Origin of the sequence: Enterococcus sp. DIV0901a, from assembly GCF_051711525.1 — a bacterium.
Lineage (GTDB): Bacteria > Bacillota > Bacilli > Lactobacillales > Enterococcaceae > Enterococcus_B > Enterococcus_B faecium.
In genome coordinates, this window is the sequence record NZ_JBIOMW010000001.1 from 1,478,085 (window position 1) to 1,593,427 (window position 115,343).

Here is a 115,343-nt window from a genome sequence, read left to right on the forward strand (position 1 = left end):
TCTAAAATCTGTCGCAAGATCATTGCAGATCCTGATTCTGATAATTCATTTCCTGTAAGAAGAGTTGTCTGTTGCAGCAAATACCAAGCCAGACGATAAAAACTAAATACTTGAACGTTTGTTGTGCTGAAAGCTTTTTTTCCGCTTCTTCTTCGCATCTCCGCTAAAATTTCTTGTTCCTGTTCGAATTTGCTGTAGTTGGGAACAAGGAAAAATACTTGGTTACTTGCATCCTGGTCGAGCCAAGCGGATGCTTCGTCGATCAAGACTTGACGGTGATCTTTTTTCCCGTTTCCAAGAATAAATTGTAAAGACATGCTTTTCCTCCTTCAACACATGATACGGTGCTCCTTTATTATATCAAAAAATACTGAACATTTGTTCTATATTCTTCAAATTATATTCTTTTAAGGTTCTGATATTTCTACTTTTTTAAGTATACGCAAAAAACAGGAACTGCTGCAAATAAGCAATTCCTGTTTTTATGTTCATTGATTAATGAATAGAGCCCATTAGTTTTTTGATTGGTTCTTTCACAGTAAATAGCAAGATACCACCGACGATTGCTACTGCACCGATAATACCGAAGTAGGCAGATTCTGTTCCCGGTGTGTAGAAGCGTGCAATTTGTGCATTGATTGCTTGTGAAGAAGCATCAGCTAAGAACCAAATAGCGATTGTTTGTGATTCAAATGCTCGTGGTGCTAATTTTGTTGTCACAGACAAACCAACTGGTGAAAGACACAATTCAGCAATAACCACGATGAAGAAACTTCCCAACAACCACAATGGACTTACTTTTCCACTTGTACCATAAAGCATACCCGGCAACATCAATAGCAAGTACGATAATCCTGCAAATAAAAGTCCAAGAGAGAATTTCACTACTGTAGATGGTTGACGTTCACCAAGTTTCGTCCACATCGTTACGAATACTGGTGTCAAAATAAAGATGAAAATTGGATTCAATGATTGATACCAGCTTGCTTGGATCGTTACACCAAATAGCGTAGATTGTGTACGTTCACTAGCAAATAAAGCTAAGATAGATGAACCTTGTTCTTGTAATGACCAGAAAATGATTGCTGCAAGGAATAATGGGATATAAGCCCATACTCTTGGTTTTTCTTCAGCAGTTACATCTTTTGAAGTCAACATTTTGATAAAGTAATACAACGGTAAGATAATCCCCAATACACTGATTGTATTGACAAAAAAGTCAATTGTCAGATGACCAGTTAGTTGTGCCCCGCCGAATACTGCAGCGATAACAACAAGTGCGATGATCAAGTTACGGATGAATCCTTTACGTTCTTCAGTTGTCAAAGGATTCGGCGGTGTTGTACCCACTCCGTCTAATGTCTTGCGTCCTTGGATGATGTATTGTAATAATCCAAAGAACATCCCAATAGCAGCTAAAGAGAACCCTAAATGATAGTTATATTCTTGACCGATTGTACCAACGATTAGTGGTGCTAATAATGCCCCTAAGTTGACACCCATGTAAAAAATCGAAAATCCTGCATCTCTTCGCAAGTCAGTCTTTGAATAAAGATGTCCGACCATGCCAGAAACATTTGGTTTCAAAAAGGCGGTTCCGATAATAATCAATGCCATCGAAACAAACAATGTACTTACACCAAATGGTAAAGCCAAGACGATGTGGCCAAGCATAATGAAAACTCCACCGAAGAATACAGTGCGTTTTGCTCCTAACACTCGGTCAGATACCCATCCGCCGACGATACTAGACATGTAGATCAAAGATCCGTAGATCGACATGATAGCTAATGCTGTTGCTCGTGGTAATCCAAGTCCCCCGTTGGCAACTGTATCGTACATATAATAGATAAGTAATGCACGCATACCGTAATAACTAAATCGTTCCCACATCTCAGTGAAGAACAAAGTTGACAATCCCTTCGGCTGCCCGAAGAAGCCCTTGTCTTGCTGTTTTTCCATAATCTATACCCCAATTCTTTAAATTTTCAGAAAATATTATACATCTTTACCGAAAAATTTAACTAAAAAACTTATTTAAGAAATATAAACTAATTTTCTATAAAAACAAGTAATTTTTAATGGCAATATCATAAAAAAAAGAAGATAGAGATTTAATAATTATATATCAGCTGTTTTTTTCAAATAAGCAAAAATTCCTAAAACACAACAATGAAAGCGATAACTAAGAAAATCCTTACATAACGATTTTTCTTATTAAAATTGTTTTTTGAACTTCGCTTATTTTTTGTGAGCATATCTGTTTACTTACTTTTTGTAAGGTGCTATACTTCATTTCGTAATCAATTAAAAAAATGCAAAACGCAAATCAAAGGAGAAATTTTATTATGACAACTTTTACTGACACTTTGAAAAACCGCCGTTCAATCTATCATCTAGGACGTAATGTTTCACTTTCTAATGAAGAATTGACAACTTTGATCAAAGAAGCAATTAAAGAAAGCCCAACTGCTTTCAATGCTCAATCAACACGCGCAGTTATCCTTTTCGGAGATGCACATGAAAAACTTTGGGAAATCACTGAAGAAGCACTTCGCCCATTGACTCCAGCAGAAGCTTTCCCAAATACACAAAACAAATTAGCTGGTTTCAAAAATGGTTATGGTACAGTATTATTCTTCAAAGATACTGACGTGGTAAAAGGTCTACAAGAACAATTTGAATTATATGCAGACAACTTCCCAGATTGGTCAGAACAATCAAACGGAATCGCAACAGCTAATACTTGGGTAGCATTAGTTGATAAAGGATTGGGCGCAAACTTGCAACATTACAACCCAGTTATTGACGAAGCAGTTGCAAAAGAATGGAATATCCCTTCAAACTGGAAACTACGTTCGCAATTAGTATTCGGTTCACCAGAAACACCGGCTGGGGAAAAAGAATACATGAACGATGCCGATCGCTTCCGCGTATTCGGATAATTTTATTTGAAATAAAAAACAGAGGTTGTGACAAACATCTTGTCGCAACCTCTGTTTTTATTCTGGATCAATCATAATATCAATCTCTGCCTCATCGTTTAAGCGTTGGGACAAAAATGGAACTAATTCTTCTAATGATGCAGAAAATTTCAGCATCGGTCCTCGCCATCCGTTTCGGAAAAAATTCATTTTTACGATTTTAGAACCTTTTGGCTGATATAATACAATTTTATTGATCTCAGAAAAAGGAACACCTTTTTTGTCAAAGCTATTCAAAACAAGTCCTTCTTCTGTGATTCCTCTACTGTCCAACAAAAAACTAATAAAAATCATTGCTGACAAGATCCCTTTTGCCAATTCATCTGCTGTAGGATGACTGATGAGTGTATACCAAATGACTAGTGACACTAAGAAGGGTATCACCAAGTAGACCCATCGATTTCGCACAGTCCGATAAATAATTTCTTTTCGAACCAGCCAAAGAAATAAAAACATCACAACAACGAATAAAAACAATAGAACCGTAAAGAATGTTACCATGACAACTCGCCTCGCTTTTTCTTCTCCAGAAAATAGGAAAAGAATACTGATTTACCTTCTCAAAGAAATTGGACTTGCAGCACGCCGCACGTCCAATTGTTTTCTTTATTCAAATGTATCATATTTTGCAACAACCATGCTTGCTTTTTCATCTAATAATTCTTGGTCCTCTGCAGCACATTGGGCAACTTTGACCACGGCGCAGTTTGTCATTTTTGATACAACTTCACCAATGACCGTTTTTGTAAAACCAATTGGTTTGCATGCATATTGTTCTCCTAAATTAATCATTTCTTCCGTCATCAAAATCCTCCTAAACTGCTGGAACTTTTCTCCACATTACCACTGCTATTTCTTTGGAGATTTAACTCATTGATTTTTATTTACAGTTAAAAATCAACCTTACAGGCATTATAGCGTACTGTTTTCGTTTTCACAATTAAAACAGCTGTTGTATTTAGAAGAATTTTTTTCAAAAAATTAAAACATATTCCTTAAAAACTAATTATTTCCTACATATTAAAATATAATACTTCCATTTCCAATAAAAATACATTTATAATAGGAAAGATAAACAGCTGAAAAGGGAGATTTCAAATGAAGAAAAAAACGTTCAAAAAACTATTGTTTCTAGGGGGCACAGCTGCTCTTTTATTAAGCGGTACAAGTTATTACCTACATATCCATTCTCCAGAACATACAATGAACACTGCACAAAAAAGTTCAACACAAAAAACGAAAAAGACAAAAGAGAAAGCAGAAGTTTTACTAGATGTTCCATTAGAGAGCCAGTTTGATTCTCCTTCTTTAGAAAATGGCTGTGAAGTCACTTCGCTTTCTATGCTTTTATCTTTTTATGGTTATGAAACAACTAAAAACCAGTTAGCTGAGCAATTGGATTACGTCCCTGTTTTCAATGCAGATGGGACTCATGGCGATCCTAATGAAGGATTTGTTGGTGATATCAGTGGCGGAGACTGGGCTATGGGCGTCTATGTTCCCCCAGTTGCCTCCCTTGCTCAGCAAATCGTCCAAACGGATTATCACACTTTTCCAAAAACCGATGCTCAACTCGATGATATCAAAAAAGCACTATCTAAAGGAAATCCTGTCTGGACTTCTGTGACTATCAATTTTGAAGTCCCAGATGAAACTGATTTTATGACTTGGACCACAAATAATGGAGAAGTAAGAGTCACTCCTCTTGTTCATGCTTGTGTAGTCACTGGATATGACAAAGAAAATATTTATGTCAACGATCCCTATGGTGTAAAAAATCGAGCAGTACCGATCAACGATTTTTCGGCGATTTTCACTGCAATGGGTGGACAGATGCTAACTTTGGAGAAAAGCTAGTAATTCAAACAAAAATCCCTTATACTCAAGATACCAAACCTTTGAAGGGAGCGTAGATAATGGAAAAATTCACACATAAAAAAATGGATCCAAATGAAATTCCGATTATTTTTGTCCGTGACTGCAAGGGAAATGTTCAAGGTAAAGTCTCTATTAATGAGTGGAACGAGCGTCGCAGACCTGCTACCCTCAATGAACTGGAAATCAAATTGTATCGTCAATCTCTTGTTTATTACGCAGATCAAGAGTACGAGAAAGCCACCGATTTATTGAAATTTCTAATTGCTCGAACAGAGTATACTCGCTTTGAATATATTGAACGTTTAGCAAACATCTATCATATTATGAATGAACCTGTCAAAGAATATCAGTTATTGGACACCGTCTTGTCAGTAGCAGAACTGATTGCCCTTCCTGCTGGATTAGAAAAGAAACTAGTACGCCGCCTTTTACGAGTAAAGCAACAACTATCCGATCAAGAAAAATAACTTGCGTTTTTTTAGGAAAGTGCTATGATTATTTTGTTGAATAAATGGGATGTAGCCAAACTGGTAAGGCACTTGACTCTGAATCAAGCAATTGTAGGTTCGAACCCTGCCATCCCAATTTGATGTGCTTGCTGAAAAAATGAACCCCCTGTAAAAGAACAATCTTTTTGCAGGGGGATTATTGTATTATTTTTACTACTTGTATTTAGTTTACATAATTAAATTATGAATAATAAAATCGGGCGTATTCTTAATACAAAAACTGATTTACCCAATAATTGCTAATGCTTTCTCCGGAACTTTTTCTCTAGGAACTTCCTCATACGTTTCTATGTGTGCTCCTTTATTGCTAATTTTCAAATAATGATTTTCTTTTAACACAGAAAGACCATTAAATTCAACCGTTCGTTCTTTCCCATTGGCATCAGCAGCTTTCTGCACATACCTTGCTGTACCATATTCATTTACTTCCTCTGGTTTTTGTGTCTTTACATAGACCTCTCCTTTTTCAACTAATGGATTTAGCTGATCAAGTATACCAGGGATTTCTCCATAACTTCCTTCAGTATAATATTTCAGTCCAAATAGCAAAATACCACTAATCGCCGCCAGTCCAATCAAATATTTAATCACTTTCATCTTTCTACCTCCTTGTTATATATTCAGTATATGGGTCAGTTAAAGAAATTCCATCCGTCCCAAGTTGGAGATTTTTCTCCTACTTTAGAAGCGAGAATCGAGTGTTTTTTTAGTAAAAATGATCGTTATTTGATATTATTGACGTGTGGATAAATCAGTTTTTCTCGTTTTGTCCATGTAAAAAATCATGTTGATAGCAAAGGATGTGTTCAAAATGAATCAAGAAGAATTATTTCAAAAAGTCAAGGAAATGATTAAGAACGGCAATTTCGATGGCGCAAAACGATTTATCGAAGAACATAAAGAACAATTAGGACCTTATAAAGAGAAAGCCCAAAATCTTTTAAAAGATGTAAATATCGACAGTGTCAAAAACAAATTTAAAAATCTATTCAAATAAGTAAAACTTTCACTTTTGTAAAATCAAAGGAGGACAATGCTGCTGCATCGTCCTCCTTTGGTTCTTTTCTGAATACTTCATACTAAAATAAACGTGTCGGATCGTAATGATAAGTCACATTGCCGTTCAGTGAGGCTTTTCCCACCACATATTTACGATTCTCCAACTTCAGCCACGCTTCTCGAAAAGCCATTAATTCTTCTCTTTTTACATCAATCTTTTCGATTTTTCCATCGATCAAATCTTGAATAAGTTGTTCATATGGATTCATTTTTTTCCTCCATCTGCTGTCAATCAATAAGTTGTAAAAATAGGTTCATATGCTTTTTTGGTATCTAGATCTTCTCTGACTTTGACTGTCGTATAAATAATTTTTTCTACTGGGATACTATAATAACTTCCTTCACCATTATTGAATCGGTGAACGTCTTTCTTTGCTAAAATACCATTTATTTTATTCGTCAGTACACGTTGTTCGACACTGTTACTTACAACATAGTAAATCACCCGAATATTATTGATTAAATGCAAATCGATTTCTAACACTACATGATCCATGAAAATCCCACTCCTTCTTTCACTTTGATTATAGCAAGTTTCTCCTCTAATTTCAAAATCGATACAGATTTTACCGGATAAATCCACAAAACTGCTTGCGCCATTTCGCACAAAGTGTTATTTTGTATCATGGACTTTATTTATTGGAGGCAATAGTATGATCGCGATCGGTCAATTTGTTTTTTATATTCCTTTTTTTATTATGATAAGCATTCTTTTCTATTACATAAAATGGACAAAAAAGAAGTTTTCAGTTTTACTGGCCTCTTTACCTGCTGTATATTTTACTTATCAAATTTTTTCTTTTAGGCATTGGGAAACAACGTCTGTATTAATAACACACATCATCGAATTGACGCTTTCAGTAATTTTTCTTATTATTTGGATCTATTTTTTATATAAGAATCAGAATTGAATCCCTCGCATGTTTAAAAAGAAAACGATTAAAGATGCAGCAAATTTCTGCCGATCTTTAATCGTTTTTTCTATTCTGTTATACCAAAAAAATGTTTGAATCGGTGAAGGATCGTTCCTTGTTTTAATTCTATAAATTCTTGTGCGATCGGGTACTTTTCTTCCAAATTTTCTTTGTTCTTTTCGATCAGGCTTTTCGCTTCTTCATATTTTTTATCTGCACATAGTGCTTTTACTTCCTGTAATACTTTTCCTGCTTCCATTTGCCTCACCCTCTTGCCATTTTATTGCTTTAAGTTTTATTTAAGTTATACGCATTATTCTAGTTTCATCCCAAATAACCTTTTTTCATTTTTACTCCTCGAACTAATCAGTTTTCTAAAGGCTGATTGGTTCGTCTTTTTTATTTTTCCTCCATTTCATTCTGCTCTTCTGTTAATTTATCTAATGCTTTGATTGATGCTGCGGCTCTTGCATAATCATAGCTGTATAATTCCATAAATTTATCAGGCAGAACAAACCACGCTGGATGATAACCGTTAGCTGTGACAGGGAATCCTTTATCTTGTTGGTTATCTCCATCCCATCTCAGAGCAACACCTTTTTTTCCTTTCCACTTTACTAAAGCGATCGAGTATCCCTTCTTTGTTTGTGTGCCGTCTTCAATAATTGCTAAAATTTCTATTTTTTCTTTTGGCGCACGGACTTCTTGAGGACGAACCATTTTCTATTCCTCCCTTATCTCATTACTTCACGACCAACACACTGCAAGGGGCATGTGATACGACATAAGAAGCGGTCGATCCAACTAATGCTTGTTGTATAGCACCTTTTCCTGTCGCTCCCATAACGATCAAATCAATATTTTCTTGTCCAGGGATGACATTGGCAATCAAATTTCTTGGATCTCCAGTTTCAACTATTGCGTGGATCTCAGCAATGCCGAACTCTTTGGCATCATTGATTTTTTTCAGCATGGCTACTTCTGTTCTTTGTTTTTCATCTGCATAGATTTTTGAAAAGGCATAGGCACTATGGGTCAGCTCAACTTTGTTGATGATTGACACGATAAATAAGTGGGCTTCATTGTCCTTTGCTAAGTCAAGGGCTTCAGCGAACGCTTTGATCGATTGTCTTGATCCGTCAACTGCTACCATGATGTTCTGGTATCTTTTACTCATTGGAACCGCCTCCTTTTTCTTTTATTGTAACATCTCAAGCAAAAATACAAAAAATATACGCAATATGTAAATAAAATGATGAACAAAAGCAATTTCTTTCAAGTTATTTATACATTTCTTTTCTCATCAGAACACCTGTTCTAATCCCATTATTTCTGCATTATGTGAAATTCCTCATCATTTTTCACATCGAGCGAACATCATTCTGTTACAAAAAACGTGGATTTGTCATAAATTGTCATGCTTCTTTTACCTATGAAATATTTTCACGTGTTAAAGTATTCCTCGTTGAACACAACAAATAAAACTTTTTAACGAATAAAGGAGATTTTTCATGACATCACTTAAAACTTTACTTTTTGGAACAACTTTGGCTGCCGGCGCTGCATTCTTCATGGGAACGACTGCTCATGCGGACGAAGCTTATACCGTTCAATCAGGTGATACTCTATCAACGATTTCTCAAAAATACGTTGGTGATAACTCCTTGATCAATGCCATTGCAGAATCAAATTCAATTTCTGATATTAACCTGATCTACTCAGGACAACAATTAACAATCCCAACAGAAGGCTCTGCACAAGCAGCTGCTGAACCTCAAGCAGCCGTTCAAGAAGCACCAGTCCAAGCTGAACCTGTTCAAGCTGAACAACCTGTTGTACAAGAAACGGTTCAAACGGAAACACAAGCAGCGCCTGTTGCTGAAACACAACCTGCTCCTGCTGTAACAGAAACTGCTGCTACTCCAGCAAGTACAAGCTCTGCAAAAGAATGGATCGCACAAAAAGAATCAAGCGGTTCTTACACAGCAACGAACGGACGTTACATCGGCCGTTACCAATTAGATTCTTCTTACTTAAATGGTGACTACTCTGCTGCAAACCAAGAAAGAGTAGCAGAACAATATGTTACTTCACGTTATGGTTCTTGGGAAGCGGCGAAAGCATTCTGGGAAGCAAACGGTTGGTACTAAGATTCATTATTTGAACGTTTAAACACATTCAAAATATAGTAAGAGGTCATGCGATTTATTCTTTCGCATGACCTCTTTTTGAGTTTAAGTTTAGTCTTTATTCCTTAACTATCGTTTGCCAGTATTTCTTGTATCAGAATCTATAAATCTACTATTTGAATCAATCTATTAGGTTTTAAACTGTCCCACCTTCACACAAATTTTTTTTGATTTATTTGAATCTGGTTCCGTTGTTTAAAATTTTTCCTATATTCTTTTAGATAATATGTTATTTTCTTTCTCATCGCTCCAGGTGTACCTTCTCTTTATAAAAAAAGATATCAACAGAGAAACTCCGTCGATATCTTTTTTCCTTCTCAAAAAAACAAATTATGCGGCTAAGAAGACTCGAACTTCCACGAGGTCACCCTCACTAGCGCCTGAAGCTAGCGCGTCTGCCAATTCCGCCATAGCCGCATCACATCTTTTAGTTTAGGATTACATGTGTTTTTTGTCAAGAACATATTTTTGTTCTTTTTCATTTCTGTACGCCCTCCCTTATGCCATCTACACAAATAATTCATCCGAGCAACTCCATCATCTATTGAGGGTTGGTGAAAAAATCTGTTTTATCCATATGATCGATTTCAATGTTAAACGAACGACTCTGGGATTAGTAACTATTTTATTTTTTTCTTCATTTCTTTTTTCCTCTTTTTCTCGATTCAGCTATCTTCTTTCATTTGGATATTGATTATTTCTTCTGTTGATTACTATCCTTCTGGAATTCTAGACGCTGAAGTAATTCACGTTTTCTTTCTTCTAGAGATCATAAGTAACGAATGAACGAACTTCAAATAATTTTTTTATTGTAATTCATATTTGTATTGTTCGATGATTCTTAATACGATATGACACAATAAATAAAAATAGGCATGGCTATTTACAACAATAGTGCTATAGTAGAAAACAAATGAATAAGGTTACTTAAAGAGGTGAATACGATGAAACTGATCAAACTATGGGAAGCAGATTTAAAGAAAGCTTATCAGCTACAAACTAGCTTTGGACCAAATGAGAGTGGATTTATCAACAATGCTTATGGCTATACATTTGCTGAATTTTTAGATTATGTAAAAAAATGCGAAAAAACGTCTTTAGGAATCGATCTTCCTGAGAGTTACGTTCCCGCAACCGTCTTTATTTTAGAAAGTGATGAACATGAGTATGTAGGAATTTTTAATTTGCGCCATAAACTGAACGAAACATTAAGAAACGGCGCTGGCCATATTGGTTACGGCATCTCCCCTAATTATCGTAAAAAAGGATATGCCACACAAGGATTAGCATTAGTACTACAAGAGGCAAAAAAAATCGGCATTGATGAGGCACTTTTGTCTGTAAATAAAAAAAATCTTGGCAGTCTTAAAGCACAACAAAAAAATGGGGCTGCGATTTATCGTGAAGATGAGAAAGAATACTATACGAAAATCAAACTGATGTAAAAAAGAAGGATTCCAAAAGGAAAGGGATTTGAATGTCCTTTATCAATAGAACACATTTATTTAATTAACTTATAATATAGCAGACAAAATTTTATAAACAAAGAAACCTTTTATCTCTTTTCTTCTAGAAAGGATAAAAGGCTTTTTTGTTTTTCCTATTTGCTTCTCATAGCTAGTCAGCCAAGATTTCTATCGTATCCCCAACGCAATCCGTGCATAACGGCTCATCTTATCTGTCGTCCATGCTGGATACCAGACTAGTTTGACTTCTGCTTTCGTTACTTCTGGCACTTCTTTTAATGCGTCATGGATAGATTCTGTTAAAATATCTGCTAATGGACAGCCCATAGTTGTTAGAGTCATCTTAATGACTGTTTCTCCATTTTCAGGATTGAATTCTATATCATAAATCAAGCCTAAATTGACGATGTCGATTCCTAATTCAGGATCAATCACCATTTCCAAGGCAGCAAGAATACGTTCTTTGATTAGTTCTATTTCTTGTCCAGACCGTTCTTGGTTTGCTTCGCTCATCGTACGACACTCCTTAACACGATTTTTATTTATCATACTCTTTTTTTAGCTGCTTGTAAATGAGAATTTAGAAGTAAGATTCTCGTTTAAATTTATAAAAATGTTCTTATTAGATGTAATAGATTAAATTTATTCTAAAATAAACCTGATTCCTCATTTTTTTTGTGAACGATTTTTTATTTCTGGCAATACGCCAGTTGTTCGATACATTTTTTGTTCGTTTTCATTTGCAAACCGGCCAAATACTGAATGAGTTGGTAAAATATTGATAAATGCATCGTCGTCGATTTCATGAACGATCTGATCAAGATCATACATTTCGTAGCGGGTGATGACCATCATGATCATGTTCCCTTGTTTTTTTGAATAGCCACCGACAGACGGCAGTAATGTCATTCCACGTACCATCCGTTTTGCTAGTTCTTCTGTTACCTCTTCTGGCTTGACGGTAACGATCATTGCTGTTACTTTTTGATGACTCGTGTGGATGGCATCAATTACTTGAGTCATTGCATAAATGGAAATAATCGTATACAAGGCACTTTCCCAGTTAAAGAAGAAGCCTGCGATGACTACAATGATACCATTTAGAATCAGCATGTAGTTTCCGACTGTTTTTCCAGTTGTTTGTGAAAGTACAAGAGAGATGATATCCATCCCACCAGTTGTAAAGCCCATTTTTAAAGATAATCCTACGCCAAGACCTAATAAAACACCGCCTACTAGGGCATTCATCAAAATATTATCAGTGATCTGTCCGACTGGAAGCAGCATCGTCATCACCGATACACATACAACATTCACAAAACTAAGGATCGTTGCTCGTTTTCCTACTTTGAGAAACCCTAATACAAACACAGGGATATTCAAAAGAAAAATAAATGTTCCTGTGTCTATCTTGATATGAAACCATTCATATAAAAGCGAGGAAATGATTTGAGCGATCCCATTCATCCCTGCAGAAAAGACATTGGCTGGAATCAAAAAATAATTTAAAGCGACCGCAGCGGTCAATCCGGTTATCAAAATAACCACTATTTTCTTTAATCTTTCATTTTTATGATACGCAGTCATAATTTTACTCACAAGCACCTCTCCCCTACTTTGGTATTCCAAATGTAAGAATAACAGTTTATCTATTAAAATAAAATACTTCGAACTCAAATGAGAAGAATTTTAGCAAACAGGTAAGAATCTGCCCTAATCCTATGATAAGATAGATGTATGGTAAATATTTATATGTATATCAGGAGGGTTCCTATGGCAAAAGATGCTAGCTTCGACATTGTATCAGAAGTCAATACAGAAGAAGTAAAAAATGCGATTCAGCAAACAACAAAAGAATTGTCCAATCGCTTTGACTTCAAGGATTCTACAGTAGAAATCAAATTAGAGAACAGCAATCTAGTTGTATTGAGCGATGATGATTTCAAAATCGAACAGATCAAAGATGTATTATTTGGTAAGCTGATCAAAAGAAATGTGCCAATCAAAAATATCCATTTTTCCGAATCAGAACACGCTCTAGGTGGCAAAGCTCGACAAACTGCCGATTTGGTCAACGGAATCGATCGTGAAAACGCGAAGAAAATCACTACAGCTATCAAAAATGAAAAACTGAAAGTAAAAGCACAAATCCAAGAAGATCAGATTAGAGTGACAGGTAAGAACCGTGATGATCTACAAGCTGTGATTGCTTTATTACGTAAACTTGACTTACCAATCGAGTTGCAATTCACTAACTATCGTTAATCAAAAAACGAGGCTGACGTCTGTCATTCCTCGTTTTTTTGATTTACTGCTTCTTTTGATAACCAAAAACGCTGTATTCCTTCTTCCAATTCCCCAACACTTCGTACTTCTCTTGCTGTTTGCCAATGTTGTGGGAATAAACGTCGATAAGAAAAACTAGAAAATCGTTGATCTGCCAATACAACGATTCCTTGATCCGCCATGCCACGAATCACTCGACCACCAGCTTGCAAGACTTTGTTCATTCCAGGAAGCTGATAAGCGTAAGCAAATCCAAGGTGTTCCTTCTCATCATAATATGATTTGATCAGTTCCTGCTCATGATTCATCTGCGGCAAACCTACACCTACGATCATACTGCCGATCAATCGGTCCCCTCTCAAATCGATTCCTTCTGAAAAAATCCCGCCAAGTACGCAAAATCCAATCAATGTTTCAGCGGGATTTGTTTGAAATTTTGTTAAAAATCGTTCGCGTTCTTCCTCATTCATGTCCGTTTCTTGGATTAGCACATTGCTGTCGGGATATTGCTGTCTGAATGCTTCCACCGCAAGATCTAAATATTGATAAGAAGGAAAGAAAACGAAATAATTCCCGACCTTTCCATCAGCAAAAGCATGAATCGTCTCTACTAATTTTGCCAGACTGTGTTCCCTTTTTCGATAAGTCGTCTCTAGGTAATTTGCGATGAAAACTTGCTGGTTTCCTTCTGGGAAAGGACTCGGCAGTTTGTAAGCCAGACTTTTTTGTCCCCCCAGTGTTTCCTGATAATAAGAGAGTGGTGAAAAACTAGCAGAAAAAAGAATACTGCTTTTTCCTTTATCCAACGACTGCTCAAGAAACAAGCTTGGATCAATACAAAACTCTTTTACTATCAGATCGCGATACGTTTTTTCGACTGTTGTTTCGTAGTGATCATCATAAAATTCACTGACCTTCAAAAAATGAAGCAAATCAAAATAATAAGGAAGCAATTGTTCTTGTGATGGGTGCTCAGGAAATTCTGCCAGCCATTCTTTAATTTTTTCGCTTAATTGATAACCTGCCTTTACTAAAGATTCAGCCGGTGCTTTTTGATGATGATAATCCCAATGATCTTCTTTTGCTATTTCTCGGATCGAATCAAATTCTTTTAATAGTTTGTTGAAACGGCGATGAAGTTTTTTGAATTCCTTTGGTATAGCTTCCTTACTTCGTTTCGTTTTTTCATAAGATAGTTCTGCCGAATACATCTCTCGGGAACGATTTACCAAATTATGTGCTTCGTCAATCAAAAACAGATAGTCCTCGTTTTTTTCATCTTCAAAAAAACGTCTTAAATAAACAGTTGGATCAAATAAATAATTGTAATCCCCAATGATTACGTCACACCAGATACTGACATCTAATGATAGTTCGAAAGGACAAAGTGTATGCTTTCTTGCATAAGTTTCGATGACTTCTCGAGTGATCTGATTCTCATGATTCAAAAGATCCCATAAACCTTCATTAATCCGATTGTAATAACCATTGGCATATGGGCACTGATCTGGATTACAGGTCGTCTCATCTAAAAAGCAGATCTTGTCTTTCGCCGTCAAAGTGACACTTTTTACTTCAGCTCCTGTATCTTTTAATGCTGTCATAGCATCTTCAGCTACTTGTCTAGTTATTGTTTTAGCCGTTAGATAAAAGATCTTTTCTCCCTCTTTTTCCCCTACAGCTTTCAAAGCGGGGAATAACGTAGAGATTGTTTTCCCTGTTCCGGTCGGTGCTTCTACAAACAATTTCTGTTTCGTACGGATCGTTTTATAAGCAGCTACCGCTAGTTCACGCTGACCTTTCCTATACTCATCATGGGGGAATTTCAAAGCCATCAAAGAGGCATTGCGTACAGTGCGCCAGTTTTCTTGAAAAACAAGCCATTCTTTATAATCTTCAGTCAGCTTTTTAAAAAAAGTTTCTAACTGCTCTCTTGTCTGATGTTCAACCTTTCTCGTGATCACTTCTTCTGCCGTCTGGAAGTAAGTCAATTGCAGATTTATTTCTTGTAAATCATGTTCTTGACTATAGATATAGGCATACACCCTTGCTTGATGAAAGAAAAGTTCCACTTGTTCTGGTTCTAAATCTTCAAATCGTGGTTCGGAGGTTTTGATTTCATCTATATAATAAACACCGTCTCTTTTGAAAATACCGTCTGCACGGCCTTCAACGATCAGGTAATATTCATCTAATTGAACTGTTGTTTTTAAAAAGACTTCTTTTTCATAGTTTTCTCCCGCATCTTTTTGGAGCTTGCGGTGGATTCTCGCTCCTTCTAATGCAGTATGGTTACTTTTTTTACGATTGTCGATACTTCCACGTCGCAAAATAAATTCTACTAAGTGCCGCACAGATATTTTTGACTGTTTGATCATTTCCACCACCTCTTTCTCTCTAAGATTACCTGAAAAAACCTAGTTTAGCAAAAAGAGCTCTCTTTCCAAACATAAAAAAACACCCTGCTGATTAGGCAGGGATATAGGATATAGAATTTGGATTTTTGGATGAATCTAATGTAACAAGGACATATTAAAATGCTATGAAAACTTACTTTCCTTCTCTTTAGAATATCCAAATACTTTTCATATAGTCTGATAATTCAGATAAGTAAAGAGAAATAAGTACCTGTTTTTGTTTCCTAGCAATGAATGCGTTATACTAATGGATGAAAGAAGTTTTGGCTATCAAGGAGGAATGCACATGCATATCGAAAGATTAAAAACAGGAATGATTGAAGAAAACTGTTATTTGGTCTACAACGAAGAAGCACTTTTGATCATTGACCCTGGAGAAGATGCGGAACGAATCAAACAAGAAATCAAAAAAACAAACCAACAGCCGGTAGCGATTTTGCTTACCCATACTCACTACGATCATATCGGTGCAGTGGAACCTTTACGCGCGTATTATCAAATCCCAGTTTATGTCAGCCCACTAGAGCAAAAATGGCTAGGTGATCCGATTTTGAATCTTTCTGGACTCGGTAGACATGATGATATTGCTGATGTTATTGTCTCGCCTGCAGAATATGAATTTGAAATGAAAACTTATACTTTAGGAAACATGTCTTTTCGCGTCGTCCCTACCCCAGGGCATTCTATAGGAAGCGTCAGCTTTATTTTTGATGATTTTGTCGTTTCTGGCGACGCCCTGTTTAGAGGAAGTATCGGTAGAACCGATCTGTATACAGGGAATTTAGAACAATTACTTCATAGTATTCGGACCCAGCTGTTTGTATTACCTGATGAATTTGCAGTCTATCCAGGACATGGCGATGCAACGACGATTGAACAGGAAAAAAGGACAAATCCTTTTTTCAATCGTTAAAACGACTTAGGAGGAGAATAAAATGACAGAAACTACACTTTATATCGTACGACACGGAAAAACGATGTTCAATACAATTGAACGAGTACAAGGCTGGTGTGATACACCCCTCACAAAGCAAGGACAAGAAGGCATTCATTATTTAGGTCGCGGGTTAAAAAATGTCGACTTTTCATTTGCTTATTCTAGTGACAGTGGTCGTGCGATCGAAACTGCCCGTATTATTCTAGGAGAACATTCTAAGGGAAAAGAAATTCCTTATTTTATTGAAAAAAGGATTAGAGAATGGTGTTTCGGGTCTCTTGAAGGTGGATATGACATGGAAATGTGGGGTGTGATCCCTCGTGTATTGAATTTTAAAACATATGATGAAATGTTTACCACAGAAGTTTCTTTTGAACAAATTGCTAATGCTGTATACAACTTAGATACCGCTGGGTGGGCGGAAACTTATGAAACATTGCGAGACCGTGTATGGACAGGATTTGAAGATATCGCCCATCACTGCGAAAAAAATGGTGGTGGAAATGTTTTAGTCGTATCTCATGGTTTGACGATCGCCTTTTTGCTTAATCTGATCGATCCTAAACAGCCTGTTCGTGCTGGACTTTTAAATGGCAGCGTAACAAAGGTCACTTATGCAAACGGTCGATTTTCTATCCACGGCATCAATGATACGTCTTATATCGATAACGGGAAAACACATAGTCGCGACTCGTTTCTATAATGGGGATATTTTAATTTTTACCAGAGAATCATAAAAGGCAAAGTCTGAACGAGGGCTTTGTCTTCTTTTTTCTCTTCGTGTACTTATCTGCTTTATTTCTCAAGTTTTTCTTAATATTAAAAAACAGATTGGGTTTCTCAAAAAATAACGGTATACTATAAGATGTATCTTAATTGGGAAGGAAGGAATTTATGTTTTTTGCAAATATTATCAAAGCAGTGATTCTCGGTATTATTGAAGGAATAACGGAATGGCTGCCCATCAGTAGTACTGGTCATTTGATCCTAGCAGATGAATTCATCAAACTGGATGCCAGTTCACAATTTATGTCGATGTTCAATGTCGTTATCCAATTAGGGGCGATCTTGGCTGTCGTCGTTCTTTATTTTCACAAGTTAAACCCATTTTCTCCAAGTAAATCAACGGTAGAAAAAAAAGATACGTGGACACTTTGGTTTAAAGTGATCGTTGCTTGCATACCAGCCATCATCATTGGTTTGCCTTTGGATGATTGGTTAGAAGCAAATTTCCACAAGTTCTTACCAGTTGCCATTGTTTTGATCGTTTACGGTATTGCCTTTATTATTGTCGAAAAACGCAACAAAAACAAAACACCTCGTTGGACTTCTCTGAATGACTTTACGTACCAAGCAGCTCTTCTTGTTGGGTTATTCCAAGTCTTGGCACTTGTTCCCGGAACATCCCGTTCTGGCGCAACGATCCTAGGAGCTATCTTGATTGGTGCTTCGCGTTTTGTCGCTACAGAGTTTTCATTTTTCTTAGGGATTCCTGTCATGTTTGGCGCAAGCGGCTTGAAGATCGTCAAATATTTAGCTGAAGGGAATTCATTCAAAATGGAAGAAACTGTTGTTCTTCTTGTAGGAACATTCGTATCTTTTGTGGTTTCCGTCTTAGCTATCAAATTCTTACTAAGCTATTTGAAGAAAAACGACTTTACCGCTTTTGGCTGGTATCGTATTATCCTTGGTATCATTTTGATTGGTTATTGGTTTATTGCAATGTAGAAAAAACCAGAACACTTCTCTTATTTGAGAAATGTTCTGGTTTTTTATTTTCTTTAATAATAATCATTATAAATAATAAAAACAACATCAAGCTTAATCACCAAATGATAACCATTATCGTTCTCATTTAGCTGTTATTATTATCAATTACATTTTTATTATGCTATCCTTGTTTTGACAAGGAGGTCTAATAACGATGACTAATCAGAAAAAAGCTTTTGCAGCAACAATCGGCTGCCTTTTATTTATGATCTTCGGTTTTATCTTCGACCGATTCTCTCTTACCATCACCCCACTTTTTTATATCAGTGCCATTATCATCGGTGGATACAAACAAACATCGGAAGGCTTGAAAGAATTGTGGAATGATCGGACACTGAATGTGGATTTATTGATGGCTTTAGCTGCTATTGGTGCCTGTTTGATCGGTAATTACTTTGAAGGAGCAATGTTGACATTCATCTTTTGTTTAAGCGGTGCATTAGAGGAATACACAACTAATAAAAGTCAAAAAGAAATTACTGCTTTGATGAATCTTCAACCACAAAAAGCCCAATTATTAAAAGAAAATGGACAAATGCAAGAAGTAGATGTTTCTCAACTAAAGGTGGATAACTTGGTATTTGTCGCTAAAGGAGCAGCTGTTCCGATAGATGGCTTTTTAGAAAGCACACAGGCAACGATCGATGAGTCTGCATTAAGCGGTGAATCTGTGCCTGTAGAAAAATATTTAGGCGATGAGATGTATGCAGGAACGCTGAATCAAGGAAATCCCATCACGATTCGAGTAACAAAAACGAGTTCCGAAACTGTCTTTGCTAAGATTATCCAATTAGTAGAAGAAGCGCAGAATACGCCAACTCAAACAGCTTCATTTATCGAACGAATCGAAAATAATTATGTAAAATTGATTTTGCTTGCTGTTCCTCTAATGATCCTTCTCCCCCACTTTTTCCTAGGTTGGAGTTGGGATGAAAGCTTTTATCGAGGAATGGTATTATTAGTTGTGGCTTCTCCTTGTGCGCTTGTCGCATCTGCTACACCAGCTTCTCTAGCTGCTCTTTCAAATTCTGCAAAAAATGGGATTTTAATCAAAGGCGGTATCCATTTAGAAAAGCTTTCTGAATTAAAAGCGATTGCCTTTGATAAAACAGGAACGCTCACTAAAGGAAAACCAGTTGTAACTGACAGCTTTTTCTTTGATGAAAAGGATTTGGCACAACAACTTCTTGTTGCTATGGAACAAAAAACGACGCATCCACTTGCTCATGCGATTTTGCAATATTTCGATTGCACAATACCTGAAGAAATCCAATACTTACCAATAGAAGAAATTACTGGTTTTGGATTACAAACTACCTATTTAGGTGCGCAATGGAAAGTTGGCAAGCACGCATATGATCCTGAGACGATGATAATCAGCAAAGAGATTGCGGAAATGATCGAACGTTTGGAAAATCAAGGCAAAACCGTGATTTATCTTTCTAAAGATCAGCAGTTAATTGCTGTTTTAGGTCTGCTAGATATTCCAAAAGCAAATACCCAACAAGTAATTTCCTACTTTAAATCCCAAAACATCCATACAAGTATGATAACCGGCGACCATTCTGGCACAGCAAAGGCCATTGCTGAACAAGTAGGGATTGAACATTACTATGCAAGCTGTACTCCGGAAGAAAAAACACAACTAGTCAAAAAAGAGAATGAACTTTACCAAGTAAATGCGATGGTTGGTGATGGAGTCAATGATGCGCCTGCTTTAGCAGCCGCTTCTTTAGGTGTCGCTATGGGGCAAGGGACAGATGCCGCTATGGATATCGCAGACATCGTCTTAATGAAAAGCGACTTAAATAAATTTGTCTACAGTCATCGGCTATCTTTAAAAATGCGGCGGATCATCAAACAAAATATTATTTTTTCGATTCTTGTTATTCTCTTGTTGATTGCTTCTAACTTCCTGCAATTTTTAAATCTACCTCTTGGAGTTGTAGGACACGAAGGAAGCACAATATTGGTTATTCTGAATGGCTTGCGTTTACTAAGACCTTTACCTGATCTTTCTGATTCTTCAAAAAAATGTAAGTCTTGTCCACTATACAAAGCGCGGCTGTCTTCTGTCAAATAAGCAAAGTGTTTTTTTATGATTTTGTTTATTTTATGAAAAAAACAGCTTATGAATAGGTCTTGAAGGATGAATTCCTACTTTTGCAACTTTCTAAAAACATGTTATGATTGTTTCGAAGAAAGTGAGGAATATATTTCATGGAAAGTTGGCTTTTTTTAGGAATTATTTTACTTGTAGCAATTTTAGCTAAGAATCAAAGTCTGATGATAGCGGCAGCTTTTGTTTTGATTATGAAGCTCATACCAGCCTCCCGTTCCTTTTTCCCTTGGCTTCAAGGCAAAGGAATCAATATTGGGGTGACGATCATCACAGCGGCTATTCTAATCCCTATCGCAACAGGAGAAATCGGTCTACGTGATCTATTAGAAGCCTTTAAATCCCCTATTGGCTGGGTAGCTGTTTTTTGCGGTGGGCTAGTGGCTGTCTTATCTTCCAAGGGTGTAGGATTGATTGCTTCTGATCCACAAATCACTGTTGCACTTGTTTTCGGCACGATTTTAGGTGTTGTCTTCTTAAGAGGAATCGCCGCCGGACCGGTCATTGCTTCTGGTATCACTTACTGTATCTTACAAGTATTTGCTTTAGGAAAATAGAACAAATTTTGTCTATTTTAGGAGATTCTTAACACCCCCAATTTACTGATCCGTGATATACTGACAACGAGGTGATACAATGTTCGAAAAATTAAAGTATTTCATAGGAACAATCGGCTGGTTTCTTCTAGCGGTACTTTTGATTCTGGGCTTAGCTTATCTATTATTTCCTGATTTGATACAAAATGTGTTTGATACTGCTTTTTGATTGACCTATTAAAACGATATAGGGGATGCTCCTGCGATGCAGGGGCTTTTTTTAATCAATGTTTTGTAATAATTTAGGCCATGCCAATGAGACTTCCTATAGAATTCGATGCTCTTTTTTCTTTTTGGCTCTTCTGCTCTTTTTTGTTATACTAGATTACAGTGGACAAAAGAAAGAATGATCGCATCCACTTCAACGAATATCAAAATGGAAGAATTAGTGCCTGTTTTCAGGTTACTTTGAAAAGAAAGGAAGACGCTTGTGGAAACTTTTGAAGGTCTTTTAATTGATACGTACGTTTTACAAGAACAGCCAATGATGCTGACTGGGATCAACTTGCAGCTTGAGGACCGTGTGATCAATGGCCTGCTTAAAGATCGCTATTTGGCAAAATATATCTTACGTTTGCCCCTAAATAAATATGTGCTGGAAGTAAGTGGCAAATGGAACCGTCGGAACCAGTTGGTCATAAAAAAAATGTTGATAAAAAATATCGATGAATACATTAAAATAATCGGTACACCAGAATAGCCTTTACTGATCAAAGGATACTGGTTATAAAATAACTGCAGTTTCTTAATAGAAAAACAAAGAACAACAGGGAATCGTATCCCTTTTCAAAAAAAACTTTGCAAACGGTTCTCTTTGTTATATAATAACTTAGTACCAAACATTCCCATTCAAACTTTGTTTAAATAGATAAATAAAAATCTAGTTTGGTTTGACGCTATTGCCTCCCACAATAGCGTCTTTTTGATTTTTTTCAGCTTGTACTATCCGTTTTTACTGAAAAAAAATCCTAATAAAAGACTGTTAAGGAAAAAAACTTGTCATGTTCATATTGCAAAGCACGCTGCCTTTAGGTATAATAATGAATGTTGAATTATGCGGTAACACGCGTAAGAACTTAAGTTATCGGAGGTGAAACTAATGCCAAACATTGAATCTGCAATCAAACGTGTTCGTACAAGCGAAAACGCTAATGTGAAAAATTCATCTCAAACAAGCGCTATGCGTACTGCAATCAAAAAATTTGAAGATGCTGTAGCTTCAGGTGCTGACAACGTAGATGCGTTATATAAAGAAGCTGTTAAAGCTATTGATATGGCTGAATCAAAAGGTCTAATCCACAAAAACAAAGCTAACCGCGACAAATCTCGTTTAAGCAAAAAAATCGCTAAATAAAAGAATCGGCTTCGGCCGATTTTTTTATTTGTCAAAAAAAGGACAAAAACAAACGACCTTCCCGCATGCTTTGCCCTCGTCTTTCTTCTTATCGATTTCTTAACAACTGCCCTGTGCGCAAAACGAATAGTTGAAAACTTAATTCTTTTTCGATTTGTCCCGTTTTGATTTGATAATCCATCTCAACTAATTGATCAAACAACTGTACCAGCAAATGTTCATCAAATTTTTTTACTTCCTGCATGGCAAGTTTTACACGATATGGATGGATTTTCAATGTTTCAGCAATATTTGCCTGCTGATAACCAATCTTTACAAGAAATTTTGTCTGTAAAAATAAACGTAATTGAGAAAGCAAAATCGCATTAATTTTGATTGTTTCTTCCCCTTGCATAACTAAATCTTCGTATAAACGCAAAGCTTGTTCCGTCTTCCCTTTTAAAATATATTGGGTCATGTCAAAAATATTATGTTCTAACGTTTTAGGAACTAATTCTTCTACTTCTCTTACCGTGATTTGCTGTTGATTTTGTCCATAAAGGACCAATTTCTGTAACTCTCTCATCATTTTGGATAAATCTAAGTCGGTCAACCTCAAGAATAAATCAATTGCACTTCGTTCCATTTTGATTGAGGTATTCTCTAAGGTATTCATCAGATATTGACGTACTTCTTTTTCATTCAACTGTTGGACATTGACGATGATTGCTGTTTTTTTCAATTGTTTCGTTACTTTTTTCCGTTCATCCAACTTTTCATATGGCGCAAAGAATACTAATACAGTCGATTCTAATGGTTCTTTCAAATAAGCCGTCAATAAATCAGTATTTTGTTCGATTCCATTGTTTACTTTTTCACCTGTTAAAAAATAAGGATTCTCTACGAATACTAACCGTTGATCTCCGAAAAACGGCAACGTCTCTGCTTCAGCTACTACCTCATCTAAACTTGCATTTTCCATGTCAAAACTTAAAAAATTTAAGTCATCTTCGCCCTCTAATTGGATTTTTTTGACAATCTCTGTCCGAACTTGATCTTGGAGAAACTTTTCTGTTCCTAAAATCAAGTAACAAGATGCAAGTTTTTCTTTACGTATTTTTTGTAACTCTGCTTGTATACTCAAATTACTCACCACTTTCAAAAATTATCCTACCATGAGCAGATGAGAATTACTAGTCTATCATTGTTTCCACTAGCCCATGAGGATGAAAAACTGGATGCCAGCGATAGGTGATCATTCCTTGTTGATCCGTTCGCCATGTTTTTATCTGATTTTCTTCTAGTGTCTCCAATACTTCGCTGTGCGGGTGACCATAACGATTATTTACGCCGCAGGATATAATCCCATGTTTTGCTTCAATATGGGAAAGAAAATCTGTGTTACTTGACGTACGGCTACCGTGATGACCTAATTTGACTACATCGGCTTTCAGATTAGGATAAATCAAAAGCAATTGTTTTTCCATTGCTTGATTCAAATCTCCTAAAAATAAAAAGCGCCTATTGTTATATTCCATCCATAGACCAATCGAATCTTCATTTCTTCCCTCTCCCTTTTCAAAAGGAGTCAATACATAAAGATCATAATAACCGCTGATCCTGTCCCCATGTTTGATTTCAATGATCTCAGTACCATTTTTTTGAGCTTCAGATAAATGCCTTTGTAATGGCTCATTTCGTCCAGCGCCCCAACCGATATAAATTTTTTTGATAGTAAAATGCTGAGATAACGTGGGTAATTCTCCCACATGATCCGTATCGTCATGTGTCAAGATGAGTTTATCGATTACACTTATCCCCTGACCTTTTAGATATGGAACGATATTTCTTTCAGCAGGAGGACGTATCATACCTTGCGCCCACTTTTCTCTTTCAAAGTGTAACTGACCTCCAGTATCGATCAAAATCGTTTCTTTTCGAAAAGGACTTTGCAAAAAGATACTGTCTCCTTGACCGACATCGATAAAAGCGATCGTTGAAGAAAAGCGTAAAAATGGCAAAGTCAAAAAAATAAAAGAAAAAAGACCAACATAAAACAAGTGTTTCACAGGTTGTTCTTTCAACCTATCCGTACAAATCAGTAATCCGAAAATATACATCCCAGATAGCACAAGGGGCAAACGTCCTATAATGAGAGACGACCCTGAAGAAAAATCGATTATTCGCTCAAATAAGATTAATCCCTCTTCTATCAGCAATAGTAAAGTTTCCGGCAGCCAGCGATTGAAGAGTGTGAGAAATAACACACCAGGAAGAAAAAGAAACTTGAATACCGGTGCAATCAGTAATGTAAAAAGACTACCTAAAATAGGCCACTCATAAAAATGCCATACAATCAACGGCATCGTGATCATAGTAAACAGGACGTGAGAGGCCGTTTTTTTCAACCAATCTCCATCAAAAGAAATCAGGATAAACAAAAAACTCATGAAAAAACTAAGCTGTCCACCCGCATGAAAAAGAAATCGAGGATCAAATAGTAAAAGAAGCCAAAAGACAACTGCAAATAAGTCCATGGTGGAATAATGCTTATTCAGCAATTTGACTAGCAATCGCAATAAAAACAGCAAACTAGCACGCAAAACAGAAATAGAACTTCCTGCAATAGAAACATAACAGATAGTTAGTAGACTCAACGGAATAATATTGACGTGTAGTGGCCATCCGATACGTCGAAATAAATAATACAGCCACCCTAAATAAAATTGGATGTGTAGACCCGATAGACTGAACAGATGCAGCAAACCACTCTCCCTAAAAATTTCTTCTGATTCTCTGAATCCTGCATCTTTATAGCCCCATAATAAAGAATTAATATATACACTTGTTTTTTGCGGAAATTCAGATTGGACAAAGGAGATAAAAGATCCTCTTTTTCTCTGAAGCCAGTTTCGCCAGTGATTTTGCATGGTGATCTGTTCAATCTTTTGAATTTGGAACCGTCCAGAAATTCTATGGTTCCTGAAGTAAGCTTCTTGGTCAAAATTATAAAGATTCCGCTTTTTTGCTGGAGAGATGAACTCGCCTTCAGCAGTCAATTCTATTCCCTTTCCTCGGAAGTTAAGCCATGTTTTCAATTCTGCTTCTGTGTTTACTTGATAAGAAAGCTGGAGCTTTTGTTTATTCTCTGATAACCTTCCTTCCATTGTCAAAAAATTACCATTTGCACGAATCGTATCTGTAAATACAGTAATTTGCGCAGATGTTGTTTTTTCCTCTAAAAATGAATACTCTTGTAGCCTATAAGAAATGGATACCGTTATGCTACACAAAATACACAAGTACGCGATAAAACGTCCTTCTTTTAGCGAAAACCATAAAAAAATTCCGGCAAGAAGCAAACGATAACCCCAATTGTCAGTGTAATACAACAAACAGATAATCATCGACGTAATTGCCGGAAAAATCAACCGATTTCGAACATGCCTTTCTAAAACGCTAGACATGTTTTCCTGTTAATTCATTTTGAAGTTTTGAAAAATGCTGTGAGTCTAAAGCAACTTGGTGTACAGATACACCTAATTGTTCGATCAACGCTTGGGCATAAGGATCATTTCGATAGTCATGGAGATAATTGATCCCTTTCACACCAGCTTGCAACAAAGCCTTTGTACAGGCCAAACATGGAAAATGTGTGACATAGATTTCTGAACCTTCCGTCGGGATACCAAGTTTTGCACACTGTAGGAGTGCATTCATCTCTGCATGGATCGTTCGCAAGCAGTGTCCATCCACGACGTAACACCCTTCATCTATGCAGTGGACATCTCCACTGACTGCTCCATTATAGCCGCCAGCAATGATCCTTTTTTCTCGAACGAGTGTCGCTCCTACTTCTAAACGTGTACACGTACTACGTAAAGATAACAGTACTGCCTGAGCCATAAAGTACTGGTCCCAAGGAATGCGTTCATTATGTGACTTATCAGTAACTTTTTCTTTATTCGTATCGCATGCTTTTGAAGATTTTTCTAACATGTTTTATATTCCTCCGTTTTTTCAAGTTGATTAAAAAGTACTCATTGCTTAAACAAAATATTCTTTAAATATAACGAATCATCCTGTCTGACAAAAGATCCTACCCTTCACTGCCGAAATGAAGTCCGTCATCCATTAGCCCATTATAAAAATTCTTCGAATCCATTTGTTCAAGAAATTCCGTATAAAAATCGATACTTCACAATCACGGCGTTTTGCTACTTCTGTGAGAACAGAGATATATTCTTTGATCAACTTGTTATTCCGATATTTTTGTTTTGTCTCATCGACTGCTGGTGGCGTGATAAAGAAAGCATGATCAGAACTATAGTCTTTTTTCAGCTGAACTATCATCCACTGCAGATTTTTTGGTACGTTTCTTTAGAAAGTTGTTTATGCTCTGCTAGATCATTCGTCCCAATGAGAATAAATACTTTATCTGCTGTATAGCTAAGTACATCTTTGGCAAAGCGTTCTCGTAGAGCTTGACTGTTATTGCCGCTGACAGCCGTATTCATAATATGAATCCCAGATATTTTATTTTGGAGATAGACATTCAGCATTGGTTCTTTTAATGTTTCTTTGCGAACAATCAAGCTATTTCCTGTTAGAAGGATATTCAAAAATACTACCTCCTCGTCCTGCCAAGCTCTTAGAATTGGATTATTCTTAGTATCCATTAGCGTCCATTTATTGCTCGTGCCAGTCGATTTTGAATCATTCTATTTAATTGTAACGAAGTTTTTTAGTTTTTCAACTGTCTTTTCACCGATACCAGAAATCTCCTGCAGGTCTTCCACTTTCTGGAAGGATCCGTTTTCTTCTCTAAATCGAATGATTTCTTGCGCTTTGACTGATCCGATCCCAGGAATCTGCTGAAGTTCTGATGGAGTGGCTGTATTGATATTTATTTTGGGAGGCTCGGAATCTGCTGTAGGCTGTTTTCCTTCCGAGGATGCCAACTGATCAAGATGTTCTGGCAGCTCTTCACCTACAGCAGGGATATATAGGACTTGCTGATCTTCTATCTTCGCAGAAAAGTTGATTCGATCGCTATCCGCTTCTTCTAATAATCCACCTGCACGCTTTAGTACATCATAGACCCGTTCTTCTGAAGAAAAGGAATAGATACCAGGCTCCTTCACACTTCCTTTGATATCGGTGTACATGACCTTTGGACGAGCATCCTCTTCTACATCGTTTCCTTCAGCTGATGGATCTTCTCCACTGGAACTAAACGAAGAAAGTATTTCTTTTGCAGCAGTCTCTTCTGGTTCTCTATAAAATAGCAAATTTGATAATAAAAAACCACTTGCGATACAAAAGATAAGAACTATCATAGACATCCAAATGATCAATTTGGGTGAAGCTAGTATTTTCTTGCTGATTTTTTCTATCATTGTTCTTTTTCCAAAGAATGACCAGTAAAAATCATTCATTACTCCTTTCATTTGAAATTGAAGAAACAGTGAGCTCTGGCAAAATCGTCCCTTCAACATCTAATTACGTCAATTTTTTCTTTTGTTTTTATTTTTATCGTGAAGATTTTTGACGAAAAAGAGGGGGTGTGACAGAACTCGTGTCACAACCCCTCTTTAATTATTTAGTTTCATTTCATTTTCTCTAGATAGTCAAGCGCTTCTTGTACTGTTTTTACTGGTACGATTTTCATTGAGGAATTCAATTTTTTAGCGGCAGCTTTTGCTTCTTCGTAGTTGGTTTTTATTTCAGGATATTCTTTCTTAACATCGTCTGAAATCGTATCATCTGGTGCAAAGAAAATCTCTACGCCAGCTTTATCCGCACTTGCCACTTTTTTATCGATTCCTCCGATTCGGCCAACTTCTCCTTCACTGTTGATCGTTCCAGTTCCTGCAATTTGCTTACCATGTCGCAAGTTTTTACCAGTGACTTGTTCATAGATTTCTAAAGTGAACATCAATCCCGCTGATGGCCCACCGATAGAGCCAGAATTAATACGAACATCTGTATCTGATTCGATCTCGGTATGGTCAGTAAGCGTGATACCTATTCCTGCCTTTTTATCTGTTGGTAACTCGATCAGATCACCAGAAGCTGTTTTTTCTTCACCATTATGCAAATAACTGATTTCGATTGTTTGTCCAACTTTTTGGCTTTTTACATAATCCATAAATGCTTCTGTACTTTGAAAGCTTTTCCCGTCTACTTTTGTTACTGTATCTCCAACTGAAAGCTTGCCAAAGAAATTCGATGTTTTCTCTACACTCATGACATATACGCCTTTGAATTCCATTTTATAAGGCTTGTCTGCAAGTTTTAACGCTTGTTCGATTGCTGCATTTTGGGAAGAATCCATATAATACTGCTGCATTTGATTATATTCTTCATTTGTCGCCCCACCAGTCAATTCTTCTTCACTGATCAATTCTTCAAAAGGGGTCATTTTAGCTTTTAAAGCTAAGAAACCTGTAGCTTGCCTGATACCAACAGAGGTAAGAGAGAAAGAACCAGAACCTTTATCTTCCTTATCATTGACCGTAATTAGTTCTTTCAGATCGATCGTGGCTCCCGGTGATTCTACATAATACGGCAAGGGAACTACTACAAATCCAATGATCAACATTCCAAATATGATAATCAGTACTGTTTTCAACCATTGTTTAGCTTTCATTTGATTCACGCTTTCCAGCTAAAGCTTCGTTGATCACTGGCGGTAAGTAGCTGCTCACATCTCCGCCAAAGTGCAGTACTTCTTTTAAAATACTGGAACTCACGTGACTATATTCTGGTTTTGCTAATAAGAAGACAGTTTCCAATTCATCATATAGATGATGATTCATCTGAGCAATCTCTCGTTCATATTCAAAGTCTTTGATACTTCGTATGCCTCTGATCAACGCATCTGCACCAATCTCTTTTGCTGTTTCTACCGTCAATTGATTTTCTTGATGCATGACTTTTACATTAGGAAGATGAGAAACAGCTTTTGTGATCAATGTCATTCTTTCTTCTGGGGGAAACAAACTTTTCTTTGAAGTATTGATAAAAACTCCAATTACTACCTCATCGAATAATTTAGCCGCACGTTCCACCGTATCTAAGTGACCTTTTGTAAAAGGATCAAAACTTCCTGGGAATAATGCACGTTTCATTGATTTCCCTCTTTTCTATAGATAGTTACGGCCGTTATGCCATAAATCTGTTTTCTTATTTGATGGAATCCAGCCACAGTTTCTGGCAATTCGACTGTTTTATCCGTTTCGCATACGATAACTGCGGTTTTAGAAAAAAGTCCCAGTTCTTCCATTTTATGGATTTGATCGATTATTTTTTGTTTTGCATATGGCGGATCAAGAAACAAGTAGTCGAATTGTTGTTTCTCCGCTGCTAGCCGTTCGATTGCTTTGTCCGCATCAAGTTTTATTGTGGTAAATTTCTCTGGTTCTTTCGTAATTTCGATGTTTTCTTTGATGATTTTTAGCGCTTGGTAATTTTTGTCTACGCATACCGCATGACTGCAGCCTCTAGATACTGCTTCGATAGCTAAACCACCGCTTCCTGCAAACAGATCCAATACTGTCTCTCCATCAAAATATGGTCCAATCATATTGAATATGGATTCTTTTACTTTATCTGTAGTTGGTCTGGTGTTCGCCCCTGCTAAACTTTTTAAACGGCGCCCGCCATAATTTCCTGATATTATCCGCATCTACTCACTCCTTAGAAATGGTACTGGTACTAGTATACCAAAAAAAAGACAAAAAAATACTTGGACAATGATCAAAAATCGATCGTTATCCAAGTTATTTTTTATTTAAAAACTGCTCATAAGAGATTTTTAAAGATGTTCAGCTAATCGGATTTCTGTATTTAGCTCTTCGATTTCGAAACCTTCGTCTTTTAATACTGTTTTGTTTCCTATTTTTTCGGCAAAATTCATTTCGATATCCGGTCGGTAAGAACGTTCTACGTTTCGAACAAAATGTAATTTACGGATTCGTTCTTCTGTTTCTTCAAATGTCTCTTCATTTAAGTAAAGCACGACATATTTCATTCTTCTTGAGACATAATGCAACAAGCCGAACTTTTTCAGATTCTTTAATTGTTTTAAGCTGTAGACCCATACGATCAGCCCGCGTCGTTTTGTTATTTCAAATTCACTATTGTCTAATTGCATGACAATTACCTCCGCATCCAAAGTGTTTTTTCGTTTCAAAAAACGGGCTACCTGCATCTACTTTGATTTCATTAGAAACTTCTTCGGCAAGTACTTGGACAATTTGATCCAACAGACTTTGCAGCTGTGTTTCACTATATCGGAAAGCTGCAACATGCTCATCCATATCAAGCTGTCTTTTTGCTTTTCGAACAGCTCGTTTTTTTTCACGATAATCAGGTGCATACTCACCATATGCCGCTACATTTTCAAATGCTTCTTTCTTAGACAAGAACGCTTCTTTCAACTGGCAAACTTTTGCAGATTCTTCCATTGACTGTTTATGTTCGAGATAAGAAGCCATCGTTTTACTCTTTTTTATCATTTCAGCGACTTGGAGGCATTGATCCTCCAGTTGAAACAGCTCTTCGTTAACGATCACTGCTATCACTACTTTCTCCGTTTTCTTCTTGCAATAAGACTAACATATTTTCTTTAGAAAAAGCAATGCCTACAGAATCCGTTCCCGGGTCCATGAAACGGTCATGGTTGTAAGGATCGCTGTACCAATATAAAAACGAAAAAGTAGCGTCGATCGCCGGATGAATAAATAGCCCACTAGTATTTTCTAATTTTTGTTTACTGATTAACTTTTCCAATTCATCATTCGTCAGTGAGAATTTCACTGTCGTTTGAGCACTGCCTAGCGATTTTTGCCAATCAGCCATACGTTCCTCTGACAATATTTCCTCAGGCCTTGTCAAAAAATCATGTAGTAGCAGCTGACTGTGGTTTTGAAAGGCAAGTGTTTGATTGTATATGGGAAGTTCGTCTTCTCTTCTAAGCATATTTAATAAAGTCGTACTTTTTCGTTCTTTAACGCGATTGATTGATTCCCAATCAGCCGATTTATCTGCTTGATAATGTGGAAGGCCTTCACCAAACACTTGATATGGCAATAGTTTCAAAAGACTATCTTTATCTAAATACACAACTGAAAATAGGCCGTTTGTTGTTTGATCAAAAAATAAAATAGCAAAAGTGTCGTTATCAAAAGCAATTAGCGGACGGTAATTCATATCCTCTTCCATTAGTTCGATTCCAACTTCTGTATCATGGTACTCAAAAGTGAAATTAGTATAGATAGTAGTGATTTTCGTAAGATCTTGCATCGTCATCCCTAAATAAAACGGCGCGATATCAGCAGGCCCTGTTTGCAGTACTTTAACAGTTGTGACTCTGCTGTCTTGGATGTTCGCTTCAAATGTGAGATGACTAGCTTTATTTTCATAATATCTTGTTTCAAAACCAAATCCGCTAGTTAATCGATCATAGGCTTGGCCAAAATCCTTTTCCAGCTGATCGATCGGTTTTCCGATATAAGTAGAAAAACCAGTTGCTTTAAGCTCCTGGTATTTCCACGTTGTCATTTGGTTTGCTATTTGTTGATCAGAGTTTTCCTTCACTTCAAGTTTTGGCGGAAACAAGACTGGTTCCATGTAGAATGCCACAATAACTAATAGCAGAATCAGCCAAAACAAACCCAGTCTTTTCATGTTTCCCCACCTTTCGCTTATTATTTCTCAGTCACTTCAATCAAAAGGTCACCAGACGAAATAGTGTCTCCTGAAGACACATATACATGTGCGACTTCTCCGTCAAAACGTGCTTCGATGGCCGTTTCCATTTTCATCGCTTCAGTAATCATCAACGTATCACCTTTTTTAACGTTATCGCCTTTTTTCACTAATACATCCAAAACAGAACCAGACATCGTTGCTCCAATTTGTTCTCGGTTTGTCGGTTCAGCTTTCAATCGGGTTTGGACCGTACTGATGATCGAATTATCTTTGATAGTGATTTCACGTCTTTGTCCATTCAAATTGAAGAACAGTACGCGATTCCCTTCGATATCGGGTTCTCCGATTTCATCTAAACGAATGATAAGCATTTTTCCGCGTTCGATTTGTACATTGATTGTTTCACCCAAACGTATACCTTGGAAAAATGTTGGTGTGTCCAGTAATGTAACATCGCCAAATTGATTATATGCTTTTTGATAGTCCAAAAAGACTTGCGGATACATCAAATAGCTTAATACTTCGTCTTGTTTTGGTTCATAGCCGATTTTTTCTGCCAATTCTTTTTTTACTTCGTTGAAGTCGACTGATTCAGCCAAAAGACCTGGACGTTCATTCAATGCAGGTCTGCCTTTAAGAATAATCTTTTGCAATTTTTTAGGAAATCCGCCAACGGGTTGCCCTAGTTCTCCTTGGAAGAAAGTCACAACAGATTCAGGGAAACTTAGTGTTTCGCCTTTTTCATAAATATCTTCTTCTGTAAGATCATTTTGGACCATAAATAGTGCCATATCTCCAACTACTTTAGATGATGGAGTTACTTTAACGATATCGCCAAACATCAAGTTGACAGTATGATACATTTGTTTGATTTCATCCCAGCGATGACCTAATCCGACAGCTTTTGCCTGTTGCTGTAGATTCGAATACTGTCCTCCTGGCATTTCATGCATATATACTTCTGTTTCAGGAGCATTCAAGCCGTTTTCAAACGGTTTGTAATACATGCGCACATCTTCCCAATAATGGTTTAATTTCTGTGCATTTTCAATCGTGATTTCTGGCAGCCGTGGACCATTGACCAGTGCATAATACAAGCTGCTCATGCTAGGCTGACTAGTATTCCCACTCATTGCACTCATTGCCACGTCAACGATGTCTACTCCTGCTTTTGAAGCAGCAGAATAAGTGATGATTCCATTCCCGCTGGTATCATGAGTATGCAGATGGATTGGCAGATCTGTCGTTTCTTTCAATTCACTAATCAAACGATAAGCTGCCTGCGGTTTAAGCAGCCCAGCCATATCTTTGATTGCAATGATATGCGCACCCAGTTGTTCTAGTTCCTTTGCCATGTCTTTATAATACTGAACATTGTATTTTGCCCGACTTGGATCGTTGATATCGCCAGTATAGCAAATAGCTGCCTCTGCGATTTTACCAGTATCCCGTACAGCTTGGATACTTTTTTCCATTTGTGGAGTCCAGTTCAAACTATCAAAGATTCGAAATACATCGATTCCTTGCGCTGCTGCTTCTTTGACAAATTCCACCAATACATTGTCAGGATAATTAGAATACCCAACGGCATTTGAACCTCTGAAAAGCATTTGCAGCAACGTATTAGGCATTAAAGAACGAATTTTTCTCAACCGTTGCCAAGGATCTTCATTCAAAAAGCGGTAAGCCACATCAAATGTTGCTCCCCCCCACATCTCACTTGAAAAGAGTTCAGGAAGACCTTCTCCAGTCAAACGTGCAATCTGCTTGAAATCCTTTGTCCGAACACGAGTTGCTAGCAGACTTTGATGGGCGTCTCTAAATGTCGTATCCGTCAACAACAAATTTTCCTGTCCTTTGATCCATTCGACCAAAGCATCGGCACCCTTCGCATCTAATACATTCTTAGCCGTTACGTAATCAGTTCTTGTGATTAGATCTTTAGGCATACGTGGTTCTTCATAAAATGGTTTTTCGCCACTTTCGATACCTGGAAAACCATTCACAGTAATTTCACCGATATATTTCATCGTTTTGTTTCCGCGGTCTCGTAGTCGAGGAAATTCAAATAATGTTGCTGTACTATCAATGAAGGTTGTTTTTGCATTTCCTGATTGGAATTCAGGATGTGTGATGACATTGAGCATAAATGGAATGTTTGTTTTCACTCCACGGATTCTAAATTCTTTCAAGCAACGTTCCATTTTCTGAATGGCTGTTTCAAAAGTAGCACCATGCGTACATACTTTTACTAGCAATGAATCAAAATACGGTGTCACTACATAGCCCGCGTAAGCATTTCCGACATCCAGACGTACGCCAAAACCACCAGGTGAACGATACGTATCGATTTTCCCTGTGTCTGGTAAAAAGTTATTCAACGGGTCTTCTGTAGTGATTCGGCATTGAATGGCTGAACCATTTAATTTAATTCCTTCTTGCTGAGGCAATCCGATTTCTTTATGCAGATCCAAACCTTGAGCAATCAACAGTTGCGTTGTTACGATATCAATATCTGTAATCATTTCTGTGATCGTATGTTCCACTTGGACGCGAGGGTTGACTTCGATAAAGTAAAAATCATCTCCTTCAACAAGAAATTCTACTGTACCTGCGTTGACATACCCGACATATTTCATCAATTGGACAGCTGCCTGGCAGATTTTTTGACGTTGCTGTTCATTCATAGAGACACAAGGCGCTACTTCTACTACTTTTTGGTGACGGCGCTGAACAGAACAATCTCTTTCAAAAAGATGGATGACGTTTCCATGCGTATCCCCGAGAATCTGTACTTCGATATGTTTAGGATTAGCGATGTATTTTTCAACATACACTTCATCACTACCAAAGGCTGCTTTTGCTTCGCTTTTCGCACGTTCGTAGCCCTCTCTTGCACTCTTTTCATCGTGAGCTACACGCATGCCGCGTCCGCCGCCACCTAGAGCTGCCTTGATCATAATCGGATAACCGTATTGTTTCGCAAACTCCAAGGCATCGTCTATAGAAGCGATTGGTCCATCTGTGCCTGGAATCGAAGCAATCCCCGCTTCGATAGCTGCAGCTTTTGCTTTGATTTTATCTCCAAAAATATCTAAATGATGCAGTTTGGGTCCAACAAAAATGATGCCTTCTTCTTCGCACCGTCGCGCAAAATTCAAGTTTTCCGACAAAAGACCGTAACCCGGATGAATAGCGTCAGCTCCGCATTCTTTCGCGATAGAAATGATCCCTTCAATATCTAGATACGCATCAATCGGTTTTTTTCCTTGTCCTACTAAATATGCTTCATCCGCTTTGAAACGGTGTACGGAATATTCATCTTCTTCTGCATAGATTCCAACAGTTTTAATTCCTAATTCTGTACAAGCACGAAATACACGTACAGCGATTTCACCCCTGTTAGCAACTAAAACTTTTTTCATCGAACCACTCCTACATCTTTTTTTATTATAAACCTAAGCTCTTGCGTTTTTCATCCGCACTGATGTTGAGGACAAAGCCGACACAAATCGAAAGCATCAGCAAACTGGAGCCTCCTTGACTTAAAAATGGGAACGTGATCCCTGTCAAAGGAATAACACCAGTAATTCCTCCAAGATTGACAAATACTTGGATCAAAAACATTGCGCCGATCCCAATGCACAAAAGCGAATTGAACGGATCTTTTGAACGGATACCTACAAGGACAATGCGCACAATCATAAAGAATAGCAACGCTAATATCAAAATCCCCATAATCACTCCCAGTTCTTCCACTACGATTGCATAAATAAAATCGGTTTGTGCTTCTTGTAAAAATCCTTTTTTCTGGATACTGTTACCTAATCCCCTGCCAAATAGTCCTCCGTTGAACATGGCATAGTAGCCGTTGACTAGTTGATGCCCTTTATTTAATTCGTCTGAGAAAGGATTTTGGTAAATAGCAAATCGATTATAGATATACTGTAAACGTCCAGGTAAGATCTTTCCGTTTGTGATATTGATCAGCCAGATCGTAAAAGTACTTAGACAAAAGCCTCCTACTCCTACAATCAAAGTATACACATAATTGACTCCGCTGGCTAAAAGCAGAACCAAAATAATCAAAAAGATAACTGCCGCATTACCAAAATCGGGAAGAATAGCGACTAATGCAGTAAGTCCGATAACCATTGCAAGTGGACGTTTCACAGTCCCAAGAAAATCTTTTTGTACACTGTTTTGTCTTTTAGATAAAGTCAGAGACAGGTACCAGATAGAAATGATTTTTAGGTATTCGGCAGGTTGGATCGAGAATCCTGCAATTTGCAGCCAACCTTTCGCCCCATTGATTTCCTTACCAAAAAACACAACAATCAGCAGCAAAATCGTCAAAACTGCGATGGCTGCCATGATCAAACGCTGGTTTTTCAAAACATCTGTTTTCATTTTATAAAGTAGTGCGATAGCAATCAAGCTAAGCACCCAAAAAATACTCTGGTTAATGACTGATGCGGACGGATTTTGTCCGTTTTCTAATAATAGATACGACGTAGAACTATATACCATGATCAATCCCAATACACATAAAATTAAATAGGGAATCAAGATGCTATAGTCTAATAGATGCCTTTTTTTCACTTTCTTAGGCAAGTCTATTCCTCCTTGCCAACTTCTTTTTTATCATAATTTTCTTGGTAAACCTCACTATATAACTGATTCAATTCTCGTTCTAGCTCACTTAACATCAGCTGGCCCTCGTTCTTTCCGATTACTCCTATACGGACAGCAAAACCGACTTGCCGGGAAAAGCCGTACATCTGTGTATCTACCACTTCTTCGAAGGCTTTGCATTGTGAGATACAGAGACTGTTGTTTTGATTTCGGATTAATCGTTTGATCCGTTCTGCTTCATCATTTAATACTTGGATCGCAAGTTTTTTCGACAAAGAATCCATCTGTGCTTACCTCCCATTCTAATTCCTTAATTATAACATATTTGATTTTCATAAGGAGCAAAAAAAACAGATTTAACCAGTTGTTTTTATTCATTTTTACGTATTCGTTCTTTCTACTTATCCAGAACGTTAGAGTCCGCATTTTTTATCCGAGATAAAAAGGCTTCGCCATATTTATCAAGCTTGCTTTGGCCAACTCCTTTTATCTGAAGCATCTCCAATCTGCTTGATGGACGTATTCGGCTCATTTCTTTCAATGTGGAATCTGAAAATACGACATACGGGGGAACGCCTGCTTCTGATGCTAGATCCGTTCGCAGTTCCCGCAGCACTTCAAATAGTGTATCGGTTTCTTCATCCGATAGCTGCTGGACTTTCTTGGGTTCCTTTCGATAAACAGATTCTTGTCCTTTCAATACTTGTATCCCTCTTTCTGTTACTTTCAAAACAGGATACTCACCATTGATGGTCAGAAGATAGCCATTCGATATCAAATATTCAATTAACTGCATCGTTTCTTTTTGCGATTGGTTTTTCATCAGTCCATAGGTAGATAAATGTCCAAAACCTAAAGCTTGCAGCTTTTGTTCTTTCGATCCTGCTAAGACTTTCATCAGCATTTGTTTACCATAGTTCTCACCCATACGTTTTAAGCAAGAAAGAACCATCTGTGCTTCTGTCGTTACTTCTACTATTTCTCTGTCATCTAAACAGTTACCACAACGGTTGCACGGACTGCTTGTCTCGCCAAAATATTTTAGGATGTATTGCTGAAGACAGGACTCAATATACACGTATTCTGTCATCGCTTTTAATTTTTCATATTCTTTTTGCTTTTGCCCTTCTTCTCTTTGGGACTGCTGGATAAAAAACTTTTGGACTTGGATATCTTGAGGAGAGAAAAGCAGGATGGCTTCACTGGAAAGACCATCTCTTCCCGCCCGACCAGCTTCCTGATAGTATGCTTCTAGAGAGCCAGGAATTTGGTAATGGATAACAAAACGGACATTGCTTTTATTTATACCCATACCAAATGCATTTGTCGCTACAATCAGCTGCAAGCGATCGTATAAAAAGGCTTCTTGCATTTCTGTTCGCTCATTCTCATTTAAACCACCATGATATCTACCCACGGAAAAATCGAATTTTTTAAGCAAATGATAGAGACGGTCTACTTCTTTTCTCGTTGCTGCATAAATGATACCAGATTGATTTTTGTTGATCTTTAAATATTCGATTAGATATTGTTCTTTTTTTTGATCTTTAATTACTTGAAATCGTAGATTTTCTCGTTCAAAACCAGTCTGAATATGGTTGTTTTCTGGAATTTTTAAAAGTCTTTTTATGTCAGCAGCTACTTGCACAGTCGCTGTAGCTGTCAAAGCAACAATTACAGGACGATTTGGCAGTTGATCTAGCTGGTTCGCCATCTGTAAATAACTTGGGCGGAAATCATGCCCCCACTGAGAGATACAATGTGCCTCGTCAATAGCGATCATACGGACGTTCCATCGCTTCATTGCTTGGATAAAATCTGGCATGATAAAACGTTCAGGAGCGATATAAAGTAAACGGTACTGCTGTCTATCGATTTCTTGGAAGCGTCTAGCTGTTTCGTAACCATCTAACGAGCTATTGATAAAAGTGGCGGGTATACCTAATTGATTCGCCGCGTCCACCTGATCCTTCATCAAAGAGATTAAAGGGGACACAACCACAGTAAGCCCATCTAATAGTAAAGCTGGAAGCTGGTAACAGATTGATTTCCCACTTCCGGTAGGCATGATTCCTAATACATTTTCCTGATCAATGACTTTCTGGATAATTTCTTTTTGACCAGGTCTAAACTCATCATAGCCAAAGTATTGTTTTAATAAGTCGTTCATCTTCCCGCTCCTTTCTCTTGCCATTTTACTTCGATTTTCTTCGAAGGACAAGTTGATCTCCTTTCGTGAAACATTATCTTATTATGAAACAAAAACTCTCTAAAAATAAGTTTTCCAAAAGTCTTTTAAACGTCTTTTGGCGTATTTTCTGAATTTATGTCCATTGACAAAGATGACTTCTCCACAGAAAAGAGTTGGACAAAAAAAGAAACCAGCTATTTTTTATAACAAGCTGGTTTCTCTCTTCATCCTTTTACAGATTATTTTTTCTTTTTAGATGCTTTTTCACGAGCATTTTTCTCTAAAATTTGTTTTCTCAAGCGAATGCTTTCTGGTGTTACTTCGCAATATTCATCATCATTCAAGAATTCCAAAGATTCTTCCAACGTCAATTGTTTTGGTTTTTTGATGACAGATGTTTGGTCTTTAGTAGCAGACCGTACGTTTGTCATTTGTTTTGCTTTCGTGATGTTGACAGTCAAATCATTATCACGGCTGTTTTCCCCGATAATCATTCCTTCATATACTTCTGTACCTGGTTCTACGAAGACTGTACCGCGTTCTTCGATACTCATGATAGAATAGGTCGTTGCTTTTCCTGTATCGATCGAAACAAGCGCACCTTGGTGACGTCCACCGATTTGACCAGGAAGCATTGGCAAATATTGATCAAAAGTATGGTTCATGATTCCGTAACCGCGTGTCATTGAAAGGAATTCAGTTGAATAACCGATCAAACCGCGAGCAGGTGTCAAGAATGTCAAACGGATTTGTCCGTTTCCTGTATGGACCATATCTTGCATTTCACCTTTACGTAAGCTCAAGGATTCGATGACACTACCCATATATTCTTCTGGTGTATCGATTTGCACGCGTTCAAACGGTTCGCATTTTACACCGTCGATTTCTTTTTCAATAACTTCTGGACGAGATACTTGCAATTCGTATCCCTCACGGCGCATGTTTTCAATCAAGATAGACAAATGCAATTCTCCGCGACCAGAAACTGTCCATGCATCTGGAGAGTTTGTTGGTTCAACTCGTAAAGATACATCTGTTTGAAGTTCTGCCATCAAACGTTCTTCAATTTTACGAGCAGTTACGAATTTACCTTCTCGACCGGCAAATGGTGAATTATTAACTAAGAAAGTCATTTGCAATGTTGGTTCGTCAATGTGAAGGATAGGTAACGCATCTTGATGATCCACAGGAGTAACTGTTTCACCGACAAAGATATCTTCCATACCTGAGACAGCAATCAAGTCTCCAGCTTTTGCTTCTTGAATCTCTAGACGTTTTAGTCCAAAGAAACCAAATAATTTCGTTACACGGAATTTCTTAACTGTTCCGTCTAATTTAATTAATGCTACTTGGTCTCCTACTTTGATTGTTCCTCTAAATACACGTCCGATTCCGATACGACCTACATAATCGTTGTAGTCAAGTAATGAAACTTGGAATTGTAATGGTTCGTCGCTGTTATCGACAGGAGCAGGGATTTTTTCAATAATTGTATCAAAAATAGGTGCCATGGTTGGTTCTTGATCTGCTGGATCATCTGACAAGCTTGACGTACCATTTAGTGCAGATGCATAAATCACAGGAAAGTCTAACTGATCATCATCTGCTCCTAATTCGATGAATAGTTCAAGAACTTCATCTACGACATGCTCAGGACGAGCAGAAGGTTTGTCAATCTTGTTTACGACAACGATTGGTGTGATATGTTGTTCCAGTGCTTTTTTCAATACAAAACGTGTTTGAGGCATTGTTCCTTCATACGCATCTACGACCAACACAACGCCGTCAACCATTTTCATGATCCGTTCTACTTCGCCACCGAAGTCCGCGTGTCCTGGAGTATCCATGATGTTTACGCGAATTCCTTTATAGTCTACAGCTGTGTTTTTGGCTAAAATCGTGATACCACGTTCTTTTTCTAGCGCATTTGAGTCCATCGCACGTTCTTGCAATTGCGTATGTGCGTCTAATGTATCTGATTGTTTTAATAGTTCATCAACTAATGTTGTTTTTCCGTGGTCAACGTGGGCAATAATTGCGACGTTACGGATATCGTTTCTATAATTCAATGTAACTAACTCCTTTTTTATTGGTTCTTTATGACAGGGCAAATTTTACTCGACTGCTAATTATAGCAGACTTTTTTCATGAAATATAGTAAAATGTTTTCATTTTTTCGAGAAAATTAATCTTTTGCCCGTTTTTATCATTTTTGTGAATGATTTCTACCTTTTTTTCAGCCTTCTTTTTTCAAAAGGTCTGCGATTTCTGCATATGCACAAGAAGTCCCTGCTAAATAGTATTCCCTTTTTTCAAATGTCAAAGGAGTACCAAAAAGACCGCTTGTTACCATACCAAACTCTTCCAATAAGACATTTCCCGCTGCATAATCCCAAGGGCTAAGGTTTGAAATATAAGCAATGTGGTTTCCTTTCAAGATTGCCACTAGTTCAAGACCAGCGCATCCGTACATACGTGTCCCCATGCTGCTTTCCGCAATTTCTCGGATTCCATATTTATTATGACCGAAAAGATAACTATTCACACCAAGTAAGCCTTCCGATAAGGATTTATTTGCTGGTCTAGGCAATGGCTCATCATTTTTATACACGCCTATTCCTTTTCCACCCCAAAAAAGTTCATTTCTCATCACGTCATAAATGAAACCAAGCTTTCCAACGCCGGATTCATAAACAGCGAGCATAATACAAAAATTTTCCCCTTCAATCACAAAATTCAAGGTGCCATCAATAGGATCGATGATAAAGACTCTTCCATCGAGATCCGATAATTGATTACACCCTTCTTCTTCTGCCAATATTTTCGCCTCTGGATCAAAGGAATGGATTTTTTCGATTAGAAAATTCTGGATGTTTCGATCGACATTTGTTACTAGATCCGTTCGATTTGATTTTTGCGAGATTGTTAATGTTTGTTGAGAAGATTTGATTTTCTCACCAGCTTCTTCAAGCCAGGACTTGATATGATCAATCATCTGTTCCATTTATCTCACCCGTTCATTCTCAAAGTTTTGTTTGGATTTTTTTTTGCTTGCTGCACTGTACGATATAAAGAATAACCGGAAGCTTTTTCAAATTCCCGTCCCAATCGTTTTTCCTCACCAATGGATTTGACAACAGTTTTAAACTGCTGATAAGTCTTCAAAAAAGCTTCATTGTTTATCCCTTTTTCATTCGCACGTTCCAGATCTTCCCACATCTTCATTACAATGACCATTTCGTCTGTTGTCCAATCTAAATCAAGTGGATACTGATATTCTTGCATCTTCAACTCTCCTATTTCATATTCCTCTTCAGTGTAGCATAGGAAGTGGTAATAAACCAAGAAGTTGTCATATTTTTAAGTTTACATAATAATATTATTGATAATTCTAAAAAACAAAACGCAACTGATTTTTCAGTTGCGTTTCGCCTGTATTATTCAAATCAAATATGGATTGGTAAACCTAATGCTAATTCCGAAGCATCCATGACGATTTCGCCAAGAGATGGATGAGGATGAATCGTCAAGGCGATATCTTCAGCATTCATTCCTGATTCGATTGCTAAAGCTAATTCAGAGACCATATCACTTGCGCCGACTCCACCGATTTGCGCGCCAATAAGCACGTTATCTTCGATCGTCGTGACTAAACGGATGAATCCTTCCGTTTTACCTAGCGATAATGCTCGACCGTTCCCTGAGAATGGAAATTTATATGCTTTCGCTTCGATACCTGCGTCTTTTGCTTCTTTGATCGTCATACCTACAGAAGCCAATTCCGGATCAGTAAAGGCAACTGCTGGCATTGCTTTATAATCTACAGCTACTTTTTTGCCAGAGATTGCTTCAGCAGCGATTTTTGCTTCGTAACTAGCTTTATGCGCTAATGCCGCCCCTGGAACAATATCACCGATGGCATAGATATTAGGTACGTTCGTACGTCCTTGTTTATCTACTGTGATCAATCCACGTTCTCCTACTTCGACACCCGCTTGTTCTAAGCCCATATCATCCGTATTTGGACGACGTCCTACAGTGACCATCACATAGTCAGCAGTAACAGATTCTTCTTTCCCGTCCACTGCATATTTCACTGTCACACTGTCACCGTTATCGACTGCTTCTTTTGCCATCGCATTCGTTACGACTGTTACACCTTTTTTCTTGAAATCATCTTCTACTAATTTTACGAGATCTTTTTCGTAAGTTGGCAAAATTTGTGGTGAGCCTTCAAGAATCGTTACTTCTGCTCCTAAGTTTGCGTACGCTCCGCCCAATTCGGCACCAATCACACCGCCACCGATGATCACAAATTTCTTAGGTACTTCTTTCAATGCTAATCCGCCAGTAGAATCTAACACACGTCCGCCGAATTTAAATCCTGGAATCTCGATTGGACGGGAACCTGTTGCGATGATTGCGTTATTGAACGAATAAGTTTGAGCTGAATCTGGATGAATGACGCGTAGTGTGTGGTCATCTACGAAGAACGCTTCGCCTTCGATTGTTTCAACCTTATGTTTTTTTAATAGAAAACCAACACCAGAAGTCAACGTATGGACAACTTTGTTTTCTTTCCATTCTTGTGTTTTCGCAAAATCTAGTTTGACATTTTCGCTAGTTACTCCAAACATTTCGGAATCTAGTGACTCTTGATAATGGTGTCCCGCAGCTATCAATGCTTTTGAAGGAATACAGCCGACGTTCAAACAAACACCGCCAATATACTCTCTTTCAATGATTGCTACTTTTTGTCCCATTTCAGCAGCACGGATGGCAGCTACATAGCCGCCAGGTCCCGCACCGATTACAACTGTATCTAATTCTACAGCAAAATCTCCAACTACCATTTGTTTATCATCCTTCCATCATTAATAGCTCTGGATCAGCTAAAAGACGTTTGATATTGTTCATTGCTTGTTGCGCAGTTGCTCCATCTACGATACGGTGATCAAAACTTAGTGATAGTTTCATCACACGACCGACAACGATTTCGCCTTCAGCGTTTACGATTGGTTGTTGCGCAATCGTTCCTACACCTAAAATAGCTACTTCTGGATAGTTGATGACTGGTGTAAACCAACCGCCACCTACAGATCCGATATTGCTGATCGTAATTGTTCCATTGCGCATATCTTCTGCAGATAGTTTGCCGTCATGAGCTAATTTTGCTTTCTCATTGATTTCGTCTGCAATAGCAAACATTCCTTTGCGGTCTGCATCTTTTACATTTGGTACATATAATCCGTGATCCGTATCTGTTGCAATACCGATATTGTAGTAATGTTTATAAACGATTTCTTGGTTTGCATCGTCAATAGATGCATTTAATACTGGGTATTTCTTAACAGTCGCTGTTAAAGCTTTCACGACATATGGCAAGAAAGTAAGTTTCGTACCATTTGCAGCAGCTACTTCTTTGAATCGTTTCCGATTATCCCATAGTTTAGACACTTCTACTTCATCATGCAATGTCACGTGTGGAGCTGTATGCTTACTATTGACCATTGCTTTAGCAATAGCTTTACGTGTTGGTGTCATTGCTACACGCTCTTCCAAATCTCCTAAGTTGGACTTGAATGGTTTTGCTGGTTCAGCGGGTTTGCTTTCTGCTGCAGGAGCTGCTTCTTTCGGAGTTGCCGCTTCTGGCGCTTCTGATTTCGCTGGTGCGCTGCTTGGAGCTCCTGCCAAGAAGTTTTCGATGTCCTCTTTTGTTACTCTGCCACCTTTTCCAGTTGCAGTTACTTGTGAGATATCTACATCTTTTTCACGGGCAAATTGACGAACAGATGGCATAGCCAATACACGTTTATTTGGATCGGCAGCTTCAACGACACTTGCTGAACCTGATGTTTCCACTTTTTCTTTTGGTGCTTCAGCTGATGGCGCACTAGTTGACGGCGCACTATTGTGTCCAGGAGCATCGATTTCTACTAATACATCCCCAACATTTGCTACAGTGCCTTCTGGAACAATCACGTTTTTAACTGTCCCTGTGACAGGTGACGGAATTTCTTCTACTGATTTGTCATTTTGAACTTCTAGTAACGTATCATCTTCATTGATCGTATCTCCTGGTTTGACGAACCATTTGACGATTTCACCTTCTGCGATTCCTTCACCGATATCCGGTAACTTAAATTGGAAGACTCCTTCGCTTGACGATCCAGCTGATTCTGTATCAACAGTGGGTTCAGCAGCCGGTTTAGCTGGAGTTTGGGATTCTGCGGCTACACCACTGTCCCCTTCATTGTCTTCGTGTCCTGGTGCATCGATTTCTACTAATACATCCCCAACATTTGCTACGGTACCTTCTGGAACAATCACATTTTTAACCGTTCCTGTAACAGGTGACGGGATTTCTTCTACTGATTTGTCATTTTGAACTTCTAGTAATGTATCATCTTCATTGATCGTATCTCCTGGTTTGACGAACCATTTGACGATTTCACCTTCTGCGATTCCTTCACCGATATCCGGCAATTTAAATTGATAAGCCATGACTTTGTTTCGTCCCTTCTTTTCTTAAAATTCCGCGATTTCTTTTACTTTGTCTTCGATATCTTTTGCATTTGGCAACCAGACATTTTCTGCTTGTCCAAATGGGAAGACTGTATCAGGTGCAGAAACTCGTCCGATTGGGGCTTCTAATGAAAGGATAGCGCGTTCTGAGATCTCAGAAACTACTTGCGCGGCAACGCCCGCTTGTCGTTGTGCTTCTTGGACAACAACTACGCGACCAGTTTTTTCCACGGATTGAATGATCGTTTCTACATCTAATGGCGCAACTGTACGAAGATCAATGATTTCAACAGATATATTTTCTTTTGCAAGATTGTCTGCTGCTTTGATTGCTTCACGCACCATTGCTCCGTATGTGATAATAGATACATCTGTTCCCTCACGAGTAACTGCTGCTTTATCCAAAGGAACTTCGTAAGCTTCATCCGGCACTTCTTCTCGGAATGAGCGATATAGTTTCATGTGTTCTAGGAAAACAACCGGATCGTTACTTCTAATAGAAGAAATCAATAGTCCTTTTGCATCATAAGGGTTGGAAGGAATCACTACTCGAATACCAGGAGACTGAGCGATCAAACCTTCTAAATTATCCGAATGCAATTCTGGTGTATGAACACCGCCACCAAATGGCGAACGAATTGTGATGGGTAGATTTCTAGTGCCGCTCATTCGATATCTTGTACGAGCCATTTGAGCTACTACTTCGTCCATTGCTTCGAAAATAAAACCAAAGAATTGGATTTCAGGAACTGGACGAAATCCTTCTAACGCAAGACCGAAACTCAATCCTGCGATTCCAGATTCAGCTAAAGGAGTATCGAATACTCGGTCTTCTCCGAACTTTTCCTGCAATCCTTCAGTTGCCCGGAAAACTCCTCCGTTTTTCCCAACATCTTCACCAAAAACAACGACATTCTCGTCATTTTCTAGTTCAAGTGCTAAGGCATCTGTGATTGCTTGGATCATTGTTTTTTGTGCCATGATTATTTCGACTCCTTCGCTTCATAAATTGCAATTTGTTCTTTGATTGATTGTGGAGATACTTCGAACATGTTTTTCAAGAAATCTGAAACCTTTTGTTTTGGTACTTTGTCGGCTTCAGCAATAGCTGCTTTGATTTCTTCTTTAGTTGCTTCGATGACTTGTTCTTCTTTTTCTTCAGACCAAAGTCCTTTTTCCGTCAAATATTTACGGAAGCGGATCAATGGATCTTTTTTCTGCCAATCGTCATCTGTGTCTTTTGTACGGTAGCGGGTTGGATCGTCACCAGATAGTGTATGTGGTCCATAACGATAAGTCAGTGTTTCGATTAGGACTGGTCCATTTCCACTGATTGCCCATTCCCGTGCCATTTTAGATACAGTATATACTGCAAGCGGATCCATTCCATCGACTTGAATACCAGGAATCCCAGCTGCGACAGCTTTTTGTGCAAGTGTTTTTGCTGCAGTTTGTTTTTCACGAGGTGTAGAGATCGCATACCCGTTGTTTTGGATATAAAATACGGCATTTGCATGGTAAGCGCCAGCGAAATTGATTGCTTCGTAAAAATCACCTTGTGATGAACCGCCATCACCAGTATAAGTGAAGACGACATTTTTCTTGTTTCGTTTCTTCAAACCTAATGCAACACCGGCTGCTTGTACATATTGTGCACCGATGATGATTTGTGGTGGTAGAGCTTTCAATTCTTCCGGATAAGAATTACCTGCAGCATGTCCTCTAGACCATAAAAAAGCTTGAGATAAAGGTAAACCATGTTTTACTAGTTGAGGTACATCCCGATAACCTGGAAGAAGAACATCTTCTTTATCAAATGCGTAAGCACTAGCCAGCTGACTTGCCTCTTGTCCAGCAGTTGGTGCAAAAAAGCCTAGGCGTCCTTGGCGGTTCAGCGCTGTTGAACGTTGGTCTAATACACGAGACCATACCATATGAGTCATTAATTCAACGAGTTCATCATCGGATAAATCAGGTACTAAATCTTTGTTAACTACGTTTCCATCTTGATCAAGTGCTTGATATACTGGGAAATCTGCATTGACTTCATCTAGCAGTGCTTGGAAGTCGATCGGTGCTTTTTTGTTTGCCATTTGTCACACATTCCTCTCTCATCTATAAGAAAATCTCTTCATTCTGCGATTGAAACAGCGAATAAAACTGTATCACTATTTAACCGTCTTCATTAATAAATTATCATGGATTTATGAGAAATACAAGCTAAAAGCACAAATTTTCACGATGAAAGGAAATTATGCCAATCCGCATATTAACAGCATTAGTGAATAAAATCACAATAAGGAAAGCGTTTTATATTTCATCTGCATTTTTTCTATTTTCTAATCAAACTTACAACCATCTGTTTCTATTTAGAAACGTTGGTGTTATACAGTTTTGTTGCAAATATTTATTTTATTTACACATCGTGAACGGACGTACAAATAATGGTTTTTTCTTAGTTTCTTTATATCGTATTCTTTTTCCGAAAAAAAAGAAACAGCTTGAAATTTAAATCCAAGCTGTTATATTCTTTAATCTATTTACTTTGTGAAATTATTCTGTTAACCACTTTTCTAGAATTTTCATCTTTGAATAAAACAACGGTATTTGGTTTTCATCCAGCCTACTGTAATTGATTCTGATTCCATTTATATCTTGCCCAAAAAGTAGACTTGGTGCAATTCCAAGACCCATATCTACTACTTTTTCTGCTAGTTCGGGGTCTAGTTTTTTCCCATCCCAAGTAATCCAGGCATAGTAACCACCTAAAATTGAATGAAGCTTGAAAAACGATTGTGAATCTCCCCAAGCGCTTATCAGTCGGCTTTTTTCTTTCAACTTTTTTCTTACATCTTGCATTTTCAAATCAATTGCTTCATTAAATACATTAGCCACTGTGATTTGTGTAAGGATATTCATCGAAAACTCCATCATTTCTTGCGCTTGAGCTAGTTGCGAGATAAAAGTCTCAGGTCCTATCACCCAACCGATTTTCGTTGTTTTTCCTAAAACCCTAGATAACGAACCGACGTATAACACATTATCCGGATCAATCGTTCGTATAGGAAGGACTTCTTCTTGATTTAGAAATGAAAGATCCGTAAATACATCGTCTTCAATAATTGGAAGCCGATACTGTCGACACAATTCTACTAGCTTTTCTCGTCGTTTTTGACTCATCACTTTTCCTGTAGGGTTTTGAAAATTCGGGTTGATAAGCACTGCTTTCAATTTATTTTTATGGATCGATTCTTTCAGTTTTTCTAAGTCGATCCCTTCTTCATCCATCGATATCCCAAATAAACGCGTTCCTGAAGCTTTGAAAAGAGGTAATCGGTAAAAAAAAGAAGGTGACTCTACAGCTATCCCCTCTCCAGCTGAAAGAATCGTTTGTAAAATCAAAAAGATTGCTTGCTGACCGCCACCAGTCACAAGAAGCTGGTTGGGGGAAAATGCCAATTCAAATTTACTTTCCAAATACCGTTTGATTTTGTTACGTAACGGAGTATAGCCTAAAAGATCCATTTCTTTTTCTTCCGCTAAGATTTCTTCAAGAGAATAAGAAGGAAACTCAAAATTCGGCAAAAGCTCATCTGGCATCTCGCTAGCGTATAAATCAAGAAACGATGTTTTTTGGATCTGCTTTGCTTCTCTTATTTTTTGCTCATACCAGTCCATCTGCTCATAACGAGGAGAGATCATTTGCCGCCAATCGATTCTTGGAACAGCGAATTTCCCCCATTCAGTCTGATTAACAAACCATCCGCTGCCACGTTTGCTCGTTAGTACCCCAAGCTCCCTAAGCTCTTCCAATGCATGGACAACGGTGGAACGATTCACACCAAAAAGTTGCCCTAGTTTTCGTTCTGATTCAAGTTGACTTCCAGGATTGATCCTTCCGTTTTCGATTTCTCTCATAATCTGTTCCATGATTTGACGATAAATCGGTCCTTGTTTTTTCTCTACTTTTTCCCACATAAGCTTCTCTTTTCTATTGTCTATTTTTTCTTTTGATTTTACCGAATTTACGAGAAAAAAGAAAAACTTTTTTTGCAAAACATAAGGGACTGTGACAAAAGTCTTATCACAGTCCCTTATTCTGAATAATGATGTTCAAAAGCTTGTATCTGCGATAATAAGTCCAGCCAAACAAAACATATAAAGAACTATTTTTGTTTGGCTGTTCTTATTACTTAATGCAGGACAACTTTTTCACAACATCCTAATATTTTATTTATTTTTTAGATTGTGTCTCCATTAAAAATCGAATTTTTCACGATGACATAGTCAACTTTTCGAATGGCTTCCAGATCTCTTCCTCCAGCATAAGAAATAGATGATTGAAGGTCTTGTTGCATTTCCACTAGTGTATCTTTCAAAGATCCTTTATGCTGGATCCAGATTTTCTTTCCTTCAACATTTCGTTTTTCGCCTTTTTGGAATTCTGAAGCAGAACCAAAGTATTCTTTATACACGATTCCATTTTCGACTTTTGTTTCGCCAGGAGATTCCTCGTGACCGGCAAACAATGAACCAATCATGACCATTGTCGCACCAAAACGGACAGATTTTGCAATATCGCCATGTGTTCTGATCCCACCGTCAGCGATGATCGGCTTGCGAGCTGCTTTCGCACACCATCTAAGAGCTGCCAGTTGCCAGCCTCCAGTCCCAAAGCCTGTCTTGATTTTTGTAATACATACTTTTCCTGGACCAATCCCTACTTTTGTTGCATCTGCGCCCGCATTTTCCAATTCACGGACGGCTTCCGGTGTACCAACATTACCGGCAATCACAAAAGTTTCAGGCAAATATTTTTTAATATGCTGAATCATATCAATAACTGAGTTAGCATGTCCATGTGCGATGTCGATAGTGATATAATCAGGATTTAGCGATTCTTCTGCCAACTTCTCTATAAAGGAATATTCCTCTTTCTTGACGCCAACACTGATTGAGGTAATCAATCCACGCTTTTTCATTTTTTTGATAAACGGAATTCGAGCTGCTTCATCAAACCGATGCATGATATAGAAATAACCATTTTCCGCTAAGAATTCTGCGATTGTTTCATCAATAATCGTCTGCATGTTGGCAGGCACTACTGGCATTTTGAATGTATGTTTACCTAATGTGACCGTTGTATCACATTCAGAACGGCTATTTACGATACATTTATTAGGAATTAATTGAATATCTTCGTAATCAAATACTTTCATTACATTATCCTCCTGATGTTCACATCCAGCAAAACACGAACATTATTAATTTAATCAAGGCTTTTTTTAGCGCCCTATGTAATTTAACTCAATTAAGCAAAAAAATCAAGAGCAAAAAGAGAATTTATACGAATGGTAAAAAAACATATATTATTTTTAGTCTATACAAACGAAACAATGAATGTTCGCTTTTAGCAAAAAAAAAGACTGTGACAAATGTCTTGTCACAGTCTTTTTTCTGAATAACCGGCGTTCTCCTACGTTGTTCGTTTTTTCTTATTATACAAGTCTAACACAACGGCTAAAAGCAAGATCAATCCTTTGATTGCCTGCTGCCAGTCTACCCCGACGCCTAAAATCGACATGCCATTGTTCAATACACCCATGACCAAGCCACCGACAATCGCACCCATGATTGTTCCAATGCCGCCGGAAGTCGAAGCACCACCAAAATATACTGCCGCCATTGCATCCAGTTCCATCGATGTACCTGCTTGAGGTGTTGCCGCATTCAATCGAGCAGCTAAAACTAATCCAGCTAAAGCTGCCATGACTCCCATGTTGACGAATACCCAGAACGTGATTCGCTTTGTTTTGATCCCTGATAGTTCAGCCGCTTTTCGATTTCCGCCCGTCGCATAAATCTGTCGACCTGCTACTGTTTTATTTGTCAAAAACCCATATGCTGCAACGATCAAACCAAGAATGATCAAAATAATCGGATACCCTTGATAAGAGGCAAAGATATAAGTTATTCCTAGTACAACGACTGCTGTAAATACCGCCTTTACCAAGAAAGCTGCTGGAGATTCCACTTCAAATAAATGATTTTTCCGACGATTTCTTGTTCGCCATTGACCAACAACTAACACGATCGTGATGATCATTCCTAAAATCAATGTCAAGAAGTGAAGGCTGCTTCCTTCGCTTAAGTCTGGTAAATAACCCGTAGACATTTTTTGGAAAACAGCTGGAAAAGGTGCTAGAGATTGGCCTCCTAGAACAACTTGTGTCAGTCCACGAAACATCAGCAATCCTGCTAAAGTCACGATAAACGCCGGTATCCCTGCATAAGCTACCCAAAAACCTTGCCATGCGCCGATCAGCCCGCCTACTGCAAGACATGCGATAACTGTCATCCACGGGTTCATTTGGCGATTGACCATCATCATGCCCGCAATTGCACCAACAAACGCCATCACTGACCCTACCGACAAATCCACATGACCTAAGAGCACAACTAATAACATCCCTGCAGCTAGTACTAATATATGGCTATTTTGCAGAACAAGGTTAGTTATATTCAATGGACGCCAGAAAATACCATCCGTCATCAATTGAAACGCAATAAGTAGTCCCGCTAAAATGATCACCATGCTGTAGCGACCAAAAAGATCAGCTGCTCTACTTTTCAAATTTAGTTTTTTCTCTTTTTTATCCGTAAGATTTTTTGCCTGTTCCAACTTAACCCACCTCTTCTTTCGTCATTAATTTCATCAAGACTTCCTGATCTGCATCTTCTCGCGAGACTTCTCCTGTAATACGTCCTTCGTTCATCGTATAGATTCGATCACACATCCCTAATATTTCAGGAAGTTCAGAAGAGATAAGACAGACAGCTTTGCCATTTGCTGCCATTTCTTCGATAATCGTGTAGATCTCATATTTTGCCCCAACATCTATCCCACGGGTTGGCTCATCCAAAAAAAGAATATCGGGTTGTGTCATCAGCCACTTGGATAAAACGACTTTTTGCTGATTCCCACCACTAAGACTACTGACAATTTGATGGATGGAGTTTGTTTTTATACGCATCTTTTTCCGGAAATTTTCTGCCTCAGTTACTTCTTTTTCTTTATCTAATACTCCTTTTTGACTTATTTTATCCAAACTGCTCAGCGTCACGTTTTCCCGAATATCCATCAGCAGATTCAGTCCTAAAGATTTTCGGTCCTCCGAGACATAAGCGAGTCCGTTTGCAATGGCTGAAGGAACGGTCTTAACTGATATCTCTGCCCCTTCCTTTAATATACGTCCGGATATCTTGCTTCCATAAGAATGTCCAAATAGACTCATAGCGAATTCAGTTCTGCCCGCTCCCATCAGTCCAGCTATTCCTACAATCTCTCCTTTTTTCAAATGCAAGTTGATGTGGTCATTTATGATTCGCTCATGATCAAGAGGGTGATAGACCGTCCAGTCTTCTACTTTAAAATAAACTTCTCCAATATCCGGTTTTCTTTCAGGATAACGATCAACTAAATCTCTGCCCACCATCCCGCGAATAATATGCTCTTCGCTGATCATTTCATTTTCTAGTGTCTCAATCGTCTGTCCATCCCGTAAAATGGTGATTCGATCTGCGATATCCACGATTTCATTCAGCTTATGTGAAATAATGATGGAGGTTACACCTTGCTCTTTCAACTCTCGGATCAATCTCAGCAAATTCGCGCTTTCTTCTTCATTCAATGCAGCGGTAGGCTCATCCAAAATCAACAGACGGACGGATTTTGATAATGCTTTAGCTATTTCAACTAATTGCTGTTGCCCTACGCCAATCTGGGATACTAGAAGATTCGGGTCGATAGACAAACCGACTTTATTCAGCAGTTCATACGTTTTCTTTTCTGTCAGTTCCCAATCAATCACGCCTCTTTCTGCTTGTTCATTTCCGAGAAAAATATTCTCTTTTATTGAAAGATAAGGACTTAGTGCTAATTCTTGATGAATGATGACGATGCCTTTTTCTTCACTATCTTTCAAATCTTTAAATTGACACAGCTTTCCATCATAAAAGATTTCCCCGTCATAGGAGCCATATGGATACAAGCCGCTCAAGACATTCATCAATGTTGATTTTCCCGCTCCGTTTTCTCCGCACAATGCATGGATTTCCCCACGTTCAATCATCAGATTCACGCAATCTAACGCTCGGATTCCAGAAAATTTTTTGGTGATATCTGCCATTTTTAAAATACAATCCGCCATAATTCTTATCCTCTCTCTGACTTAGATCTCTTTAGTTCCTTGTTTGGTTCCTCTTAATTTTTCAGATCGGATTCTTTATAATAATCGGTGTCGATCAGCTCTGCTTGATAATTATCTTTATCGACAGATACTGTATTTGCTAAATACGTAGGGACAGTTTTCACCCCATTATCATAAGTTTCAGTATCGTTGACCGGGACCTCTTCTCCATCACTGATTGCTTTGATCATTTCAATCGTATTTTTTGCTAAGATACGTGTGTCTTTAAAGATCGTTTGTGTTTGTTCCCCGGCAATGATCGATTTAACGCCAGCAACTGTCGCATCTTGTCCAGTAATCACAGGTAAAGGTTTACTTTCACTCCCATACCCCACGCCTTTTAATGACGAAATGATCCCTAAACTTATTGGATCATATGGCGACAAAACAGCATCCAATGTTTGGTCAGTATAATTTGCGCTTAACAGATTATCCATCCTTGCTTGCGCCGTAGAACCATCCCAGCGAAGCGTAGCGATTTGACTGAAACTCGTCTGTCCAGATGGCACAACCAACTGACCGTTGTCCATATATGGTTGTAAAACAGACATCACTCCGTTGTAATTAATTAGTGCATTGTTGTCGTCAGGCGAGCCACCAAATAATTCAATCGTGAATGGTCCTTTTCCTTCTTTCAATCCTAAGTGCTCTTCAATATAAGCTGCTTGCGATACACCTACTCCAAAATTATCAAAAGTCGCGTAATAATCGACATTTTCTGAATTCATCAGTAAACGATCATAGGCGATCACCTTGATATCTGCTTCTTTTGCTTTAGCTAACACATCAGTTAAAGCCGAACCATCGATAGAAGCAATCACAAGTGTATCTACCCCTTTTGTAATCATATTTTCTATTTGTGCTACTTGATTTTCTACTTTATCTTCTCCATATTGAAGATCTGTTTTATAACCCAGTTTTTCTAATTCCGAGACCATGTTGTTCCCATCAGCGATCCATCTTTCTGCTGATTTGGTCGGCATAGCGATTCCTACATACCCCGTACTATCATCTGCAGATCCTGAATTGCCACACGCACTTAATAGAATGCTTGCGGTCAAAATAGCGATACTCCCAACAATCTTTCTAAATTTGTTTTTCATTTTTTATCCCCCATTTCAATTGATACACCGAGTATAGCTAATAAAGAAAGCGTTAACATTGATTTTTTTATGGGATTTACTTTAAATTTTTTAGGTGTACTTTTTTTGTCTTGGATTTTTTTAAGTTTCTTGGATTTTTTTCGATTGATTCCTTTTGACTTTGATTTTCCCTTTTATCTGATAAGATAGTACTAACAAATCCAGATGGAGTGATTTAAAGTGAAACGTGTTTTATTTTTTTTAGCCCTTGTTGTAATCGCTTACCAAATGATGGGGTGTACACTTAATACAAAGGAAGCACCTGACCCACTAGTCGTTGGTTTTTCGCAATCAGGAACGGAGAGTAGCTGGCGGAAAAAGCATACTGAATCAATTATCACTGCGCTTGAAAAAAAAGATTACCAAGTTCTCTACCGAAATGGCTACATGAATCAGGAACGGCAAATCCAAGATATACGGACGTTCATTGCCTATAAAGTGGATATGATCATTTTTACTCCTTTGCAAGAATCCGGGTGGGACTCTGTATTAAAAGAAGCAAAGCGAGCAGGGATCCCTGTCATACTTGTCGACAGACATATTCAAACGAATGATCCCGAGCTTTTCGTCACCCACATTGGCCCCAGTTTCAAAGCAGAAGGAAATCGGGCGGGTTTATTTGTCAGCAATCACTTCACAAATTCAAAGAAACAGGAAATCAGAATCCTAGAACTTGCTGGTTCAGAGAACTCCACACCGACCAAGCTACGCTCCGAAGGATTTTTGGAATCAATCAATCGTAAACCAACCCTAAAAAAAGATGGAACCATCGACCATAAACCTCCGATGACTATTGTTCACCGAATTGTCGGTGATTTTATTCGGATGAAAGGAAAAGACCAGATGAAACGATATTTAGAAACAAATGATTTATCCGAAATCGATGTATTATACAGCCATAGTGATGAAATGACCCACGGTGCTTTAGCTGCGATAAAAGAAACATCGGTTAAACCTGGAAAAGATTTGATTATTGTAACGATTGATGGACAAGAAGATATGATCGAGAAGCTGCGGTCAGGAATCGTCAATTGCGTAGTCGAGTGTAAACCTGATGTCGGCTGGTATGTAGCCAATACCGTTACTCGTTATTTTGGAAATCTTCAAACAGGAAAAACATTACCTAAAGATATTTTTATTTCCGAGACTGTCTTTTCCCAACAGAATATGACTAATATTCCAACCAGAAATTATTGACTGGAGAAGTATCATGACGAAAAGTTTAAGCATTAAACAGATTTTTGCCCAAGCAAACAAAGCCATGCTTCTATTTGCTGTTATCCCTTTATTACTTAGCATACTGTTATACTCACAACAGCTTTTGATTTATCAACAAACGATCGCAAATATTCAAAAAGCGGATGCAATTGCTTTAAAGGTTGACCAGAGAGTTTTGGAAAGTATGTGGGACCTGATTTCTGGCCAAGTAAGCGTGGATGAGTTTAAAAAAGAAAATATCCTAGAAGAACTTAGAAATGATATTCGACAGATCAAAAGTAATACGAATACGCTTAAAGAAATCAGTACGTTAGATGTGTCTTTGCGTACGATCGATACACTGGAAGATTATCAAAACGAGCTGATCAATAATATCTTGGCAAAAAATTTTATGGATACCAATGAAGAGATCATCAATCAGGTAGATTCTGTCACTCAACTGCTGTCCGATATCTTACAAGATTTTGTTCGTGTGGAGATCGACTTAGCAAGCAAAAAAAATACGACACTTGTCCGCTCGCTCATTCTATTAACAATAGTGGAACTTGGAGTTCTTAGTACCATTTTTTTCTATTCGAAAAAGAATCGCCGCTTTTTAGAGAAAAAGGTCCAAGAACCGATCAATCAGCTGATCGAGATGTCAGAACAACTTTCTTCAGGGAACCTTGGCTTTCGTTTAACCCTGCCGGAAACACTGGAATTACAAACACTTACCGCTAGCATGAATAAAATGGCGGAAGATCTAAACCAGTCTTTACGGGAGAACGCTTTGAAACAATACCATTTAGCACAAAGTGAAGTTCGTGTATTGCAAGCTCAGATTACTCCCCATTTTATTTATAACAGTTTGGATGCCATTATTTCTTTGATCGAACAAGACTGCTTTGAAGAAGCTCTGACTATGACCCATGCACTTTCCGGCTTTTTTCGTACGTCTTTAAGCAAAGGACAAGACTGGATTCCTCTTGAAAAAGAAATTAGCCATATCAATGATTATCTAGTCATCTTAAAAATAAGATACGGCCATATGCTTGACTATAAGATCGATATACCAGAAACACTTTTTCCTGTTTCTATTTTAAAAATGATCTTGCAGCCATTGATTGAAAATGCTGTATACCATGGAACGAAGTACGTCCGTCACAAAGGATTTATTCGTATTACCGCATGCAAAATCGATGAGATGATCCAATTCAAAGTCACAGACAACGGGATTGGCATCCCTGCAGAAAAACTGGCAGAAATACGTAAAGAGTTAGCCAAAGGTATTGATTCAGATTTCAGTATCGGCTACGGACTTTACAACGTAAACAAGCGTCTCCTTCTTTATTACGGAAATGATCAAAAACCTATCACGATTGACAGCAAATACCGAGAAGGAACAACTGTCACACTGATGATCCCTCTATCTCCCAAAACAATTGGAGGAAACAAACATGTATAAAGTTTTTATCATCGAAGACGAATACCTCATTCGCAATAACTTGCGGGAACAAATAACTGTCCTTGGTTCTTATTATCCAATCACTTATGTCGGCGAAGCTGGAGATGGTGAGATGGCACTGTCTTCAATTATCGACTTACAGCCCGACATCATTCTGACTGATATCCAAATGCCTTTCATGGACGGGTTGACTTTTTCAAAAGAAGCAAGGAAACTACTTCCTTGGACTCGTCTCATATTTATTAGTGGATTCGACGATTTCGATTATATGAAAGGAGCAATCCAGGTACAGGCAGATGATTATCTGCTTAAACCGATTAAAAGTAACGAATTGAAACAAGCAATAGAAAAAGCAGTAACTGCTTTAGATTTGCAGCAAAAAGAAACGCTCACTTCTTCTGATCTTGTTTTCGAATTGAAAAAAAATCATTTCTTGAACGGTTTGTTCAAAGGCTCACTTACGATCAGTGAAACATTGAAACTTGCTGAATCTTTCAATCGCTCTTTAGCAGGGAAAAAAATGACCATATTATTAGCAGCAAACCAAGTCAGTACAGACTTTGAAGATTACGCTCATCTCAGTGATTATTTGAAGTTTTTATTTAGGGAGAATCAACAAGTGATCTTCTCTGCTGTTTCCTCTCGATTCATCAAATTTTTAATAGTTGATTCTCTTGAAGAAAATGTGATCGAGACCAGTTATCAGGTAGCCCAAACGTTGGTCCATGAATTAGAAAAGGGACAAAAAAATAATTTTTCTGTCGCCATTGGTCCTGTCGCAGAAAGAATCAGCGAATTACCTGCATCTTTTGAGATCACGCAGATGATACTTGAAACCGCCAGTTCCCTTAAAGAACAAATTATCAGCTATGAGGATTTGATTCAAGAAGCGAAACTTCCAGTTGATTCTGTCTTTTACTTTGATCTCTCACTTGATTTGTCTTCATTATCGAAAAACGAAGTATCCAAGTACATCGAACACTTGACGAAACCACAAGGCACACCAACTCGAACACGATTATATCGTTTATTTGTCTTGACTAAGCTACTCCAGCATGTCTGCCTGAAAGAAAAGGAAATCCCGCAAGAAATGGTTCATTGCACATCCACCAGTCAACGCTTAGCAATCAGCGCCGACGATTCGCTTTACCGTTCGACTGTTTATATGTTCATTTCTTTCTTAACTGCTCTGCCCTCACAGCCTTCAAGGAACAAATATCAGCCAATTTTGAACCATGCATTGGATTTTATCAAAGAAAATTTTACCGATCCAGATATGTCCTTAACTTGGGTCGCTCAACAAGTTGCATTAAGTCCCTCTCATTTCAGTACGATTTTTTCTCAATCGTTTAACCAAACATTCATCGATTATCTGACAGAACAAAGAATCGAATTAGCAAAAAAATTATTGCAGCAATCAGACTATCGTATCTCAGATATTGCTTTTGAAATTGGTTATAATGACCCTAACTATTTCAGTTATTTATTTAAGAAAAAACAAGGGATTTCTCCAAAAGAATATCGGACACAGCTTTTCCTTAAAAACAAAAATAACCAATAAACGAAATCCGTACAATGATACTCTTTCCATTTGCAATTAAAAAAGACAGAATATCTCGAAGCTGAAAACAGCTTTCAAGTTATTCTGTCTTTTTAATTTATAGCCCTTTTGACCTGCTTATGACAATCTTTAAGGTAAAATGTTTCCAGCAGCACGGTACAATTCGTACCAATCTTCCCGAGACATATTAATTTCTGAAGCTTGAGCGATTTCCTTGATTCGCCCTACGTTCATCGTACCGGCGATCACTTGCATATTGGCTGGATGGCGTAAAATCCAAGCAGAAGCCAAGCCAGTTGGTGTCGTTTGATATTTAGCTGCTAGTTCTTCTAATGTTTGGTTTAATTCAGGGAATTTTTCGTTCCCGATAAATACACCTTCAAAAAATCCATACTGGTATGGTGACCATGCTTGGATCGTCATATCATGCAATCGGGAATAATCAAGTACACTACCGTCATGATCGATACTTGCTTCATCTGTCATATTGACATGAATCCCTTGATCGATCATTCCAGTATGTTTCAAGCCAAATTGCAGCTGATTAGCTACTAATGGTTGACGAACATATTTTTTCAGCAATTCGATTTGCATTGGTTTTTGATTGCTGACGCCAAAATAACGAACTTTTCCTGACCGTTCCAATTCATCAAACGCTTCAGCTACTTCCTCTGGTTCTACCAATGTATCTGGACGATGAAGAAGTAAAGCATCCACATAATCCATTTTCAGACGGGTCAAACTTTTTTCTACAGATTCAATGATATGTTTTTTAGAAAAATCAAACATCACACCTGGAACGATTCCACATTTTGTTTGAATAAAAAGATCTTCTCGTTTGATTGATGTTTTTGCTAGAGCATCTGCAAAGATTTCTTCACATTCACCGTTTCCATAAATATCTGCATGGTCAAAAAAATCAATGCCGTTTTCATAAGCTGTCTCAATCACTTTTACTGGATCTTCCGCATTGTTGATACGCATACAGCCTAAGATCACTGCAGCTACTTTCTGATCAGAAGTACCTAATTGAATTTTTTTCATCTAAACTCCTCCTTATTTATATACACAACAAAAGTGTACCACACTCTTTATGAAAAGGCTTCACTAAAATCGGCGCTTCCGATTATGTTTGTTGTATTTTTTATAAATGGAAGCAGCTGATTTACTTCACGACCAGTTCGCTATTGGCAGCTTTTTCTCCAATATCTGTACGATAAAATGTTCCATCTGTCGTTTTATCCATTAACGCGGTGTAGATTTTTTCCTGTGCTTCTTTGATCGTCTCACCGTATGCTTCTACTAAATAAAGACGTCCTCCTGCTCCAACTAGTTTGCCGTTATTTGAGGAAACTCCAGCATAGTAAACAGAAAGCTCTTCTTCCGGAAAATCTGGTAGAACCATTCCTGTCTCATATTCTTCGGGGTAACCGGCAGCTGCAACCACAACGCCTACATTGTATCCTTCTTGCTGCCACTTTAACTCTACTGTACGATTCTCTAATAAATCATCGATTACTTGCGCAAAGTCACTCTTCAACCGAGAAAGAACGACTTGCGTTTCAGGATCACCGAAACGCGCATTGAATTCGATCACTTTTGGTCCTTCCTTCGTAGCAATCAAACCCGCATATAAAACACCCGTGAAAGAGCGTCCTAGTTCTTTCATTCCCAAAGCCGCTGGTTTTAAAACTTCTTCCACAGCTTTTTCAATCATCTTTTTTGAAATTTGCGGTACTGGTGAATAAGCACCCATTCCGCCTGTATTTGGCCCTTTATCGTTATCAAATGCCCGCTTATGATCTTGCGAAATGACCATCGGATACACCTTGGTATCACGGACAAACGCCAAAAGGGAGAATTCTTCTCCTGCCAAAAACTCTTCTACGACGATTTTTTTGCTGCTATCCCCAAATCGATGCTGGTTCAACATTTGTTCTGCCGCATCCAGCGCTTCCTTCACTGTGGCAGCCACGACTACACCTTTTCCAGCTGCTAAGCCATCTGCTTTCACTACGATTGGCGCACCGTTTTCTTTGATATACGCCGCTGCTTTATCGTAACATTCAAAACTTCTGGATTTAGCTGTCGGGATTTGATAAGTATCCATTAATTGTTTAGCAAAACTTTTCGAACCTTCGATCAGAGCTGCTGCTTTTGTCGGACCGAAGATTTTCAATCCTTCCGCCATAAAATCATCGACGATCCCATTTAACAAAGGAACTTCAGGACCAACGATACTCCAATCAATAGCCTTTTTCTTAACAAAATGAATTAACGCTGAATGATCTTGCTCACTGATAGCGACACAATTGATACCATCTTTTGTCATCCCCGGATTTCCTGGCGCACAATACACCGTATCCACCTTCGGACTGGCTAAAAGTTTTTTACTTATTGCATGTTCACGACCACCTGCACCGATTACCAAAACGTTCATTTATCCGACTCCTCTCTAATGTCTAAAATGCCGAACATCAGTAAAGACCATTGCTAGATCGTATTTATTCGCCATATCAATAGAATCTTGGTCTTTGATGCTTCCTCCTGGCTGAATGATTGCTTTTATACCATGTTTGGCTGCATATTCAACCGAATCATCCATTGGAAAATAAGCATCGCTAGCTAAAACTGCACCTTCCATTTTCTCTTGCGCTTGTTCAATCGCAATTTTTACTGAACCGACTCGATTCATCTGCCCGGCTCCGATTCCTACTGTCTGACGTTCGTTTGCCAGTACGATCGCATTAGATTTCACATGTTTGACAGCTTTCCAAGCAAACGCCAATGCTTTTGCTTCTGCTGGAGTCGGCTTACGTTTTGTCACGACTTTCCACTCTTCTTCATTTTCTATTGCCAGATCTTGATCTTGTACAAGAAGTCCACCTAAGACTGAGACCGTTTCTTCTCGATTTTGATTTTCTTCCTGCGCAAAGTCTATTGTCAGTAATCGGATGTTTTTCTTTTTTTGCAGTAATTCCAAAGCTTCTTGTGTATAAGAAGGGGCAATGATGATTTCTAGAAACAGCTTATGCATCTGTTCTGCTGTTAGCAGATCTACTTCTCGATTCAAAACGATGATCCCACCAAAGATTGAAACAGGATCTGCTTCATACGCTGCTTCCCACGCTTCTAAAATCGTAGATGCTGTCCCAATACCACAAGGATTCATGTGTTTCAAGGCGACTACCGTTGGCTCGTCATATTCCTTCATGATCCGTAGCGCAGCATCTGCATCTCGGATATTATTATAAGAAAGTTCTTTCCCATGGAGTTGTTTTGCTGCTGCGATCGAATATTTTTCCAGAAGAGCGGACTGATAAAAGGCAGCGGCTTGATGGCTATTTTCACCGTAACGAAGCGTTTGTTTTCGTTCATACGTAAGTGTCAATTTTTCCGGTTCTTTTTCTTCCACCCAATCCGTTAAGTATTGAGCGATCAGTGCATCATATGCCGCAGTATGACGAAAGACTTTTGCCGCTAGTTTTTGTCTGAAAGAAAGTGAAGTATGCCCATACTGACGTAATTCTGAAAGTACTTCTTCATAGTCAGATGGATCAACAACAGAGGTGACAAATTCATGGTTTTTTGCTGCACTACGGAGCATACTAGGACCACCGATATCAATGTTTTCAATAGCTTCTGCTATTTCGACATCTGGTTTCATAATCGTTTCTTTGAAAGGATATAAATTGACACAAACAAAGTCGATTGGTTGGATATTTTCCGTTTCCATTGCCTCCATATGGCTAGGGAGATCGCGTCTTCCTAAAAGACCACCATGGATTTTAGGATGAAGTGTTTTGACACGGCCATCCATCATTTCAGGAAACCCTGTCACTTCTTCGATCGAAAGCGTTTTGATCCCAGCTTTATCCAACGCATGCTTTGTTCCTCCTGTTGAAATGATTTCTACTCCTTGTTCAATCAAACCTTGGGCGAATGCTACAATCCCAGTTTTATCTGATACACTGATCAATGCTCTTGTCATTTCAGATAGCCTCCATTTTCAATAATTTCACTAATCACTTCTGGATAGATTCGATGCTCTACTCTATGGATTTTTTCTTCTAAAGAATCGAACGTGTCCTCCTGTTCAATTCTCACTTTTTCCTGCCGGATGATTGGTCCAGTATCTACACCTTGGTCGATATAATGAATTGTGACACCCGTTTCTTTTACTCCAGCTTCAAAGGCATCACGTATGCCATGCAAACCAGGGAAGGCAGGTAAAAGAGACGGATGGATATTGATGATTCTTTTATCATAATTTTTCAGCAATACCGGTCCAATGATTCGCATATATCCAGCTAATACGATCAAATCGATCTTTTTTTCTTTCAATTTATGCAAAATTGCTTCTTCATACTCTTTTTTTGAATCAAATTCTTTAGGTGAAAAACAATCTGCCGGTACACTCAACGCAGTTGCACGTTTCAAAACATATGCTTCAGGCTGATCACAAAACAACCAGTCAATCGAAGATTCCAATCCTTTTTTCGATAGATAATCGGCTAGCGCTTGAAAGTTGCTTCCGTTTCCAGAAGCAAAAACAGCGATTCTCATCGTTCTTCTCCTATAAACACCACACGATGTTTTTCTTTGGCGATCACTTTCCCGATTTCATAAACTTTTTCGCCAGCTTGCTCAATTTCGTGTACTATTTCTTTTACTTTCGATTCTTCGACTGCCAGGACCATACCGATGCCCATATTGAAGATTTCATACATCTCCATCTCAGGAATTTCACCATATTTTTGTAAACAGCCGAATATTGGAAGAATCGGCCATGAGCCAAGTTTGATTTGTGCAGCCATAGATTCTGGTAACATTCGCGGGATATTTTCTACAAACCCTCCACCAGTGATATGTGCAGCTCCTTTTATTTTCTTTTCTTTGATCAGCGGAAGCAAGGAAGAAACATAGATTTTCGTTGGCTCAAGCAATTCTTCGCCAAGTGTTTTTTTCAATTCTGGCAGTTTTGATGATAAAGAAAACTGCTGCTGCTCAAAGAAAATTTTGCGAACAAGAGAGTACCCATTTGAATGAATCCCGCTAGATGCTATTCCAAGCAACACATCTCCTGGGTTGATCGTTTCTCCTGTCAATAATTGAGATTTTTCAGCTATCCCTACAGCAAATCCGGCTAGATCATAATCATTACCTGAGTACATACCAGGCATTTCAGCTGTTTCTCCGCCAATCAGCGCCATATTTCCTTGAACACATCCATCTGCTACACCTTTTACTACATTTTCCAAACGTAACGGATCATTTTTCCCCGTTGCTAAGTAGTCTAAGAAATATAACGGCTCTGCGCCTTGTGCTAAGATATCATTGACACACATCGCTACGCAGTCGATCCCGATTGTATCGTGTTTGTCTGCTTCGATTGCCACTGCTAATTTTGTCCCCACACCATCGGTCCCCGAGACAAGGACTGGCTCTTTTAATTGAAAGACCGATAAATCAAAACAACCGCCGAATCCTCCTATAGCGCCCATCATACCTAAACGTTCCGTTTTTTTGACATGCTTCTTGATCCGTTCTACTACTTCATATCCAGCTTCGACATCTACGCCAGCTTTTGCGTATGCATTTGCCATTGAATTCATATACTCCCTTCTTGGTCTGCTTTTAAAAGAACGATACTTTTTCTTTTAGCGATTCCTGATACTTTTCTTCATAGTCATATAACGGCGTTGGATAATCTCCGTTGAAATAAGCCATACACAATCCTGAATACGGGCCATCCTTTTTCAGTCCAATCGATTCGATCAGACCCTCTTCACTTAAAAATCCTAAAGAATCTGCACCGATACATTCTTTGATTTCATCAATCGTGTGATTTGCCGCAATGAGTTCTTTACGCGTTTGAATATCAATCCCGTAAAAACATGGATATTTCAAAGGAGGAGAAGCAATCCTCACATGGACTTCTTTTGCTCCTGCTTCTTTCAAAAGATGGACGATCCGTCTGCTTGTCGTACCCCGAACAATTGAATCATCGACCATAATCACCTTTTTACCTTCCACTACTCCTCGTACAGCAGATAATTTCATTCGAACACCTTGCTCTCTTAGCTCAGGCGTTGGCTGGATAAATGTTCGGGCAATGTATTGATTTTTTACTAATCCGATTTCATAAGGAATTCCACTAGCTTCCGCATAACCGCTTGCGGCTGACAAAGAAGAATTAGGTACGCCAACGACCATATCTGCTTTTACTGGCGATTCTTTCGCTAAATTCCGTCCCATATTTTTCCGTGCAGTATGCACATTGATCCCTGCGATGTTTGAATCTGGTCTGGCAAAATAGATATATTCCATCGAACAAATGGAAAGCTGCGTATTCTTCGTAAAGCAATCAATCTGGATTCCTTCGTCATTGATAATCACTATCTCTCCAGGCTGGACATCTCTTATAAAACGTGCCCCGATAACTTCTAATGCACAAGTTTCCGAGGCAATCACGTATGCTCCGTTTTTCATTTGTCCGATTGCTAATGGACGAAAACCATTTGGGTCCAAAGCGGCAATCATTGCCGTTTCTGTCATTAATAAATAGGCAAAGCCACCTTTGACTTCATTCAAAGCACTTTTTAATTTATTTAAAAAATCTGTTTCTTCACTTCGTCGGATCAAATGCATCAATATCTCCGTATCGGAGTTAGAATGGAAGATCGCCCCATTTTCCTCTAACTCTTTTCTAAGGGAACGAGCATTGATCAAGTTACCATTATGCGCTAAGCCGATCGACTGATCATGAAATTTGAATAGAAAAGGCTGAATATTGTCCACACTTCCATTGCCTGCTGTTGCATAACGTACATGTCCGATTGCAGCTTCTCCTGTTAACTGCTGCAATTTTCTTTGATCTTTGAATACCTCAGAAAGTAGACCCAAATCTCGATGCCCCTTAAGCTTTCCTCGATCATTGGACACGATACCCGCACCTTCTTGTCCTCGATGCTGAAGACTATGGAGCCCGAAGTATGCCACACTAGCGGCGTCTGGATGACCCCAAACACCGAAGATCCCGCATTCTTCATTTAAACTCTTCACTTCATAAGACATACGATTGCATCCTCCCAGCACTTTCTTGCTATTGCAGTTTCTATTTTGATCTGACCGTCAGTTGCTGAAATTTCGATCATCGCTTCTTCCGTCACTTTTCCTGCTAAAATAGCAGAATCACCCATCATTTCTTCGAATCGTGTCTTATTTTCCGGTGCGACTGTCAACACAAATCTTGATTGAGTTTCTGCAAATAATTGAGCAGAGGATAATTCAAACTGTACAGATATCCCTAGCTGATGTTTGAAAGCTGATTCTGCCAGTGCAATTGCCAAGCCACCTTCTGAACAGTCATGAGCACTTTCAATCAATCCGTTTTGGATGGCTGTCAATACTAACTCTTGGTTTCTCTTTTCAATGGATAGATCAAAGTTTCGGATCACACCTTCGATTCTTCCAAGCTGCATCTTTTGTAATTCACTGCCATCAAAATCTGCAAACGTCTTACCTAATATATAGATTAGATCCCCTGATTTTTTGAATTCCTGAGTAGTGATATGTTTATGATCCTCAATCAATCCGACCATACCAATCATTGGTGTTGGATAGATTGCTTGACCATCCGTTTCATTATATAAAGAGACATTTCCTGAAATAACAGGAGTTCCTAACGTTTCACACGCAGCAGCAATTCCGTCAGCTGAAGTCGATAATTCCCAAAAAACTTCTGGTTTATCAGGAGAACCATAGTTCAGGCAGTCGGTGATCGCCAAGGGCTTACCACCGCTAGCAATAATATTTCTAGCAGCTTCTGCCACTGCTATTTGTCCTCCGATTTTTGGATCCAAATACAGATAGCGCGCGTTGCAGTCTGTGGTCATAGCTAACGCTTTATTCGTCCCTCTAACCCTCATCACAGCAGCATCGCTTCCTGGACGGACAACTGTATTTGTTTGTACTTGTGAATCATAAGTTTCGTAGATTGAACGTTTCGAAGCAATCGTCGGTTGCTGCAGCAGATCAAGCAATACTTGTCCAGGTTCTTCGATAACTGGCTGATAAGGAGCTAACTGCTGAAATTCTACGATTCGAGCTGGTTCTTTCATTTCTTTATGATAAACTGGTGCATCTTCAGCTAATGCATCGACTGGCAGATTTGCTACTTCTTCTCCTTGATGATATAGCCGATACTGCCCGTCGTCTGTTACTTTCCCGATAGTGACTGCATCTAGATCATACTTCTGAAATAGTTCTTGGATTTTTTCTTCCTCTCCTGATTTGACACAAATCAACATCCGTTCTTGTGATTCCGATAGCATCATTTCATAAGGCGTCATTCCAGTTTCTCTTTGTGGGACTTCATCTAATGTCAATATAAGTCCTGAACCAGCTTTTGAAGCCATTTCCGCACTAGATGAAACAAGTCCTGCTGCTCCCATATCCTGTATACCTATTAGAGAATCCGAATGATGCAAGATTAATTCCAAACACGCTTCAAGCAGCAGCTTTTCCATAAAAGGATCGCCTACTTGTACAGCAGAACGTTGCTGTTCTTCTTCTTGATTAAATTCTTCTGAGGCAAAAGTTGCTCCGTGGATACCGTCGCGACCTGTTTTTGCACCTACATACATGATCGAATTACCGACGCCAGCGGCTTGCCCTTTCTGGATATGTTTGTGTTCAATCAAACCTACGCACATTGCATTGACTAATGGGTTTCCTTCATAACAAGGATCAAATGCAATTTCGCCGCCTACAGTCGGTATGCCGATACAGTTGCCGTATCCGCCGATACCTGCAACTACTTCTTCTAGTAAATATTTCGTTCTTGGATTATCTAATTCGCCGAACCTCAATGAATCTAGCAACGCAATTGGACGAGCCCCCATGCTGAAAATATCTCTGATGATTCCGCCAACTCCTGTCGCAGCTCCTTCATAAGGCTCCACGGCTGAAGGATGATTGTGACTTTCTGCTTTGAAGACAACTGCTAGTCCATCACCGATGTCGACGATGCCTGCGCCTTCTCCAGGGCCTTGCAACACATGAGGTCCACTAGTAGGAAATTTGCGTAGAACCGGTTTAGAATTTTTATAGGAACAATGTTCGCTCCACATAACAGAGAACAGTCCAGTTTCCGTATAATTAGGCATTCTTCCTAAGATATCTTCTTCGATCATTCGATATTCTTCATCAGTCAATCCCCATTCGGCATAGATTCTTTTTTTCTTGATCTCTTCAGCTGTCGGTTCTTTCAATGTTTTCATCTATACGGTCACCTTTCCGAAGTTTTTTAAAATGGAAGCAAAGAACCGTTTCCCATCTTCTGATCCTAGCAAGTCTTCTACTGCACGTTCTGGATGAGGCATCATTCCTAACACATTCCCTGCTTTGTTCGTAATCCCTGCAATGTTTTCCACGCTGCCGTTGATGTTGTCATTATAAGTAAAGGCAATCTGATTATTTTTTTTTAGTTCTTGAAGTGTTTCTTCGTCACAGAAATAATTTCCTTCCCCATGAGCAACTGGAAGATAGATTATTTCGTCGGCTTCATACTCTGAAGTAAAGGCCGTCTTGGGGTTGACTTCCAATGGTACAGTTTTGCAAATAAAATGCAAAGACTCATTTCGTCTCAGTACACCTGGCAAAAGTCCTGCTTCTGTCAATATCTGGAATCCATTGCATGTACCGAATACTGGTTTCCCTTCTTCAGCAAAACGAATCACTTCTTCCATGATTGTAGAAAACCGGGCAATCGCACCACATCTTAAATAGTCTCCATATGAGAATCCTCCTGGCAGTAAAACACCATCAAATCCTTCTAAAGAGGACTCATCATGCCGAACGAATTCGGCATCAGCACCCATGATCTCGCGAACTGCCCATAACATATCTGCGTCACAATTTGAACCTGGAAAAACGATGACCGCAAATTTCATGTTATACTTCCTCCATTTTTTTGATTTCATATCGATATGTTTCCATATTTACATTTGCAAGCAGCTTGTCACAAATCGTTTCAATCACTGTATCGATTGGTTCTTCTGCATCAGCAAGTTGTATCTCAAAGTATTTTCCTATACGGATATCTTCGATTGTTTCATATCCCATACGATGGACTGCTTTTTTTACTGCCTCCCCTTGAGGATCTAACACTGAATCTTTATAGGTTACATATACTTTTACGAAATACATCAAACTCGCTCCTTTTCTTCAGTTAGTTCCGATAGACGGTTATATACTTCTTGATAGACTGGGATCAAATCACCTAGATCTCTGCGGTAAACGTCTTTGTCCATATGTTCATTCGTACGTTCATCCCATAATCGGCAAGTATCCGGTGTTACTTCATCCGCAAGCAAAATTTGTCCATTCGACCGGCCAAACTCTAGCTTGAAATCTACTAAAACCAAACCGACCTTAGCAAATAATTCGGTCAAAATTTCATTAATAGCCAACGCTTGGGCTTTCAGCTCACTGATTTCTTCCGGTTTTGCAAGTTGTAAGAAATAGATATGCTCTTCATTGATAAATGGATCATCCAACTGGTCATCCTTATAGTAGAATTCAATGATTGGTTTGATGAATTCTTTACCTTCGGGAACACCTAGACGTTTTGAGAAACTTCCTGCTGCAATATTTCGGATAACCACTTCCAGAGGGATAATTTGTACTTTTTTTGCTAATTGTTCGGTTTTAGACAATTGTTTAATAAAATGATTTTTTATTCCTCTTTGAGTCAGATAACGGAAAATTGCACTTGTGATTTGATTATTCAATTCTCCTTTTCCACTTATCTGGTCTTTCCTCGCTCCATTCAACGCAGTTGCTTGATCTAAATATTCTATCCAAATCAAGTTCTCATCAGAAGTAAGATATATTTTTTTGGCTTTTCCTTCATACAAAAGTTCTTTCTTCTCCATGTACGTCTCTCCTTTTTATTTACATTAAAAGCAAATACATCGTTTTTTGTTCGTGTTTTCACTTTAAATTTTAGCAATCATCTTTTTATAAATCAACAAAAATATGTACATTTAAGGCATTAGATTCTTTTAATGTTCGTGTTTTATCAGAAACAAAAATCTTACACCATCAACAAGCGTTTACATTTATACTTAATGATGGTATATTAGAATTAACTAAAAATTTGGATAATGGGTTCGAGGAGGCACTTGCCGATGGAAGATGCAATAAAACAAGGTCAGCTTTTTTTATCAGAATTAACAGCTGAAGAACGTTCCTGTCTATATAATGATTTGCTGTCGATCAAAGACGTTTATTTATGCAATAAAGATACTAGTTTTTATACATTCCGAAAAATCCGCCGAGCAACCAAGCGCTGTGCTGAATGCCGTAAAAGGACTTTTCTTTATCAGACAGAACACAAAGGCGAACTTTCAATCAGTCAGATTCATGAACAGAAGCGTTTCAAAAATCATTATCGTATCCAGATCTTATTCAATGGACAAGAGATGGAATACGCTTTTCTCGAAAACTTGCTGCAACATCTCCATAACGAGCATTTTAGTTATAATAGTCACGCCATTTATGCTTGACTCCTACATTTTGTATAGATAAAGGTACGATAAAGCAGTAGTATGTCGCTTTTAAAGTCAGGTTCCTATCATTGATAAGAAAACATAATAAACTAAAAGAAGCAGAACCGCTAACGGATCTGCTTCTTTTTTGGTTATTTTTGCTATTCTATTTTAATTGAATTTTGCAACTCACTCTTCTTTATTCCAAACCTACTCGTTTGAATATCACGTCAACGTTTTTCAAATGATGATGATAATCAAAGGCATCGTCTATTTCTTCTTTAGATAATACCGATGTGATGGTTGGATCTTCTTCTAACAGCGGGCGGAACTGCACTTGGTTGTCCCAAGCGTACGCAGTTTTTGGCTGAACAAGATCATAAGCTTCTTCTCTTGTCATTCCCTTATCGATCAATTTCAGCATAACGCGCTGGCTATAAATCAAGCCAAATGTTGCAGACATATTCCGCTTCATGTTTTCAGGAAAGACCGTTAGATTTTTAACGATATTGCCAAAACGATTTAACATGTAATTCAATAAAATCGTGGTATCAGGCAAGATGATTCGTTCTGCTGAAGAATGAGAAATATCTCTTTCATGCCATAATGTGACATTTTCATAGGCAGTGACCATGTGTCCGCGCACCACTCTGGCTAGACCAGCCATATTTTCTGAACCGATCGGATTCCTTTTGTGCGGCATAGCAGAAGAACCTTTTTGACCTTTCGCAAAAAATTCTTCTACTTCACGTGTTTCGGATTTTTGCAATCCGCGTATCTCTGTTGCAAAACGTTCAATACTTGTAGCAATAAGCGCCATCGCTGAGAAATATTCAGCATGTAGATCCCGAGGGAGAACTTGAGTAGAGATTTCTTGTGGACGGATCCCCAATTGTTTACATACATACTCTTCAATAAATGGCGGGATATTTGCGAACGTCCCCACTGCTCCTGAGATTTTTCCTGCTTCTACTCCTTTTGCCGCATGTTCAAATCGTTCGATGTTCCGTTTCATTTCTGAATACCATGTGGCAAGTTTCAATCCAAAAGTAGTTGGTTCAGCATGGACACCGTGTGTCCGACCCATCATCACTGTATATTTGTGTTCTTTTGCTTTTTCGCCAATGATTTCCGTAAAACGTTTCAAGTCTTCCCGTAAAATATCATTTGCTTGCTTGATGAGATAGCCATAAGCAGTATCTACGACATCCGTACTTGTTAGACCATAATGGACCCATTTTCTTTCTTCTCCCAATGTTTCAGAAACTGCTCGTGTAAAAGCAACAACATCATGGCGTGTTGATTTTTCGATTTCCAAGATCCGATCGATATCAAATGATGCATGCTCACGGATTTTTTTCACATCTTCTTGCGGGATTTCACCAAGTTCTGCCCAAGCTTCATCTGCTAAAATCTCGACTTCAAGCCACGCACGGTATTTGTTCTCTTCCGTCCAGATATTCCCCATTTCAGGGCGTGTATAACGTTCTAACATGTTTTTTCTCCTCTAATCCCAAATATTCGTTTGTTTGATTTCTTCCAGCGTTTGCTGGATATCTTCTGTCAAGATAGTGATATGTCCCATCTTGCGACCTTTTTTTGCTTGTTTTTTTCCATAGAAATGAAATTGCCAGTCTGGCTTATTCTCGATCAAGCGATAGCTTTCCAGCAGTTGTTCTCCCAAAACATTGACCATCACTGCATTGCTTGTCAGACGCACTTTTTCTCCTAATGGCCATCCGCAAATACCTCGAATATGGGCATCGAACTGACTCATAGAACAAGCTTCGATAGAATAATGTCCAGAATTGTGAGGACGAGGAGCTAATTCATTCACATATAGCCCGCCTGTTTTTGTTAAAAACATTTCTACCCCTAAAACACCTGAAAGGCTCACTGCTTCTGCAATCACACGGGCAATACGCTCAGCCTCCTCGATCACATCCTGATCAATCGCGGCTGGAGCAATCGTTTCATGAAGAATATTGTTGTGGTGGATGTTTTCCACGACCGGAAAAGTCGTGAAATCTCCTTGACCATTTCCTGCCACCATGATCGAAATCTCTTTTTCAAACGGGATCCATGCTTCTAAAACACAGGTTCCTTCTCTTAAAAGGTCCATAGCAGGAGCTAGATCCGCCCGACTTTTCAAAACATACTGCCCCTTGCCATCATAGCCGCCTCGAGTGGTTTTCAAAACACAAGGATAGCCGATCCCGTCAATCGCATCTTGGATATCCGTCGGACTGACGATCGTTGCATAAGGAGCAATCACGATGTTGTTCGTTTCCAAAAAAGATTTTTCTAACAGGCGGTCTTGCGTAATCGCAAGCAAGTCTGTCCCTTGAGGAATAAATGACATGGGTAAAATCGCATTTAACGCCTCTACACTGACATTTTCGAATTCATAGGTAATGACATCTGTTCTTCTGGCAAGCTCTTTCAGCGCAAAGGTGTCATCATAGACACTTTCAATGTGCCAATCTGCAACTTGTGCGGCTGGACAATCGCTCACAGGATCCAGCACACCTACTTTAAAGCCCATTTCTTTTGCACTAATCGCCATCATACGACCTAATTGACCGCCACCGACGATCCCGATCGTTGAACCAGGCAACAAAGGTTTAACCAAGTTGATCACTACTTTCTATAACAGTTTTAGCCAACATTGAACGTCTTTCAGCCAATTTAGCCTCCAATTCTAAATCATACATGGAAAGCATCTGTATCGCAAGTAGTCCAGCATTAATTGCTCCCGCTTTTCCGATTGCTGTAGTAGCTACAGGTACTCCTCCAGGCATTTGGACAATCGAAAGAAGCGAATCCAAACCATTTAATGTTCGTGATTGGACCGGTACACCAATAACCGGCAAAGTTGTTTTTGATGCGACCATACCCGGCAGATGCGCGGCTCCCCCTGCTCCTGCAATAATGATCTTGATTCCTTTTTTTCGAGCGTTTTGTGCATATTCAAACATCAAATCTGGGGTTCGATGAGCAGAAACGACCTTTTTTTCATAAGACACACCGAATTCATCCAATATTTGACATGCTTCTTTCATTGTTTCCCAATCTGAAGTACTCCCCATAATCACAGAGATTTTTGCTGTCATTGTTTTTCCTCCCAGTTTTTCTACATTCATATTTTAACAATCACATTTTTTGATGTCAAAGAAATTTCGAATGTTAACAAAGAAAAACATCTTATTGTTCGTGTTTATTAAAGATGAAAAAAAGGAATGTGACAAAAGTTAGGTCACATTCCTTTTTATGGATAAACGGTGTTCTCCTGCCAACTCCTCGGTCACAAGGAACAATATTCAACAAACATGAGAAGCTGTTTTTTGAAATTGTTCCTTGTGACTCGGAGATGAACGGCAGGCTCACGACCTCTTCCTTCAACGGTGTTCAATCAGCTGACCCTCGGTATTAGCTCAAACAAACGGCAAAATACGAGGAACTATTTTTCCGTTTGTTTCTCTAATAATCAGGTCAAAATGCTGATTTCACAACCTTTCTTTTGCTCTATTACTTCTTGAAGGCTTCTTCCAATATTTCTTCATCTTTTTTCAATCCATTAAAGATCAAATTCAATATGATAGCCGTAATGCTACTCATTACGATGCCATTTCCAGTGAACATTTGCAATGTTTGCGGCATTTGACTGAATAATGTCGGCGTAACATTGAAACCCAGCCCAAATCCAACAGAAACAGCAACGATCAATAGATTTTTATCATTGCTGAAATCAACTTCCAACAGCATACGGATTCCTTGGACTGCCACCATCCCGAACATGACTAACATTCCTCCACCAAGTACCGGCTCAGGGATGATTTGTGCTAACGCACCGATTTTAGGGAATAATCCTAAAACAATCAAGAAGAATGCAGAGAAATAGATGGGTTTTCTTGTTTTGATTCCCGAAAGTTGAACCAATCCGACATTTTGAGAAAAGCCAGTATAAGGGAATGTATTGAAAATACCGCCTAAGATAACGGCAAGTCCTTCTGCACGATATCCCTTTTTCAATTCTTCTTCTCCAACATTTTTCCCAGTAATGTCACCAAGTGCAAAATATACACCTGTTGATTCTACCATGCTGACCATGGAAATGATGATCATTAGTAAAATCGACCATACGTCGAAAGTTGGTTTACCAAAATAAAAGGGTTGTGGAACATGGAACAACGGCGCATCTCCAATCGCGCTCAGATCAATCATTCCCATGAAAGCAGCTACGATGCTTCCTCCGACTAAACCAATCAATACCGCGATTGAACGAATGAACCCTTTTGCCAGCATTTGCACGCCTACAATTAGGAGAATCGTCACAAATGCAAGTAGCAGATTTGTTTTGTCACCAAAATCAGCTGCTGTTGCATTACCTCCACCCATTTTCTCGATTGCTACAGGAATCAAAGTCAAACCAATAACGGTGATAACCGTTCCTGTTACTATAGGAGGGAATAGTTTTTTAATTTTAGAAAAGACACCAGAAACTAACACAACAAAGATCCCAGAAGCGATAATAGATCCGTAGATAGCTCCTACTCCTTCATTGGTTCCGATCAAGATCAGTGGAGCTACTGCTTGGATCGCACATCCTAAAACGACAGGCAAGCCAATTCCGAAAAATCGGTTAACTGTCAATTGCAATAATGTCGCTAATCCACACATAAAGATATCAATTGAAATCAAATAAGTCATCTGTTCTTGATTAAAGCCTAGTCCTGTACCGATCAAAAGAGGCACCGCTACTGCTCCTGCATACATCGCTAGCAGATGCTGCAGCCCTAAAACCGCAGCTTTTCCATTTTGTGTTTCTTTTTCCACGATTATGCGTCCTCCTCAAGAAACTCAACTTGTCCATTCGTCAAGGAAGCAATACGCGCAAGAGAAACGACTCTCAATCCCATTTCTTCAAGTAACTGACGTCCATCTTGGAAAGACTTTTCGATGACGATCCCGATTCCTTCTACTTGCGCTCCAGCTTGCTGGCATAATTCGATCAATCCTTTTGCCGCTTGTCCGTTTGCCAAGAAATCGTCGATAATCAATACTTTGTCTTCTGAAGATAAAAATTTACGAGAAATAGAAATCGTACTTGTCACTTGTTTCGTAAAAGAATAAACAGAAGCTGTCAATAATTCTTCATCCATCGTCAAACTTTTTGCTTTTCTAGCGAAGATCATTGGAACATCTAATTCTTTTGCAGCAAATAAAGCTGGTGCGATCCCAGAAGCTTCAATGGTCACAACTTTCGTGATTCCTTGTTCTTTAAATACTTCTGCAAACCGTTTTCCCATTTGTTCCATCAATACAGGGTCTACTTGGTGAGTGACGAAGCTGTCGACTTTTAATACGCCCTCGCCTAATATACGTCCGTCTTTTTGAATACGTTCAACTAATTCTTTCACTTTATTTGCTCCTTTATCATTTATTAATACCGAAATAACCGCTTTTGTGCAAAAACCTACTATGTTTCTGTTAAAGAAAAACACCCTCCACTTTATCATAAGAAAAGAAGGGTGAAATAGCCAATCTTTTACTTATAGTCCAGCATTTACGGTACTGGCTAGAAACTGTCATCCATATTATGACGATATATAAGTAGGTATGTAAAACTAATAATAGTGTAAATTCATTTTCTTGCAACTGTTTTGCACGTGAAGGCAGTTTGCCATATTTGAATAAAAAATGTTGTTTCAAATATTGAAAACAGTCTAACACTACTTTCTGAAACTGACAACGTGGTTTACTTATTTTTTTGTAAAATCTAATGATTTTTAATGCATTATTCCTTTTTGTTCGGGTTTAAATAGTTATTTTTATTTTCTCCTATCTAAAAAAGCAGCCCACATAAAAAGAAGGCATGACAAAAAGCATGTCATAGCCCCTTTTTCCGAATAAATAGTGTTCAAAAGACAGCCTATCGGCAATAAGGCAAGATTTTATAAACTACGGGAAGTAATTTCCGTAAATCTATTCTTATTCTTTTAAGCTGACAAGCTCGTCAATCACTACTGCTTTTCCTGAAGCAATAGAATGATTTGCTGCGATTCCTGTCAAAATCGACAAAATACCATCTACGTGAGTTGCTGCCCGATTCCACGGATCTTCTTCTTTTTCTTCACCAAATAGATCATCTAATAAACGCGGATCTCCTCCGCCATGTCCGCCCGCTTCTTGTTCGACGATTACCTCATATGGCTCACCGAACATCGGATAGACATGGATGGACTGAAGAACGGCTGCTCCTTCATCCTTTTTATCTCCACCTGCATTGATGTAAGACTTTTCGATCACTTTCATTTCGATCCGTCCTTTGCTGCCATTGAAAGAAATATTGAATCCTTCCCACGGCATATACGCGTTTAGCGAATACGTCAAAATCGCACCAGTTTCATATTTGACCGTTACGCCTAGTGTATCTTCAATAGAGATATCATCGGAAAATACACTTCGGTCACGAATATATCCACTGTCTTTTTCTGCTTCTAAATACATTTCTCGCAATTCCTCATTGGCTGACAGGTCTATAGCAAATGGATCAGTTTTAGCTAGTTCGCTTCCATAGCATCGACTGTAAAATGTTTCTACCCCGCGTTTCTCCGCATTATGCATCCCATAAAAGTTTAATCCACCGAATGCAAATACCTTTTTGGGACGGCTGTTCAACCAAAAATTCACTAGATCAAAATGATGGGTAGATTTATGAACAAGAAGCCCGCCGCTATTGTGCTTATTTCGATGCCATCTTCTGAAATAATCTGCCCCGTGTTGCGTATTTAACAGCCATTCGAAGTGGATAGAAAACACATCACCAATCACATCACTTTCTATCAGTTCCTTTATCTTCGTGTGATACGGTGCATAACGATAATTGAAAGTGACTCGCAGGCTTCTTCCCGTCTGTTTTTGGACCGTTATTATTTCTTGAGCTTTTTCCTCATCGATAGTCAGAGGTTTTTCGCAAATAACATCATATCCTTTTTTCATTGCACGAATGATATAATCATGATGCGTTCGATCTACTGACGTAATAATGACTTCAGCCGGCCGTACGTCATCCAGTAGTTGCTCAAATTGTGATGGCATACATGTCTTTACTTTTTTCTGTCCATACTTGTTCACAAGTATCCGATTTGCATAATCCATCCTTGTTTGAGATACATCACAAAAACCGACTAGTTCACAAGTTTGATGATACGTAGAGGCAATTGCCTCATAAAAAAAACGCGCTCTCCCACCAAGTCCGACTTGTACATATTTTTTCTTCATTTAAAGTCATTCTCCTTTTCTTTTAAGCAAAATACTGTGACAAATGGCAGCCCTGGATACAGTAATGCAGTGAGTAAAAAATCATGCTGTATACACCAGAACAGTCCATACAAAAGGCATAAATACCACAGAAACCCTTTGACGTTTTTTGACAACAGCCAGATATTCCTTTTGATCAAATAAACAAGACTATCTGCTTTATCTTCTTTGCAGATATCAATTAGCGTACTAAAAAAACTATGGGATACAAAAAGCAACAGACACAATAGAAAAGGAATCAGATACCAAGCTCCAATCTTTCCCACTAATAAATACCAATCAACTGCAAAAATAATGACAAACAGCTGAAACAACGTAATGATGAAACACATCCGTTTGATTTTTTCTTTCCTCCAACATACCTTTTTTTCTGCCAAGTAATGGACAGATAGATAATAAGAAGGATACATCATCAAAAAATAAATCAGATAGACAACACGAGCAGACAGCACTAATCCTAAAGTGAACAAACATCCTAGAACTAAAGCGAAAAGAGCATTACTGATAAGACTGGTTAAAAAAATCCGACAGAAATAGTAGTTGAGCTTGTAAAGAAACATCTCTTCTATTGGCTTTTTCATATTCAGCCCTTCAGACCGCTTGTACTGATCCCCTGGACAAGATATTTATTGAAGAATAAGAAAATCAGAAAAACCGGTAGCAGCGACAACGTAGACATCGCAAACATACTCGCGTAAGTCGTACTAGATCCAGCGTCTGCAAATAATTTGATGGCAATCGATACCGTGTAAGATCTCGGCTTGTTTAAATAAATCAATGGTCCCATGAAGTCGTCCCATTTCCAATAAAACTGGATGATGATCGTCGTGATGATCGAAGGTTTCAGCAAAGGAAAAATAATTTTGGTAAAGACACTATACTTGCTGCATCCGTCAATAATCGCTGATTCATCTAACTCTTTGGGGATGCTGACCATGAATTGCATGATCTGGTAAATGAAAAATGCTTGTCCAAAAAAATGTGGTAAAATCAGCGGCACATACGTCCCAACCAAATTCAGCCGATTGTAAATAATAAACTGCGGAATCAAAATCACTTGTGCAGGAATCATCATCGTTACTAACATGACGACGAACCAGAATCTTTTTCCTTTGAAATCGATTCTCGATAATGCGTAAGCAATACAAGTCGAGCTCAGAACTGTCCCTATCGTCGAAACTGCAGAGATGACAAACGAATTCCTAAAGAAAGTAAAAAATGAAATTCCAGCAAACCCCGCCCATCCTTTTGCGTAATTTTCCCATTGAAAAGTCTCTGGAATCAAATTCAGCGAACCACTCAGAATCTCTTGATCCGTTTTAAAAGAACCTGCGATCATCCATAAGACCGGATAAATCATGACTAGACCTAATAGCAAAATAAAACCGTATTGAAACCATTTCGTTACTGTATTATTCATTTCTTCCTCCTCTCATTCACACAACGACCCATTTTTTTGATGATTTGAAAATCAGAAAGGTGACAGCTCCCATAATCAACAGCATGATCCACGAAATAGCACTAGCATACCCCATAGAATTAAAAGAAAAAGCTTGGTTATACACATAAAGAGCATAAAAGTTCGTGGCATCATTCGGACCACCTTGGGTAATGATAAATGCCTGCGTAAAAGTCATAAACGCCGCGATTGTCTGCATAACCAAGTTATACAAAATGATCGGCGAAAGAAGAGGTAACGTGATCTTGTAAAACGTCTGCCATTTGTTCGCTCCATCGATCTCTGCCGCTTCATAATACGAGCCTGGGATCTCTTTGATACCTGCAGCAAAGATGATCATTGCCGAACCGAATTGCCAAGCAGACATCAAAACAAGAGGGATCATGACCAGTTTTTGATCGCTAAACCAGGAAAGCGCAGGTGCGCCTAATCGTTCCAGAAAAATATTCACTAACCCGTTTTTAGAAAACAACTCCCGCCAAACTAGAGCGATAGAAATACTGCCACCGATCAAACTAGGCACATAATACAAAGAACGAAATAAAGTCATTCCTTTGATATTCCTCGTTAAAAGATAAGCAATCAATAGACCAAAGATCAGTTTCACAGGTACAGATGCAAATACATAGAGAAAAGTGACTCGGATGGAGTTCAAAAAACGGGCATCACTCAGCATCTTTATATAATTATCCAAGCCGATCCATGAGACTGGATTTCCCAAACGATAATCGGTGAACGAATAATAAAGTGACAAGATCATCGGTATCACTGTTATCAATAGAAATCCTAGGATGAATGGAGAAGCAAATACGTAACCGACCACATTGTCTTGATCCAAGAACCGTTTTAGTTTTTCTTTTTTCATGCCTTCCTCCTGCTGCTATCCTAGAATGTTTGACGCAAACTCATAAAGACTCTCTGCTGCTTCTTCTGCTGTTACTTCTTCATAAATGACTTTTTCAACTAAAAGATTGTATTGGTCTTGAATTTCCGGATTCAAAGCACTATCAAAGACATTCACTTCGCCGTTGTCCATATCGGAAATCATTTCTAAATAGTCAAATGTCGCTTGCAAAGTTGCATCATCTGCACGAGCGAGCTGTTCTCGAATATTCGACATGATTGGCACACCACGTTCTCCTTTTAAAATTTCATTGGCTTCTTCACTGTTTTGAAAGAAATCAATAAACTTAGCAGCTTCTTCTTTATGGGCTGAGCTTTTTGCCATACTCAGCATTTGCGAAGAACGTAAAGGGATACCAGATTCTCCATCTGCTTTTCTGCGAGGTGGATTAATCAACTGAATCTCCATATCTTCAGGCGCTCCTGACAATATTTCTGTCAACTGGTTACTTGATAGAAACACCATTGCCGCTTCTCTATCCCTAACCGCCTGAAAAGACAGATCCGTCGTACTTGCAGCTCCACCACCTGGTTCCGGATGGGCACCTTTGTCTACCAGATTTTTACGCAGCTGGAAAAAATCTGTTAGATAGTCTGGATTTTCAAATCCCAAGCTGTTAGATAGATCTTCCCGATTATAAAAATTCAATCCTTTCTCAACTTGTGGTATTTGAATAATACAGCCAGCTATAAAATCTTCGAATCTTGAAATAGCATAGATTCCTAATTCTTCAGTGATTTGATAGCTGATTTGTTCAAATTCATCCCATGTCCAATTTGAAGCAGGTTCAGGGATATTTAATTGTTCAAATATATTTTTATTGTAAGCAATCGCAAACGAATTCACCCCGTTAGACAGTCCAACTAATTGCCCATCGTAAGTCGTCGTTGCTAAATAGGATTCATCTGCATTAGAAATATCAATTATCCCTTGCTCCACATATTCATCTAATGGTTCAATCTGATTGATGTATTGAGGAAATTGATTGTTCAGTTGGAAAATGTCCCAGATATCATCTGATGCTGCTAGTGTACCTAATTTTGTGTAATATCCTTCATAATCATAAAATTCATAATCGATCGTCACATGGGGATTTTTTTCTTCATAAAGCTCGATTACTTTTACTGTTGCATCGTGTCGGACTTGCGAACCCCACCAAGCCATGTTCAGCGTGATTTTTTTGTCATCTTCTTGCCCACAAGCCGTCAAGAAGAATAACATAACACTTAAAGCTAAGATGATTCTCATTCTTTTCTTCATTCTCTGCACCTCTACTTCCATTGTTATTTTTCAATATACTGTATTTTTATACAGAACATATTTATTAAACGATCTTTTTCAAGGGGAATAAAAACCAAGACTTGCCTTATCGTTCTGCCTAGGATGAACAACTCAATACTTTCAAGGAAAATTAGATAGTGCTGATTCTTCTTTCATCGCTAAAAACACTTCTTGCTTCAATGATGGGAGGATAATTACGCAAAGAAAAAAGGATATCAGACAACTGCCCAATATCCTTGACATAGCTAAATAAGCATGCTTCTTCGTGTACGCTCTTCCCTAAAAAACAGAAAAATAACTAGTAATTCTGTATGAAATTAGGTACAATATACACGTCGATGCACAAGCATTGACTATGGCAACTTGATTGGTCAGTTCCCGCTGACTTTTCAAGCCCCGACAATTTAGCTGCTACTAAATTGTCGGGTGCCTTTTTTAGTTTTTATTCGTTTTTCATTCTATAGAAAGCGCTTCAATAAATCAAGACATTTTTTTGTTAGAATGCTAATAATAACAAAAGGTTTTAACTCTTCTTATGTACATTACAGATAAAAAAACAAAAAAATTTCTCTTTTTTTTGAATTCTGAACAAATAGTACTGGAGTACAAAAGACGAGGAAGAGCCACTATCTGCTCTTCCTCGTCTTTTGATTCTCACCTGTTATTCATGATTCTTTTTCTCAGTTTCCCGATATTTTTCCATTTTACGACTAAAAAGCTCTCCGCTACTTGGTGGCGTATATGTGATGGCATTTGCTCCTGCTTGAATGGTCTCAGCAATACTTTCTTCCGTTGGACCACCTGTCGCAATGATAGGAAGTTCAGGATATTTTTTACGAAAATGGCGTACTGCGTCTGCAGTTTCTTTACCTGCACTGATATTGATAATCGAAATACCAGCTGCTAACTTTTCATCTATTTCTGTATATTTCGACGTTACCGTACTGATAACTGGAATATCAACTACTCGACAAACTTCTTTTACTGTCTCTAAAGGCGTAGGACCGTTCAAAACGACCCCTAACGAACCTTGCGCTTCTGCGAACATGCTCATGTAGGAAGAACGAGCACCTTGTGTCAAACCACCACCTACACCGGAGAAAACTGGAATGTCAGCTGCCTCAATAATGCTTTTAGTAATCGCTGGATGAGGTGTAAAAGGATACACAGCAATTACTGCATTCGCATTTGTATTACGTATGATCGCAATATCCGTAGTAAAGATGATAGAACGGATCAATTTTCCAAATATCTTGATCCCGCTTGCTTCTAAAATGATTTCCGGTACTCTTACGATATCTTTTCTCAATTCCGTCATGATTTCTGGCGTAAATTGTTCTGCCATCAGCCACTTCTCCTTTGCTATCTCCGGTCATACTGATTCAATTGATACGTCTCGATGACCTGGATGATTTTTTGCGCATAACCGGGGTCTGTCGCATAACCTGCATCTTGCAATGCTTGTGCGGCTTCCTGATAGTTGGTGGCCGTAATCACTTTTTCATACAGCGCAGGATTCCAATCTACTCCTTGGATGAACAGTTGTGTATGGTCATCCATGGACTGTTCCCATGAATCATACACTTTGAAGTCTCCTTGGATAGTTATCCATTCTTCGTTAACAAATTCCTTTGTTTCCAGGCTTACTTTCTTCTGATCCCCATAAGCCTTGATCCCGAAAAGATTATTGTATTTGCTAGCCAAGGTACTTTTTCCCCAATTTGATTCTAATATAGCTTGTCCTAAAATGATACTAGGAAGCACTCCATAACCATCTTGTAGTTCTTGGGCATGCGGAACAAGCCGTTCAATAAATTGCTGATGGGATTGCGCTTCATTTTCTTGCTGATTATCAGTAAAAGGAGAAGTCAGATTCTTCAAGGAAAAAACAAAGGCTAAGAGTATCACTGCTACACCGGCAACCACTGCTGGCCAACGGATATTCTTGCGCTTTTGCTTTTTCCACTTTTTTTTCGCCATGATCAATTCCTACTTTTCATTTAATTCATTCAGATATTCTTCTAGCGTCAATTGGTGTTTGGTGATATACTCAGCATTTTCTTTACCGACATAACGTAAGTGCCAAGGTTCATATGTGATCTTAGTTATATCTTCGTGTCCTTTTGGATAACGAACGATAAATCCATACTGCGCAGCATTATCTGCGATCCATTTAGCTCCAGGCTGATCTCCGTAACTTGCATCCAATACAGTAGAAGGATAACTGTTGTACCAGTTTTGATCGACGACATCGACTGCCAGACCTGTGTGGTGTTCGCTGTATCCTGGCTCCGTAATCGTTTCTTTAGTAATCTTTGTCGCCTCCTCTTCTGATACACCTTGACGACTCATCACATCTTGGACATTTTGTTCGAAAACTTGTTGTTGGGATGATACAGACCGGTAAGCTGAGACCATCACTAATGGAAATCCAGCTGCTTCAGCAGCCTTGGCAAATGCTTCATATTCTGGAACAATGCGTTTGTCGATCAAGTATCCGTTACTTAATGATGCCAGTTGAGTAGACTCATCGATTTCTTTTTCTAATTTGTGATCTGGACCAACCAAAACTAGCTTCCAATCGTCTGTTTTAACATCTGGCAATTGTTTGGACGTACTATCTTTTGTTTCTTTGTCCTTTACCTTGCTGCTGGTTGTTTGACTGTTCTTTTCTTTACTAGCAGTTGTTTTGGTGCTTGTTCGTTCGACTGCTTGATTGCCGGCTTGAACATGCGAATCATCATCGCTAAAAATAACATAGCCCATTGCTGCGATCATAATCACAACTGCTCCAAATCCTAAAAATTTATTCACTTGAAAAATCCTTTCGTTGTTCTTCACGTTCCCCATTCGCCTCATGAACGTAAGTTTCTTCCAGATTTTCATTCACCCAATCGAGAAGTTCGATTTTTTCTCCTTCGATCTGTTTTTGAACATCTGCTGGCAGACGAAAATTCAAAATATCATCATAGCCCCATTCATCATATTGAATACTTACTTTCAAGTCAAGGTATCTACCAGCCTGCTGATTATTTTTCAAAGGGATCAGCTCGACTTTTGCTGCTTTGCTGCTAAGCCATTTTTGCGCGATGCGTGTTTTGATTTGCTTGTACTCTGCAACGGCAACGTTTCGTTTTTCGGGAAAAATAATCGTTTGACGCAAAATCTTTTGCGTTAGCATCCATTCATAATCAGTGAAAAGATTTTTTACTTTCTGCATCGCTTCAGATGGCAGATTTTTCTCGCCATCTTTCCATTTTTGCCATTGTTCTGGACTGATCAGCAAGTATTCATCTAAAAAATTTTTTTCAGTTTCAAACTGTTCTAATAATACACTCATAATAAGATCAATATATACTTGATGCACGTTTATCCCCTCCTTTTAACTATTCTACTTAAGTTTTGATCAAAAAGCACCTCTTAAATCGCTGCTTTCATTTTTTTTAATGTTTCAAGTCCTCTCCTCTTTATTCTTCGTGATTTTTGTTATAATAATAGACAGACAAGAAACTCAATCCAACTATGAAGGAGCGTTTTCAGATGAAAAAATATCAATGGGGAATCGTTGGTCTTGGTACCATCGCACATGAGTTTGCCGAAAGCTTCAATCAAGAGACGAGCGAACTAACAGCAGTTGCTTCCAGAACTTCAGAAAAAGCGGAAAACTTCGCTCACCGTTACAATATTCCAAAAGCTTACGGAAGCTATCAAGAAATGTTAGACGATGCTGAAATCGACATCGTGTACATTGCTGTACCAAATAGACAGCATATCGACCATATCTTGGCAGCATTGGAAGCAGGCAAACACGTTCTATGTGAAAAAGCCATCACGATGAATAAAAAAGAACTGGCTGACGCTATGCGCTTAGCAGAAGAAAAGAATTTGATCTTAGCAGAAGCGATGACAATCTTCAACATGCCACTTTATCAGCAGTTACGCTCAATAATGGATACAGGAAAACTGGGGGCTTTAAAAATGATCCAAGCACCTTTCGGCAGTTACAAAGAACCAGACCCTAAAAACCGGTTCTTCAATCCAGAATTAGCTGGAGGAGCTCTGTTGGATATCGGAACGTATGCTGTATCTTTCGCTCGTTTCTTTTTGAGCTCTCAACCTGAAGTAGTTGCCTCTACAATGGTTCCTTTTGAAACAGGCGTGGACGAACAATCCGTCACTATCTTGCGTAACAAAGAAAATGAACTTGCTGCTGTCAGCTTGACTTTTCAGGCAAAAATGCCAAAAGTCGGTATCGTTGCCTTTGAGAACGGTTATGTGACGATTGCTGATTACCCGCGTGCTGATCGTGCGGAGATCTTATTTACAGATGGTACAAAGGAATTCATCGAGAGCGGGAATACATCTGAAGCAATGAATTACGAAATAAAGAATATGGTACACATGATTGAAGGTGACTTGCCCAATCGCTCTCTCTTCTTGACAAAAGATGTCATCGAAATCTTGGATCAAATGCAAGTTCTATGGAAAAATATGTAATTTTAAAAGGTTGTGAAAAAGCTGTTCTGCATCAAGTAATAAGAACAGCCAAACAAAAATAGCTCCTCCTATTTTTCGTTTGGCTGGACTTATTACCGCAGATGCAAGCTTTTGAACACCGTTTAAGAAAGAGGTCGTGAGCCTGCCGTTCAGCTCCGAGTCACAAGGAGCAATTTCAAAAAACAGCTTCTCATGTTTGTTGAATATTGTGACTTGTGACCGAGGAGTTGGCAGGAGAACACCGTTTAAAGAAGAGGTTGTGAAATCAGCTTTTTGACCTGAATATTAGCTGAATTCACAACCTCTATTTTTGGATTTTTTGTTGGGAGAATTCTGCCTTGATTTCAATAAAACTTTTAAAAGACTGCAAAAACTGGAACAATTCTGCTCGATCCTCGAATTCAGGGCGACTAGTCGGCAGAGGCATTTGCCGATACAATACATAAACTTCTTCAATACGTGCTAAAATTTGTCTGCCATCATTTGACTCTGAAAATGTTTCTGCAGTATAAATCAATAAACCATAGATATGTTTTCCATAATAAGCTGGTTGCTGGATTCTCTCTAGATTTTCCAGCATGTCTTTAATCACATTGGCCTGTGCTCTTCTCATAGAGAAGTAAGTTTCGTAGTATAGCGGCTGTCTGAGCCAGTAGTTTTCTTGATGTTCTCTGGCATCTTCTTGGCTTTCGCGAATGAATGTCAGTAAATGTTCGCATTTGATCTGCACATCTTCTTTATTTTCTGATAAAAGAAATTCTGCCATTTGTCTCAAAATATTTCGAAATTCTTTTTCGATCTGTATTTGGTTTTCCTTCAGCTGCTTCGTACGATCTGGCATGTAAACATTTGCAAGCAAAGCAAATACTAATCCAATCGCCATTAATCCCGCTTCATTGCCGATCAGCTGCCAAGACATGTTTTCCTCCACTAAATAATGAGTGACCAAAACCGAATTTACTACGATCCCTTCGGTTAATTTGAAGCGAGAGGCAAGCGGGATGAACAGGAATAAAAAAAGACTGAAGCCAAAAATAGTATACCCAACAGCAAAAAAACTGAACAGTGCTGTTGCCGTAGCTAATATAAAGGCTGCGATTCGATTCATGCCCGTACGCAATGTAGAGCGCTTGGTATTTCCTACACTTAATAATGCAATGATCCCTGCAGCTGGCCAATACAACAGCGATAAGCTACCCGCTGTGACCATCGAAAAGAAGACACTGATCACTGTTTTGACTGTTCGCATTCCTATACGCATTTACTTCCCCCTTTTTTTATTTTAATTATACTTGAATAATGAAAAACTAGCTATCAGACAAAAGTTTAGGTATGATAGTAAAAAGACCAAAAAGGAGAATCTCTATGCAATTTGGCCGTTTTCGACTAGGTATGCGTACGATCAAAAGTGCCTTAGCTGTTTTTTTATGTATCTTGTTTTTTCATTTGACTCAACGAGGAATCCCGATGATTGCTGCATTATCTGCTGTTTTTTCTTTGCGTCAGGACTTGACTACAACCGTTTCTTTTGGAAAGTCTAGGATCATCGGCAATACATTAGGTGGTACATTAGCTATCATTTATTTTTTTGTCAAAAGCTATTTTCACAATGATTTTTTGGTAGAATTGATCTTGCTTCCTATTCTAGTTATTATTGTGATCGTCGTGTCAGATGGTATTAACAATAATTCCGGTATCATTTCCGCAATCGCTACGTTGTTGCTGATTGCGTTGAGCATCCCTCAAGGCGAATCCGCTTTGTATGCTATCCAACGTGTACTAGATACTTTTATAGGGACATTCATTGCAATCGGTATCAATTTCTTTCTTCGTCCTCCTGAAACAGAAAAGAAGGAAGAACTATCAGAAGATTTGGTCGAACTCCAAAAGAAAGAACGATTGCTAAGAACAAATTTACAAGAGATAGAAGCTAAGATCCAAAAACAAAAGAAAAATAGCGAGGACTAATTTTCTTTTGCAATAAAATAAAAAAATGGAGAGAAGAACTTTAAAAAGTCTTCCTCCATTTTTGATTGAACGGTGAAGTGTACTACTTTATTCTTCCTTCATCGAGTTTTGTTCTGCCTCTTTTGGTGCTTCATACATATTTACTTGGCTAGTAGTCCCACGTGTCGACAAATTCTCTACGATTTCCTTCAAGTCAAGTCCTGTTGTCGCTTTTAATGTTTCTTGAGTAGAAGAAAGCAAATTTGTGGCATAATTTGTCACTCGGTTCGCTCCACTGGTTTCTCCTGAACTGCTTCCTGTATCGACAACAGAGATTTTTTCGATATTTCCTAGCGGCTGTGCTGCTTCGCGCATCAATTGCGGTAGCATATCGATAACCATACTCAAGACAGCTGCTTCGCCATATTCCTTGAAGGCATTGGCGATCTTTTGTTTTGCTTCGGCTTCGGCTTTTCCTTTTGCTAGTGCTGCTTCGGCTTCTGCTTGTCCAGCTAAACGTGTCTTATTGGCTTCCGCTTCTGCCAGTGCTTCCACACGGAATCGTTCTGCTTCGGCTTCAGTCACTTCTTTGACTTTTTGAGCTTGTGCTTCTTGTTCTTTAGCGTACCGATCGGCATCTGCTTTTTTCTTCACTTCCGAATCATATTGCTTTTCACGACGTGTGATTTCTTTTTCTTCCAGTTCGATTTGTTTTTGACGTTCTACGATTTTAATCTGCATTTCCTGTTCGATTACTTGTTGTTGTGCTCGGGCACTTTCTAAATTGTAGGCTTGGTCTGCTTTTGCTTTAGCAACATCTTGTTCTTGTTTGTAGGTTGCTAATTTCAGTTCTTTTTCTTTTAATGATTCTGCGATCTCTGTTTGTCGCTGTAATTCAGCTGCTTGTGATTCTTTTTCTGCTTGAGCTTTTTTGATACGCGTTTCTTTTAGAGCTTCCGCTTCTGCTATATCTGCATCTCTTTTGACTTGGGCGATTCTTGGTTTCCCTAAAGAGTCAAGATAACCGTTTTTGTCTCTGACCTCTTTGATAGTGAAAGAAACGATGATCAACCCCATTTTTGCAAGGTCTACAGAAGCGACTTCTTGTACGCTTTGACTGAACTTATCGCGATTTTGATAGATTTCTTCTACAGTCATAGAACCAAGAATCGAGCGCAAGTGTCCTTCTAATACTTCTCTTGCTTCATTTTCCAGTTCTTCTCTTGTCTTGCCTAAAAACTGTTCTGCTGCTGTAGCAATCTCTTCTACAGATGAACCGATTTTGATGATCGAAGTACCATCACACATCACCGGTACGCCTTGTTCCGTATACACTTCAGGGGTGGAGACGTCCAATTTACTCGATAATAGACTGATCCGATTCGAACGTTGAAAAACCGGCAAGACGAATGCGCCACCTCCACGCACAATTTTGATTTTGTTATTGCTTTCATCCATGTGCACATTTTTGCTTCCTAAATAACTTCCACTGATGATCAACGCTTCATCCGGTTTTGCTGTCTGGTACTTCGCTACAAAGACGATCAGCAACATCAGTAAAATCAAAGCTGCAATTGCGATCGCGATAAAAACAACTGGTATTTCCATTTAACACACGCTCCTTTAAGCTTTTATCATGCTTTCATAAGGCATGACATAACAGATTCTTTCCTTGATCTCAATGATCAATACTTTCGTTCCCCGCTCAGCTGTCTGTTCTTGGGGGCTGTAAAAACAAGCTGGACGACTAATGGAACCGGTAACACTTTTCAACTGAATTTCTCCCATACCTCGTACAGGGATCGGTGTGATCACAACAGCTACTTGTCCTTCCAGAGTTTTTTCAGAAGACGACATCGTTGATTCGGCATGTTTCATCGGCATCAATATATAGAAATTAAGCAAAAATACCAACACTATCGATATGCCTCCACTAGCAATAAATAAAAATAAAGATGATTGATCTGTTAAACGCTCACCTAGAAAACCAAATAAGCTTGTGAAAGTTAACCAAGGGATAATAAGCATCGGATCAAGCGGGCCATCAAAATCGAATACATCTCCAAAAATAATCAATAGGACTGCCAATCCTGCACAAATCAGCAATGTATACCAATAAATCGTCTCAAGTGCGATTCCCCCTATCATATACACGCCTCCTTCCATTTCTACGTCTATCATACCAATGTTTGAAAATTCTGTATAGCTTCTTTTACCGACTCAGTGGTGTTTTTTATAGGAAGGTTGTGTTTATCGTTGACAATTTGTTAAATTTTTGTTTTCATGTTAAAATTTTCACAATAAATTCTTTCGAGGTAGCCTATGTTTCCTTTTTTTAAGAAAAAACCATTAAAGCTCCAGAACACGATCATCCTTGTCGTTTGTTTCTCCACATTCGTTTCTTTGATTGTTTCTGCCATATTGATCAGGAATTTTATTCTTTCGATGAACCGATCTAGTGTGTCAGATAAAATCTCTAGCATTGCTAAAATCGTTGCCAATGATAAACTCATCCAAAAAAAGCTGCAGACTGGTGACCCGACACATGCGATTCAAGGAATAACAAATGAAATCATGATTGCATCGAATTTAGATTTTATCGTTGTCATGGACCCTGAAGGCATTCGATATTCTCACGCAGACCCAAGTTACATCGGTCTTCCTTTCTCAAGTCATGAAGATGTGAAAAAAGTGATTGGAGGACAAGAATTTTTCTCTGAAAAAGAAGGAATGTTAGGGTTCGGCTTCCGCTATTTCGTTCCTATTTATTACAATCAAGAGATTATTGGTGCAGTTTGTGTTGGCTTAACAAACAACACGATTGACAATCAAGTCAAAGATGGACAAAAAATGATTGTTTTTTCATTGATTATCGGACTTAGCGTAGGCATCATAGGCGCCGTTTTTCTTGCCCAAAAAATGAAAAAAGTACTGCTTGGACTTGAACCACAAGAAATAGCAGAACAGTTAAGTGAAAAAACGATTATCGAAAATGAAGTAGATGAAGGAATCTTAGCCATCTCTTCTGATAAAACTATCCTCTTGATCAATACACCTGCAAAAAACATTTTCTACCAAACAGAGCAGCTATTGGATTTCGAAGTAGGAAAAAAAATCAGTGATAATCTATATGACGTTTTGTTTAAAGAGACGATTGAGCATCAAACGACCGTTCGGACTCAATCCATGTATTTAAATGGGATAGAAACTATTTCTAGCGTTACACCTCTTTTTAGCAATGACCGTTTTTTAGGAGCAGTCGCAACTTTACGAAATCGATCAGAAGTAATGAAATTAATGGAGGAGCTTGGGGGGACGAAACAATATATAAACTCCATGAGAGCTCAAACCCATGAATTCATGAATAAACTTCATGTCATTTCTGGTTTGATTGATTTGAAGAAGTATGAAGAAGTCACCCATTTTATCCAGCAGCTAAATCAAAATTATAAAAAAGAGATTGGCCAAGTCTCAAGTCTGATCAAAGTACCTGCAATTGCCGGTTTTTTATTAGGCAAAATAAACGAAGCCAAAGAACAATCTGTTGAAATGCTGTTAGAAAGCGATTCTTTTATCCCTAAAATGGAGATGGATGACTCCATCCATTCACTTTTGCAAGTGTTAGGGAACTTACTTGATAATGCAAAAGAAGCCGTGCTACAAAAACATGAAAGAAACGGACAGGTCCGGATTCATTTAAACTATGACACAGAAGCTGAAGTATTCATCGTGACCGTCTGCGATGACGGTGTCGGGATATCAGAAGAAATCTCAGAAAAAATATTTACGCTAGGTTTTTCGACGAAGGGAATCAATCGTGGGTTTGGATTGAATCTCATCCATTCAATCGTCAAACGCCACGGTGGATTTTTAGAATTTTCCAAACAAACAAATGGTGGTACAATCGTCTATCTAGAATTACCAAAAAAGGAAGATCAAAATGATGACAAATGTCCTGATAATCGAAGATGATCCAATGGTTGCAGAATTGAATCGTACTTTTGTGGAAAGTATCCCTAATATGAACGTAATCGAAAGTTTCAGAAATGTAGAAGAAGGAAAAAAATATTTCAGACAAAAAAACGCAGATCTGCTGCTGCTTGATGTATACATGCCTGGCGAAAGTGGTATCCATTTTTTATCTTGGCTTAGACAGCAAGGAAATGATATCCCAGTGATTTTGATCACTGCTGCAGATGATATCGAAACCATAAAGAATGTGATCCGCTACGGTGCCTTAGATTATTTGATCAAACCGTTCACTTTGCAACGTTTTCAGCTGGCGATCGAAAAGTATCTTGCTTTCTCTCAGACAATCCAAACGACTGAAAAAGCCGATCAGAAATTGATCGATCAAGTATTCAACCACACCACTCCCATTCACGAAATACCATCATTCATCGATTTGCCTAAAGGTCTGTCAAAACTGACTTTAAAAAAAATAAGTGCATTTATTCTAAAAGAAGATACTATTTTTTCAACAAAAGAACTGGCTCAAAAAAGCTCACTGTCACGTATCTCCATCAAGAAATATTTGAATTTTTTGGTAGAACAAGATATATTGAACGAAAGAATCAAATATTTGGAAATCGGCCGGCCGCTAACCTGTTATGAATTGACAAAGAATGGGCGGAAAAAGCTCACAGATTACTGTTGAGTCATCGAATTATCCCATACAAAATAGTCCAAGTATACAGAAGTAACAACTGTTTACTTGGACTATTTTTAAACATTTTATTGACGAATATCCATGTTTTCTTATCTTAATTGACGGGCTTTAGGAAGAGATACCTCATTTTTCGTTTTTCCAGTTTCTATTATTTCACGAAAGTTCTCGAAACTTGTCGAAATCATATTTGATAATGCCTCATCTGTATTTGAACCTACATGCGGGGTTACAAGAACTCTAGGGTACATTTCTACTAATTGCTGGATAGCAGGGTCTGGAATCGTCTCCCATGGCTTGAAGGATCGGAAAAAAACCTCTGTTTCATTTGCAAAAACATCGGTTGCAAAACCAGCTAAATGATTGCTTTTCAAAGCTCTTAAAATAGCTTCATTATCTTGAAGCTCTCCACGGGCTGTATTGATCAAGATGCTGCCTTTTTTCATTTGAGCTAAAAATCCTTCATTGATCATTTGATCGTTTTCACCTGGGATATGAGGTACATGAATACTGACGATATCGCTTTTGGCTAATAACTCTTCAAGCGAGTGGAACGTCAATACTTTTTTAGCAGCTTCTGTCTGATGAATATCGTAGCCGATCACTTTGGCTCCTAGTCCCTTAAACAAAACAGCTTCCGTCAACCCTATCCTGCCTGTTCCTATGATCCCTACTGTGCAATTTCTGATTTCACGACTAAACATTTGCTCATCCACTCGAAAATCTTTGAAAGATGTTCGGATCGTCGTATACGCAGTATTTCTCAAAAGCATCATGGCAAAAGTCAAAGATAACTCTGCTATCGCATTTGGCGAATACGATGGTACACGGGCTACTGTCATACCAAAATCAGCTGCCGCTTGTAGATCGATATGATTGACTCCCACAGTCCGTGTAAAAACATAACGAATCCCATATTCCTGCATTTTTGCAAGATTGGTCTCATCTGCTATACAATTTCCCCTCAACAATACAGCATCATGGTCCTTTGCTGACACGATATTGTCATGTGTCAACAGTTCTTCATAAAGACTGAGATCATAATGGTAAATATTCAATTTTTCAAAAAAATCTATCTCGTTCGGACGAACACCGTAACATGCGATTCTCATACTTTCTTCCTCCATTTCTTATGAAAATAAACCTATGCCATGAATCATTTGTAATACAACGATCCATACAGGTGTCAGTACCACAGCAAAAATAGTTGACAGTAAGGATGCATTGGAGGCTAAAAGTGCCTCCCTATCAAAACTGATAGCATAGGCTGCTGCCACTGTTGCAGCTGGTGTAGCCATCATGATAACGATTGTTGCCAGTGCTTCAAAATTGACTGGTAGAATATTCGTTGCCGTCAAAACTGCTAGAATCACGATATTCAATGCAGGTACAAATACCACTTTGACTAGACTGTAATACCATGAAGTTTTTTCAGATGCAGCTTTTTTGAAGCTTACTTCACCTAATGTTGCGCCGATTGCTAGCCACGCCAATGGTGAACTTAAACCAGCTAAATAATCCATCGGCTGAAATAGCCACGGTGCAGTCTGGTCAATTCGCAAAAACGCTACTTGGCTTATCTCTCCTTCTGCACCTGTAACTGACACTTGTGGCAGATACCCTTGGAACAGCCAAATGAAAAGGCCGGCAAAAGTAGCGATAATGATTGGATTGACGAACATCGCTTTGATATTTTTAGCTTCCATCTTCAAGCCACTCATTTTTATGTATCCATAAGAATACAAAAAGATTCGGTAGCCAATATTGAAAATTGAGGAATACATCACGCCGACAGGACCATAAATCGCACTGACGATAGGCGTTCCGAAAAAGGTCGTAGAACCAAAGATCGTCAGGACACGCAACGTTGTTTGCTTATCCCCTTTATAGCTTAAGAAAAAAGGTTTTGAAACTAGAATAAGAATAATATAAATAACTAATCCCCAAATCAAGACATTGATTCCTTGCATCAGTAATTCTGTATTGATATCTTGCATGAAAGCTCGAAATGCCAGTGCTGGCAAAGCCACTGTTAAGACGACTTTCGATAGAATTTTTCCAACAGATTCAGAAAAAATCCCCTTTTTTCTACAAACAAACCCTAATAATATAATAAAAACTGTTGAAGTGATTGCACTGACAATCGACATATCTGTCAAAGTCGATCGAAAAATGTCAAATAAGTTCATCTTTCTCCTCCTAATTATGTTCATTTATTCACAATAAAAAAACGCTTTTATTTTGCTAATACGTATTAACATTTTTAATTTTATCTTTACATTGTTACTTATTGAACAATAGGAAATTAAAGAAACTTTTGAAACTTATGTAAAGTGATTTTTACTAGAACACAAAAAAAACCTTAAAACCAAACTTAAGAAGTTTAGTTTTAAGGTTAACTTAAATTATATTATGCGTGGAAACGTTCCACGCCATCTAGATAAGTTGCTTCCAATGTCATATCAGGGTTCAATACGATAAAGTCTGCATCGCGTCCTTGAGCGATTTTTCCACATGTATCATCGATTTTACAGCTGATTGCTGGAATCAGACTAGCCATCATGACTGCTTGTTCTGGTGTTGCTAATCCCCAGTCTACAACATTTTTAATTGCTTCTTTCAATTTCAATATACTTCCAGCTAAGTTGCCAGATTCTAGACGTGCTGTTCCTTCTTTTACTACTACTGGAAATTCGCCTAAATTGTAATTTCCATCAGGCATCCCACCGGCCATCATACAGTCTGTAATTAATGCGACATGATCATGTCCTGCTTTTTCCATTAGGATTCCCGCAGCATTTGGATGTACATGATGGCCATCACAAATCAATTCAGAAAAGACATGTTCTAAAGATAATAACGCACCCACCATACCTGGTTCGCGATGATTCAATCCACGCATACCATTGAAAGCATGGACAAATACACTTGCGCCTGCTTCAACAGCTTTTTGCGCTTCTTCTAGTGTAGCATTACTGTGTCCTAGAGAAACAACTACTCCTTCTTCAGTAACTTGTTTGACAAACTCTTCCACACCTTGACGTTCTGGTGCTAAAGCAATCTTTTTGATCAAACCGCCTGAAGCTTCTTGCCATTCATGGAAAGTATCCAAATCAGGATCCCCGAAATAACTTGGGTTTTGTGCCCCTTTGTGTTCTTCTGTGAAGAAAGGACCTTCAAAATAGATTCCTTTGATTTTAGCTCCTGGTGCTTCCTGATACATTTTGCCGATTGTCTCAGCTACATCTTTTAAACGTTCTTTGCTTGACGTCAATGTTGTTGGTAAAAATGAAGTCACTCCACAAGATAATAGACCTTCAGACATCACTTTGATACCTTCTGCATCATTATCCATTACATCATGATTCATATAGCCGTGAATATGTGTATCTACCAAACCAGGAGCAATCCATTTGCCGCTTTGGTCAATAATGTTGACTTCTCCCTCAGGTAGTTCTTTCGTGTATTCACCAAAAAGTCCATCGGTAATTTCAAGATAGCCTGCATTTTTGACGCCTGACGCTAAAAAGAATTTGTCAGCATAGATAAAAGTTCTCATTCTATTCTCTCCCTTTGTTTTTCTACCTCTAAAGTACTCTTATTTAGAGAAGAAGTCAAGAATGGTCTACACCATTTACAAATTTTTTGAAATTTGTTTCACAGCTTGTGCTAAGCCTTCATAGAATGCTGCTCTTTCTGGTTCTTCTTTACGCTTGTATATTAAGCTTTTAAGCACAAATAAATCATTGAGGTAATAGTAGCTATTCTTCTCTTGAGCCCAATAGATTCCTTGATTCACCTGTTCTAACGCTTCGTCGATTTCATTTTGATGAAATAAGAAATTTCCATAATTATAAAAAATTTGCGAAAATTCACTTTTTGATCGTTCGTCAGCTGATTGGTGCAACAGTTGAATGCTTCGACTCAAATAATAGCGTGCTTCAGCCGTTTTTCCTGCAACACCATATATTTTTCCAATGCAACTGATCAGTTGTATTTCTGTGTCAGAAACATGGATTCTTTCTTTTTGGCTAGAGTAACTCAATGCTTCTTTCAAATAATAAAGGGACTGAGAGATATTTTGACGCAACGTGAATTCGCAAACACCGAGATAATAATAATAGCGTTGAAAGTCAGTTGCTTGATACAGATTTTCAGAAATATCAGAAGATTTTAGTACTTGTTCTAACTTCCGATAATCACGTTTTTGGAAACAACTATCCAACAGTTCAAATAATTTATCGTTTGTCCGAGTAGTTTTTCGAGAGAGATTCATCACATGATCAATCGTTACCCCTAGCCGTTGACAAATCTGCATCATCACCAATACATTCGGCAGTTCCTCATTATTTTCGATCCGACTTAATACACTTTGTGAACAAATATCTTGCGAAAGCATTTTTTGCGTCATTTTTTGTTCTTTTCGAATCTCTTTAATGATCGTGCCAAAGGACTCGATTAACGTTTCCATAAGTATCCTCCCCAAAATATGCGTATTCGCATTCTATTCGTATTTTACTTTAGGAAGTCGCAAACTTCAAGAAAAGACTTGCAACTAAATAATATACTTTAGTTATTTAAGAAAACTCCACTAGAAAGAGAGCCTCAGTGTGTTTGTCTGTGGCCCTCCTACTGAAAAATTTGGTTTTTAAAATCATTTTTGGCGATAGGTTGCTAGGAATTCTCTCATTTTCTTAGCTGTTTGTTTCAAATCATCCATTTTAGGAAGATAAACGATTCGAAAATGATCTGGCTGGTTCCAATTAAATCCACCACCATGTACAAGTAGAATATGATGTTCATGTAAAAAGTCCAAAACGAATTTTTCATCATCCAAAATATTGAATCGCTTTGTATCAATTTTTGGGAATATATAAAAAGCAGCTTTTGGTTTTACGGCTGAAAGACCAGGAATATCATTGATTGCATTATAGATATATTCTCTTTGTTCATAGATCCTTCCGCCTGGCAGGAGCAGCTCATCGACACTTTGATAACCGCCTAGCGCGGTTTGGATAATTTGCTGAGACAATACATTGGAACACAAACGCATGGAGGACAACATATTCAGCCCTTCTATATAGCCTTTGACGTGTGACTTATCTCCACTTAGGACCATCCAGCCTACTCGAAATCCTGCTACACGATGAGATTTGGATAGACCGTTCAGCGTAACAACGAACAAATCAGGCGCTAATGTAGCAATCGGAATATGTTCTAGACCATCCATCACTAAGCGATCATAGATTTCGTCGGAATAAATAATCAGGTTATTTTGTCGAGCTACTTCAACGATTTCTTCTAATAATTCTTTTGGATAAAGTGCCCCAGTAGGATTATTAGGATTAATGATAACAATAGCTTTTGTCCGACTCGTTATTTTTGATTTGATATCATCAATATCAGGATACCATTCTGCCTCTTCATCGCAAATATAATGAACAGGTGTGCCTCCAGCTAATGCAATAGAAGCCGTCCACAACGGATAGTCCGGCATTGGAACCAGTACTTCATCTCCATTGTCCAGCAACCCCTGCATACACATCGTGATCAATTCGCTCACTCCGTTGCCGGTGTAGATATCATTGATCGTCACATTCGGAAAATGTTTCAGTTGGCAATATTGCTCAATTGCTTTTCTAGCAGAAAAGATCCCCTTGGAATCTGAGTAGCCTTCTGAGTCACGGGCATTCATGATCAAATCACGAATGACTTCGTTTGGTGCTTCAAATCCAAAAGGTGCGGGATTTCCCGTGTTCAATTTTAAAATACTAATGCCCTCTTCTTGCATCCGCTCCGCTTCTTCTAGAACGGGACCGCGAACATCGTAACTGACACCTTCTAATTTGTTGGATTTTTCAAATTCTCTCATCACTTAGCCAATCCCTCATTTCAAAAAGTTAGAACTTTCCAAATTTTTTGTTATTTACTATTTCAATATCATACTCCATCCTAGAAAATTTTGCCACTTATTTAGGAAAAACGTAAGTATTAAAAAAACACAAACAAGCGTTGAGAACTTAATTGTCATGATAGTCATTCCATAGATTCGCTGCCCAATCCATTGCAATTCCACAAATGATTCCTAGCATAAAACCAAGCAAAAAACGTCCGAATGCAAGTCCAATCAATACACCTAAGATCATTCCCAGTCCTGAAAATTCTCCGTCATATTTCTCCATCTTAATAAGTCCTCCCATTTTTGAGCTTGACAACTATGTAAAACCTCGCTATCATTAGTGTGTTATTATTACGCAGATGTGTTGGAATTGGCAGACAAGCATGATTGAGGGTCATGTGAGCGTTAGCTCGTGTGGGTTCGAGTCCCATCATCTGCACTACAACTCGTGAAGTTAATTTTGCTTCACGAGTTTTTTTGTTTGAACGTTTCTTTATGCCATTATATACATATCACTGTATCCTTTACAAAAAGAACGTACAATCATGTAAACAGCCTGAGGTGAGTATATGAAGGTCGGAAACAAGCTACTCGTAGAAACTTGCAAGTGTTAAAACAATTAATCGAAAAACGAGTAAAATCCCTCACCTAATACTAAAGCGAGGGATTTTTTGTATATTATCTGTTTATCACCGTTATTATAAAGGTACAAATACCAAGCACGGTTAATCCAAATTGCATAAATTCATTTTTTTGTACACTCATGCTTTTCATTAGCTCTTTAACTGCCATTAGTACTAAGATGGCGATAACAACATAAAGTATATAGTACGTCCGCATTCCTGAAGCCCATACTGTGGGAGAAAATCCCATAATTAACCTTGAACAAAATCCCATTATCATCAAAATAACTAAAAAAATAGAAGTTTTCTTATTGTCAAAACTTAAATAAATTCCAACAATTAAACATAGTAATAATGCCAAGACTACTAAAGTAGCTATCCAAGTACCTGGATAAAAAAGTGACAGTTTCGTTCCTAACTCTGTAAAGAGATTATTCAGGTTACTACTACTCCAAATCATTGCCCTTTTATTTCCATTGACGTAAGTAAAGCTTTGACCCATTGTATTACCAAAATAAATAATCAGGTTTAAGAAAAACGGTAATGCAGTCAATATACGCACATAATAGTTTTGACATTTCCTATATGTTAGAAGGAAAATTAAGAAAAATAGCAATAAAAATAAGATATTCATGTCTAAAAAAAACGGCTTTCCAAATGATGAAATACCTAAATCTAACTTATTAAGAAAGTTGAAATTTTTATATTCAGGAAACCATTTATTAATTTCATGTGTAGCACGTAATGCATTCCCTGGAGTTGTCAAAGAGAAAATTAATTCTGCTAAGCTTATTATTGAAAATACTGATAACTTATAATTATATCGTCCATTGACAATCAAATATAAACTAACTATACTTGTTAGAACAAAAAAACAGGCGTTGACTTGTTCTTGATTAGTTAAAAATATCAATAAAGGAATACTTACCCAATATATTTTTCTATTTATTTCTTCTCCTCTTAAGAGTTGAAAAAACGGATAAAAAGTTAGTAAACTAAATGCTACTGGCCACTGATAGTTCAAGGTGGTTGCTCTCCAACCGGTTTCCCCCATTACTGTCAATGGTATTAAACAGTATATAGAGCAAACCAATAATAAATTTTTAACATTTATTTTCTCAAAAACATACTTGCAAAGTAATACTACAATTCCTAACATAATCGTAGAATTTAATAATTTCCATAGCATAAAGTGTTTAGAAAAGAACATTAAGAATAGTTCTATAATAATTCTTGAACTCCATGTCTTATAATGTTCTATCGAAGCACCCAAATAGCCAAGTTCATCTAATCTACTTGCATAAACTACGTCATCCGCTCTCATAGTCGGCATATACATATTAAAGAGTAAAAAGATACCCCAAATCCCTATTAGTAACAAGATCAGTTCTTTGTTATTCGTTATTTTTCTATTATGTTTGTTCATTTTTATACTCCTTCTTATATTTCCTAATAGAGTATAACATAGCTTTAAGCATTACTTAAAGATAACTTAAAAGTTATCTTTTAAATACTTATATGTATCCCCTCATGTGTGGGCTGAATATATCGTCAAATGAATATCAGAAATCGCACATCCTTCACTACACCTTCATCGTTTGACTGATTGCATCGCCACATTGATTCCGTATGCCTTTTTGATGTCTTGCCGAGCAGTCGCTTGAGATTAAATACACGTTAATTCTTTAGGTGTTCCGTGTTCTATCACAAGTACGTAAACATAAGTTCCAACTACACCTTGTGGTTTGTCGAGAACCAGCCAGCCACACGAACTGTTTTGTCTATTACTTTTTTGAAATATCTAGTTTGCCATAAACGTTCCCTTGATGCGTTAGCGTGCTTGCTGATACTTTATCATCAAGGCTCTGATCTTCAGTACTGCTATCAGGTTTCAATGCGGGATTATCGTAGTATTTTTTAAACTGTGAATAAAGTAGTCTTGCATTTGAGCAGTGATTGCTGCAGGAACTGCAAAGTAAGATTACAGCCATAATGCCCTGTCAGTAGGCACGTTATTAAGCCATTTATACGACATAAAAAACCATTCAACGAGTGATCTAATATATAACTGCAACTTATATACAGGTAGTTTACGTACACTCCTTTCGCCACAACGCTCTATTTTTTGCAGTCGGTTATTTTGCTTTTTTAATCGTTTAATTTCAAGATTGACGCCTGTTGCGGATAGATATAATGCTATATTTTTCTCACTTATGAATTAAGAAATGGCTTCTTTTCACTTCTTGAAATACACTTTTTAAGCGATTTATCTCTTAGATCATATAGATGAAATACTGTCTTGAACGCTCATTCTGCTTCCATATTTTTCTTTTGAAATAACTTTTAAAACAATAAAATTAAAAGCTTTTCATCAAATTGACCCTATGTTAGAATCGATAAAAAGAGGAGGTTTGATATGGAAATTTCTCATATTACGTTAATTGTTAAAGACTTAAATAAAACTTCTGTATTGTTAAATACCTTATTTGATGCAAAAGAAATCTACGATAGTCAACAAAAAAAATTTTTCTTAGTTAAGGACCTATGGATTGCAGTAATGCAGAATTCGTCGAATAAACTGCCAAAGACATACAATCATATTGCTTTTAAAATTGACGAACAAGATATAGATTCGTTTGTCTCAAAAATCCAAATGTTAGGTTTAACTGTCGAACCAGGACGTTCTCGTGTGAAAGGCGAGGCTTCTTCAATTTACTTTTACGACTATGATAATCACCTCTTCGAGTTACATACCGGTACTCTCCAGGAACGTTTAAAATCCTACAATTCCACTACCTGCGACTAGTAATGACTAGTCTCTTTTTATGGCCTCTGATCCCCCCCATTGAGCGAATACTAATAGGGCTTCGAATTGATCTGTTCAATCTTTAAGCAATATCCCTCAAATGAGTTTGTAAAGTTTAGTGATTCATCACAAATACTTAAATACATGTAGTTGTATATAGATTGAGGTTCTTGTGAGCGTATGCTCGTGTGGGTTCAAATCCCATCGTCTGCATCCATCTTTCCAAAACAAGCGGCTAGGACATTTTTGTCTCAGCCGCTTGTTTTCTAGTTTATTCTTTCATCTTGTCGGACCTTTTTTCTTGGGTATAGACTTTTCTCATATTCTACCACAATTTTGGGTTTCCCTAACACATGATAGGATCTCACAACAAATTGCTTTCTATTATTATAATAACCTGTAACGACTAACTTCATCCCTTCGTCTACTTCAGCTAGGAAGTTCAAACTATGGGAAGCAATCAAACAATTGACCCCATTTAAACTGAAACGGATCAACGGTCTGGCACTGACTTGCAAAGTACGGATCTTATCTACTGTTCCATATTTTTTCTCCATAACCTTCACCTCAATACCATTATACGAACATACATTCCCTTTGTAAAGAAGAAACTCTGTTTTATCTTGTTGACTTTTTGTCTATTACCTTTCTTAAAATCATATTGGCACTTCCTGCGAAGATGAAGGACATGTACTAAAAAAAAGAGGCAGCAGTATAGATTACTGTTGCTTCTTTACTAATTTAGGTTTACTTGTTAAGAAAGATTATTTACGCAAATGTTCTTCAACAATTTGCTGAGATTTATCAGCTGTATCTTCCACTTCATCTTTTGCTTTTTCTAACTTTTGAATATATTGTTTCAAGCTTGAGTTTTCAGCAGTTGCTTCGTCTAATTTCTTTTGTGTATCTGTTAACTGAGTTTCTACATTTGTTTTTTCTTGTGTAAGTGTTGCGATTTGTTGGTTCAAACCATTTACAGTATTTTGTAATTCTGAAAGTTTTGCTTGTGCTTCTTGTAGTCTTGCTGTCCAATCTGCATTCAGATGATTGATTTCATCATTTTTTTGGTTGATCTCATCTAGTTTGACATTGATTTCATTTTGTTTGCTTTGTAGTTGTGCATCCTTGCTGACTAATTGACTTTCTAAGTTTTGTTTTTCTGCTGCCGATTGATTTTTTTGGTTTTCTAATTCATTTACTTTTGTTTGGTATTCTTGGACATCTGCCTTTGAATCTTGCAATGTCTGTTCTTTTTGTGCTAGTCGAGCGGTAAGATCTGTAATCGCTTGCTCTTTATCTGTCAATGTATGATCAAGCTGTGTCAGATTCTCATTGATTGTATCAATATCTGTCTCTCCACCCCACAAAATAATTTCATTTGCGTACCGCGTGCCTGTGTAGCCAATTAGACATAGAAATGCAACGACAATCCCACCAGTAATAAATTTCTTTTTCATTTGCATAGCTCCTTAATCCAATACTTTTACATACTAAAAGTAAGTGATCTCAAACACAATGTCAAGCGTTTTTAAATTACATATGTAATTTTAATATAAATACTATCAAATACTCATTTAATCCTCCTTTTTTATCTATTTAAAAAATCTTTTTTATAGAGAAAAATGCAGGTTAATACTTTCTTAAATAAATATTTATGGTGAACAAAAACAAAAAAGCAAGTTTTATTAAACGTAACCCTTTTCATTTCATAGATTACTATATTTATTACAAAAAACGTGGATTTGTCATAAATTGTCATGCTTCTTTTACCTATGAAATATTTTCACGTGTTAAAGTATTCCTCGTTGAACACAACAAATAAAACTTTTTAACGAATAAAGGAGATTTTTCATGACATCACTTAAAACTTTACTTTTTGGAACAACTTTGGCTGCCGGCGCTGCATTCTTCATGGGAACGACTGCTCATGCGGACGAAGCTTATACCGTTCAATCAGGTGATACTCTATCAACGATTTCTCAAAAATACGTTGGTGATAACTCCTTGATCAATGCCATTGCAGAATCAAATTCAATTTCTGATATTAACCTGATTTACTCAGGACAACAATTAACAATCCCAACAGAAGGCTCTGCACAAGCAGCTGCTGAACCTCAAGCAGCCGTTCAAGAAGCACCAGTCCAAGCTGAACAACCTGTTGTACAAGAAACGGTTCAAACGGAAACACAAGCAGCGCCTGTTGCTGAAACACAACCTGCTCCTGCTGTAACAGAAACTGCTGCTACTCCAGCAAGTACAAGCTCTGCAAAAGAATGGATCGCACAAAAAGAATCAAGCGGTTCTTACACAGCAACGAACGGACGTTACATCGGGCGTTACCAACTAGATTCTTCTTACTTAAATGGTGACTACTCTGCTGCGAACCAAGAAAAAGTGGCAGAACAATATGTTGCTTCACGTTATGGTTCTTGGGAAGCGGCGAAAGCATTCTGGGAAGCAAACGGTTGGTACTAAGATTCATTTATTAATCGAACGGTTTACTTTTATATAAAGAAAGCCAAAAAGAGGTGCGACACTAGTTGTGTCACACCTCTTTTTTATTTACCTAATCTAATGAAACGTTCCAAGTTTTGATAAGTATTTTTTTTAACTTCTTCAACTGATAGCTCTTTGATCTCAGCGATTGTCTTTAACTGTTCTTCAAGCAGTGAGACATAATCTTTTTCTGAAAAAATCTCCCCTAAAGCCCACTCTGCTGCATGTAGTCCATCCGTTTCAATAAGTAAGTGGTCGATTGGGACTGCTTTAGCTAGTTGCCAGACTGCTGGATTCTTTTTCAAATCAAGACCAATACTGAAATAACAGCCTAAATCAATATAGTCTTGTTGATAGTCTAAAGAAGAATACCAATGGATCAAATAGTGATTAGGGTAAGATTGGATATAATTTAAGATCTCTTTTTCGCATCCTTTTGTGTGCAGTACAACAGGTTTCTCATTTATGGCTGCAAAAGCAAGCTGTCGCTCAAATACTTTTTTTTGTGTAGTCATCGGTACATTCGTCCAAATATTATCTAACCCTATTTCACCGATGATCCTTGCTTTTTTCAAAAAAGGCTCAACTTGTTCAAACGTATAGCTATCTGCTTTCCAAGGATGGATACCGTAACTTAAGGCTTGAGTCTTACTTGCTGCAAGCTGTCTGTTTTCCTTCCATTCTTCTGGCGAATCACAATTGATGATCGTCAAAATCGTGTGTTCCTGCTGAAGGAGTGCTAAACTCTGACTCCCATCTAAATGACAATGAGCATCACTTAACATCTAATTCACCTGCCAATAACTGATAAATCGTTTGCTTTAACTCTGATTGCTGCAGTATCCATTCACGTGACCGTCGTTTTTCAGGCACTTGAATCTCAGCAATCACATGTGCCGGACGGGCGGAAAGCACAAGAATCCTGTCTGATAAATAAATTGCTTCTTCGATATCATGCGTCACAAGTAAAGTAGTCCGCTTTGCTTTTTTAGGCAGCTTCAACATCCAGTCTTGCATCTGCCCTCTGGTCATAGCATCTAACGCTCCAAATGGTTCATCAAGAAGCAAGTAAGAAGAAGGATTCATGATTGTTCGTAACAAGGCCGTTCGCTGCTTCATCCCGCCAGATAATTGTTCCGGCAAAAAATGTTCATAGCCGTTTAACCCAAAGATATCCAGATAATCCCTTACTTGTTCTTCATTGATTGTTAGATGATTGATTTTTTGATATAACGTAACGTTTTGATAGACGCTCAGCCAAGGAAGTAACATATCTTCTTGCGGCATATAACTAAATGCTGTATGGAGACCAGTTACTTTTTGATCGTCTACTTTGATCGTTCCAGAAGTCATAGGCTGGACTCCTGTTAAAGTTTTCAGCAATGTTGACTTACCGGCTCCGCTTGGCGCGACAATCGATGTAAAGGTATCTTTAGGGATAGTGAAATGGATGTCTTCTAATATTTTCAGGTTTTCAATGACTACATTCAAGTGGCTGATTTGGATTGACATATCTATCACTCCTATTTTATAAACTGATTAGTGAATAGTTCTTGCGAAGGTACATCTTGCTTGATCAATCCGTTTTCCTGCATAAAAGATGTATAATTGCGCCAAACTTTTTCTTCCATCAATCCCCAATTCTCAGGATCATCCGTATAATTTTTTGACAAGAATGCTTGTGATTCTTCTAAAAACGTCCGATCATTTTCTTTTGCATATTTTTGCAACAGTTTAGCACTGTCATTTGGATCCTTAATAGCTTCCTGATAGCCTTTTTTCGTGGCATCCATAAAAGACTGTACCAATTCTGGATCACTTTTGATCAGTTGATCATTCGTAATAATTACCGGAGTATAGTAATCTAACCGTTCATCTAATTCTTTCAATGGGATATAGTTTAGTTCAATACCCGCTTCTTTTGCTTTGATCATATCCCAACCTTCAAAGTACCATTGGATATCTGAGGATTTTCCTAAGCTTTCTGGCCCTTCTCCATTGCTTCCTACCATTGTCAGTTTTGAAAAGTCCCCGCCGTCTTTTTCCATCACAGCTTTTAAGACAGCTTCTTCACTTGGACTTTGCCAACCTGCATATGTTTTTCCTTCAAAATCTTTTGGTGAATGGATGTTACTGTCTGATAGGGTGGCGAATCCAGAAGTATTATGTTTGATCACTGTAGCAATTGCTTTGACTGGTATATTCTGTCCATCTGCGTGAGCATAAGTGACATCTTCTTGATAACTTACACCAAATTGTGCTTTGTCCGCACCTACTAGACCAATACTTGTCGAATTATCTCCTGGTTCGATGATTTGGACATTTAAACCAGCCTCTTTATAATAGCCTTTTTCTTTTGCTAGGTAGATGCCAGTATGATTAGTATTCGGTACATAATCCAAAACAAGTGTCACTTTTTTCAAATCCTTTGTTTCTTGTTTGCTACTTGTTTCTTTTGCAGTGCCACAAGCGGATAAAAGCAACAGTAGCGGTAATAAAAGCCATAATTTTTTCATTTGATCCCCTTCTCTTAAAAAATATAAAGCATACGATAATACCCTTTTTTCAATAATGAACAAGCGCCATTCAGCAATAAACTCAATAGAATGACACAAATGATCGCAGCAAAAACTTTATCGATCTGGTAGCTGTTTTTTACGCGTATCATGTAATACCCTAAGCCTGCTTGAGCGCTTAGCCATTCTCCAACGACTGCTCCGCTGACACAATAAGTAGCAGCCACTTTTAAACCGGAAAAGAAGCCGGATAAACCCGCTGGTATTTTATATATTCGATAAATCTTCCCTGTATCTGCCCCCATCGTTTTCAAAAAGATGATTTGCTCTTTTGATACTTTCCTCAATGTATCCGAAAAAGAAACTACGATCGGAAAATAGCTTATCAAGACAACAAGGATCACTTTTGGAAGCATACCGAAACCAAACCATAGGGTAAGTAATGGCCCTAACACCATGATTGGCAACATTTGTGAAATCACTAGTAACGAATAAAAAGACATTTCTAAAAACTTCCAATAATCCATTGCCAAGGCAGTAATAAAAGAAAGAACGCTAGCTATTACCAAACCAAGCACTGCTTCATTTAATGTCGTGACAGAATGGGAAAGTAATACTTGTGCATCTGCCGCTAATGCAGAAAATACAGCAGCAGGTCCGGGTAAAATAAAGGCAGGTATTTTCCAAACTATGACAACAATCTGCCAAATAATTAAAATGAATGCCATACTGACTGCTGGATAAAGATTTTTCTTCATTTTGTTACCTCCTTTCTTCTAATATGAATAACAAAAAACGCTTGAAATGGGCACGACATAGTAACCCGCTTCAAGCGTCTGCTATGTTTCTCCCTTCACCAGTATTAACTGACAGGTTCAATGGGTCTAAGTTCACAACTTACTCTCATGTCGTCTACGACATCCCCAGAAACAGGTATTCATTTTTTAAAGTGTAGCACAAGAAGGAAAAAGCAACAAGCGCTTTAGTTATCATGCTGATTATTTCAATAAATAGGAGAGATCACTTGCCAATGTCGGATACCCCATGATATAGCTATCCAACTCTTTTTTAGTCAATTTTTGATTGATGACTAGTGTCAAATCATCGATCAATTCGTCTGCTTGCTCGCTAATCACTGCAGCACCAATCAAATAATTTTGCTGGTCAAAGGTCAATTCAGCCTTAGCAACTGGTTCATTGACACGATGATAGGTGAACCAACTGGTAAGATCCATCTCTACCACTTGATCTGACGAAGAAGCGTGACTTTTTGTAACTCCTACTTCAGCAAGTTTAGGACTGGCGTAGACGATCGTAGGTATAATCGGATATTTGATAGGTTCGCTTGTTGCATCCGTTATCCGCTTAGCTACATAATTTCCTTCAAAAGTGGCGACTGGTGTCAATTTGGGGGTTTTCCTTGAAACAATATCTCCACACGCAAAAATTTTTGGATTGCTCGTTTGCAGATAATCATTGACTGCAATTCCGTGTTTATCAAAGACGACATTCGCTTGTTCAAGTGCTAAAGATTCTGTATTCGGCTGTCTCCCAGTCGCACAAAAAATCATATCTGCTACTAATTCCGTCTCTTTTCCGACTAAACGATAGCGAGTACCTTCTGAAATGATCTTTTGGGTTTCAACACCAAAAGCAAACTGAATGCCAGATGCTTCCATTTGATGGACGGCTTCCTCTACCAAAGACGCCTCAAATTCTTTTAATGGCCGTTGATTATGATGGACAATGGTTACTTTGCTCCCTGCAGCATTGGCAATCGTAGCTAGCTCAAAAGCAATATAACCACCACCGATAAAAATGATTTCTTTAGGCAGTACAGGCAATGATAAAAAGTCTGCACTAGTTTTCAAGTATTCCTTTCCCTCCACTGGTAAGATCGCAGGTCTTTGCCCGGTTGCCAAAACAAAGTAATCCGCATGGAAGACTTCTTCGTTGACTTCAATAGATGAATCATCCAAAAAACGAGCGGTTCCTGAAAGATGATCGATTTCAGCTTCTGCTAATTGTTTTTTTCGGCTTTCTGGGACTGGATCCGTAAATGTTCGTTTGAATTTTTGAAGTTCTTCCCAGTTGGCAGTTGGGATCTCGTTAAAACCTTTTCCACTCAATTGTTTTACCCGATTACGTGCCTCTACTGCACTTAACAAGACTTTTTTAGGATCACATCCACGGTTAGGACAAGTCCCGCCCCATAGATCTTCTTCGACCACTAGTACTGTTTTACCTGCTTCTTTCAATCCATAAGCAGCACTTAAGCCACTCACACCTGAACCGATGACGATTGCATCATATGTTTTCATTTCCTTCCTCCTCTCGACTTAAAAAAGCAAAGATTTCTTTACTTGTCAGCGACCCAATACTTCTTTGCTTTTCTACTATCACAATACTTGGATACACCGAAAGAAGCGAATATACTTCTTTCATAGGCGTATCAAAGCAAACTTGTTGACGAGCATTTTCTGGTATTTCATTTAAGAAATATCCATTGACGACTAAATCTTCTACTCGCCACTCTTTCGTCTGTTTCGGTTCATCAAAGAAATGCCGAACGTAGTCGTTTTTAGGATTCATCAATAACTGCTCTGGTGTGTCACATTGGATAATTTCTCCATCCTTCATAAATGCAATACGATCACCTAGCTTGATTGCTTCTTCCATATTGTGCGTAACGAAAACGATGGTCGTGCCCAATTCTTCGTGTAAGGACAAAACCAATTCTTGTAATGAGTTTCTTGAAATCGGATCTAATGCGCTAAATGGCTCGTCCATCAAAATCACATCTGGGCTTGCAGCAATAGCTCGGATGATCCCGATCCGTTGCTGTTCTCCTCCAGACAACTCTCTAGGCATACGATCTCGATAAATATCAGGAGATAAGCCAACTTTTTGAAGAAGTTCATCTACACGGTCTGCTCTTTTCTGCTTTTCCCAACCTAACATTTCAGGGATGACTTCAATATTTTGCTTGACTGTCATGGTCGGGAACAAAGCGATTTGCTGTAGCACATATCCCATATTCCACCGCATTTTCTGCAGATTATATTCATTTAACGATTTTCCTTTGAAGTAGATGTCTCCTGCTGATGGTTTAGATAATCCATTGATCATTTTCAAAGTAGTTGTTTTTCCACTACCGGAAGGACCAACCAAAACAAAGATTTCTCCTTTTTTGATTGCCAGATTTAGGTCATCGATGACATACTTTCCATCATACTTTTTTTGCACATGTTTGAACTCGATTAATTTAGTCACTGATCTTCCTCCTTTACTAATCCTTCATTTTTCAGGAAGATTCGTGCTACTTCTGTCGGCTTTTTCTTTTCGACATTGACTTGGTAATTCATATCAATCATTTGATCCTCTGTTATTTTTCCGCTTAATTTATTCAGTGCTTTAACGATTTCAGGATGTTCTTTAGCAAAATCTTTTTTCATCAGCGGTGCGCCTTGATAAGCTGGGAATAACCCTCGATCATCTTCTAGAGTCACTAGATCGTACTCCTTGAGCTGGCTATCTGTGGAATAGGCATCCACAATATTGACATCTCCATTATTGATTGCTTGGTAACGCAAACTTGGCTCCATGCTTTGTACACTTGAAAAATTCAAGCCATATGCTTCTTGGATTCCTTTATATCCATCTGAACGATCAATAAATTCCAGTGTGAATCCCGCTTTGATCTGATCAGAGATAGCTGCCAAATCGGAAATCTTTTTAAGTTGATGTTCGTTCGCAAAAGATCTCTTGACTGCCAAGGCATACGTATTTTGGTAAGCCATTGGTTTTAATAATGTCATATCGAATTGTTTATTCAATAATTCTTCTGCTTCGTCATATGTTTTTTCTTTTGTCAAATCAGCACTTTTCATTGCTTCAGGTACCTTCACCAAGCTTTCTAGGACAGTACCTGTGAACTCAGGATAGATATCGATTTGACCTTGATCCAGTGCATTGAACAAAAAACTCGTCTTGCCAAAATTCGGTTTTAATTCAACTTCTGTTTTTGTGTTGTCTTCAATCAATTCTTTATACATTTGGATCAGGATTTCAGGTTCCGCTCCTAATTTTCCAGCAATCGTGATGGTTTCATTTTTAAACAAGGCAGACTGATATAAAGAAACGCCGCCAAATAAACACACCACTGCTGCTAAAGTAATGATGGAATATCGAGGTTTCTTATGCTGCAACCAGCGAATCAGTCCGCTGAATATAATGGCAAGCAAGGCAGAACTGATCGCACCAATCAATGTCAAAACAGGTGTATTTCGGTCAATACCTAACAAAATAAATGTCCCTAATCCACCTGCTCCGATCAATGCTGCCAAAGTAGCCGTACCGATGATTAAAACTAAGGCAGTTCGGATACCTGAGATAATGACAGGTAATGCGATTGGAAGCTCTACTTTCAGCAAGCGTCTCATTCTGGACATACCAAATGCTACCGCTGCTTCTACAATAGACGGGTCAATTTCAGCTAGACCAATATACGTGTTTTGGAAAATCGGAAGCAAAGCGTAAATAACAAGTGCAATCAATGCTGGAACAGTTCCGATCCCTACAAATGGGATAAGTAAACCTAATAAGGCAAGTGAAGGAATCGTTTGGAGCACACCCGTGATCTGTAATAAGACTTCTGCCATTTTTTTATGATTGGCTGCCCAAATCGCTAAAGGAATAGCAATCAGTGCTGCAATCAGCAAAGAAATGAGAGAAATGGACAGATGTTGAAATGCAGCTTCCAGCAACTCGCCTTTTCTTTCACTTAATGTTTGTATAAAATTATTCATGCGACCTTCCTTTCTGTTATTCTTTAAGTATAAACATTTCTTTCCTTTTTCCCAACTAACTTGTCTTGCCTTAACCTTACAGCACGAACAAAAAAAAGAAAAAAATACCTCTAAATATGCTGACAAAAAAAGAATCCAAGCAACAAAGTCGGATCAACTTTTTGGTTCTCGTTTTTTCACTACGAATACCATAAAAATCTATACGAAATTGTCACTTGGAATCAGCTATATCTTTTTTACACACACAACTTTTATTTTAATAAAAAGAAACAGCCAATAAAGTAGAAATCTCGTGGGGGAGAACACCTTTATTGGCCTGTTCAACGAATATTATACTGTATCATGACACTTTTTTGCCAAAAATGTAAAAAACGGTTGTTTTGACATCATAAACGTCTTGTTTTCTTATTTTTACTTATATCACCACTTTATTTTCTATCTCTTTCACTCCATAAAGCGGAATGAGTTCTTCTTTTGACTGATAATAAACAGCTTTCTCACGGTTCTTCATCAAAAAAAGAAAGATGTCTTTCATAGCAAGTGGTGCTTTGCCGTGTTCAAATAAAAAGATAAATTGATTTGCTTTATTTATCTGGACCATTGTCACAGGCACCAGTTTTTGTTCTTGAGCCAAAAAAACTCCTTTATACTCTGTTTTTTTGGGTGATTTTGTAAGAATTGTCAATAAGTCTGCTGCTCGCATTTTTCCACTCCTTATTTGATAAATAAAAAGAAACAGCCAAAAATAATTTTTTTTCATTTTCCTCTTGAAGTAAGAGTATAAGTCAGTATAATAAAGAAGTTGCTGAAAATTTTCAAAAGAAAAGAGGCTAGAAATGAAAAAATTAAATTTATTTACAGAATTGTGCGGAATCATTTTAGGCGCAGGAATCTACGGATTAGCTGTGACAGGAATCAATATTCCATCTAAGCTGGCAGATGGTGGGGTTACTGGTATTGCTTTGCTTTTGCATAATCTTTTTGGATTCGCTCCTTCTGTCACTTCACTGCTTTTTAATTTACCTTTATTGCTTATCTCATTGTTTCTTTTTGGAAAACACGCTTTTCTCCGGACGATCGTCGGAACATTTGCGCTAGTTTTCTTTTTACATTTATGGGAGAGCCTTCATATACATTTTGCTGTAGATAGTCTACTGATCAATAGTTTGATGACAGGTATTCTTTCTGGCATTGGTTGCGGTCTCGTCTTTCGATTCGGCGGAAGCACAGGCGGAACAGATATCATTTATCAAGCCATTGAAAAATATTTTCATATTAAGATTGGCAAAAGTCTTTTCTTGATTACTTTTGGTATTTTAGTTGTCTCCTTGCTTTATTTGGATCTCACACATTTTCTGTATACATTACTTAGCTGTTCTATTCTATCTTATACATTGAATAAAGTGAAGTATCTGGAAATTGGATCTGTTTTGCCCCAATTGGAAGCAAAACAGACTACAGAAACATTTGAACCACTTGATCCTCTTGAACAGTTAGAGCACTGATTCTTATTTTTCACTACTTTATTTAATTTACAGAAATATCATTATGTAAACTAAAATGATATTATTCAGTAAAATCTTCTTTATAAAAAAATAAAAAACAAACTATTTTTGCAAACGATCTGCGAAAATAGTTTGTTTTTTTATTTTGCCATTATTTTCTTACTTATTGGGAGAAAAAATTCGCTTAAACTCAAAAAAATCTGAGGATACGATATAAACTTTCGGATAGAGTATAAAATAAGGAAACGCCGCAGCGTTTCCTTTCCAACTGTAGCCGAATATAAATTTGTATATCACTTATTTAAAATAGCTATTTTCTCCCAAAGAGTTTCCTTGATCATCGATCAATCCTTGTAATGAGCGTTCTAAGATACCATGGCTTTTTTTCGATTTTTTTTCTTCTGACTGCTTTGTTTCCTCTAACGTTTTTGTTCGATTGAATGTTCGTACAGACGGCTCCCCATTTCTTTTTTCTTGATACGGCGTCGGTTCTGTATCGAACAACAGATAAGAGTCATCCGTTTTTTTCATCGATTCGATTAAATGATCCTCAGAAATTTTGCTTTCTCTAGGGTCTGGGATAATCGATGCGGGTACATATTTAGGAACAAAATAAGAACGCTCCCGCACCTTCGTGTCAACAGATGCGTTTCGTGTAGTATGCTTGGACTCTGTCCTTGTTTCACTTTGTCTGACAGAACGAGAGGAATCACCAAAAAGTTTTTTTCGTCCTGTCGATGTGATTTCTGATTGGTAATGGCCGGTATAATCCGGTAATTTTCCTTTATGCTTTTCCAAATTTTCCTTACGCGGAGCTGACTTCAATCCATTTGTTGCACGACGCTTGCGACGGATTTTCTCGGTGTTCGTGTTCGTGAAATGAAATTCTTTCATCTGCTCAAACGGGGACTGATTCTGTTCAGTCAAAAGATCTTCTTGTCCGTCAAATAATACTCGCTTCTTGTCGTTGGTTAATTTTACGCCTAACTCATCATCGTACGCAGGAAAACGGAAATGTTTTCGTCTGATTTCTTTCATTCAAACCATCCTTCTCAAAAATGGAACTTTTCTCAATAATAGCACAGATTCATTGTTTTCAGTAGCAATGCGCTGATTATTTTAAGAAAATAGCGATGAATTTCATAAATATATATATAGTAATAAGACTTAATTCGTTGTCTCTCTGATAACTAGTTCAGGAAAAAAACGACGATAACCTTGACTCGCCCCTTTTTCTTCTATTTTTTTTAACAACATTTCTCCACATACTTCACCCATACGTATAATATCTTGCTTGATCGTTGTCAATTTAGGTGAACTGATTTGGTCTAAAAATACCCCATCAAATCCAATCACACCAAATTCTTCGGGCAAGTGTCCTCCAGCATTTATAATCCCTCTTACTGCTCCTAGTGCTAGCCGATCTGAACTACATACAAAACAAGTTTTATCTGTAAAATCTGCCCAGTTTTCTGTCATATATCTTTCTACTTCTGTCGAATGATTTGGAAACCGCAAGATTTTACTAGGAAGATCAACTTCCTTCATCACAGATAAATAACCAGTTTCCCTTGAAATTTCAAAAGGCTCGTCCACTTCGATACCGATATAAATAATCGTTTGATAATCTCTTTCTAAGGCATATTGCGTTGCTTTTGCTGTACCATATTCATTATCGCTGTCTACATAATCATATCCTTCAGAATTTTCCCCAAACAAGACAACTGGTTTTTCCAAACGATCGATCCAATCGAAGTCTTTTTTTCTGACACCTGTGATGATGTATCCATCACAAGAACCGACGTCGAAGGCATCATTTGTAACTAATTGGAGAGAATAATGCGCTTTACCGATCCGTTTAGCGATTCCCATCAGCAAATTCATGTAATAGGGCTCAGTTGTGTCGATTTCTTCCAGTA

115 protein-coding genes, 3 tRNA genes and 2 riboswitches (2 of these 120 cut by a window edge) are annotated in these 115,343 nt (G+C 38.1%); of the genes, 30 read left to right on the forward strand and 88 right to left on the reverse strand.

The features are described 5' to 3' along the window. Together IGL70_RS07035 and IGL70_RS07040 are read right to left on the reverse strand one after the other, a co-directional pair. Positions 1-317: the start of a PD-(D/E)XK nuclease family protein gene (locus tag IGL70_RS07035; RefSeq protein ID WP_104873687.1), read on the reverse strand. It extends 3,211 nt beyond the left edge of the window; the window shows 317 of its 3,528 coding nt (coding positions 1-317); its start codon is at positions 315-317; the stop codon falls past the left edge of the window. A 178-nt stretch (positions 318-495) separates the two neighbouring features. Further along, positions 496-1,962: a peptide MFS transporter gene (locus IGL70_RS07040; protein WP_002288052.1), complete on the reverse strand. Its 1,467-nt coding sequence runs from the start codon at positions 1,960-1,962 to the stop codon at positions 496-498. Positions 1,963-2,348: 386 nt separating this feature from the next. Between IGL70_RS07040 and IGL70_RS07045 the strand changes: the two genes are divergently transcribed. Next, positions 2,349-2,945 carry a nitroreductase family protein gene (locus tag IGL70_RS07045; protein WP_002288054.1) on the forward strand — a complete coding sequence of 199 codons (597 nt, stop codon included), beginning with the start codon at positions 2,349-2,351 and terminating at the stop codon, positions 2,943-2,945. Positions 2,946-3,002: 57 nt separating this feature from the next. Here IGL70_RS07045 and IGL70_RS07050 read toward each other — a convergent pair whose 3' ends face one another. Both IGL70_RS07050 and IGL70_RS07055 read right to left on the reverse strand, forming a co-directional pair. Next, positions 3,003-3,485, reverse strand: coding sequence for a hypothetical protein (locus IGL70_RS07050; protein ID WP_002288056.1), 483 nt, complete (start codon positions 3,483-3,485; stop codon positions 3,003-3,005). Positions 3,486-3,590: 105 nt separating this feature from the next. Continuing rightward, positions 3,591-3,788, reverse strand: coding sequence for a hypothetical protein (locus tag IGL70_RS07055; protein WP_002288059.1), 198 nt, complete (start codon positions 3,786-3,788; stop codon positions 3,591-3,593). 294 nt (positions 3,789-4,082) lie between these two features. Between IGL70_RS07055 and IGL70_RS07060 the strand changes: the two genes are divergently transcribed. From IGL70_RS07060 to IGL70_RS07070, 3 genes are all read left to right on the forward strand, one after another. Further along, on the forward strand, positions 4,083-4,841 hold the full coding sequence (locus IGL70_RS07060) for a C39 family peptidase (protein WP_002297431.1): 759 nt from the start codon (positions 4,083-4,085) through the stop codon (positions 4,839-4,841). 59 nt (positions 4,842-4,900) lie between these two features. Beyond that, positions 4,901-5,329 (forward strand): hypothetical protein, encoded by a 429-nt coding sequence (locus IGL70_RS07065; RefSeq protein WP_002295776.1) that lies wholly within the window; start codon positions 4,901-4,903, stop codon positions 5,327-5,329. A gap of 45 nt (positions 5,330-5,374) precedes the next feature. Continuing rightward, positions 5,375-5,447 (forward strand) — tRNA-Gln (locus IGL70_RS07070). A gap of 149 nt (positions 5,448-5,596) precedes the next feature. Here the strand turns inward: IGL70_RS07070 and IGL70_RS07075 are convergent. Further along, positions 5,597-5,968 (reverse strand): YxeA family protein, encoded by a 372-nt coding sequence (locus tag IGL70_RS07075; protein ID WP_002288062.1) that lies wholly within the window; start codon positions 5,966-5,968, stop codon positions 5,597-5,599. A gap of 214 nt (positions 5,969-6,182) precedes the next feature. On the opposite strand from IGL70_RS07075, the gene IGL70_RS07080 reads away from it, so the two are divergent. Further along, the gene (locus IGL70_RS07080; protein ID WP_002288064.1) at positions 6,183-6,368 is read left to right on the forward strand and encodes a hypothetical protein; all 186 of its coding nucleotides are present in this window, start codon (positions 6,183-6,185) and stop codon (positions 6,366-6,368) included. Positions 6,369-6,450: 82 nt separating this feature from the next. Here the strand turns inward: IGL70_RS07080 and IGL70_RS07085 are convergent, their stop codons facing one another. Then, positions 6,451-6,639 (reverse strand): hypothetical protein, encoded by a 189-nt coding sequence (locus IGL70_RS07085; protein ID WP_002288067.1) that lies wholly within the window; start codon positions 6,637-6,639, stop codon positions 6,451-6,453. A 23-nt stretch (positions 6,640-6,662) separates the two neighbouring features. Beyond that, a complete protein-coding gene (locus tag IGL70_RS07090) occupies positions 6,663-6,926 on the reverse strand; it encodes a hypothetical protein (RefSeq protein WP_002292935.1) in 264 nt (87 codons plus the stop codon). Between the two features lie 157 nt (positions 6,927-7,083). On the opposite strand from IGL70_RS07090, the gene IGL70_RS07095 reads away from it, so the two are divergent. Continuing rightward, the gene (locus IGL70_RS07095) at positions 7,084-7,341 is read left to right on the forward strand and encodes a glucose uptake protein (RefSeq protein ID WP_002321369.1); all 258 of its coding nucleotides are present in this window, start codon (positions 7,084-7,086) and stop codon (positions 7,339-7,341) included. Between the two features lie 70 nt (positions 7,342-7,411). Here the strand turns inward: IGL70_RS07095 and IGL70_RS07100 are convergent, their stop codons facing one another. From IGL70_RS07100 to IGL70_RS07110, 3 genes are all read right to left on the reverse strand, one after another. Continuing rightward, a complete protein-coding gene (locus IGL70_RS07100) occupies positions 7,412-7,603 on the reverse strand; it encodes a hypothetical protein (protein WP_002296424.1) in 192 nt (63 codons plus the stop codon). A 140-nt stretch (positions 7,604-7,743) separates the two neighbouring features. Then, a complete protein-coding gene (locus IGL70_RS07105; RefSeq protein WP_002295768.1) occupies positions 7,744-8,064 on the reverse strand; it encodes a hypothetical protein in 321 nt (106 codons plus the stop codon). 22 nt (positions 8,065-8,086) lie between these two features. Then, positions 8,087-8,521, reverse strand: coding sequence for a universal stress protein (locus IGL70_RS07110; protein ID WP_002292929.1), 435 nt, complete (start codon positions 8,519-8,521; stop codon positions 8,087-8,089). Positions 8,522-8,855: 334 nt separating this feature from the next. Here IGL70_RS07110 and IGL70_RS07115 point away from each other — a divergent pair, with 334 nt between their 5' ends. Continuing rightward, the gene (locus IGL70_RS07115; RefSeq protein WP_002289111.1) at positions 8,856-9,494 is read left to right on the forward strand and encodes a LysM peptidoglycan-binding domain-containing protein; all 639 of its coding nucleotides are present in this window, start codon (positions 8,856-8,858) and stop codon (positions 9,492-9,494) included. 372 nt (positions 9,495-9,866) lie between these two features. Here IGL70_RS07115 and IGL70_RS07120 read toward each other — a convergent pair. After that, a tRNA-Leu gene (locus tag IGL70_RS07120) sits at positions 9,867-9,950 on the reverse strand. A gap of 527 nt (positions 9,951-10,477) precedes the next feature. On the opposite strand from IGL70_RS07120, the gene IGL70_RS07125 reads away from it, so the two are divergent. Further along, entirely contained in the window at positions 10,478-10,978 is a 501-nt protein-coding gene (locus IGL70_RS07125) for a GNAT family N-acetyltransferase (protein ID WP_002297227.1), read from the forward strand. 189 nt (positions 10,979-11,167) lie between these two features. Here IGL70_RS07125 and IGL70_RS07130 read toward each other — a convergent pair whose 3' ends face one another. Both IGL70_RS07130 and IGL70_RS07135 read right to left on the reverse strand, forming a co-directional pair. Continuing rightward, positions 11,168-11,512, reverse strand: a complete 345-nt coding sequence (locus IGL70_RS07130; protein ID WP_002289113.1) for a metal-sulfur cluster assembly factor — start codon at positions 11,510-11,512, stop codon at positions 11,168-11,170. Positions 11,513-11,665: 153 nt separating this feature from the next. Then, positions 11,666-12,586 carry a YitT family protein gene (locus tag IGL70_RS07135; protein ID WP_002289114.1) on the reverse strand — a complete coding sequence of 307 codons (921 nt, stop codon included), beginning with the start codon at positions 12,584-12,586 and terminating at the stop codon, positions 11,666-11,668. A gap of 186 nt (positions 12,587-12,772) precedes the next feature. On the opposite strand from IGL70_RS07135, the gene IGL70_RS07140 reads away from it, so the two are divergent. Then, positions 12,773-13,264, forward strand: coding sequence for a YajQ family cyclic di-GMP-binding protein (locus tag IGL70_RS07140; protein ID WP_002289115.1), 492 nt, complete (start codon positions 12,773-12,775; stop codon positions 13,262-13,264). Between the two features lie 23 nt (positions 13,265-13,287). On the opposite strand, the gene IGL70_RS07145 is transcribed toward IGL70_RS07140, so the two are convergent. Beyond that, the gene (locus IGL70_RS07145; RefSeq protein ID WP_104874004.1) at positions 13,288-15,663 is read right to left on the reverse strand and encodes an ATP-dependent DNA helicase; all 2,376 of its coding nucleotides are present in this window, start codon (positions 15,661-15,663) and stop codon (positions 13,288-13,290) included. Positions 15,664-15,988: 325 nt separating this feature from the next. On the opposite strand from IGL70_RS07145, the gene IGL70_RS07150 reads away from it, so the two are divergent. The 8 genes from IGL70_RS07150 (at position 15,989) to rpsT (ending at position 22,478) form a co-directional block, all read left to right on the forward strand. Further along, entirely contained in the window at positions 15,989-16,615 is a 627-nt protein-coding gene (locus tag IGL70_RS07150) for an MBL fold metallo-hydrolase (RefSeq protein WP_002289118.1), read from the forward strand. 22 nt (positions 16,616-16,637) lie between these two features. Continuing rightward, positions 16,638-17,342 (forward strand): histidine phosphatase family protein, encoded by a 705-nt coding sequence (locus tag IGL70_RS07155; protein ID WP_002289120.1) that lies wholly within the window; start codon positions 16,638-16,640, stop codon positions 17,340-17,342. Positions 17,343-17,533: 191 nt separating this feature from the next. Beyond that, entirely contained in the window at positions 17,534-18,367 is an 834-nt protein-coding gene (locus IGL70_RS07160; RefSeq protein ID WP_002298973.1) for an undecaprenyl-diphosphate phosphatase, read from the forward strand. A 196-nt stretch (positions 18,368-18,563) separates the two neighbouring features. After that, on the forward strand, positions 18,564-20,492 hold the full coding sequence (locus tag IGL70_RS07165; protein ID WP_002289122.1) for a heavy metal translocating P-type ATPase: 1,929 nt from the start codon (positions 18,564-18,566) through the stop codon (positions 20,490-20,492). A gap of 137 nt (positions 20,493-20,629) precedes the next feature. Beyond that, the gene (locus IGL70_RS07170) at positions 20,630-21,085 is read left to right on the forward strand and encodes a DUF441 domain-containing protein (protein WP_002289123.1); all 456 of its coding nucleotides are present in this window, start codon (positions 20,630-20,632) and stop codon (positions 21,083-21,085) included. A gap of 79 nt (positions 21,086-21,164) precedes the next feature. Next, the gene (locus tag IGL70_RS07175; protein WP_002295511.1) at positions 21,165-21,293 is read left to right on the forward strand and encodes a hypothetical protein; all 129 of its coding nucleotides are present in this window, start codon (positions 21,165-21,167) and stop codon (positions 21,291-21,293) included. Between the two features lie 261 nt (positions 21,294-21,554). After that, positions 21,555-21,824 carry a hypothetical protein gene (locus IGL70_RS07180; protein WP_002289125.1) on the forward strand — a complete coding sequence of 90 codons (270 nt, stop codon included), beginning with the start codon at positions 21,555-21,557 and terminating at the stop codon, positions 21,822-21,824. A gap of 399 nt (positions 21,825-22,223) precedes the next feature. Further along, complete coding sequence (gene rpsT / locus IGL70_RS07185) at positions 22,224-22,478, forward strand: 30S ribosomal protein S20 (protein ID WP_002292188.1); 255 nt, start codon at positions 22,224-22,226, stop codon at positions 22,476-22,478. 88 nt (positions 22,479-22,566) lie between these two features. Here the strand turns inward: rpsT and holA are convergent, their stop codons facing one another. From holA to pdhA, 23 genes are all read right to left on the reverse strand, one after another. Further along, a complete protein-coding gene (gene holA / locus IGL70_RS07190) occupies positions 22,567-23,613 on the reverse strand; it encodes a DNA polymerase III subunit delta (RefSeq protein WP_002324118.1) in 1,047 nt (348 codons plus the stop codon). A gap of 37 nt (positions 23,614-23,650) precedes the next feature. Further along, positions 23,651-25,924, reverse strand: a complete 2,274-nt coding sequence (locus IGL70_RS07195) for a DNA internalization-related competence protein ComEC/Rec2 (protein ID WP_113844036.1) — start codon at positions 25,922-25,924, stop codon at positions 23,651-23,653. Further along, complete coding sequence (locus tag IGL70_RS07200; RefSeq protein ID WP_002295503.1) at positions 25,917-26,456, reverse strand: ComE operon protein 2; 540 nt, start codon at positions 26,454-26,456, stop codon at positions 25,917-25,919. The genes IGL70_RS07195 and IGL70_RS07200 overlap by 8 nt, the downstream gene beginning before the upstream one ends. A gap of 135 nt (positions 26,457-26,591) precedes the next feature. After that, positions 26,592-26,810 (reverse strand): esterase, encoded by a 219-nt coding sequence (locus tag IGL70_RS07205; RefSeq protein ID WP_081156339.1) that lies wholly within the window; start codon positions 26,808-26,810, stop codon positions 26,592-26,594. Beyond that, positions 26,807-27,052, reverse strand: coding sequence for an SGNH/GDSL hydrolase family protein (locus IGL70_RS07210; protein WP_025477609.1), 246 nt, complete (start codon positions 27,050-27,052; stop codon positions 26,807-26,809). The genes IGL70_RS07205 and IGL70_RS07210 overlap by 4 nt, the downstream gene beginning before the upstream one ends. A 126-nt stretch (positions 27,053-27,178) precedes the next feature. Further along, positions 27,179-27,907 (reverse strand): helix-hairpin-helix domain-containing protein, encoded by a 729-nt coding sequence (locus tag IGL70_RS07215; protein WP_016925838.1) that lies wholly within the window; start codon positions 27,905-27,907, stop codon positions 27,179-27,181. A 158-nt stretch (positions 27,908-28,065) separates the two neighbouring features. Continuing rightward, positions 28,066-29,109, reverse strand: coding sequence for a SepM family pheromone-processing serine protease (locus tag IGL70_RS07220; protein WP_002295493.1), 1,044 nt, complete (start codon positions 29,107-29,109; stop codon positions 28,066-28,068). After that, positions 29,099-29,590, reverse strand: a complete 492-nt coding sequence (gene coaD, locus IGL70_RS07225) for a pantetheine-phosphate adenylyltransferase (protein WP_002295492.1) — start codon at positions 29,588-29,590, stop codon at positions 29,099-29,101. Before coaD ends, IGL70_RS07220 begins: the two co-directional genes overlap by 11 nt. Continuing rightward, positions 29,587-30,147 carry a 16S rRNA (guanine(966)-N(2))-methyltransferase RsmD gene (gene rsmD / locus IGL70_RS07230; RefSeq protein WP_002295491.1) on the reverse strand — a complete coding sequence of 187 codons (561 nt, stop codon included), beginning with the start codon at positions 30,145-30,147 and terminating at the stop codon, positions 29,587-29,589. The genes coaD and rsmD overlap by 4 nt, the downstream gene beginning before the upstream one ends. A gap of 129 nt (positions 30,148-30,276) precedes the next feature. Next, the gene (locus IGL70_RS07235) at positions 30,277-30,615 is read right to left on the reverse strand and encodes a YlbG family protein (RefSeq protein WP_002295490.1); all 339 of its coding nucleotides are present in this window, start codon (positions 30,613-30,615) and stop codon (positions 30,277-30,279) included. Further along, positions 30,599-31,045, reverse strand: coding sequence for a YlbF family regulator (locus IGL70_RS07240; protein ID WP_002295488.1), 447 nt, complete (start codon positions 31,043-31,045; stop codon positions 30,599-30,601). Before IGL70_RS07240 ends, IGL70_RS07235 begins: the two co-directional genes overlap by 17 nt. Then, entirely contained in the window at positions 31,026-32,150 is a 1,125-nt protein-coding gene (locus IGL70_RS07245) for a CAP-associated domain-containing protein (RefSeq protein WP_002298986.1), read from the reverse strand. Before IGL70_RS07245 ends, IGL70_RS07240 begins: the two co-directional genes overlap by 20 nt. 20 nt (positions 32,151-32,170) lie before the next feature. Then, on the reverse strand, positions 32,171-35,599 hold the full coding sequence (locus IGL70_RS07250; RefSeq protein ID WP_113844035.1) for a pyruvate carboxylase: 3,429 nt from the start codon (positions 35,597-35,599) through the stop codon (positions 32,171-32,173). 25 nt (positions 35,600-35,624) lie between these two features. Then, complete coding sequence (locus tag IGL70_RS07255; RefSeq protein WP_002288740.1) at positions 35,625-36,788, reverse strand: FtsW/RodA/SpoVE family cell cycle protein; 1,164 nt, start codon at positions 36,786-36,788, stop codon at positions 35,625-35,627. Between the two features lie 2 nt (positions 36,789-36,790). Then, positions 36,791-37,093 carry a YlaN family protein gene (locus IGL70_RS07260; protein WP_002298990.1) on the reverse strand — a complete coding sequence of 101 codons (303 nt, stop codon included), beginning with the start codon at positions 37,091-37,093 and terminating at the stop codon, positions 36,791-36,793. Between the two features lie 113 nt (positions 37,094-37,206). After that, complete coding sequence (gene recQ, locus IGL70_RS07265; RefSeq protein ID WP_104874005.1) at positions 37,207-38,979, reverse strand: DNA helicase RecQ; 1,773 nt, start codon at positions 38,977-38,979, stop codon at positions 37,207-37,209. 260 nt (positions 38,980-39,239) lie between these two features. Continuing rightward, a complete protein-coding gene (gene typA / locus IGL70_RS07270) occupies positions 39,240-41,069 on the reverse strand; it encodes a translational GTPase TypA (RefSeq protein WP_002288735.1) in 1,830 nt (609 codons plus the stop codon). Between the two features lie 167 nt (positions 41,070-41,236). Beyond that, complete coding sequence (locus tag IGL70_RS07275; protein ID WP_002295483.1) at positions 41,237-42,004, reverse strand: inositol monophosphatase family protein; 768 nt, start codon at positions 42,002-42,004, stop codon at positions 41,237-41,239. Between the two features lie 5 nt (positions 42,005-42,009). Further along, positions 42,010-42,285 carry a UPF0223 family protein gene (locus tag IGL70_RS07280; protein ID WP_002292206.1) on the reverse strand — a complete coding sequence of 92 codons (276 nt, stop codon included), beginning with the start codon at positions 42,283-42,285 and terminating at the stop codon, positions 42,010-42,012. 161 nt (positions 42,286-42,446) lie between these two features. Further along, positions 42,447-43,853 (reverse strand): dihydrolipoyl dehydrogenase, encoded by a 1,407-nt coding sequence (lpdA, locus tag IGL70_RS07285; RefSeq protein ID WP_002289686.1) that lies wholly within the window; start codon positions 43,851-43,853, stop codon positions 42,447-42,449. 7 nt (positions 43,854-43,860) lie between these two features. Continuing rightward, complete coding sequence (locus IGL70_RS07290; protein ID WP_002300399.1) at positions 43,861-45,504, reverse strand: dihydrolipoyllysine-residue acetyltransferase; 1,644 nt, start codon at positions 45,502-45,504, stop codon at positions 43,861-43,863. 24 nt (positions 45,505-45,528) lie between these two features. After that, the gene (locus IGL70_RS07295) at positions 45,529-46,506 is read right to left on the reverse strand and encodes an alpha-ketoacid dehydrogenase subunit beta (protein ID WP_002289688.1); all 978 of its coding nucleotides are present in this window, start codon (positions 46,504-46,506) and stop codon (positions 45,529-45,531) included. Positions 46,507-46,508: 2 nt separating this feature from the next. Continuing rightward, the gene (gene pdhA / locus IGL70_RS07300) at positions 46,509-47,618 is read right to left on the reverse strand and encodes a pyruvate dehydrogenase (acetyl-transferring) E1 component subunit alpha (protein ID WP_002289692.1); all 1,110 of its coding nucleotides are present in this window, start codon (positions 47,616-47,618) and stop codon (positions 46,509-46,511) included. Between the two features lie 161 nt (positions 47,619-47,779). Here pdhA and IGL70_RS07305 point away from each other — a divergent pair, with 161 nt between their 5' ends. Continuing rightward, positions 47,780-48,037, forward strand: a complete 258-nt coding sequence (locus tag IGL70_RS07305) for a hypothetical protein (protein WP_016628355.1) — start codon at positions 47,780-47,782, stop codon at positions 48,035-48,037. A gap of 41 nt (positions 48,038-48,078) precedes the next feature. On the opposite strand, the gene IGL70_RS07310 is transcribed toward IGL70_RS07305, so the two are convergent. The 5 genes from IGL70_RS07310 to chvE form a co-directional block, all read right to left on the reverse strand. Next, a complete protein-coding gene (locus tag IGL70_RS07310; RefSeq protein WP_104874002.1) occupies positions 48,079-49,503 on the reverse strand; it encodes a PLP-dependent aminotransferase family protein in 1,425 nt (474 codons plus the stop codon). A gap of 263 nt (positions 49,504-49,766) precedes the next feature. After that, a complete protein-coding gene (gene guaC / locus IGL70_RS07315) occupies positions 49,767-50,744 on the reverse strand; it encodes a GMP reductase (protein ID WP_002287992.1) in 978 nt (325 codons plus the stop codon). Between the two features lie 257 nt (positions 50,745-51,001). Further along, entirely contained in the window at positions 51,002-52,207 is a 1,206-nt protein-coding gene (mmsB, locus tag IGL70_RS07320) for a multiple monosaccharide ABC transporter permease (RefSeq protein ID WP_002298996.1), read from the reverse strand. Between the two features lies 1 nt (position 52,208). After that, positions 52,209-53,735 carry a multiple monosaccharide ABC transporter ATP-binding protein gene (mmsA, locus tag IGL70_RS07325; protein ID WP_002287995.1) on the reverse strand — a complete coding sequence of 509 codons (1,527 nt, stop codon included), beginning with the start codon at positions 53,733-53,735 and terminating at the stop codon, positions 52,209-52,211. Between the two features lie 53 nt (positions 53,736-53,788). Further along, positions 53,789-54,877 carry a multiple monosaccharide ABC transporter substrate-binding protein gene (gene chvE / locus IGL70_RS07330; protein ID WP_002298998.1) on the reverse strand — a complete coding sequence of 363 codons (1,089 nt, stop codon included), beginning with the start codon at positions 54,875-54,877 and terminating at the stop codon, positions 53,789-53,791. A 219-nt stretch (positions 54,878-55,096) separates the two neighbouring features. Between chvE and IGL70_RS07335 the strand changes: the two genes are divergently transcribed. Genes IGL70_RS07335 through IGL70_RS07345 form a run of 3 tightly spaced genes read left to right on the forward strand, consistent with a single transcriptional unit; the run spans position 55,097 to position 59,139 of the window. Further along, a complete protein-coding gene (locus IGL70_RS07335) occupies positions 55,097-56,113 on the forward strand; it encodes an ABC transporter substrate-binding protein (RefSeq protein ID WP_104874001.1) in 1,017 nt (338 codons plus the stop codon). 13 nt (positions 56,114-56,126) lie between these two features. After that, a complete protein-coding gene (locus IGL70_RS07340; RefSeq protein ID WP_104874000.1) occupies positions 56,127-57,578 on the forward strand; it encodes a sensor histidine kinase in 1,452 nt (483 codons plus the stop codon). Continuing rightward, entirely contained in the window at positions 57,571-59,139 is a 1,569-nt protein-coding gene (locus tag IGL70_RS07345) for a response regulator transcription factor (protein WP_104873999.1), read from the forward strand. The genes IGL70_RS07340 and IGL70_RS07345 overlap by 8 nt, the downstream gene beginning before the upstream one ends. 129 nt (positions 59,140-59,268) lie before the next feature. Here the strand turns inward: IGL70_RS07345 and IGL70_RS07350 are convergent, their stop codons facing one another. The 10 genes from IGL70_RS07350 to purC form a co-directional block, all read right to left on the reverse strand. Beyond that, entirely contained in the window at positions 59,269-60,183 is a 915-nt protein-coding gene (locus IGL70_RS07350) for an aldo/keto reductase (RefSeq protein ID WP_002309474.1), read from the reverse strand. Between the two features lie 121 nt (positions 60,184-60,304). Beyond that, positions 60,305-61,579 (reverse strand): phosphoribosylamine--glycine ligase, encoded by a 1,275-nt coding sequence (gene purD / locus IGL70_RS07355; protein ID WP_104873998.1) that lies wholly within the window; start codon positions 61,577-61,579, stop codon positions 60,305-60,307. A 15-nt stretch (positions 61,580-61,594) separates the two neighbouring features. Then, positions 61,595-63,130, reverse strand: a complete 1,536-nt coding sequence (gene purH, locus IGL70_RS07360; protein WP_104873997.1) for a bifunctional phosphoribosylaminoimidazolecarboxamide formyltransferase/IMP cyclohydrolase — start codon at positions 63,128-63,130, stop codon at positions 61,595-61,597. Then, positions 63,127-63,705, reverse strand: coding sequence for a phosphoribosylglycinamide formyltransferase (gene purN, locus IGL70_RS07365; protein ID WP_002288010.1), 579 nt, complete (start codon positions 63,703-63,705; stop codon positions 63,127-63,129). The genes purH and purN overlap by 4 nt, the downstream gene beginning before the upstream one ends. Next, the gene (gene purM, locus IGL70_RS07370) at positions 63,702-64,754 is read right to left on the reverse strand and encodes a phosphoribosylformylglycinamidine cyclo-ligase (protein WP_002288011.1); all 1,053 of its coding nucleotides are present in this window, start codon (positions 64,752-64,754) and stop codon (positions 63,702-63,704) included. The genes purN and purM overlap by 4 nt, the downstream gene beginning before the upstream one ends. A gap of 22 nt (positions 64,755-64,776) precedes the next feature. Continuing rightward, positions 64,777-66,216 carry an amidophosphoribosyltransferase gene (gene purF, locus IGL70_RS07375; protein WP_086300118.1) on the reverse strand — a complete coding sequence of 480 codons (1,440 nt, stop codon included), beginning with the start codon at positions 66,214-66,216 and terminating at the stop codon, positions 64,777-64,779. Further along, positions 66,201-68,423 carry a phosphoribosylformylglycinamidine synthase subunit PurL gene (gene purL, locus IGL70_RS07380; RefSeq protein ID WP_104765173.1) on the reverse strand — a complete coding sequence of 741 codons (2,223 nt, stop codon included), beginning with the start codon at positions 68,421-68,423 and terminating at the stop codon, positions 66,201-66,203. The genes purF and purL overlap by 16 nt, the downstream gene beginning before the upstream one ends. Beyond that, positions 68,424-69,095 (reverse strand): phosphoribosylformylglycinamidine synthase subunit PurQ, encoded by a 672-nt coding sequence (gene purQ / locus IGL70_RS07385; RefSeq protein ID WP_002331835.1) that lies wholly within the window; start codon positions 69,093-69,095, stop codon positions 68,424-68,426. A gap of 1 nt (position 69,096) precedes the next feature. Next, positions 69,097-69,351, reverse strand: coding sequence for a phosphoribosylformylglycinamidine synthase subunit PurS (gene purS, locus IGL70_RS07390; protein ID WP_002295474.1), 255 nt, complete (start codon positions 69,349-69,351; stop codon positions 69,097-69,099). Then, entirely contained in the window at positions 69,351-70,079 is a 729-nt protein-coding gene (purC, locus tag IGL70_RS07395) for a phosphoribosylaminoimidazolesuccinocarboxamide synthase (protein WP_104765172.1), read from the reverse strand. The genes purS and purC overlap by 1 nt, the downstream gene beginning before the upstream one ends. 255 nt (positions 70,080-70,334) lie before the next feature. On the opposite strand from purC, the gene IGL70_RS07400 reads away from it, so the two are divergent. Beyond that, positions 70,335-70,712 carry a hypothetical protein gene (locus IGL70_RS07400; RefSeq protein WP_010727810.1) on the forward strand — a complete coding sequence of 126 codons (378 nt, stop codon included), beginning with the start codon at positions 70,335-70,337 and terminating at the stop codon, positions 70,710-70,712. A gap of 181 nt (positions 70,713-70,893) precedes the next feature. Here the strand turns inward: IGL70_RS07400 and purB are convergent, their stop codons facing one another. The 14 genes from purB to IGL70_RS07470 all read right to left on the reverse strand — a co-directional run bounded on the left by purB (position 70,894) and on the right by IGL70_RS07470 (position 85,028). Then, positions 70,894-72,189, reverse strand: a complete 1,296-nt coding sequence (purB, locus tag IGL70_RS07405) for an adenylosuccinate lyase (RefSeq protein ID WP_002306865.1) — start codon at positions 72,187-72,189, stop codon at positions 70,894-70,896. Between the two features lie 12 nt (positions 72,190-72,201). Continuing rightward, the gene (purK, locus tag IGL70_RS07410) at positions 72,202-73,326 is read right to left on the reverse strand and encodes a 5-(carboxyamino)imidazole ribonucleotide synthase (protein ID WP_002306867.1); all 1,125 of its coding nucleotides are present in this window, start codon (positions 73,324-73,326) and stop codon (positions 72,202-72,204) included. Next, complete coding sequence (gene purE, locus IGL70_RS07415; protein ID WP_002303771.1) at positions 73,319-73,807, reverse strand: 5-(carboxyamino)imidazole ribonucleotide mutase; 489 nt, start codon at positions 73,805-73,807, stop codon at positions 73,319-73,321. Before purE ends, purK begins: the two co-directional genes overlap by 8 nt. Before the next feature lie 415 nt (positions 73,808-74,222). Next, the gene (locus tag IGL70_RS07420; RefSeq protein ID WP_104873924.1) at positions 74,223-75,530 is read right to left on the reverse strand and encodes a nucleobase:cation symporter-2 family protein; all 1,308 of its coding nucleotides are present in this window, start codon (positions 75,528-75,530) and stop codon (positions 74,223-74,225) included. A gap of 2 nt (positions 75,531-75,532) precedes the next feature. Continuing rightward, positions 75,533-76,114 carry a xanthine phosphoribosyltransferase gene (locus IGL70_RS07425; protein ID WP_002306871.1) on the reverse strand — a complete coding sequence of 194 codons (582 nt, stop codon included), beginning with the start codon at positions 76,112-76,114 and terminating at the stop codon, positions 75,533-75,535. A 115-nt stretch (positions 76,115-76,229) separates the two neighbouring features. After that, positions 76,230-76,327: riboswitch (purine riboswitch) on the reverse strand. 358 nt (positions 76,328-76,685) lie between these two features. Continuing rightward, complete coding sequence (locus tag IGL70_RS07430; RefSeq protein WP_104873923.1) at positions 76,686-77,978, reverse strand: Gfo/Idh/MocA family protein; 1,293 nt, start codon at positions 77,976-77,978, stop codon at positions 76,686-76,688. Further along, on the reverse strand, positions 77,975-78,598 hold the full coding sequence (locus IGL70_RS07435; protein ID WP_002324684.1) for a hypothetical protein: 624 nt from the start codon (positions 78,596-78,598) through the stop codon (positions 77,975-77,977). The genes IGL70_RS07430 and IGL70_RS07435 overlap by 4 nt, the downstream gene beginning before the upstream one ends. A 2-nt stretch (positions 78,599-78,600) precedes the next feature. After that, positions 78,601-79,437, reverse strand: a complete 837-nt coding sequence (locus IGL70_RS07440) for a carbohydrate ABC transporter permease (protein ID WP_002300540.1) — start codon at positions 79,435-79,437, stop codon at positions 78,601-78,603. A gap of 16 nt (positions 79,438-79,453) precedes the next feature. Beyond that, positions 79,454-80,341: a carbohydrate ABC transporter permease gene (locus IGL70_RS07445; RefSeq protein ID WP_104873922.1), complete on the reverse strand. Its 888-nt coding sequence runs from the start codon at positions 80,339-80,341 to the stop codon at positions 79,454-79,456. 15 nt (positions 80,342-80,356) lie between these two features. Further along, positions 80,357-81,640 carry an ABC transporter substrate-binding protein gene (locus IGL70_RS07450; RefSeq protein WP_002289643.1) on the reverse strand — a complete coding sequence of 428 codons (1,284 nt, stop codon included), beginning with the start codon at positions 81,638-81,640 and terminating at the stop codon, positions 80,357-80,359. Between the two features lie 682 nt (positions 81,641-82,322). Beyond that, positions 82,323-83,006, reverse strand: a complete 684-nt coding sequence (locus tag IGL70_RS07455; protein ID WP_002331840.1) for a hydrolase — start codon at positions 83,004-83,006, stop codon at positions 82,323-82,325. Positions 83,007-83,023: 17 nt separating this feature from the next. Next, entirely contained in the window at positions 83,024-83,641 is a 618-nt protein-coding gene (locus IGL70_RS07460; protein WP_104873921.1) for a glycoside hydrolase family 73 protein, read from the reverse strand. Positions 83,642-83,650: 9 nt separating this feature from the next. Then, positions 83,651-84,475 carry a M15 family metallopeptidase gene (locus IGL70_RS07465; RefSeq protein WP_104873920.1) on the reverse strand — a complete coding sequence of 275 codons (825 nt, stop codon included), beginning with the start codon at positions 84,473-84,475 and terminating at the stop codon, positions 83,651-83,653. Beyond that, positions 84,468-85,028, reverse strand: a complete 561-nt coding sequence (locus IGL70_RS07470) for a hypothetical protein (RefSeq protein ID WP_002295457.1) — start codon at positions 85,026-85,028, stop codon at positions 84,468-84,470. The genes IGL70_RS07465 and IGL70_RS07470 overlap by 8 nt, the downstream gene beginning before the upstream one ends. A gap of 173 nt (positions 85,029-85,201) precedes the next feature. On the opposite strand from IGL70_RS07470, the gene IGL70_RS07475 reads away from it, so the two are divergent. Further along, on the forward strand, positions 85,202-86,158 hold the full coding sequence (locus IGL70_RS07475) for a Gfo/Idh/MocA family protein (protein WP_002297120.1): 957 nt from the start codon (positions 85,202-85,204) through the stop codon (positions 86,156-86,158). Positions 86,159-86,462: 304 nt separating this feature from the next. Here IGL70_RS07475 and IGL70_RS07480 read toward each other — a convergent pair whose 3' ends face one another. Then, entirely contained in the window at positions 86,463-87,419 is a 957-nt protein-coding gene (locus IGL70_RS07480) for an aromatic acid exporter family protein (protein WP_002295453.1), read from the reverse strand. A gap of 104 nt (positions 87,420-87,523) precedes the next feature. Here IGL70_RS07480 and IGL70_RS07485 point away from each other — a divergent pair, with 104 nt between their 5' ends. After that, a complete protein-coding gene (locus IGL70_RS07485; protein WP_002295450.1) occupies positions 87,524-88,126 on the forward strand; it encodes an FUSC family protein in 603 nt (200 codons plus the stop codon). An 87-nt stretch (positions 88,127-88,213) separates the two neighbouring features. Here IGL70_RS07485 and IGL70_RS07490 read toward each other — a convergent pair whose 3' ends face one another. Continuing rightward, positions 88,214-89,713: a flotillin family protein gene (locus tag IGL70_RS07490; protein ID WP_104873919.1), complete on the reverse strand. Its 1,500-nt coding sequence runs from the start codon at positions 89,711-89,713 to the stop codon at positions 88,214-88,216. A 15-nt stretch (positions 89,714-89,728) separates the two neighbouring features. Further along, entirely contained in the window at positions 89,729-90,253 is a 525-nt protein-coding gene (locus IGL70_RS07495) for an NfeD family protein (RefSeq protein WP_002295447.1), read from the reverse strand. A 174-nt stretch (positions 90,254-90,427) separates the two neighbouring features. Here IGL70_RS07495 and IGL70_RS07500 point away from each other — a divergent pair, with 174 nt between their 5' ends. Together IGL70_RS07500 and IGL70_RS07505 are read left to right on the forward strand one after the other, a co-directional pair. Further along, positions 90,428-92,077 carry an ATP-binding protein gene (locus IGL70_RS07500; protein WP_002299758.1) on the forward strand — a complete coding sequence of 550 codons (1,650 nt, stop codon included), beginning with the start codon at positions 90,428-90,430 and terminating at the stop codon, positions 92,075-92,077. Further along, positions 92,046-92,762: a response regulator gene (locus IGL70_RS07505; RefSeq protein ID WP_104873918.1), complete on the forward strand. Its 717-nt coding sequence runs from the start codon at positions 92,046-92,048 to the stop codon at positions 92,760-92,762. The genes IGL70_RS07500 and IGL70_RS07505 overlap by 32 nt, the downstream gene beginning before the upstream one ends. 101 nt (positions 92,763-92,863) lie before the next feature. On the opposite strand, the gene IGL70_RS07510 is transcribed toward IGL70_RS07505, so the two are convergent. The 6 genes from IGL70_RS07510 to IGL70_RS07535 form a co-directional block, all read right to left on the reverse strand. Next, the gene (locus tag IGL70_RS07510) at positions 92,864-93,883 is read right to left on the reverse strand and encodes a 2-hydroxyacid dehydrogenase (protein ID WP_002289800.1); all 1,020 of its coding nucleotides are present in this window, start codon (positions 93,881-93,883) and stop codon (positions 92,864-92,866) included. Positions 93,884-93,901: 18 nt separating this feature from the next. Next, positions 93,902-94,903 (reverse strand): AEC family transporter, encoded by a 1,002-nt coding sequence (locus tag IGL70_RS07515; RefSeq protein ID WP_079291926.1) that lies wholly within the window; start codon positions 94,901-94,903, stop codon positions 93,902-93,904. A gap of 278 nt (positions 94,904-95,181) precedes the next feature. Then, positions 95,182-96,330 carry an N-acetylglucosamine-6-phosphate deacetylase gene (gene nagA, locus IGL70_RS07520; RefSeq protein ID WP_081156324.1) on the reverse strand — a complete coding sequence of 383 codons (1,149 nt, stop codon included), beginning with the start codon at positions 96,328-96,330 and terminating at the stop codon, positions 95,182-95,184. A 75-nt stretch (positions 96,331-96,405) separates the two neighbouring features. Then, positions 96,406-97,242, reverse strand: a complete 837-nt coding sequence (locus IGL70_RS07525) for a helix-turn-helix domain-containing protein (RefSeq protein WP_002292704.1) — start codon at positions 97,240-97,242, stop codon at positions 96,406-96,408. Positions 97,243-97,425: 183 nt separating this feature from the next. Next, entirely contained in the window at positions 97,426-98,643 is a 1,218-nt protein-coding gene (locus tag IGL70_RS07530) for a pyridoxal phosphate-dependent aminotransferase (RefSeq protein ID WP_002303757.1), read from the reverse strand. A gap of 148 nt (positions 98,644-98,791) precedes the next feature. Further along, on the reverse strand, positions 98,792-98,971 hold the full coding sequence (locus IGL70_RS07535; RefSeq protein WP_002303756.1) for a hypothetical protein: 180 nt from the start codon (positions 98,969-98,971) through the stop codon (positions 98,792-98,794). Between the two features lie 54 nt (positions 98,972-99,025). On the opposite strand from IGL70_RS07535, the gene IGL70_RS07540 reads away from it, so the two are divergent. Further along, positions 99,026-99,109, forward strand: a tRNA-Leu gene (locus IGL70_RS07540). Positions 99,110-99,348: 239 nt separating this feature from the next. On the opposite strand, the gene IGL70_RS07545 is transcribed toward IGL70_RS07540, so the two are convergent. Beyond that, entirely contained in the window at positions 99,349-100,719 is a 1,371-nt protein-coding gene (locus IGL70_RS07545) for a DUF6056 family protein (protein ID WP_086300124.1), read from the reverse strand. Positions 100,720-101,709: 990 nt separating this feature from the next. Here IGL70_RS07545 and fosX point away from each other — a divergent pair. Next, on the forward strand, positions 101,710-102,099 hold the full coding sequence (gene fosX, locus IGL70_RS07550; RefSeq protein ID WP_104857851.1) for a FosX/FosE/FosI family fosfomycin resistance hydrolase: 390 nt from the start codon (positions 101,710-101,712) through the stop codon (positions 102,097-102,099). A 266-nt stretch (positions 102,100-102,365) separates the two neighbouring features. On the opposite strand, the gene IGL70_RS07555 is transcribed toward fosX, so the two are convergent. Beyond that, entirely contained in the window at positions 102,366-102,656 is a 291-nt protein-coding gene (locus IGL70_RS07555) for a hypothetical protein (protein WP_002295437.1), read from the reverse strand. A gap of 207 nt (positions 102,657-102,863) precedes the next feature. After that, positions 102,864-103,556, reverse strand: coding sequence for a hypothetical protein (locus IGL70_RS07560; protein WP_002296429.1), 693 nt, complete (start codon positions 103,554-103,556; stop codon positions 102,864-102,866). A gap of 394 nt (positions 103,557-103,950) precedes the next feature. On the opposite strand from IGL70_RS07560, the gene IGL70_RS07565 reads away from it, so the two are divergent. Then, positions 103,951-104,574, forward strand: coding sequence for a LysM peptidoglycan-binding domain-containing protein (locus tag IGL70_RS07565; protein ID WP_002377182.1), 624 nt, complete (start codon positions 103,951-103,953; stop codon positions 104,572-104,574). A gap of 83 nt (positions 104,575-104,657) precedes the next feature. On the opposite strand, the gene IGL70_RS07570 is transcribed toward IGL70_RS07565, so the two are convergent. The 8 genes from IGL70_RS07570 to IGL70_RS07605 all read right to left on the reverse strand — a co-directional run bounded on the left by IGL70_RS07570 (position 104,658) and on the right by IGL70_RS07605 (position 112,622). Then, positions 104,658-105,380 carry a TatD family hydrolase gene (locus IGL70_RS07570; protein WP_104874049.1) on the reverse strand — a complete coding sequence of 241 codons (723 nt, stop codon included), beginning with the start codon at positions 105,378-105,380 and terminating at the stop codon, positions 104,658-104,660. After that, entirely contained in the window at positions 105,370-106,107 is a 738-nt protein-coding gene (locus IGL70_RS07575; RefSeq protein ID WP_104859033.1) for an ABC transporter ATP-binding protein, read from the reverse strand. The genes IGL70_RS07570 and IGL70_RS07575 overlap by 11 nt, the downstream gene beginning before the upstream one ends. A gap of 11 nt (positions 106,108-106,118) precedes the next feature. After that, positions 106,119-107,111, reverse strand: a complete 993-nt coding sequence (locus tag IGL70_RS07580; protein WP_104874050.1) for an ABC transporter substrate-binding protein — start codon at positions 107,109-107,111, stop codon at positions 106,119-106,121. Positions 107,112-107,125: 14 nt separating this feature from the next. After that, positions 107,126-107,869, reverse strand: coding sequence for an ABC transporter permease (locus IGL70_RS07585; protein ID WP_104874051.1), 744 nt, complete (start codon positions 107,867-107,869; stop codon positions 107,126-107,128). 73 nt (positions 107,870-107,942) lie between these two features. Continuing rightward, a riboswitch (TPP riboswitch) is annotated at positions 107,943-108,047 on the reverse strand. Between the two features lie 62 nt (positions 108,048-108,109). Further along, positions 108,110-109,432, reverse strand: a complete 1,323-nt coding sequence (locus tag IGL70_RS07590) for a dihydrolipoyl dehydrogenase family protein (RefSeq protein WP_086324836.1) — start codon at positions 109,430-109,432, stop codon at positions 108,110-108,112. Continuing rightward, positions 109,419-110,384, reverse strand: coding sequence for an ABC transporter ATP-binding protein (locus IGL70_RS07595; protein WP_002289763.1), 966 nt, complete (start codon positions 110,382-110,384; stop codon positions 109,419-109,421). The genes IGL70_RS07590 and IGL70_RS07595 overlap by 14 nt, the downstream gene beginning before the upstream one ends. Continuing rightward, positions 110,381-111,919 (reverse strand): ABC transporter permease/substrate-binding protein, encoded by a 1,539-nt coding sequence (locus tag IGL70_RS07600; protein ID WP_104874052.1) that lies wholly within the window; start codon positions 111,917-111,919, stop codon positions 110,381-110,383. The genes IGL70_RS07595 and IGL70_RS07600 overlap by 4 nt, the downstream gene beginning before the upstream one ends. A gap of 415 nt (positions 111,920-112,334) precedes the next feature. Continuing rightward, positions 112,335-112,622, reverse strand: a complete 288-nt coding sequence (locus tag IGL70_RS07605) for a hypothetical protein (protein WP_002324669.1) — start codon at positions 112,620-112,622, stop codon at positions 112,335-112,337. A 133-nt stretch (positions 112,623-112,755) separates the two neighbouring features. Between IGL70_RS07605 and IGL70_RS07610 the strand changes: the two genes are divergently transcribed. Beyond that, positions 112,756-113,424, forward strand: coding sequence for a YitT family protein (locus tag IGL70_RS07610; RefSeq protein ID WP_002297002.1), 669 nt, complete (start codon positions 112,756-112,758; stop codon positions 113,422-113,424). 297 nt (positions 113,425-113,721) lie between these two features. Here the strand turns inward: IGL70_RS07610 and IGL70_RS07615 are convergent, their stop codons facing one another. Together IGL70_RS07615 and IGL70_RS07620 are read right to left on the reverse strand one after the other, a co-directional pair. After that, the gene (locus IGL70_RS07615) at positions 113,722-114,462 is read right to left on the reverse strand and encodes a hypothetical protein (protein WP_002289257.1); all 741 of its coding nucleotides are present in this window, start codon (positions 114,460-114,462) and stop codon (positions 113,722-113,724) included. A gap of 129 nt (positions 114,463-114,591) precedes the next feature. After that, positions 114,592-115,343, reverse strand: the 3' portion of a protein-coding gene (locus tag IGL70_RS07620) for a LacI family DNA-binding transcriptional regulator (RefSeq protein WP_002289258.1). 196 nt of this gene lie beyond the right edge of the window; 752 of the gene's 948 nt are visible here — the last part of the coding sequence; the start codon falls outside the window, past its right edge; it ends in the stop codon at positions 114,592-114,594.

Bases quoted from the DNA above. Each gene is read 5' to 3' on its own strand.
- IGL70_RS07040 (WP_002288052.1), bottom strand. From the start codon at position 1,962: ATGGAAAAACAGCAAGACAAGGGCTTCTTCGGGCAGCCGAAGGGATTG.
- IGL70_RS07045 (WP_002288054.1), top strand. From the start codon at position 2,349: ATGACAACTTTTACTGACACTTTGAAAAACCGCCGTTCAATCTATCAT.
- IGL70_RS07050 (WP_002288056.1), bottom strand. From the start codon at position 3,485: ATGGTAACATTCTTTACGGTTCTATTGTTTTTATTCGTTGTTGTGATG.
- IGL70_RS07055 (WP_002288059.1), bottom strand. From the start codon at position 3,788: ATGACGGAAGAAATGATTAATTTAGGAGAACAATATGCATGCAAACCA.
- IGL70_RS07060 (WP_002297431.1), top strand. From the start codon at position 4,083: ATGAAGAAAAAAACGTTCAAAAAACTATTGTTTCTAGGGGGCACAGCT.
- IGL70_RS07065 (WP_002295776.1), top strand. From the start codon at position 4,901: ATGGAAAAATTCACACATAAAAAAATGGATCCAAATGAAATTCCGATT.
- IGL70_RS07075 (WP_002288062.1), bottom strand. From the start codon at position 5,968: ATGAAAGTGATTAAATATTTGATTGGACTGGCGGCGATTAGTGGTATT.
- IGL70_RS07080 (WP_002288064.1), top strand. From the start codon at position 6,183: ATGAATCAAGAAGAATTATTTCAAAAAGTCAAGGAAATGATTAAGAAC.
- IGL70_RS07085 (WP_002288067.1), bottom strand. From the start codon at position 6,639: ATGAATCCATATGAACAACTTATTCAAGATTTGATCGATGGAAAAATC.
- IGL70_RS07090 (WP_002292935.1), bottom strand. From the start codon at position 6,926: ATGGATCATGTAGTGTTAGAAATCGATTTGCATTTAATCAATAATATT.
- IGL70_RS07095 (WP_002321369.1), top strand. From the start codon at position 7,084: ATGATCGCGATCGGTCAATTTGTTTTTTATATTCCTTTTTTTATTATG.
- IGL70_RS07100 (WP_002296424.1), bottom strand. From the start codon at position 7,603: ATGGAAGCAGGAAAAGTATTACAGGAAGTAAAAGCACTATGTGCAGAT.
- IGL70_RS07105 (WP_002295768.1), bottom strand. From the start codon at position 8,064: ATGGTTCGTCCTCAAGAAGTCCGTGCGCCAAAAGAAAAAATAGAAATT.
- IGL70_RS07110 (WP_002292929.1), bottom strand. From the start codon at position 8,521: ATGAGTAAAAGATACCAGAACATCATGGTAGCAGTTGACGGATCAAGA.
- IGL70_RS07115 (WP_002289111.1), top strand. From the start codon at position 8,856: ATGACATCACTTAAAACTTTACTTTTTGGAACAACTTTGGCTGCCGGC.
- IGL70_RS07125 (WP_002297227.1), top strand. From the start codon at position 10,478: ATGAAACTGATCAAACTATGGGAAGCAGATTTAAAGAAAGCTTATCAG.
- IGL70_RS07130 (WP_002289113.1), bottom strand. From the start codon at position 11,512: ATGAGCGAAGCAAACCAAGAACGGTCTGGACAAGAAATAGAACTAATC.
- IGL70_RS07135 (WP_002289114.1), bottom strand. From the start codon at position 12,586: ATGACTGCGTATCATAAAAATGAAAGATTAAAGAAAATAGTGGTTATT.
- IGL70_RS07140 (WP_002289115.1), top strand. From the start codon at position 12,773: ATGGCAAAAGATGCTAGCTTCGACATTGTATCAGAAGTCAATACAGAA.
- IGL70_RS07145 (WP_104874004.1), bottom strand. From the start codon at position 15,663: ATGATCAAACAGTCAAAAATATCTGTGCGGCACTTAGTAGAATTTATT.
- IGL70_RS07150 (WP_002289118.1), top strand. From the start codon at position 15,989: ATGCATATCGAAAGATTAAAAACAGGAATGATTGAAGAAAACTGTTAT.
- IGL70_RS07155 (WP_002289120.1), top strand. From the start codon at position 16,638: ATGACAGAAACTACACTTTATATCGTACGACACGGAAAAACGATGTTC.
- IGL70_RS07160 (WP_002298973.1), top strand. From the start codon at position 17,534: ATGTTTTTTGCAAATATTATCAAAGCAGTGATTCTCGGTATTATTGAA.
- IGL70_RS07165 (WP_002289122.1), top strand. From the start codon at position 18,564: ATGACTAATCAGAAAAAAGCTTTTGCAGCAACAATCGGCTGCCTTTTA.
- IGL70_RS07170 (WP_002289123.1), top strand. From the start codon at position 20,630: ATGGAAAGTTGGCTTTTTTTAGGAATTATTTTACTTGTAGCAATTTTA.
- IGL70_RS07175 (WP_002295511.1), top strand. From the start codon at position 21,165: ATGTTCGAAAAATTAAAGTATTTCATAGGAACAATCGGCTGGTTTCTT.
- rpsT (WP_002292188.1), top strand. From the start codon at position 22,224: ATGCCAAACATTGAATCTGCAATCAAACGTGTTCGTACAAGCGAAAAC.
- IGL70_RS07195 (WP_113844036.1), bottom strand. From the start codon at position 25,924: ATGTCTAGCGTTTTAGAAAGGCATGTTCGAAATCGGTTGATTTTTCCG.
- IGL70_RS07200 (WP_002295503.1), bottom strand. From the start codon at position 26,456: ATGTTAGAAAAATCTTCAAAAGCATGCGATACGAATAAAGAAAAAGTT.
- IGL70_RS07205 (WP_081156339.1), bottom strand. From the start codon at position 26,810: ATGATAGTTCAGCTGAAAAAAGACTATAGTTCTGATCATGCTTTCTTT.
- IGL70_RS07215 (WP_016925838.1), bottom strand. From the start codon at position 27,907: ATGAAAGGAGTAATGAATGATTTTTACTGGTCATTCTTTGGAAAAAGA.
- IGL70_RS07220 (WP_002295493.1), bottom strand. From the start codon at position 29,109: ATGAAAGCTAAACAATGGTTGAAAACAGTACTGATTATCATATTTGGA.
- coaD (WP_002295492.1), bottom strand. From the start codon at position 29,590: ATGAAACGTGCATTATTCCCAGGAAGTTTTGATCCTTTTACAAAAGGT.
- rsmD (WP_002295491.1), bottom strand. From the start codon at position 30,147: ATGCGGATAATATCAGGAAATTATGGCGGGCGCCGTTTAAAAAGTTTA.
- IGL70_RS07235 (WP_002295490.1), bottom strand. From the start codon at position 30,615: ATGCAATTAGACAATAGTGAATTTGAAATAACAAAACGACGCGGGCTG.
- IGL70_RS07245 (WP_002298986.1), bottom strand. From the start codon at position 32,150: ATGAAAAGACTGGGTTTGTTTTGGCTGATTCTGCTATTAGTTATTGTG.
- IGL70_RS07250 (WP_113844035.1), bottom strand. From the start codon at position 35,599: ATGAAAAAAGTTTTAGTTGCTAACAGGGGTGAAATCGCTGTACGTGTA.
- IGL70_RS07260 (WP_002298990.1), bottom strand. From the start codon at position 37,093: ATGGATTCTTTGTCGAAAAAACTTGCGATCCAAGTATTAAATGATGAA.
- recQ (WP_104874005.1), bottom strand. From the start codon at position 38,979: ATGAACGACTTATTAAAACAATACTTTGGCTATGATGAGTTTAGACCT.
- IGL70_RS07275 (WP_002295483.1), bottom strand. From the start codon at position 42,004: ATGGAACAGATGATTGATCATATCAAGTCCTGGCTTGAAGAAGCTGGT.
- IGL70_RS07280 (WP_002292206.1), bottom strand. From the start codon at position 42,285: ATGCAAGAATATCAGTATCCACTTGATTTAGATTGGACAACAGACGAA.
- lpdA (WP_002289686.1), bottom strand. From the start codon at position 43,853: ATGGTAGTTGGAGATTTTGCTGTAGAATTAGATACAGTTGTAATCGGT.
- IGL70_RS07290 (WP_002300399.1), bottom strand. From the start codon at position 45,504: ATGGCTTATCAATTTAAATTGCCGGATATCGGTGAAGGAATCGCAGAA.
- IGL70_RS07295 (WP_002289688.1), bottom strand. From the start codon at position 46,506: ATGGCACAAAAAACAATGATCCAAGCAATCACAGATGCCTTAGCACTT.
- pdhA (WP_002289692.1), bottom strand. From the start codon at position 47,618: ATGGCAAACAAAAAAGCACCGATCGACTTCCAAGCACTGCTAGATGAA.
- IGL70_RS07305 (WP_016628355.1), top strand. From the start codon at position 47,780: ATGCCAATCCGCATATTAACAGCATTAGTGAATAAAATCACAATAAGG.
- IGL70_RS07310 (WP_104874002.1), bottom strand. From the start codon at position 49,503: ATGTGGGAAAAAGTAGAGAAAAAACAAGGACCGATTTATCGTCAAATC.
- guaC (WP_002287992.1), bottom strand. From the start codon at position 50,744: ATGAAAGTATTTGATTACGAAGATATTCAATTAATTCCTAATAAATGT.
- mmsA (WP_002287995.1), bottom strand. From the start codon at position 53,735: ATGGCGGATTGTATTTTAAAAATGGCAGATATCACCAAAAAATTTTCT.
- chvE (WP_002298998.1), bottom strand. From the start codon at position 54,877: ATGAAAAACAAATTTAGAAAGATTGTTGGGAGTATCGCTATTTTGACC.
- IGL70_RS07340 (WP_104874000.1), top strand. From the start codon at position 56,127: ATGACGAAAAGTTTAAGCATTAAACAGATTTTTGCCCAAGCAAACAAA.
- IGL70_RS07345 (WP_104873999.1), top strand. From the start codon at position 57,571: ATGTATAAAGTTTTTATCATCGAAGACGAATACCTCATTCGCAATAAC.
- IGL70_RS07350 (WP_002309474.1), bottom strand. From the start codon at position 60,183: ATGAAAAAAATTCAATTAGGTACTTCTGATCAGAAAGTAGCTGCAGTG.
- purD (WP_104873998.1), bottom strand. From the start codon at position 61,579: ATGAACGTTTTGGTAATCGGTGCAGGTGGTCGTGAACATGCAATAAGT.
- purH (WP_104873997.1), bottom strand. From the start codon at position 63,130: ATGACAAGAGCATTGATCAGTGTATCAGATAAAACTGGGATTGTAGCA.
- purN (WP_002288010.1), bottom strand. From the start codon at position 63,705: ATGAGAATCGCTGTTTTTGCTTCTGGAAACGGAAGCAACTTTCAAGCG.
- purM (WP_002288011.1), bottom strand. From the start codon at position 64,754: ATGAATTCAATGGCAAATGCATACGCAAAAGCTGGCGTAGATGTCGAA.
- purF (WP_086300118.1), bottom strand. From the start codon at position 66,216: ATGTCTTATGAAGTGAAGAGTTTAAATGAAGAATGCGGGATCTTCGGT.
- purL (WP_104765173.1), bottom strand. From the start codon at position 68,423: ATGAAAACATTGAAAGAACCGACAGCTGAAGAGATCAAGAAAAAAAGA.
- purQ (WP_002331835.1), bottom strand. From the start codon at position 69,095: ATGAAATTTGCGGTCATCGTTTTTCCAGGTTCAAATTGTGACGCAGAT.
- purS (WP_002295474.1), bottom strand. From the start codon at position 69,351: ATGTATTTCGTAAAAGTATATGTAACCTATAAAGATTCAGTGTTAGAT.
- purC (WP_104765172.1), bottom strand. From the start codon at position 70,079: ATGGAGAAGAAAGAACTTTTGTATGAAGGAAAAGCCAAAAAAATATAT.
- IGL70_RS07400 (WP_010727810.1), top strand. From the start codon at position 70,335: ATGGAAGATGCAATAAAACAAGGTCAGCTTTTTTTATCAGAATTAACA.
- purB (WP_002306865.1), bottom strand. From the start codon at position 72,189: ATGTTAGAACGTTATACACGCCCTGAAATGGGGAATATCTGGACGGAA.
- purE (WP_002303771.1), bottom strand. From the start codon at position 73,807: ATGACAGCAAAAATCTCTGTGATTATGGGGAGTACTTCAGATTGGGAA.
- IGL70_RS07430 (WP_104873923.1), bottom strand. From the start codon at position 77,978: ATGAAGAAAAAATATGTACAAGTCGGACTTGGTGGGAGAGCGCGTTTT.
- IGL70_RS07435 (WP_002324684.1), bottom strand. From the start codon at position 78,598: ATGAAAAAGCCAATAGAAGAGATGTTTCTTTACAAGCTCAACTACTAT.
- IGL70_RS07440 (WP_002300540.1), bottom strand. From the start codon at position 79,437: ATGAATAATACAGTAACGAAATGGTTTCAATACGGTTTTATTTTGCTA.
- IGL70_RS07445 (WP_104873922.1), bottom strand. From the start codon at position 80,341: ATGAAAAAAGAAAAACTAAAACGGTTCTTGGATCAAGACAATGTGGTC.
- IGL70_RS07450 (WP_002289643.1), bottom strand. From the start codon at position 81,640: ATGAAGAAAAGAATGAGAATCATCTTAGCTTTAAGTGTTATGTTATTC.
- IGL70_RS07455 (WP_002331840.1), bottom strand. From the start codon at position 83,006: ATGGCAGAACAATTTACGCCAGAAATCATGACGGAATTGAGAAAAGAT.
- IGL70_RS07460 (WP_104873921.1), bottom strand. From the start codon at position 83,641: ATGGCGAAAAAAAAGTGGAAAAAGCAAAAGCGCAAGAATATCCGTTGG.
- IGL70_RS07475 (WP_002297120.1), top strand. From the start codon at position 85,202: ATGAAAAAATATCAATGGGGAATCGTTGGTCTTGGTACCATCGCACAT.
- IGL70_RS07480 (WP_002295453.1), bottom strand. From the start codon at position 87,419: ATGCGTATAGGAATGCGAACAGTCAAAACAGTGATCAGTGTCTTCTTT.
- IGL70_RS07485 (WP_002295450.1), top strand. From the start codon at position 87,524: ATGCAATTTGGCCGTTTTCGACTAGGTATGCGTACGATCAAAAGTGCC.
- IGL70_RS07490 (WP_104873919.1), bottom strand. From the start codon at position 89,713: ATGGAAATACCAGTTGTTTTTATCGCGATCGCAATTGCAGCTTTGATT.
- IGL70_RS07495 (WP_002295447.1), bottom strand. From the start codon at position 90,253: ATGATAGGGGGAATCGCACTTGAGACGATTTATTGGTATACATTGCTG.
- IGL70_RS07500 (WP_002299758.1), top strand. From the start codon at position 90,428: ATGTTTCCTTTTTTTAAGAAAAAACCATTAAAGCTCCAGAACACGATC.
- IGL70_RS07505 (WP_104873918.1), top strand. From the start codon at position 92,046: ATGATGACAAATGTCCTGATAATCGAAGATGATCCAATGGTTGCAGAA.
- IGL70_RS07510 (WP_002289800.1), bottom strand. From the start codon at position 93,883: ATGAGAATCGCATGTTACGGTGTTCGTCCGAACGAGATAGATTTTTTT.
- nagA (WP_081156324.1), bottom strand. From the start codon at position 96,330: ATGAGAACTTTTATCTATGCTGACAAATTCTTTTTAGCGTCAGGCGTC.
- IGL70_RS07525 (WP_002292704.1), bottom strand. From the start codon at position 97,242: ATGGAAACGTTAATCGAGTCCTTTGGCACGATCATTAAAGAGATTCGA.
- IGL70_RS07530 (WP_002303757.1), bottom strand. From the start codon at position 98,643: ATGAGAGAATTTGAAAAATCCAACAAATTAGAAGGTGTCAGTTACGAT.
- IGL70_RS07535 (WP_002303756.1), bottom strand. From the start codon at position 98,971: ATGGGAGGACTTATTAAGATGGAGAAATATGACGGAGAATTTTCAGGA.
- IGL70_RS07545 (WP_086300124.1), bottom strand. From the start codon at position 100,719: ATGAACAAACATAATAGAAAAATAACGAATAACAAAGAACTGATCTTG.
- fosX (WP_104857851.1), top strand. From the start codon at position 101,710: ATGGAAATTTCTCATATTACGTTAATTGTTAAAGACTTAAATAAAACT.
- IGL70_RS07555 (WP_002295437.1), bottom strand. From the start codon at position 102,656: ATGGAGAAAAAATATGGAACAGTAGATAAGATCCGTACTTTGCAAGTC.
- IGL70_RS07560 (WP_002296429.1), bottom strand. From the start codon at position 103,556: ATGAAAAAGAAATTTATTACTGGTGGGATTGTCGTTGCATTTCTATGT.
- IGL70_RS07565 (WP_002377182.1), top strand. From the start codon at position 103,951: ATGACATCACTTAAAACTTTACTTTTTGGAACAACTTTGGCTGCCGGC.
- IGL70_RS07570 (WP_104874049.1), bottom strand. From the start codon at position 105,380: ATGTTAAGTGATGCTCATTGTCATTTAGATGGGAGTCAGAGTTTAGCA.
- IGL70_RS07575 (WP_104859033.1), bottom strand. From the start codon at position 106,107: ATGTCAATCCAAATCAGCCACTTGAATGTAGTCATTGAAAACCTGAAA.
- IGL70_RS07580 (WP_104874050.1), bottom strand. From the start codon at position 107,111: ATGAAAAAATTATGGCTTTTATTACCGCTACTGTTGCTTTTATCCGCT.
- IGL70_RS07585 (WP_104874051.1), bottom strand. From the start codon at position 107,869: ATGAAGAAAAATCTTTATCCAGCAGTCAGTATGGCATTCATTTTAATT.
- IGL70_RS07590 (WP_086324836.1), bottom strand. From the start codon at position 109,432: ATGAAAACATATGATGCAATCGTCATCGGTTCAGGTGTGAGTGGCTTA.
- IGL70_RS07600 (WP_104874052.1), bottom strand. From the start codon at position 111,919: ATGAATAATTTTATACAAACATTAAGTGAAAGAAAAGGCGAGTTGCTG.
- IGL70_RS07605 (WP_002324669.1), bottom strand. From the start codon at position 112,622: ATGCGAGCAGCAGACTTATTGACAATTCTTACAAAATCACCCAAAAAA.
- IGL70_RS07610 (WP_002297002.1), top strand. From the start codon at position 112,756: ATGAAAAAATTAAATTTATTTACAGAATTGTGCGGAATCATTTTAGGC.
- IGL70_RS07615 (WP_002289257.1), bottom strand. From the start codon at position 114,462: ATGAAAGAAATCAGACGAAAACATTTCCGTTTTCCTGCGTACGATGAT.